The organism is Paracoccus acridae (genome assembly GCF_014642735.1).
Lineage (GTDB): Bacteria > Pseudomonadota > Alphaproteobacteria > Rhodobacterales > Rhodobacteraceae > Paracoccus > Paracoccus acridae.
Window position 1 is genome coordinate 56,216 of the sequence record NZ_BMIV01000006.1, and the last position, 111,397, is coordinate 167,612.

Consider the following 111,397-nt stretch of genomic DNA (forward strand, 5'->3'; position numbering starts at 1 on the left):
ACGAAAAGACCACCTTCACCGAAGCCTTCGCCATGGCCGACGACGTGCTGTACCAGGGCGTCAAGGGCGTGACCGACCTGATGGTCAAGCCGGGCCTGATCAACCTCGACTTCGCCGACGTCCGGTCGGTCATGGACGAGATGGGCAAGGCGATGATGGGCACCGGCGAAGCCTCGGGCGAGAATCGCGCCCAGGAAGCCGCCGAACGCGCCATCGCCAACCCGCTGCTGGACGAGGTCAGCCTGAACGGCGCCAAGGGCGTGCTGATCAACATCACCGGCGGCTATGACATGACCCTGTTCGAACTGGACGAGGCCGCCAACGTCATCCGCGACAAGGTGGACAGCGACGCCAACATCATCGTCGGCTCGACGCTGGATCCCGAGATGGACGGTTCGATCCGCGTGTCCGTCGTGGCGACCGGCATCGACGCCGCCGTCGCGGCCGCCGAAGTTCCCGCCCCCCGCCGCAGCATGGCCGAACCGCTGACCCAGCATCCCTCGCTGGCCCAGAAGCCCGAGGCCGCGCCGCAGCAGGACGATCTGCCCGCCCGCCGCGTCGCCCCGCCGGTCGTGGAAACCCGGTCGGTCGCAGCCTCCGCGCCGGCCCCTGCCGCGCGGATCGAGGATGAGATGCCCGCCCCCGCCTATCAGCGGCGCGAGCCTGCCCAGCCGGCGATGCTGAACGTCAAGGAAGACGCGGGGTTCATCGCGCCCCGTGCGCCGCAGGGTGCCTCGCGCGGCCAGGCCACGCCCGAGACGCTGGAGCGTCTGCGCCGTGCGGTCGAACACAAGGGCGAACGCCAGCCACAGCCCGCGCCGCAGCCTGCCGAACCCGTTCGCACGCAAAGCCGGATGGCGGGCCTGGGCCGGATGCTGGAACGGATGGCCGGCCATTCCGACGCCTCGGCGCCGAAGCCTGCCGCGTCGTCGATTTCCGAACGCGTGAACGAACGCGTGGCCGTTCGTGCGCGTCAGCAGGAAACCGATTTCGACGATCTGGCCAGCCCCGACGCCGCCCAGGACAATGTGGAGATTCCGGCTTTCCTGCGCCGCCAGGCAAACTGACCGCGTCACATGCTTGATGCAGAAAAGGCCGCCTCGTGCGGCCTTTTTTCATGTTGCGATCAATTCTTCCCGCCCGACCTCGCCACCCGGCGCAAGCCTTTCCGGCCGAATGTTTCACGGCGTTACAATTCGTTAATTGAATGCCTGGCGCCCTGGGCCTAGGTCATCCGTTAAAGCGACGGATGATTTCGGCGCGAGACGAGAAGAAGGCAGGTTGTCATGCAGGCGACGTTGAAAACGAAGGTGGCGTTCCAGGGTGTCGGGCTTCATTCCGGTGCCCCGGCCCGGCTGGAAATCCATCCCGCGCCCGCAGGCCACGGCATCGTCTTCCGCCGCGTGGATCTGACGCCTGCCGTGGATATCCCCGCCCTGTGGGATCACGTCACGCCGTCGAAGCTGTGCACCCTGCTGGACGATGGCAAGGGCACCACGCTGTCCACGGTCGAACATGTGATGGCGGCGCTTGCGGGCACCGGCATCCACAACGCCCTGGTGACGGTGGACGGCCCCGAGGTTCCGATCCTGGACGGTTCGGCCGCGCCCTTCGTGCGGGGCATCCTGCGCGCGGGAATCGTGTTGCAGAACGCCGCCTTGCGGGCCATCCGCGTCCTGCGCCCGGTCGAGGTGCGCGAGGGTGATGCCTTTGCCCGCCTGTCCCCCGCCGACCATCTGGAGATCGACTTCGAGATCGACTTCACCGATGCCGCCATCGGCCACCAGGAAAAGCGCCTGGACATGGCCAATGGCGCCTTCCTGCGCGAACTGGCCGACAGCCGCACCTTCTGCCGTCAGGCGGATGTGGACGCGATGCGCAGGAACGGGCTGGCGCTTGGCGGCACCTATCTGAACGCGGTCGTCGTTGACGGCGCGCGCGTCCTGTCGCCGGGCGGCTTGCGCCACTCGGACGAAGCCGTGCGCCACAAGATGCTGGACGCCATGGGCGACCTGGCGCTTGCCGGGGCGCCGCTGCTGGCGCGCTATACCGGGCATCGGGCGGGTCACGCGATGACCAACCGCCTGCTGCGCGCATTGTTCGCCGATCCTGCCGCCTGGACCTGGGAAACCTGTTCGCCGGCCCTGGAAAACCGCCTGCCGGGCGCGGGTGTCGCGGCCTATGACCTGGCGGCGACGACCTGGGCGGCCGCCTGAGCGCGGCCTTCCCCGACGTCAGGCAGCGGCAGAATTCACAGGCAAAATTCAACGGATTGCCATTTTGCGCCCTCTGATGTTCTGTGCTAGAGGGTCCGGGCAGCGTGGCCGGGACGGGGCTGCTGCAAGGAAGAAGTCTTAGGCAGGTGACGATGGCGCGCTCGAAATTCTCGGCTTCCGTGATGGCGGCGATTCTGGCGGGTCTGGTGCTGACGGGGTGCGACAGGGGTGGTGGCTCGGGCGAGCGGCAGAACCTGGACCGCTTCACCGCCGAGGAAATCTACAAGCGCGGCGAATTCGAGCTGGAAAACAGCCGCAAGCCCGAAGACGCCGTCTTCTATTTCAGCGAGGTCGAGCGGCTTTACCCCTATTCCGAATGGGCCAAGCGTGCGCTGATCATGCAGGCCTATTCCAACCACCGCGCCCAGAACTATGAGGAAGCGCGGGGCGCGGCGCAGCGTTTCATCGACACCTATCCGGGTGACGAGGACGCGGCCTATGCGCAATATCTGCTGGCGCTGTCCTATTACGACCAGATCGACGAGGTCGGGCGCGACCAGGGCCTGACGTTCCAGGCGCTGCAATCGCTGCGCAGCGTGATCGAACAGTATCCCGACAGCGAATATGCCCGCAGCGCGATCCTGAAATTCGACTTGGCCTTCGACCATCTGGCGGCCAAGGAAATGGAGATCGGGCGCTATTACCTCAAGCGCGGGCACTATGCCGCATCCATCAACCGCTTCCGCGTCGTGGTCGAGGAGTTCCAGACCACGACCCAGACGCCCGAGGCGCTGCTGCGGCTGGTCGAGGCTTATCTGGCGCTTGGTCTGACGGACGAGGCGCAGACGGCCGGGGCGATTCTGGGCTATAACTTCCAGTCCTCGCCCTTCTACCAGGATGCCTATGGCCAGTTGCGCGGCCGGGGGCTGGCGCCCGAGGCGCGGGGCGACAACTGGCTGACGAATGTCTATCGCCAGATGATCCAGGGCCGGTGGCTTTGAGTTAGGGTGCAAACCGCCCTGCAAGGATAAACCGATGCTGAGATCGCTGGACATCCGCAACATGCTGCTGATCGACCGGCTGGATCTGGCCTTTGGTCCGGGCCTGAACGTGCTGACCGGGGAAACCGGCGCCGGCAAGTCGATCCTGCTGGACTGCCTGGGCTTCGTCCTGGGCTGGCGCGGCCGGGCCGACCTGGTGCGCCAGGGCGCCCAGCAGGGCGAGGTGACGGCGGTCTTCGACCTGCCCGCAGGCCATCCGGCCCGCGCCGTTCTGGCGGATGCGGGGATCGAGCTTGAGGACGACGATCTGATCCTGCGCCGGGTGAACGGGGGTGACGGGCGCAAGACCGGCTATGTCAACGACCGCCGCGTCTCGGGCGAGGTATTGCGGCAGTTGTCGGAAACGCTGGTCGAACTGCACGGGCAGCACGACGACCGGGGCCTGCTGAACCCGCGCGGCCATCGGGCGCTGCTTGACGCTTTCGGCGCCATCGACCTTGCCCCGTTGCGCGATGCCTGGGCCGCACGCCGCACGGCGCGGCGCGACCTGGATGGGGCCGAGGCACGCCTGACCGCCGCCCGCGCCGAGGAGGATTTCCTGCGCCACGCGGTCGCCGAATTGGACGACCTGATGCCCGAGGCGGGCGAGGAGGCGACGCTGGACACCCGCCGCCGCGCCATGCAGGGCGCGATCCGCATCCGCGAGGATGTCGCGCGCGCCTTGAAGATGCTGGGCGGCGAGGGGGCCGAGGGCGCGATGCTGGACGCGACCCGCTGGCTGGAAGGCGCGTCCGACCGCGCCGAGGGGCGGCTGGACGAACCACTGGCCGCGCTGTCCCGCGCGCTTGTCGAACTGGGCGAGGCCCATCGCGGGGTCGAGGATGCCTTGTCCGCGCTTGACGTGGATCCCGCCCAGCTTGAAGCGACCGAGGAACGCCTGTTTGCCCTGCGCGCCCTTGCCCGCAAGCACAATGTCCTGGCAGACGACCTGGCCGGGCTGGCGGATGAATTGCGCGGCCGCCTGGGTCAGATCGACGCCGGAGAGGCCCAGATCGCCGCCCTGCGCCGGCAGGTCGAAGATGCCGAGGCCCGATATGACGCCGAAGCCGAGGAGGTGACGCGCGCGCGCATCGAAGCCGCCATTGCGCTGGATCGTGCCGTCACCGCCGAACTGGCGCCCTTGAAGATGGAACGCGCAGTCTTCCAGACGCTCGTGACGCCGGGCGAACCCGGCCCCGACGGGCGCGACGACGTGGCCTTTACCGTGGCGACCAATCCCGGCGCGCCGGCCGGCGCCTTGGACAAGATCGCCTCGGGCGGGGAATTGTCGCGCTTCCTGCTGGCGCTGAAGGTCTGTCTGGCGCGCGGCAACGACGCGCTTGTACTGATCTTCGACGAGATCGACCGGGGCGTGGGCGGGGCGACCGCCGATGCCGTGGGCCGCCGCCTCAAGCGGCTGTCCGACGATGCGCAGGTTCTGGTCGTCACCCATTCGCCGCAGGTTGCGGCGCTTGGGGCGAACCATTTCCGGGTGTCGAAGTCGGTGCATGACGACATGACGACATCCACCGTGGCGGCGCTGTCGCCGCCCGAACGGGTCGAGGAGATCGCCCGGATGCTGTCGGGCGACCGGATCACCGATGCCGCCACGGGGGCGGCAAAGGCCTTGCTGCAGGGCTGACGCCGATCAGGCGCTGATGAAGTCGCGCACGAATTCGGTGGCGGGCTTGCTGCGGATGTCTTGCGGGCGGCCGATCTGTTCGATCCGGCCCATCGACATCACCACCACCAGGTCGGCCAGTTCCATCGCCTCGTCCTGGTCATGGGTCACGAAAACCGTGGTCAACCCGGTTTCGTCATGGATGTCGCGCAAGCCCTGGCGCAGTTCCTTGCGGACCTTGGCGTCAAGCGCGCCGAAGGGTTCGTCAAGAAGCAGCATCCGGGGTTCGATTGCCAGCGCGCGGGCCAGGGCCACGCGCTGACGCTGCCCGCCCGACAGCTGCGTCGGATAGCGGCCCGCGATGTCGGGCAGTTGGATCAGGTCCAGCAGCTTGGTGACGCGGCGGGTGATCTCGGCCTTGGGGGGACGCTGGCCGCGCGGGCGGGCGCGCAGGCCATAGGCGATGTTGTCGAAGACCGTCATGTGCCGGAACAACGCATAGCTTTGGAAGACAAAGCCCGCGCGGCGTTCCTGCACCGTCATGCCGGTCGCGTCCTGTCCGTTGAAAAGCACCCGCCCCGAGGTCGGGAATTCCAGCCCCCCCAGGATCCGCAACAGCGTGGTCTTGCCCGAACCCGACGGCCCCAGCAGCGCCACAAGCGCGCCCGAGGGAATGTTCAGCGACACGGGGCGCAGCGCGGTGGTGGCGCCGAAGGTCTTGGCGATTTCGTCGATGTCGATATGCATGGACGGTTCCCCTTAATGGCGGCGGGTGGCGGCAAGCTGGTCGGCGTGACGCAGCTCGAGGATGGTTTTCAGAAGCAGGGTGACAAGCGCAAGCGCGGTCAGCAGCGCGGCCATGCTGAAGGCCGCGACGGACAGGTATTCGTTGTACAGCATCTCGATGGTGATCGGCATGGTCGCGGTCTGGCCGCGGATTTTGCCCGACACGACCGCGACCGCGCCGAATTCGCCCATGGCGCGTGCGGTGCACAGCAGTGTGCCGTAAAGCAGCGCCCAGCGGATATTGGGCAGCGTCACCGACCAGAAGGTCCGCCAGCCCGACGCGCCAAGCGTCAGTGAAGCCTCTTCCTCGGCGCGGCCCTGCTCGATCATCACCGGGATCAGTTCGCGGGCGACAAAGGGGAAGGTCACGAAGATCGTCGCCAGCACGATGCCGGGGATGGCGAAGACGATGGGCCAGCCATGGGCGACCAGCCAGCCGCCGATGGCGGAATTGGCGCCGAACAGCAGGACGATGCACAGGCCCGCCACGACCGGGCTGACGCTGAAGGGCAGGTCAATCAGCGTGATCAGGAAGGCCTTGCCGCGAAAGTCGAACTTGGTGATGAACCAGGCGGCCGCGATGCCGAAGGCGGCGTTTGCAGGCACGGCGATGGCGGTGATCAGCAGCGTCAACTGGATCGCGGATCGCGCGTCGCGGTTGCCAAGGGACTGGATCGCGGCGGACCATCCCTGCTTCAGCGCCTCGGCGAAGACCACCGCCAGGGGGGCGAAGACCAGGACGGCCAGGCCCGCGACAGCGATGCCGATCAGGGCGATGCGCAGCAGCGGGGCCTCGTCGGTCGCCGCGCGGAAGGCGGGGCGGGGCAGGGCGGTATCAGACATGGCCCATCTTCCTTCGGCTGACGATCTGGATCAGGTTGATCGCCAGCAGCATCGCGAAAGAGATCACCAGCATGGCGATGCCGATGGCGGCTGCGGCGTCATAGTTGAATTCCTCAAGCTGGATCACGATCAGCAGGGGCGCGATCTCCGTGCGCAGGGGGATGTTGCCCGCGATGAAGATGACCGATCCGTATTCGCCGACAGCGCGGGCCAGCGACAGGGCAAAGCCCGTCAGCGCGGCGGGCATCAGCATCGGCAGGATCACATGGCGCAGCGTATGCAGGCGCGAGGCGCCGAGGGTGGCCGAGGCCTCCTCGACCTCCTGCTCGATCTCCTCGATCACCGGCTGGACGGTGCGTGTCACGAAGGGCAGGCCCACGAAGACCAGGGCGATGAAGATGCCAACTTGGGTATAGGCGATCTTCAGGCCAACTGCCTGCGCAAGGCTGCCGAACGCCCCGTTCGGCGCGTAAAGCGCGGTCAGCGCGATCCCCGCCACGGCGGTCGGCAGGGCGAAGGGCAGGTCCACCGCCGCATCCAGCAGCCGCTTGCCCGGAAAGCGATAGCGCACCAGCACCCAGGCCAGCAGCACGCCGAAGACCAGGTTGAACAGGGCCGCCAGCAGGGACAGCTTGAAGGACAGGTAAAGCGAGGCCGTCACCCGTTCTCGTCCCACGACTTCCAGCACGTTCGTCAGGCCGAAACTGGCGCCCTTCAGAAGAAGGGCGCCGATCGGCAACAGGACGACGATGGACAGCATCGTCAGGGTGATGCCCGCCGACAGGGAAAGGCCGGGCATCGCCGTCTTGTGGACCAGGGGTCGCGCGGTCATGGTCATTTCGCCGTATAGATCTGGTCGAAGATCCCGCCGTCACCGAAATGTTCGGGCTGCACCTTCTTCCAGCCGCCGAAATCCTCGATGCTGACCAAATCCAGCTTGGGGAAGCGGGCCACATCCTCGGGGGCGACGGCGCTGTCGTCCCAGGCGCGGTAGAAGTGCTTGAAGGCAAGCGCCTGGCCTTCGGGGGAATACAGGAAGTCCAGATAGGCCGTAGCCAGTTCCCGCTGTGCGTCATTGGCGATGTTGCCTTCGACGATGGCGACCGGCGGCTCGGCCAGAACGCTGACGGAGGGCACGACGATGTCGAACTGATCCTCGCCGATTTCCTTCAGCGCCAGATAGGCCTCGTTCTCCCAGGCCAGCAGCACGTCGCCGATACCGCGTTGCGCGAAGGTGGTGGTCGAACCGCGCGCGCCGGTGTCCAGCACGGGCACATGGGTGTAAAGATCGCCCACGAAAGCCTGCGGATCCTGGCCGTTCTTTTCGGCCCAGGCCCAGGCGGCAAGATAGTTCCAGCGCGCGCCGCCCGAGGTCTTGGGGTTCGGCGTGATCACCTCGACCCCGTCTTTGACCAGGTCGCCCCAGTCCTGGATGCCCTTGGGGTTCCCCTCGCGCACCAGGAAGACGATGGTCGAGGTATAGGGGCTGGAATTATGCGGCAGTTTCGACTGCCAGTCGGCGGGCAGCTTGCCGGCCTCGGCGATGCGGTCGATGTCGGATGCCAGAGCCAGCGTCACCACCTGGGCGTTCAGCCCGTCGATGACCGCGCGGGCCTGCGCGCCCGACCCGCCGTGGCTGGTCTCAATGGTCGGCGCCTCGTGCCCTTCGGCTGCCCATTTTTCGGCGAATGCCGCGTTCACGTCGCGATACAACTCTCGCGTCGGGTCATAGCTGACGTTCAGCAGCGTTTCGGCATGGGCCGGGGCCGCGATGGCCAGGGCCAGCATCAGGGCGCCAAGGCGGCCCGATTTCGACTTCAACATGAAACCGTCTCCCAGGAATTCTGTCGTCATTGCGTGGCGCGGGTGAAAAGCGGCTCGATCCGCGCTTCCCACAGTTCAGGATCGCGGCCTTCCAGCATGGAGGCGGCCGCGGCATGGGGTTCCTGGCTCAGCGCCAGAAGGGGTGCGCCGTTCAGGCGGTGGACCTGGCCGGTGCGCCGGTCGATCAGCCGGACCGAATAAAGCGGGCGGGCCTTTGCGTCGATGTTCCGACCCTGGATCGTCATGGCCGTCTTCTCCTGTGACTCGCTGCCTTCTATGACACAAATAACGACAGGGAAAGTCGTCTTTAGCAAGAGCAAAGACGTTTCGAAAATGATGGGGGCCAGAGAAGATCATTCTCCGGCCCCCAAAATGCAAAAAGCCCGCCCCGAAGGGGCGGGCCTGTCGTTCTTTCCGCCGGTTCAGGCTGGCATCACCTTGTCCATCACCGCCCGCAGCCGGGCCACGGTGCCGTCCACGTCCTTCAGCTTGTCCAGCCCGAACAGGCCCAGCCGGAAGGTCGAGAAGGCGTCCCCCTCGTTCACGGCCAGGGGAACCCCGGCCGCGATCTGCATCCCCTGGGCCGCGAATTTCTTGCCGGTCTTGATGTCGGGGTCGTCGGTATAGCTGACCACCACCCCCGGCGCGGCAAAGCCGGACGCGGCCACCGACCGGACGCCCCGCTGGGCCAGCATGTCGCGCACCGCGTTGCCCAGCCGCCATTGCGCGTCGCGGGCGGCGTCAAATCCCATGGCGCGCGTTTCCTCCATCGCGTCGCGCAGGCCCAGCAGGGCATCGGTCGGCATGGTCGCGTGATAGGCGTGGCCGCCATTTTCATAGGCGGCCATGATCGCGCGCCATTTCTTCAGGTCCAGCGCGAAGCTGTTGCTGTCGGTCGCCGCCAGCCGTTCCGCCCCGCGTTCCGACAGCATCACCAGACCAGCGGCGGGCGAAGCCGACCACCCCTTCTGCGGGGCCGAGATCAGCACGTCCACGCCGGTTGCCTTCATGTCCACCCAGATGGCGCCGGACGCGATGCAGTCCAGCACCATCAGCGCGCCGACCTCATGCGCGGCGTCCGACAGCGCCCGGATGTAATCGTCGGGCAGGATCAACCCGGCCGAGGTTTCGACATGGGGCGCAAAGACCGCGTCGGGCCGCGCCTCGCGGATCTTCGCCACGACTTCCTCGATCGGCGGGGGCGCATAGGCGGGCTGCGGCTCGTTCCCGGCGGGGCGGGCCATCACCACCGTCGTCTCGCGCGCGAAGCCGCCCATGTCGAAGATCTGGCTCCAGCGAAAGCTGAACCAGCCGTTGCGGACGATCAGCGCGTGGCCGGTGCCGAACTGGCGGGCGACGGCCTCCATCGCATAGGTGCCGCCGCCGGGCACGATGGCGACCTCGGCCGCGCCGTAAACTTCGGCCAGGGTCGCGGACAGGTCGCGCATCACCTGCTGGAACCGCTGCGACATGTGGTTCAGCGACCGGTCGGTGAACACGACCGAGAATTCGTCAAGCCCGTTCGGGTCGATGTCGGGGTGAAGATGGGGCATCGCGCTCTCCTGTCCAAGCCGGGGGCAGCGTAGCCTGTGCCGCCCCGGGCCGCCAGACCGCCAAAGGACGCAGGTTCAGCCGGGGACGATTGCGCTTGTCCCGATCAGGATCAGCGCCCCTGCCGTGACGTAACGCATCAGCCGCGCCGTTCCCAGGGTCCGGCCGCGCATCGCGGTCGAGAACAGGATGGCCAGCGACGAATACCAGATCAGGCTTTGAAGGATAATCAGCCCGAATATGCGGGCATAGAAATGATCCGGCGCGGATGCGGGAACTGCCGCCAGAAATGTTCCGAACCAGAAGGCAATGGCGAAGGGATTGGTCAGCGCCGTCAGAAGCCCGACCAGGAAGGGCTGGCCCTTGATGACCGACGCCTTGGGGATGGCGGGCGCAGTCAGGATCCGCAGGCCGATCCAGATCAGATAAAGCGCCCCCACCACCCGAAGACCCAGGAAAAGGTAGTGATTCCGAGCAATTACCGCCCCTGCGCCAAGGATCGCGATGCCGGCCAGAAGGCCGGTTGCCACGACTACCCCGACCGCCACGGACAGCCCGTCGCGTTGTGATCCGGTACTTGCGACCGAACATATCGCAAGGGTGTTGGGACCGGGCGTCATTGCCACGGCAAGATGCAAACCCACAATGGTAAATATATTGGCAAAAGGGTCCATTTTAATACCCGAAAATAATGCCTCATTATAAATAAAAGCGCCATTATTTTATATTGATATTTATTTCGTCATAATCGGGGGTTGTTTCAAATATGCGAAAGGCCCCCTTGCGGCCCCCCCGTTCCGGCGACTACCTTGCCGCCGACAGCAGCATCGCAGGGACTTCATGCGCATCGGCATTCTTCAATGCGGCCAGGCGCCCGCCGAATTGAAACAGGACATGGGCGATTATCCCGACATGTTCGTCCGGCTTCTGGACGGACGGGGCTTCCAGTTCCGCACCTGGCATGTCGAGGAGATGGAGTTTCCCGAAAGCGTCCTCGACCAGGACGGCTGGCTGCTGACCGGGTCGCGTCACGGCGCCTATGAGGATCATCCCTTCATTGCGCCCCTGGAACGGTTCATCCGCGACGCCTATGACGCCGCCGTTCCCATGGTCGGCATCTGCTTCGGTCACCAGATCATCGCGCAGGCGCTTGGCGGCACGGTGGTCAAGCATCAGGGCGGCTGGTCGGTAGGCACGCAGGATTACGATTTCGGCGGCGAGACGCTGCGGCTGAACGCCTGGCACCAGGATCAGGTGGTGGTGCTGCCCAAGGACGCGCAGGTCGCGGGACGCAGCGAATTCTGCGAAAACGCCGCGCTGATCTATGGCGACCGGGCCTTCACGGTGCAGGCGCATCCCGAGTTTACCGACGACTTCATCAAGGGGCTGATGGACAAGCGCGGCAAGGGCCGCGTGCCCCAGGACCTGATGGACCGCGCGACCGGCCGCATGGGCGAAGCCAAGGGTTCGGACGCCGTCGCCGAACGGATCGAGGCCTTCTTCAAGCAGCCCCGCGCCATCAGCAGGGGTGCCGCATGAGCGACTGGATCGACAGACTGCCGCAGGCCGCCCGCGACTTCGTGGCCGGACGCCGCCTGGACGAGGTTGAATGCATCCTGGCCGACATCGCGGGCGTCGCGCGCGGCAAGGCCATGCCTGCGTCGAAATTCGCGCGGCAGGACAAGTTCTATCTGCCAAATTCCATCTTCCTGCAGACGATCACGGGGGAATGGGCCGACAATCCGGCAGGGGCCTTCACCGAACCCGACATGATCCTGACCCCGGATTTCACCACCGCGACCGCCGCGCCCTGGACGGCCGACTGGACGCTGCAGGTGATCCACGACGCCTATGACCAGCAGGGCAATCCGGTGCCCATCGCGCCGCGCAACGTGCTGAAGCGGGTGGTGAACCTGTACCGCCAGCGGGGCTGGAAGCCGGTTGTCGCGCCCGAGATGGAGTTCTTCCTGGTCGCCCGCAACATCGACCCGAACCAGCCCATCATCCCGCCGATGGGCCGGACAGGCAGGCGGGCTGCGGCCAAGCAGGCCTATTCCATGTCCGCCGTGGACGAATACGGCAAGGTCATCGACGACATCTATGACTTCGCCGAGGCCCAGGGATTCGAGATCGACGGCATCCTTCAGGAAGGCGGCGCGGGGCAGGTGGAAATCAACCTGAACCACGGCGATCCTGTGGCGCTGGCGGACGAGATCTTCTATTTCAAGCGCCTGATCCGAGAGGCCGCGTTGCGCCACGATTGCTTCGCCACCTTCATGGCCAAGCCCATCGAGGGCGAACCGGGCAGCGCCATGCATATCCACCACTCGGTGGTGGATCTGGCGACGGGGCGCAACATCTTCTCGGACCACAAGGGGGGCGAGACGCCCGAGTTCCTGCATTTCATCGCCGGGATGCAGAAGCACCTGCCCGCCGCCGTGGCGTTGCTGGCGCCCTATGTGAACAGCTATCGCCGATACGTCCCGGACTTCGCCGCGCCTATCAACCTGGAATGGGGCCGCGACAACCGCACGACCGGCCTGCGCGTCCCGATCTCGTCGCCCGAGGCGCGGCGGGTGGAAAACCGGCTGGCGGGGATGGACTGCAACCCCTACCTGGGCATCGCGGCCAGCCTGGCCTGCGGATACCTGGGCCTGGTCGAGGCGGAAAATCCGCGCGGGGAATGCCTGGGCGATGCCTACATGTCGTCGCAGGACGAACTGCCCTATAACCTGGGCGATGCCTTGGACATCATGTCCGAGGACGCGCCCATGCGCGGCGTCCTGGGCGAGGATTTCACCGCCGTTTACGAATCCGTCAAGCGCAACGAATACAAGGAGTTCCTGCAGGTCATCAGCCCCTGGGAACGCGAACACCTGCTGCTGAACGTATGAAGCTGCTTTATGCCAACGACCGGCGCGGGGAATATCCGCCAAGCGTCTATGCCGACACCTGCACGGCCCTTGACCGCCAGCCCGCGCTGAAGGGAGAAACGCGCGCCGATGTCGCGGTGGTGGGCGGGGGCTATACCGGGCTGTCGGCGGCGCTGCATCTGGCGCGGGTGGGGCGCGACGTGGTTCTGGTCGATGCGCATCGGGTGGGCTTTGGCGCATCGGGGCGCAATGGCGGCCAGATCGGATCGGGCCAGAGGCAGGAAGTGGACTGGCTGGAAAGCCGGTTTGGCCGCGACACCGCCCGCCGCCTGTGGGTGTTGGCCGAGGATGCCAAGGCCCTGGTCCGGTCCCTGGCTGGGGAAGCGGATGTGCCGATCCGCGACGGCGTGGCCCATGCCTGCCGCAGCGCGGCCGAGGTCGATCATGCCGCCTGGATGGCCGCGCATCTTGCGGCGCATTACGACTATGACAAGGTCCAGCCGCTGGACCGCGACGGCATGGTCGCGCAACTGGGCAGCAAGGCCTATGCCGGCGGGGACGTGGACTGGGGCGCGGGACATGTCCAGCCCCTGAACCTTGCGCTTGGCATGGCGCGACTTGCGATGGCGGCGGGCGTGCGCATCCACGAGGGAACGCATGTCCACCGGATCGAACACGGAACCGCCACCAGCAAAAGCCGCGTGCTGTGCGACACGGGCCGGATCGTCTGCGATCACGTCATCCTGGCGGGCAACGGCTATCAGGGCCGCCTGGACGGGCGTGTGGCCGCGCGGGTCATGCCGATCAACAACTATATCGTTGCGACCGAACCCCTGGACCGCGACTTCCCCGAGATCCTGCCCCGGAACATCGCCGCCGCCGACACCAAGTTCGTGGTCAATTACTGGCGGCTGGACGACGACCGTCGCCTGATCTTCGGCGGGGGCGAGACTGTCCGGTATCGTTTCCCCAAGGACATCGCGGCCCTTGTGCGCCCGCATCTTCTGTCGGTCTATCCGCAACTGCGGCATGTTCGGATCACCCATGCCTGGGGCGGCACGCTGGCGATCACCATGAACCGGATGCCGCATTTCGCCCGGCCCGCGCCGAACTGCCTGTCGGCGGGCGGCTATTCCGGTCATGGGGTTGCCCTGGCGACGCTTGCGGGAAAGCTGATGGCCGATGCCGTGGCGGGACAATCCGACGGTTTCGACGCGATGGCCGCCATCCCGTCCCGACCATTCCCCGGCGGGTCGATGCTGCGCAGCCCGCTTCTGGTGGCAGGGATGGCCTGGTATGGGCTGCGCGACCGGCTGGGGTTCTAGCGCCCGCCCACGACCCTTTGGCGCTGCATGGCGGATTCGCGGTCGGTGACGCCCAGAAGGCTGGCCACCAGCCGGATCGCCGTTTCCTCGTGCGGGGTGCGGTGATTGTCCGCCAGCGAGACGTCCCACATCGCGCCGATGATGGCGACCCTGTCCTCCAGCGGCACGCGATCCTTGATCAGCCGCGTGAAGCGCACGGTGTCGGGGGCCTCGGCCTCGATCATCTCGGCTGCGGCGCGGCGTTCGGCAGCCTCGGACGGGCCAAGGCCATGAAGTTGGGCCAGCACCTGGTCGATGCGCTTCCGTTCCGTCGCGTGGTAATGATCGTCCGCACGCGCCACCCTGACCAGAAGGGCAGCCACCGCGATTTCGGCATCGTCCGCAGCCAGGGGGCGCGGATCGATATCTTCCGTGAAAAGGCGGTTCAGCATATTTCGGAACATGCCTTCATCTTACGGGGATATCCGCGCAGTTCAAGAATTAAGGGTAAAAACAATACTAAGTTAAACTCGTCGTTGATTAAATTGCATATTATGTCAATATTTCTGCGGCACATAAAGATCGCGTGACAAGACATCGCGTTCATAATCGGGGTTGAAGACCCTGTCGGGCAAGGTCACCTCCTCATGCGGGACTTCGGCATAGGGGATGATGCTCAGCAGATGGCTCATGCAGTTCAGGCGGGCGCGCTTCTTGTCGTTGGCGGGAACGATATACCAGGGCGCCTCGGGGATGTTGGTATGTTCCAGCATGTCTTCCTTGGCCTTGGTATAGGCTTCCCAGCGGACCCGCGATTCCAGGTCCATGGGCGACAATTTCCACTGTTTCAGCGGGTCGTGGATGCGCATCAGAAAGCGCATCTGCTGTTCCTCGTCGGTGATGGAAAACCAGTATTTCACCAGCCGGATCCCCGACCGGACCAGCATCCGTTCGAATTCGGGCACGTCCTGGAAGAACTGGTCCACCTCGTCCTCGGTGGCAAAGCCCATCACGCGTTCGACGCCCGCGCGGTTGTACCAGCTTCGGTCGAACAGCACGATCTCGCCCCCGGCAGGCAGGTGGGGGACGTAGCGCTGGAAATACCATTGGGTCTTTTCGCGGTCGGATGGGGCGGGCAGGGCCACGGTGCGGACCACGCGCGGGTTCAGCCGCTGGGTGATGCGCTTGATCGCGCCGCCCTTGCCCGCGCTGTCGCGGCCCTCGAAGATGACGACGACCTTTTCCTTGGTATGGGCGACCCAGTCCTGCAGCTTGATCAACTCGGTCTGCAGGCGCAGCAATTCGCGGAAATACAGCTTTCGGTCCATCTGCTCGGGCCGGTTTTCGCGATAGATGCGGCGGATCTCCTCGGACAGGACGGCGTCTTCCAGCTCGATCTCGTAATCCTCGTCCAGGGTTTCCTGAAGCTCGGCTTCCAGCCAGTCCTTGGGTTCGTCGGTCATGGTCCACTCCGGCAATGCTGGGTCGGTCTAAGGGGCGAATGTAACGGTGATGCGGCGGTCCTGTCAGCGGCCGAAGCGGGCGGCGCAGTCGGGCGTCACGGCCAGCACGAAGCTGCGCGTCCCGCCATCGACCGTGCCGCACCACTGCCCGGTTACGGTGAACAGGCTTTTGGTGCCGCGTGCGGGGCGATAGGCGATGCGGCGGCCGTTCACGTCGAACAGGTTCAGCACGCCGCCGGAATTGGTGGCGTAGTATCCCAGAACGCCGCCATCGGCGGTGATGATCAGCCGCTGTTCGTTGTCGGGGTTGGAGGGGCGGTTCTGCCAGGCAGTGGCCGCATTGGCCGTGTTGCCCGACGAATTCCAAGCGGCATTCGGGGAATTGCCGGGGCTTGCCGGATTGTTGGCCGGGTGGCCCGGACCCAGGTCGAAGGGCAGGCGCGTCTGGTCAAGGACGATCAGCGGCGCATCGGCCCGCGCCGCAAAGCCGGAACCCAGCAAAAGGGCGATGATGACGACCGCGCGGCGCATGTCAGGTCTGTGCGGGCGGATCCTGCGGCCGGGGGCGGATATGCATCTCCTCGGGCAGGGCGTCGGATCGTTCCGCGCGGTCGCGCATCAGGGCGGCCCGGCCCAGCATCATCAGCGTGACCGGCGTGGTCAGGATGATACAGGCTCCGATCACGAATTCGTGGATGATGGCCCGACCGTCGATGAAGCTGAACATCAGCGAGGATGCGATCATCACCGAGGCCGTCCCCCAGCTGGTCGCCAGCGTCGGGGCGTGCAGCCGGTCATAGAACGAATTCAGCCGTGCAAAGCCAAGCGCCCCGATCAGCGTCAGCGTGGCGCCCAGGAAGACGAAGAAGGCCACGGGAATGGCCAGGAACAGGGGGATGGAATCCAGCGGGCTCATTCGATCACCTCGCCCCGGAACAGGAACTTGGCAAGCGCGACCGACGACACGAAGCCCATGATGGAAATCACCATCGCCGCCTCGAAGAAGAAGGCGGTGCCAAGCTGCATCCCCGTCACCAGGAACAGCAGCATGACCGAGACATAAAGCGAATCGAGCGCCAGAACCCGGTCCTGGGCGCGCGGCCCGCGCAGGATCCGCGTGCCGACCAGACAGCCCGCAAGGGCCAGGGCGATCTGCGCATAGCCAAGCGCGATGGTCAGGATCATTCCACTCATTCGAAGATCTCCATCAGCATGGGTTCATAGATGTTGCTGATCACCTCGTGGTAATGCTCGGCCTCGGCTCCGTCGAAGATATGCACGATCAGGATGCCCGTGTCGGTCTGGTATTCCACCCAGGCCGTTCCGGGGGTCGCGGTGACGATGATCGACAGAACGGCCAGGGCATTGGCATTGGTGACGGTCAGCGGGATCTGGATGAAGGCCGACTGGCGGCCGTTGCGGCCTTCTGTCAGCAGCAGGCGGGTGGTCGCGATGTTGGACCGGATGATGTCCAGAAACAGCGTCACGCCCAGCCGGGGGATGGTGGACCAGCGGCGGATCCGGGGGCGGGCGGAATGCAGCGCCGAATAGGCCCAGCCCGCCACCAGCGACAGCACCGTTCCCAGGATCAGATAGCCCAGCGAAAAGCGCGTCAGCATCAGCCACATGAAGATCAGCGAGACCGCCAGCACCGGATGGGGGAAAAGGCGGCTCATTGCTGCGCCTCCTCGTCGGCGGGTCGGTCGGCGGCGCGGGGCGTGGCGAAGACGCCATAGGCATAGGCCGCCGTGTCGTGCAGGGCATGGGCGGTCCCGCCGGTATAGCGCAGCATCACCTCGGCCTTGAAGCTGATCGTGCCCAGGATCAGCAGGATCGCGATCACCGGCGCGATTTCCAGCGCCAGGACGCGGGGCAAGGGCACGTCATTGGCCCAGAAGGTCTGGATGCCGATCCGGGCCATGCCGATCAGCGTGGCCAGGCCCGACAGGATCAGCAGCGCCACGAAGCCCCAGGCCAGCCCCGCAGGCAGCGCGGTCTGCGCGATCAGGGGCTGGATCATTGCGATCTTGCCGACAAAGCCCGGCAGCGGCGGCAGGCCCGCCAGCATCAGCACGCACAGCGCGAAGCAGCCCCCCAGCACGGCCATCGTGGCGGGGATGGCCAGGCCCACGTCGGGCTCCTCCTCCATGTCGGCGTCGTCGATGCCGTATGCGTCGGCGGTCAGCGCCAGCATCGCGGCGATGCCGCCGTCCTCCCGGTTCATCGGCTCGATCAGCAGGAACAGGGCGCCGGTCGCCAGGACCGAACCGATCATGTAGTAGAGCGCCCCCGACAGCATCGCCTGCCCGCCCCCTGCCAGGGCGAAGCCGGTGATGCCCAGAACGGTGCCCGACGAGATCAGGACGGAATGCGCGGCCATCCGTCCCAACCCCTGCGAGGCGAGGATCCCCAGCAGCCCGAACAGGACTGTGAACATCCCCAGCATGATCAGGATGCCCGATCCGAACCCGGCCGAGGCGCCGCCGGTTTCCCCGAAGACCAGCATCGACAGCCGCAGGATCGCATAAACGCCGACCTTGGTCATGATCGCGAACATCGCGCCGACCGGGGCCGCAGCCGCCATATAGGCGGTGGGCAGCCAGAAGTTCAGCGGCCAGCTGCCTGCCTTGACCAGGAAGGCCACCGCCAGGATCGCGATGGCCGCGTGCAGCAGCGGCCGGTCCTCTCCGGGCATCGAGGCGACGAGATTGGCCAGATGCGCCATGTTCAGCGTGCCGGTCGTGCCATAGATCAGGCTGACCCCGATCAGGAACAGAAGCGACGCGGCCAGGTTGATCGCGATGTAATGCAATCCGGCCCGGACGCGCAGCTGCCCCGATCCGTGCAGCAGCAAGCCATAGGACGCGGCCAGCAGGATTTCGAAGAACACGAACAGGTTGAACAGGTCGCCGGTCAGGAAGGCGCCGTTCAGCCCGACCAGCAGGAACTGGAACAGCGAATAATAATGCGGACCCTGCCGTCCCCAACCCGCGCGGGCATAGACCAGCGACGGGATCGCCAGAAGCGCGGTCAGGACCAGCATCATCGCCGCCAGGCGGTCCAGCACCAGGACGATCCCGAAGGGCGCGGGCCAGTCGCCCAGCAGGTAGAAGCTCATCCCCTCGGCGTCGCCGATGTCGCCGCCGATCTTGGCGCGGACCACCAGCTCGACCGCGATCAGCAGTTGCGCGGCCGTCGAGGCCAGGCTCAGCCAGAACTTGGCCCCCCGCTGGCGGTCGTCGTAAAGCAGCATCAAGGCACCCACGACGAAGGGGATCAGGATCGGCGCGATAATCAGGTGTTCGCTGATCACTGGCTGCGTTCCTTTCCGTCAACGTGGTCGGTGCCGGTCAGGCCCCGGGAAGCGATCATCACCACAAGAAACAGCGCCGTGGTGGCGAAGCTGATGACGATGGCGGTCAGGACCAGGGCCTGCGGCACCGGGTCGGCGTAAAGCGTGGGATCGACGAAGCCGCCCTTGGGCATGATCGGCGGCGCGCCGGGGGTCAGCCGTCCCATCGAGAAGATGAACAGGTTGACCGCATAGGACAGCAGGCACAGCCCGATGATCACCTGGAAGCTGCGCGGGCGCAGCAGCAACCAGATGCCCGATGCCGACAGGATGCCGATGGCGGCGGAAAGGATGATTTCCATCAGGCGGCCTCCTTCCGGGCGGCTAGTTCCTCCTGCTCTCGCCTTCGGCTGGCGCGCAGCGACTGGTGGGCGATGGCGACCAGCATCAGCACGACGGCGCCCACCACGGTGGCGAAGACGCCGATGTCGAACAGCAGGGCCGTCGCGGCGGGCACCTGGCCGACAAGCGGGATATTGACATAGCGCGCATGGGCCGTCAGGAACGGATAGCCGAAGACCCAGGCCCCCATTCCCGTCGTCACCGCGCCCAGAAGACCGAAGCCCATCCAGCGGATCGGCAGGACGGTGATGCGCGCCTCGACCCAGCGGACGTTGCTGGCGATGTACTGGATCAGGAATCCGATGGCCAGCGTCACCCCCGCGGCAAAGCCCCCGCCCGGCAGGTCATGGCCCCGGAAGAAGAAATAGCCCGACAGCATGATCAGGATCGGGAACATCCAGACCATGATGACCGAGGGCACGAACAGGTAGTCGTCCACGGACGGGCTGTCGGCCATGGTCTGCTGGTCCGGCGCCTCGATGCTTTCGGGGGCGGGCCGGAAGCGGCGCAGAAGGGCATAAACGGTCAGCCCGACGATCGCGAGGACGGCGATTTCGCCGAAAGTGTCGAAGGCGCGGAAATCGACCAGGATCACGTTCACCACATTGGTGCCGCCGCCTTCGTAATAGGCGTTGCCCAGGAACCAGTCGCCCACGTTGCTGACCACCGGGCGCGACATCACGGCGAATGCGATGGACGCGATGCCCAAGCCCCCGACGACTGCGATCACCAGATCGCGGCTGCGCCGGATCTTGGCGGGCAACAGCTTGTCCTCGGGGATTTCGGACCGGCGCTTGGGCAGCCAGCGCAGGCCCAGCAGCAGCAGGGCGGTCGTCACCACCTCGACCAGCAGCTGCGTCACAGCCAGGTCGGGGGACGAGAACCACGCGAATGTCAGGCAGGTCACGACCCCTGCGCCGCCCAGCAGGACAAGGGCCGCGAAGCGGTGATACTTGGCCTGCCAGGCCGCGCCGATGGCGCAGGCCGCACCGACGGTCCACAACAGGGCGAAGGCGGGATTGAATGCGTGCAGCCGCAGTTCGGGCGCAAAGCTCAGTCCACCCCACAGCGAGGCCACGGCCACCGCAAGGGCGGTCAGCACCAGCAGTCGCAGTTGCGGCTGCAGGGATTCGGTGGACACCAGGCCAAGCGCCAGGCGCGGCAGGCGCCAGGTCAGCCGGAACAGCAGCCAGTCATAGATGCGCTGGCCCCGGATGCGGTGCAGCAGGAACGGACCTTCCGGCCCGGTGGCGATGGCTTTCGCGCTGAGGGCATAGATCAGGGTGCCCACCGCCAGGGCGATCAGGCTCAGCATCAGGGGCGCGTTCACCCCGTGCCAGATGGCGATCTTGTAATAGGCCAGGTCGGGACCGACCACCGAACGCGCGGCGATGTTGACGATGGCGCCCAGGGTCAGCGCGGGCAGGATGCCCACGACAAGGCAGATGAAGACCAGCAGTTCCACCGGGCGGCGCATCCAGGCGGGCGGCTCGTGCGGGGTCTTCGGCAGGTTGGTGGCTTGCGGGCCAAAGAAGACGGTGGCGATGAAGCGCAGCGAATAGGCGACGGACAGGGTGCTGCCGACGATGGCGAGATAGGGCAGGGCGTTGTCCAGCCAGGTGCCGTTGTGCCAGTACACGGCCTCGGCCAGGAACATCTCCTTGGACAGGAACCCGTTCAGCAGCGGCACCCCCGCCATGGCCGCGGCCGCGACGATGGCCAGGGTCGCGGTGATGGGCATCGGCTTGAACAGGCCGGACAGCCGGCGCATGTCCCGCGTGCCGGTCTCGTGGTCGATGATCCCCGCCGCCATGAACAGGGACGCCTTGAAGACCGCATGGTTGCAGATGTGGAAGATCGCGGCCAGGATCGCCACCGGTCCCCCGATCCCCGCAAGCGCGGTGATCAGGCCCAGGTGGCTGATCGTGGAATAGGCCAGCAGCCCCTTGAGGTCGTGGCGATACAGCGCGACCGCCGCCCCCAGGATCAGCGTGACCATGCCGATGCCCGTGACCGTGAAGAACCATGCCTCGGTTCCCCCCAAGGCAGGGGAAAAGCGCACCAGCAGGAAGACCCCGGCCTTCACCATGGTCGCGGAATGCAGGAAGGCCGATACGGGCGTCGGCGCGGCCATGGCGCCGGGCAGCCAGAAATGGAACGGGAACTGCGCCGACTTGGTGAAGGCGCCCAGCAGGAACAGCGCCAGGATCGCGCCATACCAGGGATGCGCGCGGATCGCGTCGCCCGACCGCAGGATCACCCCCAGGTCATGGCTGCCCGCGACATGCCCCAGCATCAGCATCGCCGTCAGCAGGCACAGCCCGCCAAGCGCGGTGATGATCAGCGCCGTCCGCGCCCCGTCGCGCGCCGCCGCCCCCTGGTGCCAGAAGCCGATCAGCAGGAAGGACATGAAGGACGTCAGTTCCCAGAAGACGACCATTCCCAGCACGTTGCCGGAAATCAGGATCCCCTGCATCGCCCCCGTGAAGGCCATCAGCAGCGCATAGAAGCGCGGCAGCGAATCCTTGGCCGACATGTAGTAGCGGGCATAGATCACCACCAGCACGCCGATCGACAGCACCAGCGTGGTGAACAGCCAGGCAAATCCGTCCAGCCGGAAGGCCAGGTTCATCCCCAGCGAGGGCACCCATTCCAGGCTGGCGCGCAGCACGTCGCCTTCGCGGATGCCGGGCAGGAACCCCGCCAGGATCGCCAGGCCGGCAACCAGCGACAGGCCCGACAGCCAGGTCGATGCGCCGCGCGCGTTCGGCGACAGGGTCAACAGGATCAGCGACGTCGCAAAGGGAAGGCAGGCCAGTAACAGGAACAGATTGTGTTCGGCCATCTTCGCGCTGCCCTCACCTCGGATGAATTGTTTCGCCTTTCCCGACACATGCCCACGCAACCTTGTCCATCCTGGCAAGGGGGACAAGCTGCACAAGGCATTCGGGATCAAGACCCGAATGCCTTCCGACCGGGTCGAGTTCAAGTCCAGATTGCCCGCGATTGCAGGATTTATCCAACTTTTCTGTTATCTGAACCGCACATCGGCGCCAGGCCGCGACAGATTGCCCGGCGGGTGAACCAGACGCGGCCCGGCGTCGTTGGGGAACGGTCCCTTCAGACCTCGACCGCGATCGGGCCTAGCGGATGCGAGCAGCAGGCAAGGATGAAGCCTTCGGCGATATCCTCGTCGCTGATGCCGCCGTTGTGGACCATATGCACCTCGCCCGAGGTCTTCCTGATCTTGCAGGTGCCGCACAGACCGAAGGTGCAGCCCGAGGGGATGTTCAGGCCCGACCGCTTGGCGACGGCCAGAACGGTATCGGTTTCGGCACAGGGCACGGTGACGCCGCTGGCGGCAAAGGTGATCTGGGCCTTGGCGCCTTCCTCGGGGGCGACATCCTCGATCACCGGGGCGTCGGCCTCGGTCCTGATGGGGGCGCCGAAGCTTTCCTGGTGGTAATGGTCCATGTCGAAGCCAAGCGCGACCAGCATGTCGCGTACGGACTGCATGAAGGGCTCGGGCCCGCAGCAGAACACTTCTCGTTCCAGGTAATCGGGCGCCATCAGGCCCAGCATGATCTGGTTCAGTCGGCCCAGATAGCCGGTCCAGGCGGTGAAGGGGTCGTTCTCCTCGACCGTGAAGCGCAGTTGCAATCCCGGCACGCGGTCCGCGAACTGTTCCAGCCTGCGGCGGAAGATGATGTCGGACGGGCTTCGCGCGGCATGGACGAAGACGATGTCCGGCATCTCGCCCGAATCCCAGGCCCAGGTAGTCATCGACATCATCGGCGTGACCCCCGACCCGGCCGAGATGAACAGATGCTTCCTGGCCGGATGGCGGTGGGTGGTGAAAATACCGGACGGTCCATAGGCCTTGATCTTCATGCCCGGCCGCAGGTGGTCCAGCATCCAGCGCGTCGCCAGCGACGTGCGCTGCGCCTTGACCGTGACCGAGATCGACAAGGGCCGCGACGGGCTTGAACTGATCGTATAGGTCCGCTGCACGTTGCCGGACGGCAGGGGCAGGTCCAGCGTGATGAACTGCCCCGGCTGGTAATCGAACCACGCCCCCGACGGCGCCCGGAAGGTGAAGGTGGCGGCGTCCGCGGTTTCGGGAACGACCATCGCACATTCCAGCAACTCGTCGTCGGACCACGGCTCGGCGGCCCAGTTCAGGCGTGGCTTCTTCATGCGCGTCTTACTCCGCCGCGACCGCGTTGGGGGACAGGCGGCGGGACATCAGCCCGCAATACCAGTCGATCAGGTGGATGACGCCCGCTTCCTGCGTCGGCGAGTAAGGTCCGGGCTGATAGGCGGGGGACAGGATGCCCTTCTGGTTCTCCTCGACCACCTGGCGATCCTCGTCATTGGTGTTCAGCCACACCTCGGTCAACTTCTGGAGGTCATAGTCCACGCCCTCGACCGCGTCCTTGTGGACCAGCCACTTGGTCGTGACCTCGGTTTCGGTGGGGCTGATCGGCAGGATGCGGAAGACGATGGCGTGGTCGGGCAGGAAGTGGTTCCAGGACGACGGGAAGTGATAGAACATCAGGCTGCCCGCGTCGTTCCAGGGGATGGTCCCCATGCGCCGCGACACGGCGGCCTTGCCCGACATGGTGAAGCTTTCCTGGTTGTCCATCAGCGGCACGCGGGCCATGCGCCACTGCATGTCGGGCGCATTGGTGAAGCGCGCGGGCAGGTTGGCCGCGTCGCAGCGCCCCCAGTGGTCCAGGATCTCGGGGGATGCGGAATTCGGCCCCTCCATCACCGTCATCAGCGGATCGTCGGAATAGGTCCGGCACAGCGAGGGATGCGAGCCGCCGCAATGATAGCATTCGCGATTGTTTTCCATCACCAGCTTCCAGTTGCCCTTTTCGATGATGGTCGAGGTGAAGGCGATCTTGCTGTCGGCGATGGCGCTTGGCGCGACGAAGCGCGTCAGGTTCGCGGCCAGTTCGTTGATCGCGGGCGGGATCTGGGCCAGGCAGATGAAGACCATGCCGCCCAGGTCGATGCAATGGACCGGCTTCAGCCCGTATTTGCTGGCGTCGAAACCCTCGCCCATGTCGCGGGCATACAGAAGCTTGCCGTCCAGGTCATAGGTCCATTGGTGATAGGGGCAGACCAGCTTGGGGTTGGTCCCGTTGGTCTTGGGGCACAGCCGCTGGCCGCGGTGGCGGCAGACGTTGTGAAAGGCGCGGATGCGCCCGTCGGCGCCGCGCACCACGATGACGGGATAGGCGCCCACGTTCAGCGTGACGAAGTTGCCGGTTTTGGGGATCTCGCAGGACGGCAGCGCGAACAGCCATTCGCGGTACCAGATATGTTCCAGGTCGTCCTGGAAGGCCTGCTGTCCGCAATAAAGATCACGAGGCAGGGAAAAGCCGGGGACGCGTTCTGCGATCAGGCTGGCGGTCGAGGGCGTATTCATGTCTGGACCCATGGAGGTGCTGGCTGCTATGGGGTGCAACTTAGCCCGATTGCGACGCCGTGCTGGACAAATTGCGACCTTGTGTCGCGTGATTGAGACATCGCCCGCGCGGTCCTGCGGAAGTCCCGGCCTCCAGAAATGTTCGGTGCGGCAATTTGGCGACAGATTGCGGAAAGGCGGAACCGAATCGCCTGTCAAGCGATAACCACATGTTGACGATTTAGAAGTGTTCGTGTCTATATCCTGTGGTCGAGACGCGGTTTGACGATTTCCATTGCGGCAGGGCGGGTTACCGCCTTTCCGGTCTGGAAAGTCCCTGATTGCGACCGACTGGCGGGCCCGGCAAGCTATCGGCAAGGGGCCAGAGCAGGCCAAGACAGAAATGACACCGGGCAAGGGTCCGGCGCCGTGGCCTGCGGGGTGCCCCCTGCGGCCATGATGCCCCCTTTTGTCCAGAACGAAGGAGCAGTGGGCATGACCATCATCGTTTATTCCAAACCCGCCTGCGTGCAATGCACCGCAACGACTCGCGCCCTGGATGCGCGTGGCTTGACCTATGACGTCATCGACCTGACCGAGGATGCGGCGGCGATGGAACGTGTGACCGCGCTTGGCTATCGCCAGGCCCCGGTGGTGATCGCCGGTGACGCGCATTGGGCGGGCTTTCGGCCCGACATGATCGGCCGGCTGGGCTGACCCTCGATGGGCGGGGGCCGGTGGGGTGAAGCCCCGCCTTGCGGGCTGGTCTATTATTCCTCGGCCTCGGGGAATACGGCGCGGTTCGTCGCGCGGCTGGGCCTTCCGGCGCAGCGGATCCCGATCAGGCCTTCGGACCCGATGCCGCAGGTCGGCGCGCCCTTCGTGCTGATCTGCCCGACCTATGCGGACGGGCAGGGGCGCGGCGCGGTCCCCAAGGCGGTGATCCACTTCCTGAACGATCCCCGCCGCCGCAGCCACCTGCGCGGCGTCATTGGCGCGGGCAACCGCAATTTCGGCGCGACCTTCGCCCTTGCGGGCCGCGTCATCGCAGACAAATGCAAGGTCCCCGTGCTGTGGCGGTTCGAGCTGGCGGGGACGGACACCGACATTCAAAAGGTCCGCGCGGGCCTTCATCAATTCCGGGGGTTGGAATGCTTGACGGCCTGAAGCCTGAACTCGATTACCACGCGCTGAACGCGATGCTGAACCTGTATGACGCCGACGGGCGCATCCGGTTCGACGCTGACCGCATGGCCGCGCGGCAGTATTTCCTGCAGCATGTGAACCAGAACACCGTCTTCTTCCATTCGCTGGACGAGAAACTGGATTACCTGGTCGAGGAAGGCTATTACGAGCCCGAGGTCCTGGACCAGTATTCCAAGAACTTCCAGCGGGCGATCTGGGACGCCGCCTTCAAGCGCAAGTTCCGTTTCCCGACCTTCCTGGGCGCCTTCAAGTATTACACCAGCTATACGCTGAAGACCCGCGACGGGCAGCGCTATCTTGAACGCTATGAGGACCGCGTGGTGATGGTCGCCCTGGCGCTGGCGCGCGGGGACGAGGCGCTGGCGATGCGCTTCATGGAGGAGATGCTGTCGGGCCGCTTCCAGCCGGCCACGCCCACCTTCCTCAACGCCGGCAAGAAGTCGCGGGGCGAGCTGATCTCCTGCTTCCTGCTACGGGTCGAGGACAACATGGAGTCCATCGGCCGGTCCATCAACTCCGCCCTGCAACTGTCCAAGCGCGGCGGCGGCGTGGCCTTGATGCTGACCAACCTGCGCGAGGCCGGTGCCCCCATCAAGGGGATCGAGAACCAGTCGTCCGGCGTCATCCCGGTGATGAAGCTGCTGGAAGACAGCTTCAGCTATGCCAACCAGCTTGGCGCGCGGCAGGGGGCGGGGGCGGTCTACCTCAACGCCCACCACCCCGACATCATGCGCTTCCTGGACACCAAGCGCGAGAATGCGGACGAGAAGATCCGCATCAAGACGCTGTCCCTGGGCGTGGTGATCCCCGACATCACCTTCGAGTTGGCGAAAAAGAACGCCGACATGTACCTGTTCTCGCCCCATGACGTGCAGAAGGTCTATGGGGTGCCGTTTTCCGAGATCTCGGTCACCGAGAAATACGCCGAGATGGTGGACGACAAGCGCATCAAGAAGCGCAAGATCAACGCGCGCGAGTTCTTCCAGACCATTGCCGAGATCCAGTTCGAAAGCGGCTATCCCTATATCATGTTCGAGGACACGGTGAACCGCATGAACCCGGTTCATGGCCGCATCACCATGTCGAACCTGTGCAGCGAGATCCTGCAGGTGAACGAGGCGTCCGAGTTCAACGAGGATCTGAGCTATTCGCACCTGGGCACTGATATCTCGTGCAACCTGGGTTCGCTGAACATCGCGGCGACCATGGACGGCCCGGACTTCGGCGCCACCATCGAGGCCGCGATCCGCGCCCTGACCGCTGTGTCGGAAATGTCCGCGATCGAGGCCGTGCCATCCATCCGGCGCGGCAATGACGAGGCCCATGCCGTGGGCCTTGGCCAGATGAACCTGCACGGCTTCCTGGCGCGCGAGCGGATCCATTACGGATCGCCCGAGGGGGTCGAGTTCACGTCGGTCTATTTCGCGGCCGTGGCCTTTCACGCGATCCGCGCATCGAACCTGCTGGCGCAGGAGAAGGGCCAGACCTTCAAGGATTTCGAGAAGTCGAAATATGCCGACGGGTCGTTCTTCGACAAATACACCACCCGCGACTGGCTGCCGACGCTGCCCGACGTGGCGCGCGTCTTCGGGAACGTGACCCTGCCCACGCGTGACGACTGGGCCGCGCTGAAAGCGGACGTGATGAAGCACGGGCTCTATAACCGCAACCTGCAGGCGGTGCCGCCGACCGGGTCGATCAGCTATATCAACAATTCGACCAGTTCGATCCACCCGATCGTGTCCAAGATCGAGATCCGCAAGGAAGGCAAGATCGGCCGGGTCTATTACCCCGCCGCCTTCATGTCGAACGAGAACCTGGAATACTATCGCGACGCCTATGAGATTGGCCCCGAGGCGATCATCGACACCTATGCCGCCGCGACCGAGCATGTGGACCAGGGCCTGAGCCTCACGCTGTTCTTCCCGGCCGAGGCCACGACGCGGGACATCAACCGTGCCCAGATCTATGCGTGGAAGAAGGGCATCAAGACGATCTATTACATCCGCCTGCGCCAGACCGCGCTGGAGGGGACCGAGGTCCAGGGCTGCGTGTCCTGCACTCTTTGAGCCAAGCCGGGGGCCAGCCCCCGGACCCCCGGGATATTTAAGCCAAAGCAAAGAGAGGGGTTCTTCGGGATGAAGGATCATGTGATGCAGATGGTCGCCCGCGCGATCAACTGGAACCGCCTGGACGACGAGAAGGACCTTGAGGTCTGGAACCGGTTGACGGTGAACTTCTGGCTGCCGGAAAAGGTGCCGCTGTCCAATGACGTGCAAAGCTGGGCCACGCTGCGCCCGGCGGAACGGGAGTTGACGATCCGTGTGTTCACCGGGCTGACGCTGCTGGACACGGTGCAGAACACCATCGGCGCGCCCTCGATGATGCCCGACGCGATCACCCCGCACGAGGAAGCGGTTTTGTCCAACATCGCCTTCATGGAGGCGGTCCATGCGCGGTCCTATTCCTCGATCTTCTCGACCCTGTGCCTGACCAAGGAAGTGGACGAGGCCTTCCGCTGGGCCGAGGAAAACCCGCATCTGCAGGGCAAGGCACGTCTGATCCTGGAAGAATACAAGGCTGGCTCCGACCCGCTGAAGCGCAAGATCGCATCGGTCTTCCTGGAAAGCTTCCTGTTCTATTCGGGCTTCTACCTGCCGATGTATTGGTCAAGCCGCGCCAAGCTGACCAATACCGCCGACCTGATCCGCCTGATCATCCGCGACGAGGCGGTGCATGGCTATTACATCGGCTACAAGTTCCAGCGGGCGCTTGAGCGCGAGAGCGAGGAACGCCGGGCCGAGTTGAAGGATTTCGCCTTCTCGCTGATGTTCGAGTTGTACGACATCGAGCAGCGCTATACCGCGGAACTCTATGACGGGATCGGGCTGACCGAAGATGTGAAGGCGTTCCTTCATTATAACGCCAACAAGGCGCTGCAGAACCTGGGCTACGAGGCGCTGTTCCCGCCCCAGGTCTGCGAGGTGAACCCGGCGATCCTGGCGGCTCTGTCGCCTGACAGCGAGAACCACGATTTCTTCAGCGGGTCCGGGTCGTCCTATGTGATCGGCAAGGCGGTCGCGACCGAGGACGAGGACTGGGATTTCTAATAAAAACAAAGGCTCGAGAAAAACTCGAGCCTTTGTTCGAAATCGGCGTCTGGTCAAGAAGGCCCACCAGCGCAGACCAATCCCTCCCAGCTTACCCGATTCACGGCAATTTTGAAGGTAGCTTGGGAATACTGGATTGGCAACAAGAGGCCTTCGAATTGAAGGAGGTCACTTTGACCCACTCTAATGGCTCTCTACCCCCACCGCCGCCCGGATACCGATATATCTTCAGAGCATGGAAGATGTGCCCGACAACCGGGCAGCGTCTCTATGCAAAGGCGTTTGGCAAGCGAGGATGGCCCATTCTGGTCCTTAAGGATCAGAGCTAGTCACTCAATATGTGGGCGCCTTTAGGCGCCCACATTCTACCTAATCGATCTACAAGTGAGTTGACGAAGGACCTGCGGGATCATGTCCGGCAGGTCGTCCGCGATCAGTCCGGGACCGAAGGCGCGGGCGGCCTTGGCGTGGATCAGCGCGCCCAGGCTGGCGGCGTCCAGCGGCTGAAAACCCCGCGCCAGAAGACCGGTGATGATCCCCGCCAGCACGTCGCCCGCCCCTGCTGTGGCCAGCCAGGGCACGTCGAAGGCGGAGTGGATGCGGGCCTGTCCATCGGGGGCGGCGATGATGGTGTCGGGGCCCTTCAGCAGCACGACCGCGCCGCAGCGGGCCGCGGCATCCCTTGCGGCATCCAGCCGGGAATAGGCCGGACCCTTCGCGGGCAGACCATCCAGATGCCCAGCCAGGTCAGGAAACAGGCGCGCGAATTCGCCCCCGTGCGGCGTCAGGACGCAGGCCGGATGCAGCGCGCCCATCAGGTCGGCCGCCTGCGACAGCGCGGTCAGCGCATCCGCGTCAAGCACCGTGGCACGGCGGGCGGGCAGGGCTGCGCGCAGCAGCATCTCCGCCCGGTTGACGCCGCTGCCCGGCCCGATGCACAGCGCGTTGATGCGTGCATCGCCGAGTGCATCATGCAGGGCCGCGTCGTCGTCGATGCCGCGCCGCATCAGGGCATCGGGCTGGCCCACATGGTCGGGCAGCGCGTCCAAGGGCGGGGCGATGGTGACCAGGCCCGCGCCGATCCGCAGCGCCGCACGCGCCGAAAGCCGCGCGGCGCCGCCCTTGCCCCGCCCACCCGCCAGCACAAGCGCATGGCCGTGGCTGAACTTGTGGGGGTGAGAGGACGACTGCTTGCCCAGACGATTGTCCTGGATGCACCGGGCGTCCGGAATGGCAAAGCGCGGCCATATGGCGGTCAGCACGGGTTGTTGGGTGCGGGCCTCTCGCCACGGACGTAGGCCGATGTCGGCGATGACCAGTTCGCCGCAGCATTCGGGGCCGCGTTCCAGAAGGTGGCCGGGCTTGGGACTGTCGAAGGCGACGGTCAGCCGCGCGCGGAGGTCCCGATCCGAAACCTGCCTTGGCCTGCCCAGGAACGCGCCGCTGTCCAGGCAGAGACCGCTGGGGCAATCCACGGCGACGACCGGAGCGGGGTGGGTGGCAAGGCTTTCCAGCACCTCGGCCAAGGGGCCAGACGGTGGCCGCGCCAGCCCGGTCCCGAAGATCGCGTCCACCACGATGTCGGCGGGTTGCGCGTGCAGCACCGCCGCGTCCAGCGGTTCCAGCCCGCCCATTGCCAGCCATTGCCGTTTCATGTGATCCGCATCGGGGCCGGGCCTGTTGTCCATCCCCAGGACCCTGACGCGCCATCCCGCCCGGCGCAGCAGACGGGCCACCACAAAGCCGTCGCTACCATTGTTCCCCGGCCCGCACAGCACCGTGGCGCGCCCAGCCTTGGGCCAGCGCAGGCGCACCTGATCGGCCACCGCCCGGCCCGCGCGTTCCATCAACTGCAGGCCCGTGACGCTGCCGCTGTTCATGGCGGTGGTTTCGATGGCGCGCATTTGGGCGGTGGTCAGGATTTCGCAGCCGGCTGACATGGCATCTGCCTTTTAATTCATCGAATCGCACAAAAAACAGGCACAATCCCGGATGCCGCCTGATTGCTGGCGCAATCGGCATCGACGCCCGTTTACCCAAGCCATGAAACCCGCCAATCAGTCCTCAGGCAAGCCGCGAGGAAGGATCATTGCGATGAAGAAGGTCGAGGCGATCATCAAGCCGTTCAAGCTGGACGACGTGAAAGAGGCGCTGCAAGAGGTGGGCGTGCAGGGTCTTTCCGTCACCGAGGTCAAGGGCTTCGGTCGCCAGAAAGGCCATACCGAGCTTTATCGCGGCGCGGAATACGTGGTCGATTTCCTGCCCAAGGTGAAGATCGAGATGGTGCTGCCCGACGACCAGGTCGAGGCCGCCATCGACGCCATCGTCAGCGCGGCCCGCACGGAAAAGATTGGCGACGGCAAGATTTTCGTATCGCCTGTCGAGCAGGCAATCCGCATCCGCACGGGTGAAACCGGCGACGACGCGGTCTGAGACAGAAGAACAACATACCAACAGGATTATCGCGCCGGGCAGGACAGCCGGGGCGCATCGACGCAGAAAGGGAAGAGATGACGGTCAATGACGTTTTGACGCTGCTGAAGGACGAGGAGGTCGCCTATGTGGACGTCCGCTTCACCGATCCCAAGGGCAAGCTTCAGCATGTGACGCTGGATGTCGATCTGATCGACGAGGACTTCTTCGAGGAAGGCTTCATGTTCGACGGTTCCTCGATCGCCGGATGGAAGTCGATCGACCAGTCCGACATGAAGCTGATGCCGGACCCCTCGTCGGCCTATCTGGACCCGTTCTATGCCGAAAAGACGCTTTGCGTGCATTGCAACGTGGTCGAGCCCGACACGGGAGAGGCCTATGCCCGCGACCCGCGCGGCACCGCCGTCAAGGCCGAGGCCTATCTGAAATCCACCGGCATCGGCGACGCCTTCTATTGCGGCCCCGAGGCCGAGTTCTTCATCTTCGACGACGTGCGTTACCAGGTCTCGCCGCAGAAGGTGTCCTATCAGATCGATTCGGTGGATGCCGCCTGGAACACCGACACCGAATACGAGATGGGCAACCAGGGCCACCGCGCGCCCCTGAAGGGCGGGTATTTCCCGGTCAACCCCATCGACGCGGGCCAGGACATCCGGGGCGAGATGCTGTCCACCATGAAGCGGATGGGCATGAAGGTGGACAAGCACCACCACGAGGTCGCCACCGGCCAGCACGAACTGGGCCTGATCTTCGGCGGCCTGGTCGAACAGGCCGACAACATCCAGAAATACAAGTATGTCATCCACAACGTGGCCCACGCCTATGGCAAGTCGGTGACCTTCATGCCCAAGCCCATGAAGGGCGACAACGGGTCGGGGATGCATGTGAACATGTCGATCTGGAAGGACGGCAAGCCGCTGTTCGCCGGCGACAAATATGCCGACCTGAGCCAGGAGGCCCTGTATTTCATCGGCGGCATCCTCAAGCACGCCAAGGCGCTGAACGCGCTGACCAACCCGTCCACCAACAGCTACAAGCGCCTGATCCCCGGCTTCGAGGCCCCGGTGCTGCGCGCCTACTCGGCCCGCAACCGGTCGGGCTGTGTCCGCATTCCGTGGACCGAATCGCCGAAAGCCAAGCGCGTCGAGGCTCGCTTCCCCGATCCGGCGGCCAACCCCTATCTGGCCTTTGCGGCGCTGCTGATGGCGGGCTTGGACGGGATCAAGAACCGGATCGACCCCGGCCCCGCCTCGGACAAGGACCTGTACGACCTGCCGCCCGAGGAACTGGCCGAAATCCCGACCGTCTGCGGGTCCCTGCGCGAGGCGCTGGAGGAACTGGAAAAGGACATGGACTTCCTGCTGCAGGGCGACGTCTTCACCCGCGACCAGTTGGAAGCCTATATCAAGCTGAAGTGGGAGGAGGTTTATGCCTATGAGCATACGCCCCACCCGATCGAATACGCGATGTATTACAGCTGCTGAGACTTGAAAGGCGCCCTTCGGGGCGCCTTTCTTCAGTCAAGCTGCAGCTTGACCGCGAAATCCAGGAAGCTGCGCATCGCGCCGGTCATCAGCTTGCCGGATGGATAGACCAGGTTCACCGGCAGGTCGGGCAGGGCGTATTCGCACATCACCACATCCAGCCTGCCGGCCTTGACATCGTCGCGCACGACGAATTCCGGCAGCAGCGCCAGGCCCCTGCCGTTCAGCGCCATGGAATGCAGCATCTCGGTGTTGTTGCTGAAGAAGACCGGCCGGACCGGCTGGCGGATCGTGCGGCTGCCCCGGCGCAGCGGCCAGGTCAGGTTGCCGGGCAGGTTGGTATAGTGAAGGCAATCGTGGCGCAGAAGGTCGGCGGGCTTTTCCGGGCGGCCCATCCGCGCCAGGTAATCGGGCGAGGCCACCAGCATGATGCGCACCGCGTGCAGCCGCCGCGCGTGCAGGGTCGAATCCTGCAGGTTGCCGATGCGGATCACCGCGTCGAAGCCGTCGCCCACGATGTCGCTGGTCCCATCGTCCAGGACGATCTGCAACTGCACATCGCGGTATCGTTCCATGAAGTCCAGCAGATGCGGCTGAAGCACCTTCAGCGTATAGAAGATCGGGCTGCCGATCTTCAGCGTGCCCGACTGGCTTGTCGTGGTCGCCTTGACGGCTTCGGTCGCCGCATCCAGCCGCGCCAGGATCTCGCGCAGGTCCCGGCTGTAGGCCAGGCCCGCGGCGGTCGGCGTCACCTTGCGCGTGGTGCGCACCAGAAGACGGACGCCAAGGCGGGCTTCAAGATCGGCGATGTGCTTGCTGCACAGGCTGCGGGAAATGCCCATGCGCGACGCTGCGGCGGCAAAGCTGCCCTCGTCGATGACGCTGACAAAGGTGCGGAAGACGCTGGTATCCATGCGCACCACCATGCACCGGGCCGCAAAAAAGGAAAACCGCCCCGATCAGGGGCGGTTGCAATCCTGCCTTGCGACGGCTTAGCGGATATAGGTCGAACGGGGGCCGGGCGCGGTGAAGTCGCTGACCGACAGGGTCGCGTCGGCGTCGATGCCTGCGCGTTCCAGGTCTTTCTTGTTCATCAGGTCGGCTGCCTTGACCTCGACCGTCTGCGCCGCGACGACCGGGGCGGTCGGCATGTCGGCGTCGGAATTGCCCGAATTGTAGCTGGCGGCTTGCGCGGTTCCGGTGGCAAGGATAACGGCGCCAAGGATGGCTGCGATGTTTTTCATGATATGTCTCAACTGTCTGTCGTTTCTATGACATGGATATAACCCCCTGATTTGTCGTTAATTAGACCGGATCTGCTGGTTTCAGTGTTCAATGATGCTGCACAATCCCGCCCGTTTCCTGTCAGGACAGGCCCAGCAGGCGCACCGCCTGGGCGACCTGCTGCTGGGGCGTCAGCATCATGTCGAGGACGGCGCCGTCCTCGTCCGGGGCCAGTGGCTCAAGCGTGGCCAGTTGGGAATCCAGAAGCCTGGGCGGAAAGAAATGCCCCGCGCGATGGTTCAGCCGATCCGACAGCAATTCGCGCGTGCCGTGGACATGCAGGAACCGCACGCGCGGCGCCCCGCTGCGCAGGATGTCGCGATAGCTGCGCTTCAGCGACGAACAACCCAGGACCGAGCTTTCGCCCCGCGCTTCGGCCCCGGCGATCTGGTCGGCCAGGGCGTGCAGCCAGGGCGCGCGGTCCGCGTCCGTCAGGGGCGTGCCCTGGGCCATCTTGTCCACGTTGGACTGGGGGTGGAAGGCGTCTCCTTCCACGAAGGGCCAGCCAAGATGGGCGGCCAGGGCTTCCCCGGTGGTGGTCTTGCCGGCGCCGGAAACCCCCATCACGACGATGTGCTGCGGCCCCGTCACAGCAGCCACCAGCCCAGCAGGGCAAAGGCGAAGGCGGTCAGGCCGATGGTCGTCTCCATCACGGTCCAGGTCTTCAGCGTGGTCGTCTCATCCATCTTGAGGAACCGCCCCACCAGCCAGAACCCTGAATCGTTGAAATGGCTGAGAACCGTGGCGCCGCCCGCGATGGCGATGACCAGGAAGCACAGGTCCAGTTCCGACAAGCCGGGCGTCGCGGCGACGGTGGGGGCGATCAGGCTGGCCGTCGTGGTCAGCGCCACCGTGGCCGACCCCTGGGCCACGCGCAGGGCGGTGGCGATGACGAAGGCCGCCACGATCAGCGGCAGGCCCACCGATTCCAGGCTGCCCGACAGGGCCTCGCCGATGCCGCTGGCGCGCAGGACGCCGCCGAACATGCCGCCCGCGCCGGTCACCAGGATGATGGCGCAGATCGGGCCAAGCGCGCCGTCCACGATCTTTTCCATCCGCGCCGGATCGTTGCCGCGCCCCAGCAGATACAGCGCGATCAGCAGCGTGATCAGCAGCGCGACGGGCGTCTGGCCCAGCATCCGCAGCAGGTTCACCCAGGCCGCGTCTCCGTCGATGGCGCCGATCGTCGCCAGCGTGTTCAGGCCGGTGTTGAAGAAGATCAGGATCAGCGGCAGCAGCAGGATCAGCAGCACCGTTCCGAAGGCCGGCGGTTCGCCGGTCAGGCGGTGTTCGTCGTTCGCGCCCAGCAGTTCCGGCACCGGGACGGTGAAGCGCCGGCCCAGGAACAGCGACACCAGATAGCTGCCGACATACCAGGTGGGCAGCGCCACGATGGTGCCGACGATCAGCAACAGCCCGATATCCGCCCCTACCAGATCGCCCGAGGCGACGGGACCGGGATGGGGCGGCACCAGGGCGTGCATCACCGCAAAGGCTCCGGCGGCCGGCAGCGCGTAAAGCAGCACCGACCCGCCAAAGCGCAGCGCCACGCTGAAGATGATGGGCAGCATCACCATCAGCCCCGCGTCGAAGAAGATCGGAAACCCGAACAGCAGCGATGCCACGCCAAGCGCGAAGGGCGCGCGCCGTTCCCCGAACTTGTTGATCAGCCGGTCCGCCAGGATCTGCGCGCCGCCCGATACCTCCAGCAGGCGGCCGATCATGGCGCCGAAGCCCACCAGCAGCGCGACGGTGGCCAGGGTGTTGCCGAAGCCCGTCAGCAGGGTCGGCACCACCTCGGCCAGGGGGATGCCGGTGACAAGGGCCGTCAGCAGGCTGACCAGGACCAGGGCGATGAAGGCATGCAGCTTGAAGCGCATGATCAGCACCAGCAACAGCCCGACCGAGGCTGCCGCGACGCTCAGCAGGAACAGCGTGCTGTGGACGGTTTCGGTGTTTTCCATGGGTTCCTTCCTGCCTTGGTGCGCTGGATGGCCTTGCGAATGGTGCATCCATATCCGCCAACGCCTTGGTGGCGGTTTTGGTGCCTGCCTAATCCTCGGCCAGGATATCGACGCTGTGGCTGGTCGTCTGGCCGCCCGCCAGGCGCATGGATCCGGTGACGGGCGCCACGTCGGCATAGTCGCGGCCATAGCCGATGGTGACATGATTGGCGGCCACGAAGCAGTCGTTCGTCGGGTCGTATTCGCACCACCCGGCCTCGGCCCCGATCCAGGCGCGGACCCAGGCGTGCATGGCATCCGCGCCTTCCAGCCGGGGCTTTCCCGGCGGCGGGTTCGTGCGCAGGAAGCCCGAGACATAGGCCGCCGGGATGCCAAGGCTGCGCAGCCCCGAGATCATGATCTGCGAGAAATCCTGGCAAACCCCGTGGCGGCCCGCGAAGGCCTGGGCGATGGGGGTGTCCACCTCGGTCGCCTGGGCGTCGAAGCGCATGTGGCCGTGGATCGCACGGCCCAGGCATTCCACCGCCTCGCGCGCGGTCGCGGCCTTGCCGCAGGCCTTCCGGGCGAAATCGGCGATCGGCGCCACTGCCGGGATCCGGTGCGAAGGGCGCAGAAAGTGATGCGGCGAATGGGGGCCAAGGTCGGTGATCTCATGCAGGTCGTCGGGAAGGCGGTCCAGGCTGGCGGACAGATCCAGTTCGGATTCCTCGCCCAGCCGGCGCACCCGGCCGGTCATGTCGATGCGCACCTGCGTCAGCCCGGCAGGCATGACAAGCTGCGTCACCTCGTTTCCGAAGAAATCGGTGAACTGGCTCCGCTCGGCCGGAGGGGGGGTGATGACGATGCTGCTGTGATGCACGTCCTGCATCCCCGGCAGGTCTGCGGGGCTGATCCGCAGCAATTGCCGCCCCACGCCGGTGGGACGGGCGAAGTCGTATCGGATGGACAGGCGCAGGCGATACAGCATCAGTGGAAATAGGTCGTGGTCAGGATGTCGGACAGCATGGCGATGCGCGCGCGCAGGCCCCACAAAGCCTCGGTCGTCAGGCTGGCGGGTTCGGCGGTGGCCAGGTCGGTGTGCAGGCGCAGGGCTTCGCGGGCAAGGGGCGACAAGGCGCCGTGGTCATTGGCAGCGGGCAGCATGTCCACCTGTTCGCGCAACCCGTCGATCTGATGGCGCAGCGCGCGCGGGTTCAGCGGGTCCAGCGCCAGCAGGTCGATCACGGTGGCGCGGGACGCGTTCAGGGTGAAGCGGCGGCGATGGGTCAGGATGCTGTCGCCCACCTCGATCGCCAGATCCAGCGCGCCTTCGGGCGCCTTGGGATCGCACAGCACGGCCAGCAGCGCCGCCGTGCCCATGGCCCGTTCGTGCAGCCTGCCGATGGTCAGGAAGCGCCAGCCGACGAAGCGGTACATGTTTTCATGAACCAGCCCGGAAATCCCCGCCAGCTTGCGCAGCAACGCGGACAGCGCGCGGGCCGCGTCGTCGCCGGCCGAGACCTTGGGGGCCAGCTTTCGTGCGCTGCGGTCGATGTCGTGCAGCGCGGACCAGGCGTCGGGGGAAAAGCGGTCGCGCACGCTGCCCGCGCTGCCGATGGCGGCGGACAGGTTGTCCAGAAGCTTCTGGGGGATGGCCGCAGCGGGGTCGATGCCCATCTGGCGGAACAGGGGGTCGAACCCCGCCAGCAAGGGCGCGCCCGTTCCGCCGGATTCGGCAAGGCGCGTGTGATAGGCGCGCATCAGCCGCACGATCCCTTCGGCCCGTTCGGCATAGCGGCCCAGCCAGAACAGGTTGTCGGCGGATCGCGCGGGCAGGCCGCCAGCGGCCATGCGTGTGTCTGCGGCGCTTACCTGGCGGGCCATGGTGATGGCGGGCACGGGCAAGGGGCTGACGACCCAGACATCGGCGGCGGCACCGCCTTCCTGCATGGCCAGGGCGGACACGTCGGCGCCCGTGCCGATCCGCGCGAAGCCGCCCGGCATGACGGCCCAGCCCCGCGCCGTCCGGGCCAGATAGACGCGCAGCGTCATGGGGCGCGGCACCAGGGCGCCGTCCACAAGGGCCGGGGTGGTGGACAGGGTCACGGCCTCTTGTGCGACCAGATCGCCGCCGCCCTCCGTCAGCCGGCGGTCAAGCACCTCGGCGGGCAGGCCAACGGCGCGCGTCAGGTCGTCCGTGGGGTCGAAGGGCAGGCGCGTGGTCAGCGCATCCGCAAGCACCATCCGGCGCGGGCTGGCGCGCACCGCGGCGCGGGCGGCGGGATCGCCGCACCACCAGGTTGCGATATTGGGCATGGCCAGCGGCGCGCCGACCAGATCCGGCGCAAGCTTCGGCAGAAAGGCCATCAGCGCGCGGGTTTCCAGAACGCCCGAGCCCAAGGCGTTCACCATCGTCACCGCGCCCGCCCGCAGCGCCGCGACCATGCCGGGCGTGCCGATGCGGGACGCGGGATCCAGTTCCAGGGGATCGGCATATTGCGCGTCAAGCCTGCGCCACAGCACATCGACCTGCCGCATTCCCTGGACGGTGCGCACCATCAGCCGGTCGCCCGACACGCACAGGTCGTCGCCTTCCAGCAGGGTGAAGCCCAGGTAACGGGCGATATAGGCGTGTTCGAAATAGGTCTCGTTCATGGGGCCGGGCGTCAGGATCGCCACGCGGCTGTCCTTGTCGGTGGCCTGGGCCTGCAAGGCATCGCGGAAATTGCGAAAGAATCCCGCCAGCCGATGCACGTTGCCGTCCGGGTAAAGCTCGGAAAACGCACGGGACGTGGCGACCCGGTTTTCCAGCGCATAGCCCGCCCCTGAAGGCGCCTGCGCGCGATCCGCCAGCACCCACCATTCGCCGTCCGGGCCGCGCCCCAGTTCGAAGGCCAGGAAATGCAGGAAATGCCCGCCGCGCGGCTTGACCCCCACCATCGGACGCAGCCATTCGGGATTGCCCGCCACCAGGGCTGCGGGCAGGCGGCCGGTCTCGACAAGCTCGTTCGGGCCATAAAGATCGGCCATCACCGCTTCCAGAAGGTCGGCGCGCTGGCGCAGGGCCGCGCCGATGTCCTTCCATTCCTTCTCGGCCAGAAGGACGGGGATATGGCTCAGCGGCCAGGGGCGTTCGACGGATTCGCCGCCGCCGTACTGGCGATAGAAGACGCCGCTATCCAGCAGGTAGCGGTCGGCACGCGCCAGATCGCGCGCCAGGCCGTCGTCGGGCAAGGCGTCCAGATGCGCGACCAGCTTGCGCCACAGCGGGCGGACCTTGCCGTCGGGGGCGACCATCTCGTCCGGCACGCCGGGCAGCGGGCGATAGGCCGCGCTGCGCGGCTGTTCCAGGCTGTCTGCCCGGTCGCCCGCCATGCGTCACACCCCGGCCGCGCGGCGAAGGTCCAGGGTCAACGGAAATTCCCGGTGGATCCGTTCCGGCGGAACCGTGTGTCCATGTCCGGGGCGGTGCCCATGGGGGCTGAAGCGCGCCAGCCTGCGAGCCTCGGCCTCGTTCCCGTTGACGGGGAAGGTGTCATAGTTGCGCCCGCCCGGATGGGCGACGTGATAGACGCAGCCGCCAAGGGCGCGGCCCGACCAACTGTCGAAGATGTCGAAGGTCAGCGGCGCATCGACGGGCAGAACGGGATGCATCGCCGATGCGGGCTGCCAGGCCTTGAAGCGCACCCCCGCCACGGCTTCGCCCGCGCCCACATCGGCCAGCGGCACCGCGCGACCGTTGCACAGCACCCGATAGCGGGACGGATCGGCCGAGGACAGCTTGACCTGCAACCGTTCGGTCGAGCTGTCGGTATAGCGCACGGTTCCGCCGATCGCCCCGGTTTCGCCCAGGACGTGCCAGGGTTCCAGCGCCTGGCGCAGTTCCAGGTGGACGCCCTCGACCTCGACCTCTCCGCAGAAGGGGAAGCGGAACTCGGCCTGGGCCTTGAACCACTCCTCCTGCATCGGGAAGCCGTGGTCGGTCAGGTCGCGCAACACATCCTGGAAATCGGTCCAGACGAAATGCGGCAGCATGAAGCGGTCGTGCAGCGCGGTGCCCCAGCGGGTCAGGTCGCCCGTGGCCGGTTCGCGCCAGAACCGCGCGATCAGCGCGCGCAGCAGCAGTTGCTGCGCCAGGCTCATCCGCGCGTCGGGCGGCATCTCGAAGCCCCGGAACTCGACCAACCCCAGGCGGCCGGTGGGGCCGTCGGGGGAATACAGCTTGTCGATGCAGATTTCCGCGCGGTGCGTGTTGCCGGTCACGTCGGTCAGGATGTTGCGCAGCAGCCGGTCGGTCAGCCAGGGCAGGGGCGGCGTGCCCCGGTCGGGCGCGGGGATCTGGGCCAGCGCAATTTCCAGTTCGTAAAGCGCATCGTGCCGTGCCTCGTCGATCCGGGGGGCCTGCGACGTGGGACCGATGAACAGGCCCGAGAACAGATAGGACAGCGAGGGATGCCGGTTCCAGTGAAGGATCAGGCTGGCCAGCAGGTCGGGGCGGCGCAGGAAGGGGCTGTCGTTGGTGGTGGCGCCCCCCACGACGACATGGTTGCCCCCGCCCGTGCCGGTATGCTTGCCGTCGATCATGAACTTTTCCGCGCCAAGGCGGGACTGGCGCGCGTCCTCATAGACGCCTTGGGTGATGGCCACGCAGTCGTCCCATGACGCGGCAGGATGGATGTTCACCTCGATCACGCCGGGATCGGGGGCCACGCGGATCACGTTCAGACGCGGGTCCTGCGGGGGCGCATAGCCTTCGACATGGACGCGCAGGTCCAGGCGCAGGGCCGCGGCCTCGACCGCGCGCAGCAGATCCAGGTATTCCTCCAGCGTCGCCACCGGCGGCATGAAGACGCAGAGCCGCCCGTTCTTGGGTTCCACCGACAGGGCCGTGCGGACCATGCCCTGCAATTCCGGCACGCCGACGCCGGGCACCTGCTGCACGACGTCCTGGATCGGCTGGTTGGCGACGAAGCTGGCCATCGGCTGGGACTTGCGATCCGGCGCGATCTCCCCCGGTTCGGCCAGCGGCGCGCGTTCGACCGTCGGGTCGGTCGGGTTGATATAGGGATAAACCGAAGCCGGCAGATGCGGCAGCGAGGACAGCGGAAGGCGGTATCCGACCGGGCTGTCGCCGGGCACCAGGAAGACATGCCCGCGCCGCAGCCGCCAGCGTTCGGAATACCAGGTGATGCCGGATTTCGATTGCCAGCTTTGGATCGGCAGCACGAAGCCCGTGGGCGTGGTCAGGCCGCGATTGAAGACGGCGGCGATGCGATGGCGGGCCTCGGGGTCTTCCAGCTTGCTGTTCTCGGGGCTGACATTGGCGGGCAGGTTCGCCTCGCGCACCAGCCATTCGGCGGGGTCTTCATAGGCGGGCAGGACGTTGTCGTCGGACACGCCCAGTTCGGCCGCCATCTCCCGCAGCAGTTCCTGCGCCTGAAGGGGCGTCACCGTGGCGTCGTCGGCCTCATTCGCGATCAGGTCGGGGTTCTGCCAGATGGGCTGGCCGTCCTTGCGCCAGTACAGCGAGAAGGTCCAGCGCGGCAGCGTCTCGCCCGGATACCACTTGCCCTGACCGTAATGCAGGAAACCGTTGGGTGCGAAACGCTGGCGAAGCTTGCGGATCAGCACGTCGGCGCGGTGGCGTTTCGTCGGGCCCACGGCATCGGTGTTCCATTCGGCGGATTCGAAATCGTCGATGGACACGAAAGTGGGTTCCCCGCCCATGGTCAGCCGCACGTCGCCTTCGCGCAACGCCGCATCGACCCGGTGGCCCAGGCGGTTCAGGTCCGCCCAGGCATCATCGCTGAAGGGCTTGGTGATGCGCGGGTGTTCGGCCACGCGGCGGATCTGCATGTCGAAGTCGAAATCGACCTCGGCAAAGCTGGCCATGCCGCTGATGGGGGCACAGGACCGGTAATGGGGCGCGGCGGCCAGCGGGATATGGCTTTCGCCGGTCAGCAGGCCCGATGTCGGATCCAGCCCGATCCAGCCCGCGCCGGGGATATAGACCTCGGCCCAGGCGTGAAGGTCGGTGAAGTCATGGGCGGTGCCGGACGGGCCATCCAGAGCCTGCAGGTCCGGCTTCAACTGGATCAGGTATCCCGACACGAAGCGCGCGGCAAAGCCCAGGTGGCGCAGCGCATTGACCAGCAGCCAGGTGGAATCGCGGCACGATCCGCTGCGCAGGTCCAGCGTCTCCTCGGGCGTCTGGACGCCGGGTTCCATGCGGATGGTATAGGCGGTCTCGCCCGCGATGCGCGCGTTCAGGGCGACCAGGAAATCGACCGTGCGGGTCCTTTCGCGCGGGATCCCGGCCAGCATCGCGGCCAGCAGCGGACCGGCGGGTTCGGCCTGGCGATAGGGGACCAGTTCCTCGGCCAGGTCGGGGGCATAGTCGAAGGGCCAGTATTCGGCCGCATCCTCGACGAAGAAGTCGAAGGGGTTATAGACGGTCATGTCCGCGACCAGATCGACCTCGATCTTCAGCTCGCGTACGGGTTCGGGAAAGACATACCGCGCCAGCCAGTTTCCGAAGGGATCCTGCTGGTGGTTCACGAAGTGGTCTTCGGGCGTGACCTTCAGCGAATGGGATATGACGCGGGTCCGTGAATGCGGCGCGGGGCGCAGCCGGATCACCTGGGGGGCAAGGATCACCGGACGGTCATATTTGTAATGCGTCAGGTGATAGATGCTGGCCTTGATCGACATGCCGTTCCCCTGCTGTCCCTGCCGTCAGCTTACACGATGTGAAGGCAGGTGCGAGAAGGAAAGCCGGAACGGCCCAGCCGCAGCAAGGCGCGGACGCCTTGCCTAGATCTTGCGCAGGGCGTCGGTCAGCCGGTCCCATTCCTCATGCCCGCCGGGAATGCCCATCCGCAGCCATGTTCGCGAAAAGGAGAAACGACGCGTCCAGACATGCGCCCGCGCCAGCCGTTCCTGTGCTGCGGCGGCGTCGCCCGTATCGTAAAGCCGGAACAGATGCGTGCCGCCCGCCGGACGCCAGCCTGCACGGATCGCAAGGCGGTCCAGCCGCAGCGCGGCCTCGGCATGATAAAGAACCGTGGCGTCGGCCCAGGCACGGTCCGCCATGGCCTGCGCGCCGACATGCAGCGCGGGTCCGTTGACGGCCCAGGGTCCGGCGGCGTCCGACAGGCGGCCCAGCAGGTCGGGCCGTGCCAGCACGAAGCCCAGCCGCAGCCCGGCCAGGCCCCAGAACGGGCTGAAGCTTCGCAACACCAGCACGTTCGGGGGCAGGGCAGGGGCCAGCGACAGATCCGGGCGGACATCGGCGAAGCTTTCGTCCACGACCAGATGGCCCACGCGGCGGGCCAGCCGGGCCAGAACCTCGGGCGGCCATTCCCGGCCGTCGGGATTGTTGGGATTGACCACCACCGCCAGGTCGGCCCCCTCCATCGCCTCGGGGCGGGCGAATTGGGACACCTGCCAGCCCGCCGCCCCCAGGCTGGCCGCATGGTCGTCATGGCTGGGCGCGATCACCGCCGCCCGCCCCGTGGGCAGAAGGCGCGGGATCATCCTGATGGCGGCAGATGCGCCCGCGACCGGCAGAACCTGCGCGGCGGGACAGCCGAACCAGGCGGCGGCGGTCGCGATCAGCCGGTCGCGCGCGGCTGCCGTCGGCAGCGCGCGCCACACCTGCGGCGGCAGGTCGCCCAGGGGCCAGGGGCGGCGGTTTATCGCCGTGGACAGGTCGATCCAGGCGCCCTGTCCGAAGCGCGCCGCAGACCCGCCGGTATCGCTGCCATGATCGGGCTTCATGCCTTGACCGCACCTGCTGGACATTTGTGTCCCGCTTACCCAAGCCGACAGTTTTCCACAATCTTTCCAGGAATTCCGCTTTACAGACCGGCAAAAGCCGACCACGATATCTGGTAAGGACAACCGGGCGAAAACGCCCGGTCTTGTTCTGCAAACAAGGGGCAGCGGCACGAAATCGCGTCCCGTCCGAGGCAGGATGCTGACATGGCGCTAACGGAAGCAGTGATTCCGACCGATGAGATTCATCCCATCGACATCGTCGAGGCGGTGGCCCTGCATCACGACTGGGATTTCGACCGGCTGGCCGACGACCAGATCGCCATGGTGGTCCAGGGCCAGTGGCGCAGCTATTCGCTGACGCTGGCCTGGTCCGCGCGCGAATCCGTGCTGCGCCTGATCTGCACCTTCGATCTGGACCCGCCTGCCGACCGCCTGCCCCCCGTCTATGAGACGATGAACCTGGCCAACGACCAGGTCTGGGACGGCGGCTTCACCTTCTGGTCCAAGCAGCGGCTGATGGTCTGGCGCTATGGCCTGGTACTGGCGGGCGACGCGGTGGCGTCGGCCGAACAGGTGGACCGGATGATCAGCAACGCGCTGCTGGGTTGCGAACGCTTCTATCCATCCTTCCAACTGGTTGCCTGGGGCAACAGCAGCCCCGCCGCCGCACTGGACATCGCATTGGGCGAGGCCTACGGACGGGCATGAGGGGCGCTTGGCCCCGCCGGGACAAGGGGGGCCGGATGGGCGATTTCGACGATCTCAACACGCGCGGGCTGGTGCTGGTGGGCTGCGGCCGGATGGGCGGGGCGATGCTGCGCGGCTGGCTGGCGCGCGGGCTGGAACCCGGCGCCGTCACGGTGATCGACCCGCATCTTGCGCCCGAATGGCTGGACAAGGGGCTGCGCGTGAACACCGGCCTGCCCGCCGATCCCGCCGTTCTGGTGCTGGCCGTCAAGCCGCAGATGATGGCGCAGGCCCTGGGCGGCGTGCCCCGCCTGTCTGACACGCTGGTCCTGTCGGTCGCGGCGGGCACCACCATCGCCACGTTCGAGGCGGTCTTTCCCGGCGCGCCGATCGTCCGCGTGATGCCCAACACCCCTGCCGCCATCGGTCAGGGCATCAGCGCCATGATCGGCAACGGTCTGGCGACGCCCGCCCATCTGGATCTGGCCCAGACGCTGATGGGGGCCGTCGGCCGCGTGGTCCGGCTGGACCACGAGGATCAGATGGACGCGGTGACGGGCCTGTCGGGCAGCGGCCCGGCCTATGTCTTCCACCTGATCGAGGCGATGGCCAAGGCGGGCGAGGCGCAGGGCCTGCCCGCCGCGCTGTCGCTGGAACTGGCGCGCATGACGGTTGCCGGGGCGGGGGCGCTTGCCGTCGATGCCGACGAGGATCCGGCGGTCTTGCGCGAAAACGTCACCTCGCCGGGCGGAACCACGGCGGCGGGACTGCGGGTGCTGATGGATCCCGATACCGGTCTGCCGCCCCTGATGGCGCGCACGATCGCCGCCGCCACCGAACGCGGGCGCGAATTGGGAAAGGCCGCGCAATGACCATCAGCTTCGACGATTTCCTGAAGGTCGATATCCGCGTGGCGACCATCACCCGCGCCGAACCCTTCCCCGAGGCGCGAAAGCCCGCGATCAAGCTGTGGCTGGATGTGGGGGATCTGGGGGAACGCAAATCCTCGGCCCAGATCACGCGGCATTACGAACCCGCGCAACTGGTCGGCAAGCAGGTGCTTTGCGTGGTGAACTTTCCGCCCCGCCAGATCGGTCCCGTCCGGTCCGAGGTTCTGGTCCTGGGCGTTCCCGACCCCGATGGGGAAGTGGTGCTGATCCGTCCCGACCTTGATGTCCCGAATGGAGGAAGGCTTTACTGATGCGGCTGCTTGTCACAAGGCCCATGACCGCGCGCGCCACCCAGGCGATCCGCGACCGTTTCGACGCGACCTTCCGCGACAACACCCCCCTGTCCGAGTCAGAGGCCGCCGCCGCCCTGCGCGATTACGACGCAATCATGCCGACGCTGGGCGACGCCTTCACCGCCACCGCCTTCGCGGACCAGCCGCGCTGCCGCATCCTGGCGAATTTCGGGGCGGGCTATAACCATATCGACACCGCTGCGGCAAAGGCGGCGGGGGTGGTCGTCACCAACACGCCCGACGTGGTGACGGATGCCACCGCCGACATCGCGGTGATGCTGATCCTGATGACCCTGCGCCGCGCCAGCGAAGGCGAACGGATCCTGCGCGCCGGCCAGTGGACCGGGTGGAACCCGACGCAGCTTCTGGGCGGGCACGCGACGAGCCGGACCTTGGGCATCGTCGGCATGGGCCGCATCGGCCAGGCCATCGCCCGCCGCTGCCACTACGGCTTCGGGATGGATGTGATGTTCTTCAACCGCTCGACCGTCGCCGGCCTGGATTTCCCCGCCCGCCAGATCGGCGGGCTGGAAGCCATGCTGGAACAGGCGGACGTTGCCGTCCTGGCGGTGCCGGGCGGGGCCGGCACGCGGCATCTGATCGGCGCCGCGCAATTGGCCGCGCTTGGCCCGCGGGGCTATCTGGTCAACATCGCCCGCGGCGACGTGGTGGACGAGGCCGCGTTGATCCAGGCCCTGCAGGACGGCGTTATCGCCGGCGCGGGCCTTGACGTCTACGAACGCGAACCGCTGGTTCCCCAAGGCCTGCTCGACGCCCCGAACGCCACGCTGCTGCCGCATCTGGGCACCGCGACCGACGATACCAGAACGGCGATGGCCCTGCGTGCGCTGGACAACCTGATCGCCTTTGCCGAGGGCCGCGACCCTCACGATCCGTTGAATTGAACCCCCCTCGGGAACCCCGTCGGACTGCCAAATGTTGATTCACCAGATCGATGCTTCGAAGGAGATAGGCATGAACTGGGATATCATCCAGGGCAAATGGAAACAGGTCAAAGGTTCGCTCAAGGAACAATGGGGCGACCTGACGGACGACGATCTGGACCGGATGGACGGCAGCAAGGACCAGCTTGCCGGCAAGCTGCAGGAAAAATACGGCTGGACCAAGAACGAGGCCGAACGCAACATCGACGACTATTTCCGCGACCGCACATACTAAGCGGCGGGTCCTGGAACGGATGGAAAGGGTGCCTTCGTGGCACCCTTTTTCTTTGCCGATGGGCAGGCTACCAAGGCTGCGACCGGGGCCGGAGGCTGCCATGATGTATTCCTATGTCATCCACCAGGGCCGCATTGTCCGGCAGGACAGGGACGCCCCCTTGTCCGACGCCATCTGGATCGACCTGATCGCGCCGGGGAAAGAGGAAACGGCCCTGCTCAAGGAACTGGGCGTGGATGTTCCCACCCTGGCGGACATGGAGGAGATCGAGATTTCCAACCGGCTTTACCGGGAAGCGGGGATCGACACCATGACGGCCGTGCTGCCGGGCGAACGGGGCGACGGCAACCGCGTGACGATGCCCGTCAGCTTCATCCTGTCGCCCCGGCGGCTGGTGACGGTGCGCCATCATTCGCCCCGGCCCTTCCTGACATTCCCTGAACGTGCCGAACGGTCCACCCTGGGCTGCGCCACCGCGCACCGCCTGTTCATCGGCCTGGCCGAGGAGATCATCGCCCGCCTGGCCGACATCCTGGAAGGGTCGGGCCGCCTGCTGGACGATGCCACCATCTCGATCTTCGAGACCCGGCCCGCGCGGGGCCAGGGGGACCGGCTGCAAACGGCGCTGCGCCAGGTGGGACGCGAAGCCGAAGCCCTGGCCCGCCTCCGCCTGTCCCTGCTGACCGTCGAACGGATGCTGGCCTTCTATATGGCCACCGTTGACGAACAGCCCGAGGCCAAGCGGCTGCGCCCGGTGGTCCAGGGACAGTTGCGCGACGTCCAGGCGCTGGAGGTTCATGCCGACTTCCTGGGTTCGCGCGTCAGCCTGGCCGTGGACACGACGCTGGGCATGATCAATCTGGAACAGAACAACACCGTGCGCATTCTATCTGTCGTGGCGGCACTGTTCCTGCCGCCGACGCTGATCGCCAGCATCTACGGCATGAACTTCGAGGTGATGCCGGAACTGGACGAACGCTGGGGCTATCCCATGGCCCTGGGACTGATGGCCGCGACGGCGGCGGCGACCTGGCTGGTGCTGCGCTGGAAGCACTGGCTATAGACAGGGGGCGGCGGGGATGGCCTTGCCGCGCCGGATCCAGCCGCTTATCGGTCGGTCACAGACGGAAGGAGAAATGTCCATGCGCTCGTCCCTGTCCTATCTGCGGTGGCCGCTGATCGTCACGGTCGTGGGCATCGCCCTGGCGGCCTGGCTTGGCTTGCGCTTTACCGGCAGCACGACCGGGGCGGTGTCCTTCTTCATGATCGCCTTGGTGCTGGCGATCCTGGAAATCTCGCTGTCCTTCGACAACGCCATCGTCAATGCCAACAAGCTGAAGGAAATGACGCCCAAATGGCAGCGGCGCTTCCTGACCTGGGGCATCCTGATCGCGGTCTTCGGGATGCGGATCATCTTTCCGCTGCTGATCGTGGTGATCGCCGCCCATGTCGGCCCCCTGGCCGCGATCCGGCTGGCCGCAACCGACCCCGAAGAATATTCGCGCCTGATCCACGAGGCGCATCTGCCCATCGCGGCCTTCGGCGGCGCCTTCCTGATGCTGGTCGCGCTGAGCTTCTTCTTCGACCAGTCCAAGGACGTGGACTGGATCGGCAAGATCGAACGTGCCCTGCGCCGCGCCGGGTCGGTGCGCGGGATGGAGGTGGGCTTCGTCCTGGTGATCATCCTGCTGTTCGTCTGGCTGCTGCCGGTCCGGGACGAGCAGATCTTCATGTACAGCGCCATGTGGGGGATCGTCACCTTCCTGGCCGTGGACGCCCTGGGCCATGTGCTGGACCGCTGGGGACAGGCGCAGGATGCCGCGCGGGGGACGGCCCAGGTCGGCCTGGGCGGGTTCCTGTATCTGGAGGTTCTGGACGCATCCTTCAGCTTCGATGGGGTGATCGGCGCATTTGCCCTGACCCAGAACCTGTTCCTGATCGCCATCGGTCTGGGGATCGGCGCCATGTATGTGCGGTCCATGACCGTGATGCTGGTCGAACGCGGCACGCTGGCGGAGTTCCGGTATCTGGAACACGGCGCCTTCTGGTCGATCCTGATCCTGTCGATCATCATGTTCGGCCAGACCATGTGGCACCTGCCCGAGGTCGTCACCGGGATGCTGGGCGCGATCTTCATCGGCGCCGCCTTCGTGAACTCGGTCATGTGGAACCGCCGGCACAAGGGTCACGCGCAGGGCTGATTTCAGGTGTCGCACCGGGGGTTTCACACCCCCGGACCCCCGTGGGATATTTGGATCAAGGCAAAGGGCGGGGTGGTGTCGCCTGTCCTACATCTGGTCGATCAAATCCAGCATCTCGGGCGGGATCTGGGCTTCGCGCAGGGTAAATCGGTGGGTCTCGCTGTTCTCGGTCACGGTGATCAGATAGGTCATCCGGTCGGCGCAGTCGCCGCAGGGCTGGCGGGCCAGGCGGGCCAGCTCATCCGGCTCGAAGGCGTCGCACAGTTCCTGGCGCATCTGTTCGGGCTGGTCTTCCACGTCGATGGTCTTGCGCATCTGCGCGGCGCTGATGCCGCCAAAGCCGCCCTGCGCCGCGATGTCGATGATCATGGCCGAAGATCCCCCGCTGGTTTGGGGGAATCTAGGCCTAGATCGCGATTCCGACAAGTTTCCAGGCGCGGCGCAGCATGATCGTCTCGTAACTGCCGCGCCCGGTCAGTTCGATCGCGGCGTCCATGGTCTGGTCCGCCCAGTCGGCAAAGCTGGCCATGGGGTTGTTCAGCGTCTGCAGCGCGCGATACCAGACCCGGCCCGGCAGTTCCCAGGCCCGCCCGCCCAGATAGGCGCAGAACAGGTAGAAGGCGTGGTTCGGGATCCCGGAATTGATATGCACCCCGCCATTGTCGTCGGTCGTCGTCACGAAATGGTCCATGTGCCAGGGCTGGGGATCCTGGCCCAGCAGGTCGTCGGAATAGGCCGTGCCCGGCGCCTTCATGCTGCGCAGGGCCGCGCCGTTGATGCCGGGCCCCAGGATGCCGCGCCCGACCAGCCAGTCGGCCTGGTGAACCTCTTGCCCCAGGGCGCGCTGCAGGGACAGGCTGCCGAAGACATCGGCGATGCTTTCGTTCAGCGCGCCCGACTGGTTTTCATAGATCAACCCGCCGGAATGCTGGATGACGCCATGCGCCATTTCGTGCCCGATCACCGACAGTTCCAGGAAGGTGCGGAAGATCTTGCCGTCGCCGGTGCCATAGGCCATCTGCGTGCCGTTCCAGAAGGAGTTGTTGTAGTCGCGGCGGTGATGGACGGTGGCGACCAGCGGCATCCCTTGGCCGTCCAGGGAATTGCGGCCATATTCCTCGGCGAAGAGGGAAAAGACCTGGCCTGCCGCCTCATAGGCGGTGTCGGCATCGGGAATGCCGGTCGGGCCGTCGCCTTCGGACCGGACCAGCTTGCCCGGAAGCGCGGCCTTGTGCTGGCCGTCATGGATGCGGCGGTCCGGGCAGCACAGATCCTGGACGGGTGCGACCGCGGTGGTGCCCAGGGGCTGCGCCGGGGGCAGGCCGGCCTCCATCAGTTCGGCCCGTTCGTCGCGCAGCCTTTCGGTCTGCTTCAGCAGCGTCCGCGCCATTTCAGCCGTCCTGGGATCGCCGCGCAGGGCCAGCACCCGCAGCATATAGGGGGGAACGATGCAGGTGATGGGATGATGCGCACCATGGCCGCAGCAAAACAGACTCATCTTGATTCCTCTCTGGGTAGAGCGATTCTAGCACATGTTCCCGACAGAACAAACACAGAACAAATTTTAGACGTTGTAATAGATTAAATATTTTCTATTTTAATGATATAGGATTTATATTAGGTATATATAACTATAAACTTTTCAGGGAGTATTATAAATGCCGGCAAGATTTTGCCTGACGACCAATGATGGAAAAGAAATTTGCATCCCGCTTTTCGTCGAGGTGCAGCGCAATCCCTTTGATCCCGACCCGTGGCAGGGCGGGATCGACATCGGCGATCTTCGCGAACCGATCCGCTGGCTCAAGGCGGCAGGCATCGACCACGACCAGCAACGGCAGGTGGCGGCCATGGTCCAGATCGCCGATGCCTCTGCCGCCCTGCCGGGCAGGATCGGATCGCAGGTGAACGCCATGATGCAGGAACAATTGTCGGCCATGAAGCTGGGCGACGGCATGTCCCTGCATCTGGACTCCGCGCCCCAGCCGAGGGCGATGCGCGCCTGACGCGTCAGTCGATGCGCCGCCCCGTATCCGCCTCGAACAGGTGCAGCGATCCGGGGCGGTAGGCCAGGCGCAGGTATTCGGGCAAGGGTTCGCCCGACGGCATGGTCACGGTCAGCCGTTCTCCTCCGGTCTGGCCGTGAACCAGGCGTTGCGCGCCCAGTTCCTCGACCGCCAGAACCTCCATCTCGATGGGACCGTCGGGGGCGACCGCCAGATCCTCGGGGCGGATGCCGATGGTTCCGGCATGGGCCGTGCCGGGCAGGTGCGGGACCGCGTGGCGGCTGATCAGGTTCATGGCCGGGCTGCCGATGAAGCTGGCGACAAAGGTGGACGCGGGCCTGCGATAAACCTCCAGCGGGGTGCCGATCTGTTCGATCCGGCCCGCGTTCAGCACCACAAGGCGGTCGGCCAGCGTCATCGCCTCGAGTTGGTCATGGGTGACATAGATCGAGGTCGTGCGCAGGCGGCGCTGCAATTCCTTGATCTCCAGCCGCATGGTGACGCGCAGCTTGGCGTCCAGGTTCGACAGCGGTTCGTCGAACAGGAAGGCGGCCGGTTCGCGGACGATGGCGCGGCCCATGGCGACGCGCTGACGCTGGCCGCCGGACAGGGCGCGGGGCTTGCGGTCCAGGAAGGGGCCGATCTGCAGGATCTCGGCCGCCTGGGCCACGCGCTTGTCGATTTCCGCCTTGGGCGTGCGGCGGTTCTTCAGCCCGTATGCCAGGTTCTGGCGCACCGACATATGCGGATAAAGCGCATAGTTCTGGAACACCATGGCGATGTCGCGGTCGGCGGGTTCGATGTCGTTGACCACGCGGTCGCCGATGCGGACCGTGCCTTCGCTGATCGATTCTAGCCCCGCGACCATGCGCAGCAGGGTGGACTTGCCGCAGCCGGACGGCCCGACAAGCACGATGAATTCGCCATCCGCGATATCGATGCTGACGTCGCCCACGGCGCGGGTGCCGCCCGCATAGATCTTGCCGACCTTGTCGAGGGTGATTGATGCCATTTTTTCTTACTTCTCCGTCTCGACAAGACCTTTGACGAACAGGCGCTGCATCCCGATCACCACGGCAACGGGGGGCAGCATCGCCAGCATGGCGGTCGCCATCACCAGATGCCATTGCGGCAGCCCGTCCACCGCATCCGCCATGCGCTTGATGCCCGCGACGATGGTGTAATAATCGCTGCTGGTCGTGATCAGCAGCGGCCACAGATACTGGTTCCAGCCATAGATGAACAGGATCACGAACAGCGCCGCGATATTGGTCCGCGACAGGGGCAGCAGGATGTCGCGGAAGAACTTCATGGGCCCGGCGCCGTCGATGCGCGCGGCCTCGGTCAGCTCATCGGGGATGGTCAGGAAGACCTGGCGGAACAGGAAGGTCGCGGTGGCGGATGCGATCAGCGGGATCGACAGCCCGGCATAGCTGTTCAGCATCCCCAGGTCGGCCACCACCTGGAAGGTCGGCACGATCCGCACCTCGACTGGCAGCATCATGGTGATGAAGATGCACCAAAAGGCCATGTTGCGCAGCGGAAAGCGGAAATAGACGATGGCGAAGGCCGAGGTGATGGAGATCGCAATCTTGCCGCAGGCGATCAGCAGCGCCATGACCAGGCTGTTCCACATCATCGTGCCGACGGGGGGCGTGCCGCTGGTGGACACGCCCGCGTCCAGCATCCGGGCATAGTTTTCGACCAGATGCGGGCCGGGCCACAGCGGGATGGTGCCCGACATGAAGTCGGTCGCGGTATGGGTGGATGCGACAAAGGCCACCCAGACGGGCAGGGCGACGATGGCCACCCCCAGCATCAGGGTCAGATGCGCCAGAAGGTTCAGGCCGGGACGGTTCTCGATCATCAATAGGCCACCTTCTTTTCAACATAGCGGAACTGGACCACCGTCAGTGCGATCACGATCAGCATCAGGATCACCGATTGCGCGGCGGAAGACCCCATGTTCTGCCCCACGAAGCCGTCGAAATAAACCTTGTAGACCAGGATGTTGGTAGCCTGCGCCGGCCCGCCCTCGGTCGTGGCGTCGATCACGCCGAAGGTGTCGAACATGGCATAGACGATGTTGACGACCAGCAGGAAGAAGGTGGTGGGCGACAGCAGCGGCACGGTGATGTCGAAGAAGCGGCGCACCGGACCCGCGCCGTCGATGGCGGCAGCCTCGCGCAAGGACGCCGGCACGGATTGCAGCCCCGCCACGAAGAACAGGAAATTATAGCTGATCTGCTTCCAGGCCGAGGCGATCACCACCAGCGTCATGGCGTCGGACTTGGAACTGATATGGTTCCAGTCATAGCCGATCACGTCCAGGAAATAGGGCATCACGCCGATGGTGGGATTGAAGATGAACCACCACAGGATCCCCGCAACCGCCGGGGCCACCGCATAGGGCCAGACCAGCAGCGTGGTATAGACGCTGGTCGAACGGATCATCCGGTCCACGGCCACCGCCAGCAGCAGCGCGAAGCCCATCGACAGCACCGTGACCAGCACCGCGAAGATCGCCGTCACCTGCAAGGAATTCAGATATTCCGGGCTGTTCCACAGCGCCTTGAAATTCGACAGGCCCACGAAGGTGGTGTTGATGCCGAAGGCGTCCTGGCGAAGGAAGCTTTGCCGCACGGCCTGGGCTGCGGGCCACAGGAAGAAGATGAAGGTGATCGCCAGTTGCGGGGCCAGCAGCAGCCAGGGCAGCAACTGGTTGCGGAACAGGGTGCGCTTCATCGTCTTGCCTTTTCGGAGGGAAGGGGCCGCGATGGCGCGGCCCCGCCGGTGCGTTACTGGTTCTGCGTCTCGAACTCGGCGATCAGCGCGTTGCCGCGTTCGACCACGGCGTCAAGCGCGCCCTGGGCGTCCTTGGACCCCGACAGAAGCTGCTCGAACTCCTCGTCGATGATGCCGCGGATCTGGACATAGTTGCCAAAGCGCAGGCCCTTGGAATTCTCGGTCGGCTCGTTCAGCGTGATCTGCTTGATGCCCGTGTCGGCGCCGGGGTTTTCACCATAGAAGCCGGACAGCTGGTCCATCGCCGCCTGCGTGATCGGCAGATAGCCCGAGAACGAGGCCCAGTCCGCCTGAACCTCGGGGGTGGAGAGGTATTCGAAGAACTTCGCGACGCCGGCATATTCCTCGTCCGGCTTGCCCGCCAGCACCCAGAGCGAGGCCCCCCCGATGATCGAGTTCTGCGGCGCGCCCTCGACATCGTCGTAATAGGGCAGCATCCCGTATCCGACCTCGAAGTCCTTGGCATTGGCGATCACGCCCGCCCGGCTGGCCGAGCTTGCCATGTACATCGCGCATTCCTGCGAATAGAACATCGGCGCCGCGTTGTCGCCGCCCACCGGGCCGCCATACTTGAAGATGCCTTCGTCGGACAGGCGCTTGAGGTTTTCCCAATGCTTGACCTGGACCGGCCCGTTCAGGGTCAGGCGCGCGCTTGTGCCGCCAAAGCCGTTCTGTTCGGTGCCGATCGGCTGGTTGTGCCAGGCCGACAGGTTCTCGGTCTGGATCCAGCTGATCCACTGGGTCGTGAATCCGCAGGTGGCCGCGCCCGAATCGCGGATCTTGGTGCTGAATTCCTCAAGCTCGGCCCAGGTCTTGGGCGGGGTGTTCGGATCCAGGCCCGCCTTCTCGAAGACCGTCTTGTTGTAATAGACGATCGGGGTCGAGCTGTTGAAGGGCAGCGACAGCATGTTGCCATCAGTGTCGGTGTAATAGCCGACGACGGCGGGCAGATAGGCCTGCGGGTCGAAATTGGCGCCCTGTTCTTGCATCAGTTGGTGGACCGGGACGATGGCGCCCTGGGCGGCCATCATGGTGCCGGTGCCGACCTCGAAGACCTGGACGATGGCGGGCTGCTGCTGCGCGCGGAAGGCGGCGATCGCGGCGGTCATGGTTTCGGGATAGGTGCCCTTGTAGGACGGCACGACCCGGTATTCCTGCTGGCTGTCGTTGAAGCCCTTGGTGATTTCCTCAAGCTTGGCGCCCAGTTCGCCGCCCATGGCATGCCACCACTGGATTTCGGTCTGCGCATTCGCGGCCGACAAGGACGCGATCAGCGCCACGCCGGACGCTGCGAAAAGTTTGTTCATGATTTCCTCCCCTTATGGAGTTGCGGTTCGCGCCGACCTAACGGGCCAAGGTGACGCGAACGCAACATCCGCATGACAGGAAGGTGACACCCTTTGACCACATGGTCAATCTTTCCGGGCCCAAAGCCAGAAGCAGATATTTCATGCCGTTGCGTCAGCCCGCCGGATCACGCCCCGCGCAGCCGCGCCATCAGCGGGGCCACGGTGGCCTGCAACAGCGGGTTGATGACATAGTGTGCGATGGGGATCAGGATCATGCCCAGGATCAGCCCGAAGATGCCGTCGAAGAACGCCGTGACGGCCCAGGCCACAAGGCCGGGCGCCTGGGGGACGGCATGGGCCGCAGCCTCGGCCTGGTGGTGGATCCAGTCATAGGGTCCGGCCCAGCCCAGTTCGGCGAATCCGTGCAGCACGATCTGGCCGCCCACCCAGATCATCGCGGCGGTGCCCACGACCGTAAGGGTCTTCATGAACCCCGGCATCACCTTGACGATGCCGCGCCCCATGGCGGCGCGCAACCCCGTGCGGTGGGTCGCCAGATAGACGCCCACGTCGTCGGCCTTCACGATCAGCGCGACGAAGCCATAGACGGCGGCGGTGATGCCCACGGCGACCACCGCCAGGATCAGCCCCTTCATCCAGACCGTGTCGGTGCCGGGGATCGTGGACAGGGCAAGAACCATGATTTCCGCCGACAGGATGAAGTCGGTCTTGATCGCGCCAGCCACGCGCTGTTCTTCCAACGCAGCGCCGCCGGTTTCGGGGTGGGTATGCTGTTCGCTGTCGTGCTTGTCGCCATGGCCAAAGGCATGGGCGACCTTTTCCGCGCCTTCATAACACAGATAGGCGCCCCCCAGCATCAGCAGGGGCGATATCGCCCAGGGGGCAAAGGCCGACAACAGCAGCGCCACGGGCAGCAGGATCACCAGCTTGTTGAACAGCGATCCGCGCGCGATCTTCCAGACGATGGGGATTTCGCGGCTGGCATCGAAGCCGTGAACGTATTTCGGCGTCACTGCGGCATCGTCGATCACCGCGCCCGCCGCCTTGGCCCCGGCCTTGACCGCCTGGCCCGCCACGTCGTCGATGGATGCCGCCGCGACTTTGGAAATGGCCGCCACATCGTCCAGAAGTGCCAGAAGTCCGCTCATCCATCCCTCGCCGGCTGTATCGTGCGCGGCCCGTCAGGCGGGCCGCGCACAATCAAACACCGATATCCGGGGATGGTTCAATCCATGCTGACATTGGCGTCGCGGACCACGGGTTCCCATTTCGCCATCTCGGCCGTCACATGGTCGCCCAGTTCGGCCGGGGTCGAGGCGACGACCGTGGCCGAAAACTCGCCCATGCGCGCCACCACGGCAGGGTCGGCCATGGTGGCCTGGGCGGCGGCCGCCAGGGCCTCGATCGCCTCGGGCGGCGTGCCCGCCGGGGCGAACAGGGCGTTCCAGCTATAGGTCTCGTATCCCGGCAGGGTTTCCGCGATGGCGGGCACGTCGGGGAAGCTGGGGGCGCGTTCGGCCGTGGTGACGCCAAGCGCGCGCAGCTTGCCGCTGCTGATATGGCCCGAGGCCGAGGGCAGGTTGTCGAAGATGATCGGCACCTGGTTGCCCAGCACGTCCGTCAGCGCCGGGCCCGAGCCCTTGTAGGGGATGTGGTCGATCTCGACCCCCGCCATGGCCTTGAACAATTCGCCCGACAGGTGCAGCGGCGTGCCGTTGCCCGAGGAGGCATAGGCCAGCGGTTCCGCCTTGGCGAGGTCGATCAGTTCCTGCACGGTCTGGGCGGGCACGTCGGGATGGACCGCCAGCACGTTCGGCACCAGAACCAAGAGCGACACCGGCGCGAAATCCGTCACCGGGTCATAGGGCTTCTGCTTCAGGATCAGCGGGTTCAGCGCATGGGTCGCGACCGTGCCCATCAGGATCGTATATCCGTCGGGATCGGCCTGCGCCACCTGCTGCGCGCCCAGGGAACCGCCCGCGCCGCCGACATTCTGGACGACGATCTGCTGGCCCAGTTCCTGCGACATCCGTTCCGCGACGATGCGGCCCACGACATCGGTGGACCCTCCGGCGGCGAAGGGGATCACCAGCGTGATCTGGCGTTCGGGGAACTGGGCGGCCGCAGCCCCGGCAAGGCCAAGGGCCAGGGCCGATCCCAGCAGGATCCGGCGGGTGATGGACGTCATGGTGATCTCCGTTCGTTGGGGTTCAGGCGTCGCTTTCGGTAAAGACCTCGTCCCGGCGCTTGCGGATCTGGGGCAGGAAGACCAGCACCAGGATCGCCAGCGACATCAGCAGCAGCGTGGCGCTGATCGGGCGGGTGACGAAGGTGGTGGGATCGCCCCGCGACAGGATCATCGCCCGGCGCAGGTTCTCCTCAAGCAGGGGGCCAAGGACGAAGCCCAGCAGCAGCGGCGCGGGTTCGCAGCGCAGCTTGGACATGATGTATCCCAGAAGCCCGAAGAAGGCGACCGCGAACAGGTCATAGGGGTTCGAGTTCACCGAATAGACCCCGATGGAACACATCGCCATGATGATCGGGAACAGCACATAGTATGGCACGGTCAGCAGCTTCACCCACAGCCCGATCAGCGGCAGGTTCAGCACCACCAGCATCAGGTTGCCGATCCACATCGACGCGATGATGCCCCAGAACAGCGCAGGCTGTTCGGTCACGACATTCGGCCCCGGCACGATGCCCTGGATGATCATCGCCCCGATCATCAGCGCCATCACCGGGTTCGCCGGAATACCCAGCGTCAGCAGCGGGATGAAGCTGGTCTGCGCCCCCGCGTTGTTGGCCGATTCGGGACCGGCCACGCCCGCCAGGGCGCCCTTGCCGAATTCGCCGGGGTTCTTCGAGACCTTCTTCTCGATCGTGTAGGAGGCGAAGGAGGCCAGGATCGCCCCGCCGCCGGGCAGGATGCCCAGGACCGATCCGATGCCGGTGCCGCGCAGGACGGGGCCGACCATCTGGCGGAATTCCTCGCGGTTGGGGAACAGGCGGGTGATGTTCTTGGTCATCACCTGGCGGTCGTGTTCGTCTTCCAGGTTGCGCAGGATTTCCGCGATGCCGAAGACGCCCACGGCCACGGCCACGAAGTTCAGCCCGTCCGCGAACTGGTTCATGCCCATCGTGAAACGCGGCGCGCCGGTATAGACATCGGTGCCGACCATGCCCAGCAGCAGGCCCAGCACCACCATCGCAAGCGCCTTCAGCACCGATCCGTGGGCAAGCGCCACCGACATGACCAGCCCCATGACCATCAGGCTGAAATATTCCGCCGCGCCGAATTTCAGCGCGATGGTGGTCAGGGGCGGCGCGAAGATCGCCACCAGGAAGGTCGCCACGCTGCCCGCGAAGAACGACCCCAGGGCGGCGGTCGCAAGCGCCGTTCCCGCGCGGCCCTTGCGCGCCATCTGGTATCCGTCGATGGCCGTCACGGCGGAGGAGCTTTCGCCCGGCATGTTGATCAGGATCGCCGTGGTCGATCCGCCGTATTGCGCGCCGTAATAGATCCCCGCCAGCATGATCAGCGAGGACACGGGTTCAAGCTGGAAGGTGATGGGCAGCAGCATGGCGATGGTCGCCGTGGCGCCGATGCCCGGCAGCACGCCGATCAGCGTGCCCAGCAGCACCCCGATCAGGCAGAAGGCAAGGTTGGCCAGCGAGGACGCGACGCCGAATCCCAGGGCTAGGTTGGAAAGCAGGTCCATGATCGCCCCTTACAGCGGCAGCCAGGGACCGAAGCGCCGGAAGGGCAGCCCCAGGCCATAGCTGAAGATCAGCGTGGACATGATCGTGACCACGATCGCCAGGATCAGCGCGGGCAGCGGGCGCATCCGCACCGATGCCTGGCTGGCGATCAGCGTGGTGAAGAACAGCGCGGGCACGAAGCCCAGGCCCCGGACCGTCAGGCCGAAGAAGATCGGCGCGGGCAGGATGAACAGGATGCCCCGCCAGGCGAAGCGGCCGATGGGTTCGTCGTCGGGCCGCCCGAAGGCCTTGAACAGGATCACCGCGCCCAGCAGGAACAGGATGGCCGACAGGACCATCGGGAAATAGCCCGGTCCCATGCGGATCGAGGTGCCCATCTCCAGCCCCAGTCCCTGCCAGGCAAAGAACGCGGCAATGGCCATGAACAGCAGGCCCGCCGCGATGTCGGTGCCGTCCTTCGGTTTCGTGGACATGGTTCCCCCCCCCTTGTCGGAAAGCCCGCCGCCGGAAGGGCGGCGGGCGCGTGGATCAGTCGGCGTAAACGCCCGCGGCCTCGATGACGGGCTGCCAGCGGGCGATCTCCTCCTCCAGCTTGGTCTTCAGCGCCTCGGGGGTGGCGTCCTCGGCAGGCGAGGGGGCGGTGCCCAGGTCGGCCATGGCCTTCGCCACGTCTTCGTCGGCCAGGGCCTTTTGCAGCGATTCCGACAAACGCTGGTTGATCTCGGGCGCGGTGCCTTTCGGGGTATAGATGCCGTGCCAGATGCCGAACTGCATCGCCTCGAGCCCGGATTCGGCGGCGGTGGGCAGGTCGGGGAACAGGTCCAGCCGTTCCGGCGTGGTCACGGCATAGGCCTTGATCGTGCCCGCCTTGATCTGCTGGGTGGTGTTGGTGGTCTGGTCGCACATGATGTCCACCTGTCCGCCCAGAAGATCGGTCATCGCCGGGCCGGTGCCCTTGTAGGGAACGGTGACCAACGGCGCCTCAAGCGCCTGCATCAGCAGCATCCCGCACAGGTGGCTGGCCGCGCCGATGCCCGCATTGGCCAGCGTCAGGCTGTCGGCATTGGCCTTGACGTATTCGATGAAGGCCGGGAAATCGGCCGGCTCGAAATCCTGCCGGGCGGTGACGACCATCGGCACCTCGGTCACGAGGCCCACATATTCGAAGGCGTCCAGCGTTTCATAGGGCAGGTTGCGATACAGGGTGTCGGACGTCGCCATGCCGATATGGTGCAGCAGCACCGTGTATCCGTCGGCCTCGGCCTTGGCGACCTGGGACGCGCCCAGCGTGCCGCCCGCGCCGCCGACGTTCTGGATCACGATCTGCTGGCCCAGGTCTTCGGACATGCGTTCGGCCACAAGGCGCGCGACCGTGTCGGTCGGCCCCCCGGCCGAGAAGGGCACGACCATGGTGATCTGGCGTTCGGGATAGCTCTGCGCGAAGGCGGGCGCGGTCAGGATCGTTGCGGCGAACAGGGCGCCCAGCAGTTTCGAAGCGGTCATGTGTCCTCCCAGACTGGTGATGCGGCGGTTACGCGGCCGTCATGCTGGGGCCAGATTGCGACAGCAAACTGACATGGCACAATGCTTTTTTTCATCCCCTTGGAATCGCGGCGTCCGGGCGGGACTATTGCACCGCCCGGATCCCCGGATAGGCTGCGCGGAACATGCCGTAGGCCTCGTCGAAGCGGTCCCGCAGGGTGGCGTCGGGGGCGATTTCCTCGACCACGTCGGGGGCGGTCATCACATCGGCCACGCTGCCCGCGCCCGCCGCGACCATGCCCAGCCGCGCCGCACCCAAGGCCGCGCCGAATTCGCCGTCGGCAGGCAGGGTCAGGGTCACGTCCAGCGTCGTCGCGATCACGCGCAGCCAGTAACGCGACCGCGCGCCGCCGCCGATGGCCATCATCCGGTCCAGCCGCGCGCCGGTTTCCCGCAAGGCCTGATGGCTGTCGCGCAGGCCGAAGGCCACGCCTTCCAGCACGGCGCGGGTCAGGTCGTCGCGCGTGGTCCCCGATCCAAGCCCCGTGAAGGCGCCCCGGATCACCGCGTCGTTGTGCGGCGTCCGTTCGCCCGACAGATAGGGCAGGAACCGCACCCCGCCCGGTGCCCGCAAATCATCACCCAAGGGCGCGGTCAGGTCGGCGGGCGAGGCCCCGGTAATCTGCGACAGCCAGTTGAGGCTGTCGGTCGCCGACAGCATCACCCCCATCTGATACCAGGTATCCGGCACCGCGTGGCAGAAGGTGTGCAGCGCGGTTTCCGGCGCGGGGTGATAGCCGTCCCGCGCCGCCACCAGCACGCCCGAGGTGCCCAGCGACACGAAGCCTTGGCCCTCGGCCATCGCGCCGATCCCGCAGGCGGCGGCGGCGTTGTCGCCCGCGCCGCCCGCCACCACCACCGGATGCGACAGGCCCCAGGCCTGCGCCAGATCGCCGCGCAACTGCCCGGCGGCGGCCGACCCTTCGACCAGCCGGGGCATCTGGTCGCGGCGCATGTGCCCGGCCGCCAGCAGCGCGTCCGACCAGTCGCGCGCCCCCGTATCCAGCCAGGACGTGCCCGCCGCGTCCGACATGTCGGTGACGTGATCGCCGGTCAGATACAGGTTCAGGAAGGCTGCGGGCAGCAGGACGCGGGCGATGCGCGCGTGGTTTTCGGGTTCGTGTTCGCGCACCCATTCCAGCTTGGGCGCGGTGAAGCCGGGAAAGACGATGTTGCCCGACAGGTCGCGCAGGCCGGGGGTGGCGTCCAGGCGCGCGGCCTCGGCATGGCTGCGTGTGTCGTTCCACAGGATGCAGGGGCGGATCACCCGATCGTCGGCATCCAGCAGCGTGGCGCCATGCATGTGACCGGCCACGCCGATGCCGCGCAGGGCGGCAAATTCCGGGTGGCGGTCGCGCAGCTCCGCCACGGCGCCGTCCAGAGCCGCGATCCAGTGGGCCGGGTCCTGTTCGGACCAGCCGGAATGCGGATGGCTGACCGGATAATGCCGTTCCGTCGCGCCGATGGGCCTGCCGCCGCTGTCCACCAGCAAGGCGCGCAGGCCCGAAGTGCCAAGGTCGATCCCCAGAAAACTCATGCGTCCCCCCTCAGGCGCTTGTCGATTGATGATCCAGCAGCACATCCGCCATGCCGGACAGATCCGGCAGCACGGCCACTGCCCCGGCTTCCGCCAGGCGTCGGGCATGATCGTCGCGCATCCCTTCCAGATGCGTGCCGCCGGTAAAGCCCACCGCGCGCATCCCGGCCATGCGGGCGCCGACGATGCCGTGGGGCGAATCCTCCATCACCGCGCAGGCGGCGGGCGGGATGCCCAGCCGGCTTGCGGCCAGCAGGAACAGGTCGGGCGCGGGCTTGCCATGTTTGACCTGATCGGCGCTGAAGACGGCGGCGCCGAACCGTTCGGCCAGTCCCGCGACCTGCAGCGTGATCCCCAGCCTGCGGATCGAACTGCCCGTGGCGATCGCCACCATGATCCCGCGCGCCGCCAGATCGTCTAGCAGGGCGGGGATGCCGGGGATCACCCGCAATTCGGCAGGATAGCGCGCCAGCAGGCTTTCCTCGAAATCGCGGGCAAAGTCGGGCAGGTCGTCGCGGTCCAGGGCCTCGGCGATGTGGCTGACGATGGACTGGATCGACACGCCCAGGAATTTGCGGCGCAATTCGTCGGTGGTGGTGGGCAGCCCCTCGGCCGCCATCAGATCCGCCAGGGTTTGCAGCGACATGGGTTCGCTGTCCACAAGACAGCCGTCCATGTCGAAGATCACGGCGCGGATATTGGTCATGCAACCCCCCGTTGGCGATAACAGCCGATCCCTACACCGAACGGGCAAGGATGACAAACGGCCGGGCCTGCGCTAGCCATGGCCCATGATGATCCGAGAGCTTTACGTTTCCCCCGAGGCCGCAGCCGCCCTGCTGGCAGATTCCGCCCGGCTGCCTGCCTGGACGCTGGACGCGCAACAGGCGGGCGACCTGGCCCTGCTGATGAACGGGGCATATGCCCCCTTGCGCGGCTACATGACCCGGGCCGACCACGACGCCGTTCAGGGCGGCGCGGTGTCGCCCTGGCCGGTGCCGCTGGCCTTGCAGGTCGATGCGGATTTCGCGGCACGGGTGCAGCCCGGCGACGATATCGCCCTGCGCGACGAAGGGGGCGTGGTCGCGGTGATGTCCGTGACCGACGCTTGGGGCGATCCGGTCCTGCTGGGCGGCAGGGTCAAGGGCCTGCGCCGCCCTGCGACAGGGGGCATGACGCCGACCGGCCTGCGCGCCTTGATCGCCGACCGGGGCAAGGCCCGCGTGCTGGCGGTCCAGCCCGACCGTCCCGAACAACTCGCCCCCGCCTTGCGCGCTGCACGGGATCTGGACGCGCTGCTGCTGGTCCAGCCGCTGCCGGGCGTGGCACTCGATGCGCCCGACGACGCGATCCTGTCGCCCTTGCCCGTTGCGCCGCCGAAAGGTCCCCGCGCCGCGCTGTGGCAGGCCCTGGTGGCGCGCAACCACGGCGCCACGCATCTGATGCTGTTCGAGGCCGCCGCGAGGGAACTTTATCGCCCCCACGAAGTCAGCATCGGAGTGCGGATGGTCGAACCCGGGACAATGCCCTAGACCGTCCGGAAATTCCACGATCTGCAAGAAGGCGGCATCATGACCCCGACAAGTCCAGGCATTGCCGGCTACAACCCGTGGCTGGCAACGGTGCTGCTGTTGCTGGGCAACTTCATGAACCTGATCGACGTCAGCATCGTGAACGTCGCGCTGCCCTCGATCAGGGACAACCTGAACGCCACCGCGGCGCAGATCGAATGGGTCTCGGCGGCCTATGTGCTGGCCTTCGCGGCGGGGCTGCTGCCCTTCGGGCGCTTCGGCGACAAGTTCGGGCGCAAGCGGCTGTTCCTGTGGGGGGTGGCGCTGTTCACGCTGGCCTCGGCGCTGTGCGGGTTCGCGCTGTCCATGCCGATGCTGATCTGGTCGCGCGCCCTGCAAGGGATCGGCGGGGCCATGATGGTGCCGCAGGTGATGGCGATCATGCATGTGATGTTTCCGCCCGAACAGAAGGCCCGCGCGTTCGCGCTTGCCGGGGTGGTGGCAAGCCTGGGGGCCGTCACCGGGCCGCTGCTGGGCGGCGCGCTGATCATCGGCGACATCTGGGGGCTGGACTGGCGGCCGATCTTCCTGGTCAACCTGCCGGTGGGGATCTTCGTGATCGCGGCGGGGCTTCGCTGGATCCCCGCGCTGTCATCCGATTCCCGGATGCGGATCGACTGGATCGGCATCGCGATCTTTTCGCTGGCCGTGATCATGGTCGTCCTGCCGGTGATCGAGGGCGCGCTGCTGGGCTGGCCCTGGTGGTGCGTGGCGATGCTGGCGGCGGCGGTGCCGCTGGGGGCGCTGTTCGTCTGGCGCCAGGTCAGGCTTGCGCGCCGCGGCCGGGGGCAATTGCTGCCCGTGGCGCTGATGCGGAACGGCGGCTATCTGTCGGGGGTCGCGATGGTGATGCTGCATTTCTCGGCCATCCCCGGAATGTTCCTGGTGTTGGCGATCTATCTGCAAACCGGGTTCGGGCTGGATCCGCTGCATTCCGGCATGGCCACGGCGCCCTTTCCGCTGGGGATCATGCTGGGCAGCTATGTCACCGGGCGCTTCGGCACCAGGGCGATGTCCCGGCGCATGGCGGTCGGGGTGGCGATCATGCTGGCGGGGATGGCCTATCTGCGCCATCTGACCGGCCATCCGCCCCAGCCCTTCGGGGTGATGTCGCTGGCGGCGCCCCTGGCGATCTGCGGGCTGGGGATGGGGCTGACGATCTCTCCGCTGTTCCAGACGGTGCTGCAATCGGTGCCCGGCCGCGACGCGGGCGCGGGGTCCGGGGCGATGCAGGCCTTCCAGCAGGTCGGCGCGGCCATCGGCATCGCGGTCGTGTCCAGCCTGTTCTTCGTCCGGCTGAACGGGCAGGGGGGCGGCGACTATACCGGGGCGATGTCGCACGCTCTGATCTATCAGCTTGGCGTCTTCAGCGCGATCCTGGCGATCCTGGCCTGGCGCGGCATCCTGCGCGGCAGGGCGTGACCGCCCCGCCGCCAGACAAGGCGGTCAGTGGACGCTGACGGGCGTCAGTTCGTTCTGGCGCGCCAGCATGAAGGCCAGCGGGCGTTCCTTGACCAGGGCCAGCCGTTCGCCATCGGTGTCGTGGACGGCATACATCGTCTCGATCCCCGGCAGTTGCTGCTGGATTTCCTGGGGCAGGGTGCGGGTCTCGACCTGCCGGATATAGACGGTCTTTTCGGCGTCGATGCCGCCGAAATCGAATTTGGTATCCATGATGATCCCCTTACTTGCGGCTGATCGGAATGGTCTGGACGACCTGCTGGGGCTGCTGCCGGCGCAGGTCGATGTGCAAAAGCCCGTTCTCCATCTGGGCGCCCTCGACCTCGACCCCATCGGCCAAAACGAAGCTGCGCTGGAAGGCACGGGCGGCGATGCCCCGGTGCAGGAAGACGCGGTCCCCTTCGGGATCGGCCATCCGGCCGCGGATCACAAGCTGCCGGTCCTCGGTCGTGACCGACAGATCCTGTTCCGCGAAACCCGCGACGGCCAGCGTGATTCGGAACCCGTCCGGGGCGATGTGTTCGATGTTATAGGGCGGATAGCCTTCGGCGCCTTTCGCGGCCCGTTCGGCCAGTCGTTCAAGCTGGTCGAACCCCAGCAGATACGGATGCGCACCCAGCGAAATCTTGGTCATCGTCAGCCCTCTTTCCGTCAAGCGACTGGTTTGCGGACCCCTTTGGCGGCGATCCGCTTGCCATCAATATGTGGGCGCGCGACGGGCCATGCAAGGCCGGTCGGGACGGGATCGCACAGGCCCGCGCGATCCGGCGTCGGCGGCGGCACAAGGGATGCCATTGCGCGCAACCCCTTGTGAGGCAACGGGTCCAATCCTGGAAGGGCGGGCAAAAATGCAAGCCCGATCCACGCACTGCGAAGCATTCTGTTAACATGTGCCGTGCTACGGATTATAGTGACAAAGCGGTTTCACGCGTCAGCCAGGCCAAGCAAGATGAACATGCACCACGAGATGTCCCATGACGAAATCATCCGCGCCAAGCTGGCCGCGCTGCGCTGCGAACACCGCGACCTGGACGAGGCGATCGCGGCCCTGTCGGCGCAGCAACTGACATCCTCGCTGGCGCTTCAACGGCTGAAGAAGCAGAAGCTGATGCTCAAGGACCAGATCTCGCGCCTGGAAGACGAGATCACCCCCGACATCATCGCCTGATTGCGGCCTGCGCCCCTGCGCGCTAGGACGGGCGGGCAGATGCGGGGGACGACGAATGGACAAACCTGTGGGCATCATCATGGGCAGCCAGTCGGACTGGCCTACGATGAAGGAAGCCGCGACGATTCTGGATGAACTGGGCGTGGGATACGAGGCCCGGATCGTCAGCGCGCACCGTACCCCCGACCGGCTGTGGGACTATGGCAAGACGGCGGTGGAACGCGGGCTGCGCGTCATTATCGCGGGCGCGGGCGGCGCGGCGCACCTGCCGGGCATGATGGCGTCGAAGACCCGCGTGCCGGTGATCGGCGTGCCGGTCCAGACCAAGGCCCTGTCCGGGGTCGATTCGCTTTATTCCATCCTGCAGATGCCCAAGGGCTATCCGGTGGCGACCATGGCCATCGGGTCGGCGGGCGCGGCTAATGCGGGGTTGATGGCGGCGGGGATCCTCGCCCTGTCCGACCCCGACCTGGCGCAGCGCCTGGACGAATGGCGGCAGGCGCTGTCCGATTCCATCCCCAAGGAGCCGCGCGATGAGTGACGTCCAGACCATCGGCATCCTGGGCGGCGGGCAATTGGGCCGGATGCTGTCCGTCGCGGCCAGCCGCCTTGGCCTGCGCTGCCACATCTTCGAACCCGGTGCCGCCCCTGCGGGCGACGTCGCCTGGCGCGTGACCACCGCGCCCTATGAGGATGAGGCCGCCCTGCGCGCCTTCGCCGAAAGCGTCGATGTCATCACCTATGAATTCGAGAATGTGCCGACCACGACCCTGGATCTGCTGGAATCGATCCGTCCGATCCGGCCCAACCGCCGCGCCTTGGCGGTGTCCCAGGACCGGCTGACCGAGAAGACCTTCCTGAACGACATCGGCCTGGCGACCGCACCCTTCGCCGACGTCCCGGCCGAGACTGACCTTGACGCGGCCGTTGCGCGGATCGGCCGCCCCTCGATCCTCAAGACCCGCCGCATGGGCTATGACGGCAAGGGTCAGGTGCGGATCGGCGGCGGTCCCGCCGAATGGACCGGCGCGCCATCCGTGCTGGAAGGCTTTGTTGATTTCTCGGCCGAAATCAGCGTCATCATCGCGCGCGGCGCTGACGGGCAGGTCGCGGCCTTTGACCCTGGCCTGAATGTCCATGAAGGGGGCATCCTGCGCACCACCACCGTGCCCTGCGGATTGCCCGGCAAGATCACGACCGATGCGGTGCTGATCGCCGCCCGCATCGCCAATGCGCTTGATTATGTCGGCGTCATGGGGGTCGAGCTGTTCGTGACCCCCCAGGGCCTGATCGTGAACGAGATCGCGCCCCGCGTCCACAACTCGGGCCACTGGACCCAGGCCGGCTGCGCGGTCGATCAGTTCGAACAGCATGTCCGTGCGGTGGCGGGCCTGCCGCTGGGCGACGGCAAGCGCCATGCGGATGTGGTGATGGAAAACCTGATCGGCGACGACCTGGACCGCGTGCCCGACCTGCTGAAATCGCCGAAGACGCAGGTCCACCTTTACGGCAAGGGCACGCCGCGCCCGGGGCGCAAGATGGGGCACGTCAACCGGATCACCGGATGAAGCCGCTCCGGCTGGCGGCCCGCGCGGCGATCCTGCGCGACGACCGGCTGCTGCTGGTCAACGCCTATCCCGGCCAGCAGTCCGACCTGTGGTGCCTGCCCGGCGGCGGGGTCGAACCCGGCCAGTCGCTGCCCGAAAACCTGATCCGCGAAGTGGCCGAGGAAACCGGCCTTGCGATCACCGTCAGCGCCCCGATCCTGGTCAACGAATTCCACGACCCCGAACGCGGCTTCCATCAGGTCGAGATCATCTTCCGCGCCAGGCTGACCGGCAATGCCGGGATTGTCCTGGAAGATCCCGAAAAGGTGGTGAACCGCTTCACCTGGGCCACGCGCGCCGACCTTGCCCGCCTGCGCCACAAGCCCGGAATGCTGGCCCGCGCCGTTTGGGGCCAGCACGCTGCCTGGTACGACCCGCTGGAACGGATCGTCCGCTGAGCATCTTCTGTGCGCAAATATCCCACAGGGGGTGCGGGGGACGTGAAGTCCCCCGTTACTCCGCCGCCTCGTTCATCGCGGTTTCCGATCCCGACTTCATGCGGAACCCACGCTCAAGCTGGTCGAAGGGCGCCACCGGATAATCGCCCGAAAAGCAGGCGTCGCAATATTGCGGGCAGGCCTTGTTGCGGCCCTCGGCCTCGCCCACGGCGCGGTAAAGCCCGTCCAGCGACACGAAGGCCAGCGAATCGACGCCGATCCAGTCGCGCATCTCCTCGGGCGTCATGTTCGCGGCCAGCAGCTTGTCGCGGTCGGGCGTGTCCACGCCATAGAAGCAGGGCCATGCGGTCGGGGGCGAGGCGATGCGGAAATGCACCTCGGCCGCGCCCGCGTCCAGGATCATGTCCTTGATCTTGCGCGACGTGGTGCCGCGCACCACGCTGTCATCGACCAGAACCACCCGCTTGCCCGCGATCAGCGACCGGTTGACGTTCAGCTTCAACCGCACGCCCATGTTGCGGATCTGCTCGGTCGGCTCGATGAAGGTGCGGCCCATGTACTGGTTGCGGATGATCCCCAACCCGTAAGGGATGCCCGATTCCTGCGCAAAGCCGATGGCCGCGGGCGTGCCGCTGTCGGGCACCCCGCAGACCAGATCGGCCTCGATGGGCGCCTCGCGCGCCAGTTCCACGCCGATCTGGCGGCGGGTCTCATAGACCGAACGCCCGCCGATGATCGAATCGGGACGCGAGAAATAGACATGCTCGAAGATGCAGAACCGCCCCGTGGACGGCCCGAAGGGGCGGGACGTTTCGACCTCTCCGCGCGAGATCACGACCATTTCGCCCGGCTCGATCTCGCGGATGAACTCGGCCCCGATGATGTCCAGCGCGCAGGTTTCCGACGCCAGCACGAAGCCCTCGCCCACCTTGCCCATGACCAGCGGGCGCACGCCCAGGGGATCGCGCACGCCAATCAGCTTGGTCCGCGTCATGGCGATGACGGAAAACGCGCCCTCGACCCGGCGCAAGGCGTCCTTCATCCGTTCGGGGATGTTGCGCTGGATCGACCGCGCCATCAGGTGGATGATGCATTCGCTGTCGCTGGAGGACTGGAAGATCGAGCCGCGCTCGATCAACTCGCGGCGCAGGGCGGCGGCGTTGGTGATGTTGCCGTTATGGGCGATGGCGCAGCCGCCCATGTGGAATTCGCCGAAGAAGGGCTGCACGTCGCGGATCGCCGTCGCGGCCTTGGTGCCGGCGGTGGAATAGCGCACATGGCCGATGGCCAGCGGCCCCGGCAGGGTCCCCATCACGTCGGCCTTGGTGAAGTTGTCGCGGACATAGCCGAAGCGGTGGGCGCTGTTGAAGCCGCTTTCGGGGTCATGGGCGACGATGCCGCCCGCTTCCTGGCCGCGATGCTGCAGCGCGTGCAGGCCAAGGGCCACGAAGCTCGAGGCATCGGCGACGCCGATGACCCCGAAGATGCCGCATTCTTCATGGAGGCGGTCCGAATCGAACGGATGGGCCAGGAATGGTTGCATCGCGGCATCCTGAATGGCTTTGGGCTGTCCCGCCCCATGTAGTGCGGGTGCGACCCAAAGTCACGCCCCCGCAAGCCGACGGGGGCGGTTTTTCGTCACCAAACCGTCATGGCAGGGCAGGCATGCGCCCGGCGCATCAGTTGGCGGGCGGTGTTTCCTGCGCCGAGGGCGTTGCGGTCGCGGTGCAGCCCGCCACCATCTGTTCATAGCGGCTGACGATCCAGCCCGGCGCGTCGTCGGGGATCTGCTGGTTCATCTGGCCGCGCATCCGCTCGAACACCTGGGCGCTGCGGCTGTTTTCCACCACCGCGACCTGCTGGCTGGTCATCACGCGGTCATAGACGATGAAGGCGATCGCGACCAAAAGGATGCCGCGGGCCACGCCGAACAGGAAGCCCATGCCCTGATCCACCCCGCCAAGCGCCGAGCGTTGCACGACCGAGGAGAACAGCGGGGTGATGATGGAAAAGACTACAAGCGCCAGCGCGAAGACCACGGCAAAGCCCGCGATGGTCGCCAGTTCGCAGCTGTCGCCGAGAAAGCGGTCCAGGACCGGCAGTTGCGCGATCAGCGGGCGCATGGCGGCGGCGAAGATGAAGGCCAGCACCGCCGCGCCGATCCATCCCAGGATCGCCAGCGATTCGCGCACGAATCCGCGCGACCAGGCCAGGATGGCCGAAAGGATGATGACCGCAGCCACCACCGCGTCGATGATCGTGAATCCGTCCATGGTTCTTGCCCCTCGCGCCGGTTATGTTTTCAAGTCAAGCACTTCAGCCGGCGCCGAAGACCTCGCCCACGAATCTCGTCAGGTCGGCGATGCGGTTGATCCTCATGCCCCCTGCGCCCTCGACCTTCTGGCTGTCGGGCAAAATCGCCTGTGAAAAACCAAGTTTCTGCGCTTCTTTCAACCTGTTTTCCGCCTGCGCGACGGGACGGAGCGCGCCCGACAGGCTGATTTCGCCGAACAGCACCGCCTCGGGGGGCAGGGCGCTGTCCTCGCGCGCCGACAGAAGCGCGCCGGCGATCGCCAAGTCGGCGGCGGGTTCGTTGACGCGCATCCCGCCCGCCACGTTCAGGAACACGTCCAACCCCGCGAAGGGAATGCCGCAGCGCGCCTCGAGCACGGCCAGGATGGTGCTGACCCGGCCCGAGTCCAGGCCCACGACCGTCCGGCGCGGGGATGCCAGGGTGGATGGGGCGACAAGCGCCTGCACCTCGGTCAGAACGGGCCGCGTGCCCTCGATCCCGGCGAAGACGGCGCTGCCGGGCACCGGCTGGCCGCGTTCGGACAGAAACAGGGCCGAGGGGTTGGCGACCTCGGCCAGGCCGCTGCCGGTCATCTCGAAGACGCCGATCTCGTCCGCGGGGCCGAAGCGGTTCTTGACGGACCGAAGGATGCGGAACTGGTGGCCGCGCTCGCCCTCGAAATAGATGACGGTATCGACCATGTGTTCGACCACGCGGGGGCCCGCGATCTGGCCCTCCTTGGTGACATGGCCCACTAGGAAGATCGCCACGCCCTTGCGCTTGGCGAATGTCACCAGTTCATGCGCCGCCGCCCGCACCTGAGCCACGCTGCCCGGCGCAGCCTCGACCTGGTCGGACCAGAGCGTCTGGACGGAATCGATGATGGCAAGGTCGGGGCGTTCATTGTCCAGCGTGGTCAGGATGTCGCGCAGGTTGGTTTCCGCCCCCAGCCGCACCGGCGCATCCGCCAGGCCCAGCCGCTGCGCGCGCATCCTGACCTGGGCGCTTGCTTCCTCGCCGCTGATATAGACCGCGTTCGCGCCGCGCCGGGCAAAGGCCGCGGCGCCTTGCAGCAGCAGCGTGGACTTGCCGATGCCGGGATCGCCGCCGACCAGGATCGCGCTGCCGGGCACAAGGCCGCCGCCCAGCACGCGGTCCAGTTCCTCCATCCCCGACAGGCTGCGCGGGGGCGGGGCCTCGGTCGTCATCAGGCTGGACAGGGAAACGGCGCGGCCCTTGTGGGCGCCAAGGCCCCGGCCCGGACCCTGGGACAGGGGCGCTTCCTCGACAATGGTGTTCCAGGCCCCGCAGGCATCGCAGCGCCCGGCCCATTTCTTGTGGGACGCACCGCAGGCGGTGCAGGTGAAAGCATTGGTGGATTTTGCCATGCCCCTCATGTGGCATCTGGGGGCTGCCGTCGCAATATGGGTATTTGAGCAACGAAGAAGCCCTCACGCCTTTGTCGGCTTGATCTTTGGGGGCGTCCCGGTCAGGTTCCCCGCGCAAAATCAAGGCGTCCCGATGGCCACACCCCGACCGTTTTCCCGATACGAATTCACCATCGCCTGGCGATACCTGCGCGCCCGCCGGGCCGAGGGCGGGGTCAGCGTGATGACCTGGATCAGCCTGATCGGCATCGCCCTGGGCGTCATGGCGCTGATCGCCACCCTGGCCGTGCGCGCGGGTTTCCGGGCCGAGTTCGTGGACACGATCCTGGGGGCCAATGCCCATACGACGGTCTACATGGCGCCGCAGCGCATCACCAACGAATTCACCGAGGATGTCTATGTCGTCCCCGGCCGGATCGCGGATTACGACGCCATGGCCGCGAAGCTGGCGCAGGTGCCGGGTGTCACGCGGACGGCGCCCGTGGTTCGCGGCCAGGTCATGGCGACCGCCAACGACAGCTCGAACGTGGCCGAAGTGTTTGGCGTAACCCTCGATGATCTCAAGGCAATGCCGCGGATCGTGGATCCCCAGACCTCGGTCGGCAGCCTTGAGGATTTCGACCGCGGCATCGCCATCGGCTCGGGCATCGCGCGCGAACTGGCGGTGGGCCTGGGCGACCGGATCCGCCTGATCGCCCCCGAAGGCGCGCGCACGGCCATCGGCACCACGCCGCGCGTCAAGGCCTATGAGGTCACATACATCTTCAGCGCCGGGCGATACGACATCGACCGCACCCGCATCTACATGCCCATGGCCGAGGCGCAGTCATATTTCAACCGCGAGGGCGTCGCCGACGAGATCGAGGTCTTCGTCGCCGACCCCGAACGGGTGGACGACTGGACCCTGCCGCTGATTCAGGCGGCGGGCGATGGCGCGCAGGTCTGGAACTGGCGCGACTCCTCGGGGTCGTTCCTGGCCGCGCTCGACATGGAGGATGATGTGATGTTCGTCATCCTGTCGGTGCTGGTGCTGATCGCATCCATGAACATCACCAGCGGGTTGATCATGCTGGTCAAGAACAAGGGCCGCGACATCGGCATCCTGCGCACCATGGGCCTGACCGAGGGCGCGGTGCTGCGGGTCTTCTTTCTGTGCGGGGCCTTCACGGGCGTCATCGGCACCATCGCCGGGGTGGTCCTGGGCGTGCTTCTGGCGCTGAACGTGGACAATATCATGGCCGCGCTGAACGCCCTGACCGGCGGGGGCGCCTGGCAGCCCGAGGTGCGGGGCATTTATCGCCTGCCCGCCGAATTGCGTGCCTGGGACATCTTCCGCGCGGTGGCGCTGTCGCTGTTCCTGTCCTTCGTCGTTACGATCTTTCCCGCGCGCCGCGCCGCGCGCATGAACCCGGTCGAGGCCCTGCGCTATGAATGACGTGTTGCGGCTGGAAGGGGTCGGCAAGACCTATGGCAAGGACGGTCCCGCCCCGGTGCCGGTCCTGCGCGGCCTGGATCTGTCCGTCGCGCGCGGAGAGGTGGTGGCCCTGGTCGCGCCGTCGGGCGCGGGCAAATCGACGCTGCTGCATATCGCGGGGCTGCTGGACACGCCCGACGCGGGGCGCGTGATCCTCAACGGGCGTGACATGACCGGGCTGCCCGACAAGCCCCGGACCGAGGCGCGGCGGGCCGAGCTGGGCTTCGTCTACCAGTTCCACCACCTGCTGCCGGAATTCAGCGCGGCGGAAAACATCATCCTGCCGCAGCTTGCCAACGGCGTTCCCCAACGCGACGCCGCCGCCCGCGCCGCCGATCTTCTGGCACGCGTGGGCCTGTCGGCGCGCGCGGATCACCGCCCGGCGGCGCTGTCGGGGGGCGAACAGCAGCGGGTGGCCTTCTGCCGCGCCCTTGCCAATGCGCCCGCGCTGCTCTTGGCGGATGAACCCACCGGGAACCTCGACCCCGAGACTTCGGACCGGGTCTTCGACATGCTGATGGCGCTTGTCCGCGACACGGGCCTGTCGGCGCTGATCGCCACGCATAACCACGACCTGGCCCGGCGCATGGACCGGGTGATCCGTCTCAACCAGACGGTTGCGTGACCCGTGCCGCCGGGGCAAAGTCGGGAAAACGATGCGAAAGGGGCAGCGATGAAGGCAACATATGGGGCGGGTCTGGCCGGACTGGCGATGGCGGGCCTGATCGCCGCCTGCGCGCCGCAGGCATCCGACCGCGTGCAGGCGCGCAACGATTTCAATGCGCTTTGCGTCGATTGCCATGGCGCGGACGGTCGTGGCGGCGGCCCGGCGACCGAGGGGATGGTCCCCCATCCGGTCGATCTGACGCAGGTCGCGGCCAAGAATGGCGGCGTCTTCCCGCGCCTGCAGGTGATGGGCCATATCTATGGCTTCACGCCCGGCCGCAGCGAATCGCCGATGCCGCAATTCGGCGACCTGCTGGACGGGCCGACCATTCCCTATGACGCGGGCGACGGCAATCCGACGCCCACGCCCGTGCGCCTGGTCGCCTTGATGGAATATGTCGAGGCGATGCAGCGTTGAAGCTGGTGGCAGCCGCCGCCCTTGCGGCGACCCTGGCCCAACCCGCCACGGCCGACCCGTTCGGGGATTTCGGCACGGCGATGAAATACGGCCTGCCGCTTGCCGCCGCCGTCTGCGCCGCCCGCGACGACCGGCTGGAGGACTTCGCCCTTCGCGGCGCCTTGCAGGCGGCGGTGGTCCTCGGCCTCAAGACCTGGCTGGACGGTACCCCTGTATCGATCCGGCCCAATGGCGAGGGGAAGGGTTTTCCGTCCGGCCATTCCGCCGCGGCGGCCTTTGGCGCGGCGGATCTGGCGGGCAAGTGCTTTCCTGACGACCGCGCGGCGGGCATCGGCCTTTACGGCGCGGCGGGGCTGACGGCGGCAAGCCGGGTCCATGCGGTCGAACATACCGCGCAACAGGCCCTGACAGGCGCCCTCATCGGCTTTTCCTTCGGCGCCGCCGATTTCGGCATCGGGACCGAGGGCGCCAGCTTCAGCGTGGGGATGCGCTTCTAGCGCCCGCAGCGATCCAGCCAGGCATTGATCGCATCCAGCGACTCCAGCTCGTCCAGCCAGGGGACATGGGCGCGGCCCGGCACCGTGGCCATGATCGCGTCGGGGCGGCGGCGCAGCATCTCGGCCGCGACACCCTCCGACAGCAGGTCGGAATTGGCCCCCCGGATCAGCGCGACGGGCAGCCCCGCCGTTGCATCCCACAGCGGCCACAGGTCAGGGGACTCGCCCTCGAACGCCGCCAAGAAGGCCTCGCGCAGGGCAGGGTCATACTGGATGCGCAGCCCTTCCGGCGTTTCCTCGTAATGGCGCCGCGCATCCTCCAGCCAGCGGCCATCGGGGACATTGGCAAAGCCCGGCATGGCGGCAGGCAGCCGTTCCGCCAGCGCCGCATGCGTCCGCGCCGCCGGATTGCGGCCGACATAGTCGAAGATCCGCTCCAGCCCCGCGCGCTCGATCACCGGGCCGACATCGTTCAGGCACAGCCCCAGCAGCCGGTCACGCGCCACGGCGGCCAGCAGCATCCCGATCAGCCCGCCGCGAGACGTGCCCAGGATCGCGGCCCTGTCCACCCCTAGGTGATCCAGCAGCGCCAGCGCATCCTTGCCTTCCTGCGGAACGGTATAGGTGGCGGCGCCGGTGCGGTCGGACTGCCCCCGCCCGCGATAATCCATGCGGATCAGCCGCACGCCCGACAGATGCGGCGCGAGGTAATCGAAATCGCCCATGTTCCGCGTCAGCCCGGCCAGGCACAGGACCGGCAGCCCCTCGCCCTGGTCCGAATAGGCCAGCCGCGCCCCGTCATCCGCCGTGAAGAACATGCCGCCCATCTTCTGTGCCCAAATATCCCGGGGGTCGCCGGTCGGTGCGCCATCGGTTCGAGAACCGATCGGCGACGGGCTGGCCCCCGGCCTGTCCTCACAAATTCTCGCTCTGCGGCATTCCCAGGACGTGATAGCCGCCATCGACCAGCACGATTTCCCCGGTGGTGCAGGCGCCCCAGTCCGACAGCAGCCAGACCGCCGTGCCGCCGATCGCCTCCAGCGTGGCGTTTTTGCGCAGGGGGGCATTGGCCTCGGTATGGCGGAAGGTCTTGCGCGCCCCGCCGATGGCCGCGCCCGCCAGGGTCTTCATCGGGCCGGGGCTGATCGCGTTCACGCGGATACCGTCGGGGCCCAGGTCGTTCGCCAGATAGCGCACCGTCGATTCCAGCGCGGCCTTGGCAACCCCCATCACGTTGTAGAAGGGCGTCACCCGGTTCGACCCGCCATAGGTCAGCGTGATCAGCGACCCGCCCCCCGATTCACTGGCCGCCATCAGCGGATGGGCGCGCCGCGCCACCTCGATCAGGGAATAGCAGGAAATTTCCAGGCTGTGCTTGAAGTTCGCCCGGCTGGTGTTCACGAAGCGGCCGGTCAGTTCGTTCTTGCTGGAAAAGGCGATGGCATGGATCACGAAGTCCAGCTTGCCCCAGCGTTCGGTGATCGCCCCGAAGGCCGCGTCCAGCGATGCGTCGTCGGTCACGTCCACGTCCAGCAGGAAATCCGACCCGACCGATGCCGCCAGGGGCTGCACCCGCTTGCCGAAGGCCTCGCCCTGATAGGAAAAGGCCAGTTCCGCCCCCTGGTCCGACACCGCCTTCGCGATGCCCCAGGCGATGGAATGGTCGTTGGCGACCCCCATCACAAGCCCGCGCTTGCCTTGAAGAAGATCGCCCATGTACCGGCCCTACCTATTCCTGGTATTTCGACATCAGCAGGGTGGCGTTCGTTCCCCCGAACCCGAAGCTGTTCGACAGCACGGAATCAAGACCGGCATTGTCCACCCGGCTTGTCGCAATCTCGCTTGGCGAAAGGTCGGGGTCCAGAGTGGTCACGTTTGCAGAGGCTGCAATGAAGTCATTTTGCAACATCAGCAGGCTGTAGATCGCCTCGTGCACCCCGGTCGCGCCCAGCGAATGCCCGGTCAGCGACTTGGTCGAGCTGATCGGCGGCGTGTTGCCCTCGCCAAAGATGCGACGGACGGCCTTGACCTCGCCCACGTCGCCTACAGGGGTCGAGGTGCCGTGCGCGTTGATATAGCTGACCTTGCGCCCTTCGGGCAGGGTTGCCAGCGCCACGCGCATCGCCCGCTCGCCACCCTCGCCGGACGGAGCCACCATGTCGTATCCGTCGCTGGTCGCGCCATAGCCGGTGACTTCGGCATAGATCTTCGCGCCGCGCGCCAGGGCGTGGGACAGTTCCTCCAGCACGACCACGCCGCCGCCGCCCGCGATCACGAAGCCGTCGCGGGTCGCGTCATAGGCGCGCGAGGCGGTTTCGGGCGTGTCGTTGTATTTCGACGACATGGCGCCCATGGCGTCGAACAGGCAGGACAGCGTCCAGTCCAGTTCCTCGCCGCCGCCGGCGAAGACGATGTCCTGCTTGCCCATCTGGATCTGCTCGACCCCGTTGCCGATGCAATGCGCGGATGTCGCGCAGGCCGAGGTGATGGAATAGTTCACGCCCTTGATCTTGAAGGGCGTGGCCAGCGTGGCCGAATTGGTGGACGACATGCAGCGCGTCACCATGAACGGCCCCATGCGCTTGGGGCTGCCCTTTTCGATGACGGTCTGGTGCGCCAGGAAGAAGTTCGACGTGGACGGCCCGCCCGATCCCATGATCAGGCCGGTGCGCTCGTTCGAGACGTCGCTTTCCTCAAGCCCTGAATCCTTGATCGCCTGTTCCATGGCCAGGAAATTATAGGCCGCGCCCGGACCCATGAAGCGCAGGTTGCGCTTGTCGATATGGTCTTCCAGCACGATCTGCGGCATGCCGTGGACCTGGCTGCGGAAGCCGTGTTCGGCATATTCCGGGGCGAAGACGATGCCCGAACGGCCCGCCTTCAGGCTTTCGGTGACCTCGTCGGCGTTGTTGCCGATGGGCGATACGATGCCAAGGCCGGTGATGACGACGCGCCGCATGGGCCTTCTCCTTTGGTTGATGGGCCGCCGTCAGTTGGACGACAGCGCGACCTTCATGTCCTTGACCTGGTAGATGGTTTCGCCATCCGCCTCGACGCGGCCGTCGGCCACGCCCATGGTCAGGCGCCGCGTCTGCACGGCCTTGGTGAAATCGACGTGATAGCGCAGCAGCTTGCGGTCGGGGCGGACCATGCCGGTCAGCTTCACCTCGCCCACGCCCAGGGCATAGCCGCGCCCCTGCCAGCCGCGCCAGCCAAGATTGAAGCCGGTCAGCTGCCACAGCCCGTCCAGGCCCAGGCAGCCCGGCATGATCGGGTTGCCGGGGAAATGGCAGGCGAAGAACCACAGGTCGGGGGTGATGTCGAATTCGGCCACCACATGGCCCTTGCCATGTTCGCCGCCGTCTTCCGAAATCTCCGTGATGCGGTCCATCATCAGCATGGGCGGCTCGGGCAGCTGCGCATTGCCGGGGCCGAACAGCTCGCCCCGTGCGCAGGCCAGCAGGTCGCCCTTGTCGAAGCTGGTCTTGTCCATCGCCATGCGGTTTTTGCCTTTCCTGCGGGCCAGCGGCCAGCTTTTCTCAAAATCGACGCCCGTCTATCACTTGGGGCAGCGCGCGTGCAAGTCAATGCAGCGGCGGCTTGCATCCAGCAGGACGCCGGGCGACAAGCGGAGCCAAGCCGCCCAAGGAGGACAAGATGAGCCTGTATGTCGCCCTGCAGATGGACCCGATCGAACATGTCTCGATCACCGGGGACAGCACCTTCCGCATCGGGCTCGAGGCTCAGGCGCGCGGCCACAGGCTGTTCCAGTACACGGTGGACCAGCTGCGCTATGACGAGGGGCGGGTGATCGCCCGCGGCCGCCCCGTCACCCTGCGCCGCGAGGAAGGCAACCACGTCACCTTCGGCGAATGGGCCGAGGTGGACCTGTCCGATTTCGACGTGGTCTGGCTGCGCCAGGATCCGCCCTTCGACATGGCCTATGTCACCTCGACCCATCTGCTGGACCGGGTGCATCCGGGGACGCTGGTGGTGAACGATCCCTTCTGGGTCAGGAACTGCCCGGAAAAGCTGATGGTGCTGGATTTTCCCGACCTGACGCCGCCCACCATGATCGCCCGCGACCCCGCCGCCATCCGGGCCTTCCGCGACCGGCACGGCGACATCATCGTCAAGCCCCTCTACGGCAACGGCGGGGCAGGGGTCTTCCACCTGGACCCCGAGGACCGCAACCTGTCGGCCCTGCTGGAGCTTTTCGCGGGCATCAACCGCGAACCCATGATCGCGCAGAAATACATCCACGCCGTCAGCAAGGGCGACAAGCGCATCATCCTGGTCGATGGCGAACCCGTCGGCGCGATCAACCGCGTCCCCCAGACAGGCGAGGCCCGGTCGAACATGCATGTGGGCGGCCGCGCCGAGAAGATCGGCCTGACCGACCGCGAATACGAAATCTGCAAGCGCATCGGCCCCACCTTGCGCGAAAAGGGCCTGATCTTCACCGGCATCGACGTGATCGACGGCTGGCTGACCGAAATCAACGTGACCTCGCCCACCGGCATCCAGGAACTGGAACGCTTCGACGGGATCAACGCGGCCGAGGCGATCTGGCAGGCGATCGAACGGCGCCACGCCGCGCGCTGATCTTCATTCTGGCTGAAATATCCCGGGGGTGCGGGGGCTGGCCCCCGCCCTTCACCCCGCCTCGCGCACCCGTTCCTCGACCACCTCGAAGGGCACGCCCGGCTGATCCTTCGCCGCCCGGATCACCAGCGATGTCTTGACGCTGGCGACATTGGGCGCCGCCGTCAGCGACTGCGTCAGGAAACGCTGGAAGGTGGACAGGTCGGGCGAGACGCATTTCAGGATAAAGTCGATCTCTCCGTTCAGCATGTGGCATTCCCGGACCAGGGGCCAGCCCTGCACCAGGGCCTCGAAGGCCGACAGGTCGCGTTCGGACTGGCTGGCAAGGCGCACCATGGCAAAGACCTGCACCTCGAATCCCAATTCGCGGGCGTCGATGTCGGCGTGATATCCGCGGATGAAGCCGGTTTCCTCAAGCGCGCGGACGCGGCGCAGGCAGGGGGGCGCCGAGATGCCGACGCGGCGGGCCAGTTCGACATTGGTCATCCGGCCATCGGCCTGCAATTCGGCCAGGATCTTGCGGTCGATGTCGTCCAGTTTCGCGCCAGCCATGGAGGTCTTTCTTGATCGGGTCTTGAGCGTTTCCGGAAACTACAGCGCAGGCCGAATGCGCGCAACATTCTTTCGGCACGCGTCCCGCGTTGCGATTTCCGGTGGGAAGGACTACCTCATGCACAAACACCGGATGGGGCGCAAGATGACCGATAGCACGCATGTCAAACTTCTGATCATTGGCTCTGGCCCGGCGGGCTATACCGCCGCCGTCTATGCCGCGCGCGCCATGCTGAACCCGATGCTGATCCAGGGGATGCAGCCCGGCGGACAGCTGACCATCACCACCGAAGTGGAAAACTGGCCGGGCGAGACGGAAATCCAGGGCCCCGAGCTGATGGTCAAGATGGAGGAACATGCCCGCGCCATGGGCACCGAGATCGTGGTGGACATGGTGACGGCGCTGGACCTGCAGAAGCGTCCCTTCACCGCCACCTGCGACAGCGGGCGCGTGGTCACGGCGGATGCGGTGATCCTGGCGACCGGTGCGCAGGCCCGCTGGCTGGGCCTGCCGTCCGAGGAGAAGTTCAAGGGCTTCGGCGTTTCCGCCTGCGCGACCTGCGACGGCTTCTTCTATCGCAACCGCGAGGTCGTGGTGATCGGCGGCGGCAACACCGCGGTCGAGGAAGCGCTGTTCCTGACCAAGTTCGCCAGCAAGGTGACGCTGGTCCACCGTCGCGACAGCCTGCGGGCCGAAAAGATCTTGCAGCAGCGCCTGTTCAACCACCCGAAGGTCGAGGTGATCTGGAACCACGCCCTGACCGAAGTGCAGGGCGTGGATACGCCGCTGGGCGTGACGGGCGCGGTCCTGACCTCGACCGTGGACGGCAGCACGCGCACGGTTCCGGCGGACGGCGTTTTCGTGGCGATCGGCCATGCGCCCGCCAACGAACTGGTCAAGGACCAGCTTGAACTGCACAACGGCGGCTATGTGAAGGTCGAACCGGGCAGCACCCGCACCTCGATCCCCGGCGTCTTCGCGGCGGGCGACCTGACCGACCACGTCTATCGCCAGGCGGTCACAAGCGCGGGCATGGGCTGCATGGCGGCGCTGGATGCGGAAAACTGGCTGGCCGAACATGACGACGCGGGCCAGCCCGACCCCGACCATGCTTGGCGGGAAGACGAAATGGCCGAATGAACGCAAAAAGGGGCGCGGTGATCCGCGCCCCTTCTTCCTGAAAGCCGTTCTTCCTGAAAGCTTGTCTTATTGCGACAGCGTGAACGGCTCGGTCATCTGATCGACATTGTCGGCCGTCACCAGGATGCAGTCGAACAACTGCTTTTCGGTATCCACGCCGGTCGAGCCGTTCTTGATGAAGTTGTCGGCCTGGCGGACGGCTTCCTCGGCGAAGACGGCGACAGGTTGCAGGACGGTGTATTGCAGCTCGCCCGCCTTCACGGCCTCGACCGCGTCTGGCGATCCGTCGAAGCCGCCGACCTTGACCTGTTCCAGCTTGCCGGCTTCCTTCAGGGCGGCGATGGCGCCAAGCGCCATTTCATCGTTGCCCGAGATCACGCCGACGATGTCGGGATTGGCCTGCAGCAGCGACTGCATCTTCTGATAGCCCTGGGTGCGGTCCCAGTTGGCGACTTCCTGGCCGACCTTCACCAGGTCGGGATACTGGGTCAGCACGGTCTCGAAGCCGTTGGACCGGGTCTGGGCGTTGTTGTCGGACGGCGCGCCGAACAGTTCGACATAGTTGCCGGCATCGCCCACGGCCTCGACCCAGGCCTGCGCGCCAAGGGCTGCGCCCTGGGCGTTGTTCGACACCAGCTGCGCCTTGGCCAAGCCTTCCTGGTTGATCTCGGCATTGACCAGGAAGACGGGGATGCCCGCGTCCACGGCCTTCTGCACCGCGCCCACGGAACCGTCGGCATTGGCCGGGTCAAGGATCAGCGCGACCGACTTGTTGGTGATCGCGGTATCGACCAGGGTGCTTTCGGTGTTGGTGTCGCCCCGGTGCGCGGCGACGTTGGCGGTATAGCCCAGTTCCTCGGCGGTCTTCTTGGCGACCTCGCCTTCCGTGAACCAATAGGGGTTCGCGGGGTCGTTGACGATGATGGTGATCAGCCCCTCGGCCGAGGCGGCGCCTGCCATCATCGGCATGGCGACGGCAGCGGCAAGCAGCGCGCGGCGGGTCATGGTGAACATACTCTCTCTCCCTCTGGGTTGGTAAAACTGCCGCCTGCGGCAGGGTTGCCGCCCGGACCCTTTCGGCCCGGACGGGAAGGCTTGGCCGGTCAGGACTTGCGCCCGCCGCGCCCATATTGGATCGAGTTCATCAGCACGGCCAGCACGATCACCGCGCCGGTGAAGACCGTCTGCCAGTATGAACTGACGCCGATGATCACCAGGCCCGCCGACAGGAAGCCGATCACGAAGGCGCCCAGCATCGTGCCGCGCACGCCGCCGCGCCCGCCGGTCAGCGCCGCGCCCCCGATCACCACCGCCGCGATGGCCGTCAGTTCATAGGTGGTCCCCGCCGTTGGCCCCGCCGAGGTCAGCTGCGACGCCAGCACAAGCCCCGCCACCGCAGACAGCGCCCCCGAGATGGTATAGACCGTGATCTTGACCAGCCGCACCGGCACGCCCGACAGTTCGGCGGCCCGTTCGTTCCCGCCCGAGGCATAAAGCCACCGGCCGAAGGCCGACCGCGACAGCATCAGCCCCGCCAGCACCGCCACCACGGCCAGCACGATCACGCTGATGGGGATCCCCCACAGCCGGTTGAAGCCCAGCCAGTTGAAGCCGGTATTGCCCAGGGCTTCCTGGCCGCGCAGGTTGTTGTAGGTCAGCCCGTTCGTCATCAGAAGCGCGACCCCGCGCGCCACATACATCACGCCCAGGGTGGCGACGAAGGGCGGCACCTTGAAGAAGGCAACCAGCACGCCGTTCAGCGCCCCAACGGCCGCGCCGATGGCGATGGTCAGCACGACCACCGCCCAGACCGGCGGATAAAGGATCACCCCTGCCCATTCCAGCGTGACGCCCTGCATCATCGCGCCCGCGCAGACCCCGCAGAGCGCCAGGATGGACCCGACCGACAGGTCGATCCCGCCGTTCAGGATCACCAGCAGCATGCCCACCGACAGGATGCCATAGATCGCCACCTGCGACGACATGATCAGGAAGTTCGACACCGTGAAATAGTTCGGCGACAGGAAGGAAAAGACCGCGATGATCGCGATCAGGGCGAAAAAGGCGCGGCCTTCCAGCAGCAGGCGGCCGATGCTGAAGCCGTCCTGTTTGGGCGCGGTGGTGGTGGCAGACATAGGTTTTCCTCGCTCAACGGCCCATCAGGCAGCCACGGACTCGCCCGAGGCGGCCATGATCTTTTCCTTGGAAACGGTGGAATCGAATTCGGCCGAGATCCGGCCCTTGTGCATGACGATGATCCGATGCGCGATGGACAGGCATTCGCTGACCTCGGATGTGGAATAGATGACGGCAAGGCCCCGGCGCGCGCCTTCGGCCAGCAGGCGGAAGACCTCGGCCTTGGCGCCGATGTCGATGCCGCGCGAAGGTTCGTCCAGCATGATGACCTTGGGGTTGGTGGCCAGCATCTTGCCGATCACGACCTTCTGCTGGTTGCCCCCCGACAGCGATCCGATGGGCGCGCCCCCGCCGGACGTCTTGACCGTGACGCTGCGGATGCTGTCGTCGATCAGCCTGCGTTCCGTGCGGCTGCTGGTGAACAGCCCCCGCGTGAAGTTGCGGATGGATGCCAGCGACAGGTTCTGGCCCACGCTCATGGTCTGGACCAGGCCGTCGCGCTGGCGATCCTCGGGGACCAGGGCCAGGCCGCGGGCGATGCGTTCGCCGATGGGCAGGTGAGAAATCTCCTGCCCTTCCAGCACGATCTCTCCGCCGCTGGCGCGCAGCCGTCCCGCGCAGGTTTCCAGCAGTTCGGTGCGCCCCGCGCCCATCAGGCCATAGATGCAGACGATCTCGCCCGCCTTCACGTCCAGCGACAGGTTGCGCACCAGATCCTGCCCGGTCTGGTCGGGCACCGACAGGTTGCGGATCGACAGGGCGACCTGGCCCCTGGCGCTGTCGGGCGGGCTGCCCAGGTCGTAATTCTCGCCCACCATGTTGCGGACGATCCATTCCAGGTCGATGTCCGCGCGGGGCGCATAGGCCGTCATGGTCCCGTCGCGCAGCACCACGGCATGGTCGGTGATCGTCAGCGCTTCTTCCAGGTGGTGAGAGATATAGACGATGCTGACGCCGCGTGCGGTCAGGTCGCGGATGACCTTGAACAGCACCTCGACCTCTGATGCCGAAAGCGCACTGGTGGGTTCGTCCATGATCAGGATGCGGCTGTCCACCGACAGGGCGCGGGCGATTTCCACGATCTGCTGCTGGCCCAGGCGCAGTTCCTCGACCGGGGTCAGGGGGTCGATCTCCTCCTCCAGTTCCTCCATCAACCGGCGGACCTGGCGTTCCTCCTCGGCGAAATCGACGCCCATGGGGCCGCGCAGCTCGCGGCCCATGAAGATGTTGTCGCGGACCGACAGGTTCGGGGCCAGCGACAGTTCCTGGTGGATGATGGAAATGCCCCGGTCGCGGGCCTCGTTCGCGTTGGCGAAGCTGACCGGCTGGCCGTCCAGGATGATCTGCCCGGTGGTGGGCTGGATCACGCCCGACAGGATCTTCATCAGCGTGGACTTGCCTGCGCCGTTCTCGCCGAACAGGGTGGTGACCTGGCCGCGATGGATGTCGAAGTTCACGCCCTTCAGCGCATGGACGTTGCCATACGACTTGGCGACGTTGCGCGCGGCCAGGACCACTTCGCGGGCGTCGGGATCGCCTTGGGTCTGCCGGGTCATTGAACCGCGACCTCGACCGGGGTGATCATCCAGTTCTTGGGGTTGATCAGGCGGAAGGCGCCGGTGACGGTGACGGACTTGCCGGTCAGGCTGGCGGTGTCGATGCCGTCCAGCACGGCGGCCTTCATGGCGCGGTTGATGCCCGATCCGGCGTCCTGGTATTCGATCTGGTTCTTGAAGTCGCCAAAGGCGATGTCGCCCGGCGCGTCGCGCAGGTCGGTGCCGTTGATCGCGGGGCCGGTCTGGACGCGGACGGTGATGTCTTCGGGCACGCCCTCGACCGTCAGAGGATAGACGCCCGAGCGCGCCTCGCCCGCGACGCCGGTCAGGGTCACGAACATGATCGCCCCGGTGGACGATGCCGTGCCGTATTTCTGCGCCGCCGCGTCCTTGTCGGCCAGCACCTCGGGCGCCAGCGTCGCGGCATCCACGGCCTTTTCCTTCACGAAGGCCTGGATGCGCGGGAATTCCTGCTGCCCATAGCTGTCGGGCGAAAAGGCCTGGACGCGGACATCGGCCTCGGACCCGATGGGGACGACGGTGGTGTCAAGCGCGATCGCGCCCGCCAGGACGACGATGGCCGCCACCCCCAGCAGCATCCCGCGCCGCGACGGGGCAGGGGCCTTGGGGGCGGGTTGATGGGAGGTGGTGCTGTGGGTCATGGCTGAAGGCCCCGGATGTCCTGGAGGGAGTGGCGGAAGGCTGCGGAACAGGCGCCGCAGGGTAAAATTCCCCACCGGCTGCGCGCCGTCATCGCCTGTGTTCTGGGCATGTTATCCCCCCTTGTAACCTTTGTCGCGGACCTGCGTTGATTGGCCGCAAGGCCCGGCAGGCGGCCCGCCTCCTCTGACGGAACCTGTCCTTGATCCCGACCTTAGCTGAAATTATTTACGGTGTCTGCAAAAAAATGCATTCACGATGCTTGTCCTTTCGTGTATGGATCCGGGAACGGGGCGCGGTCCTGCCATGGACCCGCGCAGGAGGATTTGGAATGACTGCCGCGAAACTGGGCCTGACGCGCAAGGGACTGATCCATGCCCGGCCGTGACATCCTGATCGGCATCGACGCGGGCACCTCGGTCATCAAGGCGGTGGCCTTCGACCTGTCGGGCGGGCAGATCGCGGCGGCATCCGTGCCCAACCGCTATCATTCGGGCGCCGACGGATCGGCCACGCAACCGCTGCGCCAGACCTGGGACGACTGCGCGGCGGCGCTGCGCGGATTGGGCGCCAAGGTCGAAGGCCTGGCCGCGCGCACGGCGGCGCTGTCGGTGACGGCGCAGGGCGACGGGACTTGGCTGGTCGGGAAGGGCGGGCCGGTGGGGGATGCCTGGCTGTGGCTGGACGCCCGCGCCGCGCCGACCGTGGCGCGCCTTGCCGCCGGCCCCGCCAACCGCGCCCGGTTCGAGGCGACGGGCACCGGCCTGAACACCTGCCAGCAGGGCAGCCAGATGGCGCATATGGACGCCCACGCGCCCGCCCTGCTGGACGGGGCCGAGGTCGCGCTGCATTGCAAGGACTGGCTTTACCTGAACCTGACGGGTGTGCGGGCGACCGATCCGTCGGAAGCCAGCTTCACCTTCGGCAATTTCCGCAGCCGCCAGTATGACGACGCGGTGATCGACGCGCTTGGGCTGAGCCATCGCCGCGCCCTGCTGCCGCCGATCATCGACGGAACCCAGGTCACGCATCCGCTGACGGACGATGCCGCGCGCCAGACGGGGCTTTTGGCGGGCACGCCGGTCGCCCTGGGCTATGTGGACATGGTGATGACCGCGCTTGGCGCGGGCGTCTATGGCGGCGCGGCGGGCGACGTGGCCTGTTCCACGGTGGGATCGACCGGCGTCCACCTGCGCGCGGTCCGCGCAGGCGACGTGCATCTGAACGACGAGGGCACGGGCTATGTCATTTGCCTGCCCATCCCCGGCATCGTCACGCAGGTCCAGACCAACATGGCGGCGACGCTGAACCTGGACTGGGTGCTGGGCATCGCGGCGGGCATCATGTCCGACATGGGCCAGTCCGTGACCCATCGCGACCTGGTCGCGCATATCGAGGGGTGGCTGGCGCAGTCCGCCCCCGGCCAGATCGTCTATCAACCCTATATCTCGGATGCCGGGGAACGCGGGCCCTTCGTCAATGCCGACGCGCGGGCGGGCTTTGTCGGCTTGTCGGCGGGCCACCGTTATCCCGACCTGATCCGCGCCGTGGCCGAGGGCTTGGGCATGGCCATGCGCGACTGCTATGCCGCCATGGGGCCGCTGCCGTCCGAACTGCGCCTGACGGGCGGAGCGGCGCGGTCGCGGGGCCTGCGCGCCATCCTGTCGGCATCGCTGAACGCCCCCGTCCGTGTGTCCGACCGCGACGAGGCGGGCGCGGCGGGGGCCGCGATGATGGCCGCCGTCGCCATCGGCGCCTATCCCGACATGGAAAGCTGCATCGCCGAATGGGTCACGCCCCTGCTGGGCCGGCCCGAAGAACCCGATCCCGCGCTTGTCGCGGCCTATGACGCGCTGTTCCCGGCCTTCACCGCCTCGCGCCGGGCCCTGGTGCCCGCATGGGACGCGCTTGCCGCCGCCCGATCCCTGAAAGGACAATCCCTATGACCCCTGACACCGACATGATCGACCTTTTCGTCATCGGCGGCGGCATCAACGGCGCGGGCGTCGCGCGCGACGCCGCCGGACGGGGGCTGAAGGTCGTGCTGTGCGAAAAGGACGATCTGGCCCAAGGCACCTCGTCCCGGTCGGGCAAGCTGGTCCATGGGGGCCTGCGCTATTTGGAATACTACGAGTTCCGCCTGGTCCGCGAGGCCCTGATCGAGCGGGAGGTGCTGCTGAACGCGGCCCCGCATATCATCTGGCCGATGCGCTTCGTGCTGCCCCATTCACCCGAGGATCGCCCCGCCTGGCTGGTCCGCCTGGGCCTGTTCCTTTACGACCACCTGGGCGGGCGCAAGAAGCTGCCCGGCACCCGCACGCTGGATCTGCGCCGCGATCCCGAAGGCGCGCCCTTGCTGGACCAGTATCACAAGGGGTTCGAATACAGCGACTGCTGGGTGGACGATGCGCGCCTGGTGATCCTGAACGCCGTCGGCGCGGCCGAAAAGGGGGCCGAGGTCCTGACCCGCAGCCCCTGCATTTCCGCCCGGCGCGAGAACGGCGCCTGGACCGTCCAGACCCGCAACGAGGTCACGGGAGAGATCCGCAGCTTCCGCGCCCGCTGCATCGTCAACTGCGCGGGCCCCTGGGTCAGCGACATCATCAGCAACGTCGCGGGCGCGAATTCCGCCCGCAAGGTCCGGCTGGTCAAGGGCAGCCATATCATCGTGCCGAAATGGTGGTCCGGCCAGCAGGCCTATCTGGTCCAGAACCACGACAAGCGGGTGATCTTCGTGAACCCCTATGAAGGCGACAAGGCGCTGATCGGCACCACCGATGTCGCCTATGAGGGCCGGGCCGAGGATGTGGCCGTGGGTCAGGACGAGATCGACTATCTGCTGGCCGCCGTGAACCGCTATTTCAAGGAAAAGCTGCGTCCCTCGGACGTGCTGCACGCGTTTTCGGGGGTGCGCCCGCTGTTCGACGACGGCAAGGGCAATCCTTCGGCCGTGACGCGCGATTACGTCTTCGACCTGGATACGACCGGCGGCGCGCCGCTTCTGAACATCTTCGGCGGCAAGATCACCACCTTCCGCGAGCTGGCCGAACGCGGGATGCACAAGCTGAAGGGCATCTTCCCGGGCATGGGTCCGGACTGGACCGAAACCGCCCCTCTGCCGGGCGGCGAGATCGCCAACGCCGATTTCGAATCCTTCCTGAACCTGCAGCGCGAACTGCATCCCTGGATGCCGCGCCCGCTGATCGTCCATTACGCCCGCCTTTACGGCGCGCGGATCAGGGATGTCGCGGCGGGGGCGATGAACATGGCGGACCTTGGCCGCCACTTCGGCGGCAATCTTTATGAAGCCGAGGTCCGCTATCTGGTCGCCCGCGAATGGGCGCAAACGCCCGAGGACATCCTGATGCGCCGCACCAAGCATTACCTGCACCTGACCCCCGCCGAACAGCAGGCCTTCGCGGACTGGTTCAACGGCTCTGACCTGGCGCGGGCGGCGTGACCGCCATGGCCCTGACGCTGTCGCTGAACACCAACCCGCTGGTCAACCGCTTTGCCGATCCCGACGACCTGATCGACACAGTGGCGCGCGATCTGCGGATCCGCGACCTGCAACTGACGCATGAGTTCATCAACCCGTCCTGGCCCGCCCCGGTGATCCGCCGCCTGACGCGCCAGATGGGCGCGGCCCTGGACCGGACCGGCGTGCGCGTGACCAGCGGGATGACCGGGCCTTACGGGCGGCTGAACCATTTCGGCCACCCGGACCCCGACGTGCGGCGGTATTATGTGGACTGGTTCAAGACCTTCGCCGACATCATCGGCGACCTGGGCGGCACATCGGTCGGCACGCAATTCGCGATCTTCACCTATCGCGATTATGACGACCCGCAGCGGCGCGAGGATCTGATCCAGACCGCCATCGACGCCTGGGCCGAGGTCGCGGACCATGCCAAGGCCGCCGGCCTGTCCTATGTCTTCTGGGAACCGATGAGCGTGGGGCGCGAGTTCGGCGAAACGATCCAAGCCTGCATGGACCTGCAGGACCGGCTGACGGCGGCGGGCATGGCGGTGCCCATGTGGATGATGGCCGACATCGACCACGGCGACGTGACCAGCCCGAACCCGGATGACACCGATCCCTATGCCTGGGCGCGCGCGGTGCCCAAGGTGTCGCCCATCATCCACATCAAGCAGTCGATGATGGACAAGTCGGGCCACCGTCCCTTTACCGCCGAATACAATGCCAAGGGCCGCGTCCAGCCGGAACCGCTGCTGGAGGCCCTGGCCCAGGGCGGCGCCGTGGAAAACGAGATCTGCCTGGAACTGTCCTTCAAGGAACGCGAACCGAACGACCGCCAGGTGATCGCCCATATCGCCGAAAGCGTGGCCTTCTGGGCGCCGCATATCGACAGCGGCGCCGGGGATCTGCGGATCTGATGGCCGCGCCCTTCGCCTTTGCCACGGCGACCGAGATCCTGTTCGGCAGGGGGCAGGCGGATGGCGTCGCCGCGCGGGTGGCGGGGCTTGGGCAACGGGTGCTGCTGGTCCACGGACGCAGCGCCGACCGTGCCGCCTGGCTGGCGGATGCGCTGACGGGGCAGGGATGCGAGGTCACGGCTTTCGCCGTGCCGCGCGAACCCGACACCGATCTGGTGGCCCAGGGCATCCGCGCCGCACAGGGCGCGCAGGTCGTGGTGGCCCTGGGCGGGGGCGCGGTGATCGACGCGGGAAAAGCCATCGCCGCCCTTGTCCCCGCCACGCGCCCGATGCTGGACTACCTTGAGGTCGTGGGTCGGGGCCTGCCCCTGGACCATCCGCCCTTGCCCTTTGTCGCCATCCCCACCACCGCAGGCACGGGGGCCGAGGTCACGCGCAACGCCGTGATCGGCGTGCCGGAACACCGCCGCAAGGTCAGCCTGCGCGACGCGCGGATGCTGCCGCGACTGGCGATCGTGGACCCCGCGCTGACTGATGGCTGCCCGCGCCCTGTGACGCTGGCCTCGGGCCTCGATGCCATCACCCAGGTGATCGAGCCTTTCGTCTGCACCCGCGCCAATGCCTTGACCGACGCCCTGTGCCGCGACGCGATCCCGCGCGGGCTTGCCGCGATCCGGCGGCTGATGGAGGCCGAGGATGCCGAGGCGCGGGACGAGATGGCCTGGGTCAGCCTTTGCGGGGGCCTGGCGCTTGCCAATGCCGGGCTTGGCGCGGTCCACGGGCTTGCCGGGCCGTTGGGCGGGCTGACCGGCGCGCCGCATGGCGCGATCTGCGGCGCGCTGCTGCCCCCTGTGCTGATGATGAACCGCCATGCCGCGACCGATCCGGGCGCCATTGAGCGCCTGGATCAGGTCGCCCGCTGGATCGGCGCAGCCTTCGACACGCCCTTCGCCTCGATGCCCGAGGCGGTGCGGGCGCTTGCCGACTGGTCGCATCGTGCGGGCCTTCCCGCGCTGACCGCGCTTGGCATCGGCCCCGAGGCGCAGGCCGCCGCTGCCCAGGCCGCGGCGGCGTCATCCTCGATGAAGGCCAACCCGGTGGCGCTGAGCGAAAACCAGCTTCGCCGCATCATGGAGGAGGCGGGCTGATGGCGCGACAGGGGGGGATCGACCCGGAACGAAGCCTCGCCACCCGCGCGGCTTGGCTGCATTACGCGGGCGGGCTGACCCAGGCGGCGGTCGCCAAGCGGCTGGGCGTCACCGGGGTCAAGGCGCATCGCCTGATCGCCCGCGCCGTGGCCGATGGCGTGGTCAAGGTCAGCATCGACGGCGAGATCGTGGAATGCGCCATGCTGGAGGACCGGCTTTGCGCGCTTTATGGCCTGGCCTTCTGCGAGGTCGCCCCCGACCTGGGCGAGGAAGGGATGCCCCTGCGCGCCCTGGGCCTGGCCGGGGCCAGCTTCCTGCGCCGCGAAATCGAGCGCGGCGAACACGGGACCATCGGCCTGGGCCATGGGCGAACGCTTGCGGCGGCGGTACAGGAACTGCCGCGGTTTGATGCCAACGGCACATGCTTCGTGTCGCTGCTGGGCGGGCTGACGCGGCATTATTCCGCCAACCGCCACGACGTGATGCACCGGCTGGCCGAACGCACGGGTGCGCAGGCCTATGTCCTGCCGGTGCCCTTCTTCGCCAATTCCGAATCCGACCGCGCGGTGCTGCTGAACCAGCCGGGCGTGCGCGACATCTTCGACCTGGCCAATGGCGCGGATCTGAAATTCGTGGGCATGGGCACGGTCGATCCCGGCGCGCAGCTTGTGGCATCGGGCATGATCGAGCCGCGAGAGATCGACGAAATCCGCGCAGCGGGCGGCGTGGGCGAGATGATGGGCCATTTCTTCGACGCCGGGGGTCGGGTGCTGGAAACCACGCTGTCCGCGCGCACGCTGTCGGCATCGCTGGATGAACCGGGGGAAAGCCGGGTCGTGGTGATCGCGGGCGGGGAGGACAAGGTCCAGGCGATCCGCGCCGCGCTGCGCAGCGGACGCCTGCGCGGGCTGATCACGGACGAGGCGACGGCGCAGGCCTTGGCGGATCAATAGAAAAAGGTGCGTGCAAAGCACGCACCCTACGGTTTGCGGGCAGGGTGCGTGCTTGAACGCACCGTTGCGCTTACTTCGCCGTCACTGCCTTGGCGCGGGCAACGATGGCGTCCGCCGTGATCCCGAACTCCTGATACAGCCGGTCGATGGGGGCGGATGCGCCAAAGCCGGTCATGCCGATCACGTCGTCCTCGGACGCGACATAGCGCGTCCAGCCGAACTTGCCCGCGGCTTCGACCGCGATGCGCGGCGCGTCGCCCAGGGTCGCCTTGCGGTAATCCTCGGGCTGGGCGTCGAACAACTCCCAGGACGGCATCGACACGACGGCGACGTTCAGCCCGCCCTCGTGCAGCGCCTCGGCGGCCTGGACGGCAAGCTGCACCTCGGTCCCCGTCGCGATCAGGGTCACGTCGCGGCCTTCCCCGAACTGGCGGAGGACATAGGCGCCCTTGGCGGTCAGGTTCTCGTCCCCGGCATCAAGGCGCAGTTGCGGCACGTCCTGGCGCGACAGGGCCAGAAGCGAGGGCACGTTGCGGTTGCGGATCGCAATGTCCCAGGCTTCCAGCGTTTCCACCGTGTCGGCAGGGCGCAGGACCGTCAGGTTCGGGATCGCGCGCAGGGATGCCAGATGTTCGATCGGCTGGTGGGTCGGGCCATCCTCGCCCAACCCGATGCTGTCATGGGTCATCACATAGATCGTGCCGACCCCCATCAGCGCCGACAGGCGGATCGCGTTGCGGGCATAGTCGGAAAACACCAGGAACGTCCCGCCATAGGCGATGAAGCCGCCATGCAGGTTGATCCCGTTCATCGCGGCGGCCATGCCGAATTCGCGCACGCCATAGCCGATATAGCGGCCGGGCGCCTGGCGGGTGTATTGGCTGTCCACCGCCTTGACGCGGGTCAGGTTCGATCCGGTCAGGTCGGCGGACCCGCCGATCATTTCCGGCAGGGCGGCGGTCAGGGGTTCCAGCGCCATCTGGCTGGCCTTGCGGGTTGCGGCCTTCTTGGGTTCCGCGAACAGCGCGTCGCGGGCGGCCTTGACGGCGGCGTCATAGCCCTCGGGCAATTCGCCCGACAGGCGGCGGTTGAACTCGTCGCGGACCTCGGCGGACTTGCCGGCCAGGCGGGCTTCCCAGGCCTCGCGGTCGGTGGCGCCGCGGGTGCCGATCCTGCGCCATTCGGACAGCAGGTCCTCGGGGATGACGAAGGGATCATGCGCCCAGCCGATCGCCTCGCGGGTCAGCGCGGCCTCGTCGCGGCCCAGGGGCGAGCCGTGGACCGAATAGGTGCCCGCCTTGTTGGGCGAGCCGAAGCCGATCACCGTCTTCATCGCGATCAGGGACGGCTTGCCCGTTTCCGCCTTGGCCGCCGTGATCGCCGCATCAAGGGCCTTGCCGTCATGGCCGTCGCATTTCTGGACATGCCAGCCGCAGGCCTGGAACCGCGCCGCGACATCTTCCGAAAAGCTGATCGAGGTCGGGCCGTCGATGGTGATGTCGTTGTCGTCGTAAAGCACGATCATCTTGCCCAGGCCCAGGTGGCCCGCAAGGCTGATGGCTTCCTGCCCGATGCCTTCCTGCAGGCAGCCGTCGCCCACGAAGACATAGGTGTGATGATCGACCAGGTCGTCGCCGAATTCGGCCGCCAAAGCCCGTTCCGCAAGCGCCATGCCCACGGCGGTGGCGATGCCTTGGCCCAGCGGGCCGGTCGTCGTCTCGATGCCCTTGGCGTGTCCGTATTCCGGGTGGCCGGCGGTGATCGAGCCCCACTGGCGGAAGTTCTTCACCTGCTCCAGCGTCATGTCCTCGTAACCCGTCAGGTGCAGCAGGCTGTAGAGCAGCATGGACGCGTGGCCGTTCGACAGCACGAAGCGGTCGCGGTCCGGCCAGTCGGGGTTCTTCGCATCGAACTTCAGGTGGTTGCGGAACAGGACCGTGGCCGCGTCAGCCATGCCCATGGGCGCGCCCGGATGGCCCGAATTCGCGGCGTTCACCGCGTCGATGGACAGCGCGCGGATGCAGTTGGCAAGCGCGAAGTTCTGCGGGTCCAGATCGGCCTTGGCGGCGATCTTGGGGTCTTTGGGCGAATCTAGGGGCATGTGGTCCTCCGGCGGTTTGGGGGTGAATACCTCGGACAGGTCGCAACCACAACAATAATCACAAAACTGCATCACAAAGTCACACAAACGATGTTGCGATTTCTGCGGGTGATGTTACAAATGCCCCAACCGAGGAGGATCAGGTGAAGCGCGACGAACGCCGGCAAGCGATCATGGATCTTCTGGTGGGCGCGCGCGCCGTGGATCTGGACGATCTGGCCGACCGCTTTGCCGTGTCGCGCATGACCATCCACCGGGATCTCGACGACCTTGAACAGGCGGGGCTGCTGCGCAAGGTGCGCGGCGGCGCCACCATCGAGGCGGGGACGCAGTTCGAAAGCGACTTCCGCATCCGCGCCTTGCAGGACAGCGACGCCAAGGCCCGCATGGCCCGCGCCGCGCTGGATCTGGTGGAACCGGGCATGACCGTGATGGTCAACGACGGGTCCATGGCAGCACTTCTGGGCGCCAACCTGACCGACAAGGCACCCCTGACCGTCATCACCAACAACGCCGCCGTGATCGACCGGTTGAAGGATGCCCCGCGCATCACGCTGATCGCGCTTGGCGGCACCTACAGCGCCAAGTTCAACGGCTTCTTCGGCACCGTGACCGAGGATGCGCTGTCGCGGCTGCGCGCGGATCTGGCCTTCATCTCGACCCCCGCCGTGGCCGGGCTGCGGGCCTTTCACATGGACGACGCGGCGGTCCGTGCCAAGCGGGCGATGATCGCCGCCGCCGACCGGGCCGTGCTGCTGGTCAACCATACGCGCTTCGGCCGGTCGGCCCTGCACATGCTGGCCGACCTGTCCGATTTCGACGCCATCATCACCGATGCCGCCCCCGCGCCCCCCGATCGCGCCGCGATCGACCGGGCCGGGCTGCGGCTGACCATCGCAAGGGACTGAGCGCATGACGGATTTCTGGATCGGCACAAGCTGGAAGATGAACAAGACGCTGGATCAGGCGCGCGTCTTTGCCGAAGGACTGGCCGCCGCCGACAAGGACCGCGACCCGCGCATCCAGCGTTTCGTGATCCCGCCCTTCACCGCCGTGCGCCAGGTCAAGGAATGGCTGTCAGGCACATCCGTGAAGGTCGGTGCGCAGAACATGCACTGGGCCGACGAAGGCGCCTGGACGGGCGAGATCAGCCCCGTGATGCTGCGTGACTGCAACCTCGACATCGTGGAACTGGGCCATTCGGAACGCCGCGAGCATTTCGGCGAGACGGACGAGACCGTGGGCCTGAAGACCGAGGCCGCCGTGCACCACGGGCTGATCCCGCTGATCTGCATCGGCGAGACGCTGGCCGAACGCGAATCCGGCCGCGCGCAGGACGTGCTGGAAACCCAGGTGCGCGGCGCGCTGTCCCGCCTGTCGGGCGACCAAAAGAACGCCACGATCCTGCTGGCCTATGAACCGGTCTGGGCCATCGGCGTTAACGGGATCCCCGCCACGTCCGACTATGCCGATGCCCGCCAGGCCGAGATCGTCGCGGTCGCGCAGAACATCCTGGGGCGACGCGTGCCCTGCCTTTACGGTGGCTCGGTCAATCCGGGCAATTGCGAGGAACTGATTTCCTGCCCGCATATCGACGGGCTGTTCATCGGCCGGTCCGCCTGGAACGTGGACGGCTATCTCGACATCCTGGCGCGCTGCGCCGCAACCATCGGAGAGACGAAATGAAACTGGCAATCGCAGGCGACAGCGCGGGCGAGGGTCTGGCCAAGGTCCTGGCCGACCACCTGAAGGACAAGCATCAGGTGTCCGAAATCAGCCGCACCGACGAAGGCCCCGACGCCTTCTATGCCAACCTGTCCGACCGGGTGGCGAGCCAGGTCAAGGACGGCACTTTCGACCGCGCCATCCTGGTCTGCGGCACCGGCATCGGCGTCTGCATCGCGGCCAACAAGGTGCCCGGCATCCGCGCCGCGCTGACCCATGACACCTATTCCGCCACCCGCGCCGCGCTGTCGAACGACGCGCAGATCATCACCATGGGCGCCCGCGTGATCGGCCCGGAACTGGCCAAGGCCATCGCCGACGCCTGGCTGGCCGAGACCGAGAACTTCGACAAGGCCGGCAAGTCCGCAGGCAACGTGAACGCCATCGTCGCGGTCGATTCGAAATACAACAAGGCCTGACGAATGCTGAAACTGCCGAATGACGGCCCGCCTGTGGGCCGCCTGCTGTCGCAGGTCTTGACCGGCGACGGCCCCGCCGCCATCGTCCACGCCATAGCCGAGGCCCAGTTGCCGCTGATGCAGCGCCTGGCCGCGGGACGCCTGCACGGCGACCCGACCGAGATCGTGGGCGTGAACGACTCCGGCGACAAGCAGAAGGCGCTGGATGTCGGCGCCCATCACCACATGATCGAGGTGCTGCGCCGCGCGGGCGTCCGCCAGGTCCTGTCCGAGGAGGTCGAGGCGGTCATCCCCCTCAACCCCGACGGCGAATGGGACGTGGCGATGGATCCCATCGACGGGTCGGGCAGCATCGGCATCGGCGCGCCCCTGGGGATGCTGTTTTCCATCCTGCCCGCCGCGCCCGAGGGTTTCCTGCGCACGGGCGAAGCAGTGGTGGCTGCGGGCTATGCCAGTTTCGGCCATTCGATGGATTTCGGCTGGTCGCTGGGCGACGGCACCCATATCGCCGGTTGGGACGCCGATGCGGGCGAATTCCGCATGGTGCGCGAAAACGTCGCGCTGAAAGCCACCGCATCCACCATCGCCTATAACGCGTCCAACGAACGCCACTGGGAACCGGGCCTGCAACGTTGGGTCGCGGACCTGCGGGCGGGCAAGGACGGGCCGCGCGGGCGCGACTTCAACATGCGCTGGCTGGCCGCCGCCGTGGGCGAATTGCACCGCATCCTGCTGAACGGCGGGGCCTTCCTTTACCCCGCCGACCGCCGCCCCGGATACCAGAACGGCCGGCTGCGGCTGGTCTATGAATGCGTGCCCATCGCCTTTCTGGTCGAACAGGCGGGCGGGCTTGCATCCGACGGCACTCAGCCCATCCGTTATCGCAAACCGTTAGCGGTACACGACATGACGCCCCTGATATTCGGCGCTAAGGACGAGGTCGAGACGATCCTCGGCTATCTTGCCGGGCCAAGCAAAGGATAAGATTTCATGGCTATGATTACCCTGCGCCAGCTTCTCGACCACGCGGCCGAGAATGGCTACGCAGTCCCCGCCTTCAACATCAACAACATGGAGCAGGGCCTGGCGATCATGACCGCCGCGCAGGCGACGAAGTCTCCGGTGATCCTGCAGGCCAGCCGGGGCGCGCGCGCCTATGCCAACGACCTGGTGCTGGCGGGCCTGATCCAGGGCTTTGCCAGGGCATTTCCCGACATCCCGCTGTGCATGCATCTTGACCACGGCAACGGCTTGGCGACCTGCGCCACCGCCATCCAGAACGGCTTCACCAGCGTGATGATGGACGGCTCGCTGAAGGCCGACGGCAAGACGCCCGCCGATTACGACTATAACCGCGACGTGACCGCCCAGGTGGTGCAGATGGCCCATGCCTGCGGCGTGTCCGTGGAGGGCGAACTGGGCGTCCTGGGCAGCCTGGAAACCGGCATGGGCGACCAGGAGGACGGCCACGGCGCGACCGAGCAACTGGGCCACGACCAGCTTCTGACCGACCCGGACGAGGCCGTGCGCTTCGTCAACGACACGAACGTGGACGCGCTGGCGATCGCCATGGGCACCTCGCACGGCGCCTACAAGTTCTCGCGCAAGCCCGACGGCGACATCCTAGCGATGCATGTGATCGAGGAAATCCACACCCGTCTGCCCAACACCCATTTGGTGATGCACGGCTCGTCCTCCGTCCCCGAGGATCTGCAGCAGATCATCAACAGCTATGGCGGCGACATCAAGCCGACCTGGGGCGTCCCAGTCGAGGAGATCCAGCGCGGCATCAAGCACGGCGTTCGCAAGGTCAACATCGACACCGACAACCGCCTGGCCATGACCGCCGCGATCCGCAAGGTCTTCTCGGAAGAACCGTCCGAGTTCGACCCGCGCAAATACCTCAAGCCCGCGATGCAGATGATGTCGCAGGTCTGCAAGGACCGCTTCGAGGCCTTCGGCACGGCCGGCAACGCCGACAAGATCGTCCCGCTGCCGCTGTCGGCGATGGCCTCGCGCTATTGATCTGCGGCTAGGATGAAGATGGGGCCTCGCCGATTGGCGGGGCCTTTTTCGTCGGAAGGATGGCGGGCCGCGCAGGGGCCAGCGTCAGATGCCTGTCGAGCCTGCCAGGATGCCGCCGTCGATCGTCAATTCCGCCCCGGTCATGTAGGCGGCTTCGTCCGAGGCAAGAAGAACCGCGATCGCCGCCACCTCCTCGGGCCTGCCGAACCGGCGCATGGGTGTGTCCGCCACGATGGCCGCTTCGCGTTCCGCCCGGGCCGGGCCTTGGCCCAGCATCGGCTCCCACATCGGGGTCATCACGGCGGCGGGATGGATCGAGTTGCAGCGGATGTTCAGACCCTGTGCGGCGCAATAGAGCGCCACGCTTTTGGTGTGGTTGCGGATCGCCGCCTTCGACGACGCATAGGCCGCTGCCATCGGAACCCCGACCACCCCCGACCGAGAGGAGATGTTGATGATGGACCCCGCCCCCTTGGCACGCATGGCGCGGATCGCGTAGCGGCATCCCAGGAAGGTGCCGTCCAGGTTCACGGCATGAACGGCCCGCCAATGGGAAAGCTGGGCATTTTCCGGATCGTGGCTGGGGGTCGGCTGTTCCTCGAAACCCGTGATCCCGGCGTTGTTCACAAGGATGTCCAGGGTAGGAAACCGTCTTGCGACATTGTCCCAGTCCGCTTCGGATGACACGTCCAGGCGAAGGAAGGTTCCGCCGATGGCATCCGCGACGGCCTCGCCCTGGTCAGTGTCGATATCGGTCACGATGACCTGCGCCCCCTCAGATGCGAAGGCCTTGGCGATGGCTTCACCGATGCCGCGCGCCGCCCCTGTTACCAGGGAGGTCTTGCCTGCAAGTCTGGTCATGAAAAAACCTTGGACAAGGATTGAACGAAGGCACGCCTGTCAGGCGGGCCGACTGCAAGTGTCGATTGGCCGGATCACCGGTGACGCTTGTTCATGTCCATAACTCCTGCTGAATGGCGAACCTACACCCGACAGGCCCGTCCTTCAAGAACAAGGCTTCGAGGAGGACCGGCAGCCTGGCCCCCGAGGCGTCTCTTGCGCTGAAACTTCTCTGCCTCTTTCCGGTTATCCCCCCGACACTGGAAAGGAACCCCGCCATGGCCACCGAACCCAAACCCAGCCGCGGCATGCCCCGGTCGCTGATTTACGCGCTGATCCCCGCCGGTTTTCTGATCATGGTCGCCTTCATGGTCCTGTCGGGACGCGACCGGTCCGAAACCGCTGCAGAGGCCGCAGTCGAAACGACGGATACCGCGCCCCTGCCGATCGAAAACGCGCCGGGCACCGCGCCCCCTGCTGACGCCGCACCGGCGGATGCCGCACCGGCGGAGGCAGCCCCAGCAGAAGCCGCGCCTGCGGATACTGCCCCAGCAGACGCCGCGCCCGCAGACGCGCCCCCGGCCGACGCAGCGCCGGCGGATGCCGCCCCCGCAGACGCCGCCCCGGCCGAACCGGCCAACTGACGCCTCGGCCCCGTGCCGCATGACGCCGGGGCGCGGCGGGGCGGTCGCCGCTTGACGCCGCCCCCTGCATCGGCCATGCCCCGGCCATGCTGCGCATCGACGACATATCCTATTCCATCCAGGGCCGCCCCTTGTTCGAAGGGGCCTCGGCCACCATTCCCGAAGGCCACAAGGTCGGCCTTGTCGGTCCCAACGGCGCGGGAAAGACCACGCTGTTCCGGCTGATCCGCGGCGAACTGAGCCTCGACGGCGGCGACATCAGCCTGCCCAGTCGCGCCCGCATCGGCGGCGTCGCGCAAGAGGCGGCGGGGACCGCGACCTCGGTCCTGGAAACTGTCCTGGCCGAGGACAAGGAACGCGCGGCCCTGCTGGCGGAAAGCCACAGCGCCACCGACGCGCATCGCATCGCGGACATCCAGACCCGGCTTGCCGATATCGACGCCTGGTCGGCCGAGGCGCGGGCGGCGTCCATCCTGGACGGCCTCGGCTTTTCCACCGCCGACCAGGCGCGGCCCACCAGCGACTTTTCCGGCGGCTGGCGGATGCGCGTGGCGCTGGCGGGCGTGCTGTTCGCGCAGCCCGACCTGCTGCTGCTGGACGAACCCACGAACTATCTGGACCTGGAAGGCGCGCTGTGGCTGGAAACCTATCTGGCGCGCTATCCGCACACGGTCATCATCATCAGCCACGACCGCGACCTTTTGAACCGCGCCGTCGGCCATATCCTGCATCTCGAAAACCGCAAGCTGACGCTCTACACCGGCGGCTATGACGATTTCGCGCGGATGCGGGCCGAACGCCGCGCCCTGCAAGCGGCCGAGGCCAAGAAGCAGCAGGCCCGCCGCGCGCATCTGCAAAGCTTCGTGGACCGCTTCGGCGCCAAGGCCAGCAAGGCCCGCCAGGCCCAAGCCCGCGTCAAGATGCTGGCCCGGATGGAGCCGATCACCGCGCCCGAGGAAGCCAAGTTCCACCGCTTCGGCTTTCCCCAGCCCGAGGAACTGTCGCCCCCCATCGTCGCGATGGAAGGGGTCAGCGTCGGCTATGACGGGCGCGCGGTCCTGCGCAAGCTGTCGCTGCGCATCGACCAGGACGACCGGATCGCCCTTCTGGGCCGGAACGGGCAGGGGAAATCGACGCTGTCCAAGCTTCTGGCCGAACGCCTGCCCGCGATGGAGGGCAAGCTGACCCGGTCGTCCAAGCTGCGCATCGGATACTTCGCCCAGCACCAGGTGGACGAACTGGATCTGGCCGAAACGCCCCTGGACCATATCCGCAGGCTTCGCCCGAACGAGGCGCCGCCCCGGCTTCGCGCGCGCCTGGCGGGCTTCGGCCTGATGGAGGCGCAGGCCGAAACAAAGGTCGGCCAACTGTCCGGCGGGCAGAAGGCGCGGCTGTCGCTGCTGATCGCGACCATCGACGCGCCGCATCTGCTGATCCTGGACGAACCGACCAACCACCTGGACATCGAATCCCGCGAAGCCCTGACCGAGGCGCTGAACGACTATACCGGCGCGGTGGTGCTGGTCAGCCACGACATGCACCTGCTGGGCCTGGTCGCGGACCGGCTGTGGCTGGTGCGTGACGGGGCCGTCGCGCCATACGAGGGCGACCTGGACGATTACCGCCGCTTCCTGCTGGGCGGGGACGAGCCGAAGGTGGTCGAGGAAAAGCCGAAATCCGCGCCGAAACGCGCGCCGCGCGACGAGTTGCTGGCCCTGCGCGCCGAGGCCCGCCGGGCCGAGGAACGCGTCCAGAAGCTGGCCGAGATGCTGCAGAAGCTGGACGTGAAGCTGGCCGATCCGGCGCTGTACAACGACCCGCACGAGGCGAAACGCTGGTCCGCCAAGCGCGCCGAAGCCGTGCAGGCCATGGCGCGGGCCGAGGATATCTGGATGAATGCGTTGGAAAATCTGGAAGGCGCGGAGCGGGGATAGCTGTTGCGCAAATGTGCCGCCCGGGCGATGATCGTTAACGATTGGCCCGTGGCGCCTTGTGCAGTGTAACGATTCGACCCTAGGAAGCGATTACATCCCGCCGACCCCTCCTGAAGGAAACGACCATGAAACATGTGCTGGCCTTGGCCGTCCTTGCCGCATCCGCTGCCACGGGTGCTCATGCGCAGGATTTCGGCTTTGCAGGCCGCGAGTTTTCGGTCGATCTGGGGGTCGGCGTGGATGTCGGCCCGGATTATCCGGGTTCCGACGATGCCGAGGCCGGTCCCTGGCTGATCTGGCGCAACGCGGGCTTCGGCCCCCGGGGCAGCAACCTGCGCGAGGGTTTCGCGATCTCTCCCTCCTTCGGGACGGTCGGCGAACGCGATGCGTCGGACAGCGACGATCTGGCGGGGATGAAGGACATCGACCGCGCCTATGAACTGGGTCTGCGCGTCAGCTATGGCGCGGGTCCGGTGACGGCCTTCGGTTCGGTCCGCAAGGGCTTTGACGGGCACGAGGGGCTGACCGGGGAAGTCGGCGCAAGATACCGCACCGAACTGTCCGACCGCGTCACCCTTTGGTCGGGCCTGAGCTTCGGCTATGGCGACGGCGATTACAACGCCACCTATTTCGGCGTCACCCCCGAGGAGGCGATCGGGGGCCGTCCCGCCTATGACATCGGCGGCGGCTTCAACAAGGCGTCGATCACCTTCGAGGCGCAATACGCTCTGACGGAAAACACCTCGCTTCTGGGCGAAATCGAATACGGCAAGCTGATCGGCGATGCCGCGGATTCGCCGGTGGTCCAGGACGAATACCAGCCCGCGATCAAGTTCGGGGTCGTGCGCAAGTTCTCGTTCGGGTTCTGACCCGGAACATCCGAAACCGAAAGGCCGCGACACTGTCGCGGCCTTTTTCGTTGTTCAGCGCAGGGGCATTCGATCAGGCTGGCTTGCGGCGACGGCGCGTCATCGCCAGGGCGCCGATCCCCAGGCCCAGAAGGCCCGCCGACATGGGCAGCGGCACCGGCGCGGGCTGGTTGACGGACAGAACGGTGAACTCGGCCATTCTGTTGAAGAAGGTCATCGTTCCCCAGCCCAGCGACTCGGACGACAGATAGTCGTTGTTGAACAGATAGGTCAGCGCCCCGCCCGGTGTCGCATCGACCGTCAGCGACCGAAATTCGCCAAACAGCATATCGCCGTCGGCATAGGTGGCCGTCACGCCGTCCGTGCAGCCGACACCGGCAAGATTGCAGCGCAGCGCGTGGCCGCCATTGTCGAAGGGGGCGATCATGTCGCCGGGATCCTCGGGGACGGCCAGCGTGGCGCGGAACGCCACCATGTCGCCGATGGCCAGCCCCGGTCGCAGGGTCGGCAGCGCCAGGGCGCTTTCCTCGGCCAGAAGGGTATCGAAGTAATGATCCCGCCATCCCGCCGGATCGGCCGGACCGGCGGTGCCGTAATCCGTTACCGATAGATCGGTGTATGTCGTGCCCTCGTATCGCAGGCTGATATCGAACCGGGCCAGGGTGGCCGCATTCGCCTGTCCGCCGATGCCGATCGCCAAGCCTGCCGCCAGCAGGGAAATGACCGTGATTTTCATGCTCGAGCTTCCCGTCGCAAGATGCGGCATCCCAAGGCCGCGTCCCTCGATTACCGGCCGCAGTCGGCATCATGTCAAACCGAAACACGCTCGCATTCGGAGATAGGCGAAAAAGGGATCATCCCGGGGAAAAGCCGCCGATGCGCTTTCGACGCGGCGATGCGGATCGGTCAAGCAGGGGATTGGAGCGGGTGAAGGGAATCGAACCCTCGTATTCAGCTTGGGAAGCTGCTGCTCTACCATTGAGCTACACCCGCGTGGCGCCTTGGCTAAACGAAGGCGCGGGCCTCGTCAAGCGTCAGACAAGGCCCATCTCGGCAAGCGCGGCCGCCATCTGCGGGGGCAGGGCGGCGTCGCCTTCCCGACCGCGCGGCATGTCGGCGGGCGCATCCTGGGCGGAAAGATAGCGCCAGCCCTGGAAGGGGCGGCGCGGCACGGCCGTGACCGGCACGATGTCGCGATCCAGGATCAGCGCGCAGCGGCGGATGCCGTCGTCGCGGTGGTGTTCGTCCAGCCGGACGATCCGCTGGCGGGCCAGCATGACGCCCTTGAAGACCCAGAAGATCGACCCGCCCGCCAGAAGCTCATCCTCTCGCTTGGGCCACATGCGGGTGACATGGACGGCATGGCCGTCGCCGAAACGCCGCTGCCATTCGGCCAGATCCTCGGGGCCTTCGGCGCCCACGCAAAGCTTCATAAGGTGGAGTTGTGCTGACATGGCCGCAAGATAGGGGGTACCCGGCCACCTCACAAGGTGGCCGCAATTGAAAAGGCCGCGCGGGATGGCGCGGCCTTTCGGTTCAGTGAAAAGGGACGATCAAAGCTCGTCCAGGGCCTCGACGGCCTTTTCCAGTTCTTCCTTGGTCACGGTCTTTTCGGTGACCTGCGCCTGTTCGGCGATGTGATCGACGACCTTGTCCTCGAAGATCGGGGCGCGCAGCTGCTGCTGAACGGCCTGGTTCTGCTGGACGAACTCGAAGAAGGCGCGTTCCTGGCCGGGATACTGACGCGCGGCGCGCAGCACGGCCTGGGTCATTTCCTGGTCGGTGACGGTCACCTCGGCCTTCTGGCCGATCTCGGCCAGCAGCAGGCCCAGGCGCACGCGACGCTCGGCCAGCTTCTTGTGTTCCTCGGTCGGCTCGATGTTGCCGTGGTTGTGGTCGTGGACCTCGGGGTTTTCCTCGTGCCACAGCTGGTGGGCGATCTGCTGCGCCTCGGCCTCGACCAGCGATTCGGGCAGGTCGAACTTCACCTTCTCGTCAAGCTGGTCCAGCAGCGAGCGCTTCAGGATCGCACGGGCGGCGCCGGCATATTCCTGTTCCAGGCGGCCGGCGATCTGCTTCCTCAGGCCTTCCAAATCCTCGGCGCCGAACTTCTTGGCCAGCTCGTCGTCGATCTCCGCGGCCTTGGGGGCCTTCACTGCCTTGACCTTGCATTCGAAGGTGGCGTCCTTGCCCGCCAGATGCGGGGCGCCGTATTGATCGGGGAACTTGACGTTCACCGTCACGTCGTCATCGGCCTTGGCGCCGACCAGCTGGTCCTCGAAGCCCGGGATGAAGCTGTTCGAGCCCAGCACCAGCGGGTAATCCTCGCCCGCGCCGCCCTCGAAGGCCTCGCCATCGACAAAGCCCTTGAAGTCGATGACCACCTGGTCGCCGTCCTTGGCCTTGCTGCCCTTCTTGCGGTCCTCGAAGGACTGGGCCGACTTCGCCAGGTTCTCCAGCGCCTCGTTGATGGCGGCTTCCTCGGCCGGGACGGTCAGCTTTTCCAGGGTCAGGGTGGTCAGGTCCACCTCGGGGATCGCGGGCAGCGCCTCGTAGGAAACGTTGACGACCACGTCGTCGCCTTCCTTCCAGGTCTCGCCGTTCTGCATTTCCACCTTGGGCTGGGTCGCGGGACGGTCGCCCGAGGTGTCCAGGTGGTTCTTCAGCGCGCCGTCGATGGCTTCCTGCATGGCGTCGCCCAGGATACGCTGGCCGAACTGCTTCTTCAGCATGGCCATCGGGACCTTGCCCTTGCGAAAGCCCTTCATCTCGACTTCGGGCTGCGCTTCCTTCAGCTTCGCATCGACCGTCGCGGCCAGATCAGCTGCCGGCAGGGTGAACTGATAGCCCCGCTTGAGACCTTCGTTCTGCGTTTCCGTGACCTGCATCATCGTCCTCATGCCATAATGGCCGCCACGACCGGCAGCCCGAAAAATTCCCGTCCTTCTAGTCGCGGGGTCAGGTCTCTGCAAGCGGAACCCGCGCGGCGGCCGGGGCGTTTTCCGCCGTCCCCATCTGCAAAAGGCCCGCCATGACCCGTTTCAGCGTCATCATCGCCACCAGCCTTCTGGCCGCCGGCACAGGCTGGGCCCAGACCGCCGCATCCCCCGACATCGCCCAGCCCCGCGCCGCGACCGAAGCAGCCGCGGCCCAGGACGCCGCCCGCAACCAGGCGCCCGGTGGGCAGGTCCAGGGAACGCAGCCGGCCGCCACGCAGGAAGCCGGCCAGTCCGGCGAAGGGGATTGCCCGGCACCTGGCACCGTGGCCGAGCCCGCCACGACGCCGCAGCCGGGAAGCGACAGCACCGAGGCCAACAACGCCGGCAGCAGCGGCTGGAGCGGCGGCCTGGGCGGATCCCACCTGGGCACGAACACGCAAGGCGCGGTGAACGCCTCGCCGACCTGGCAGCCGCCGACGGCGCGGGGTCTGGACCTGACCGGCCGGGCCGAACCCGTGGCGGCTACGGCGCCCGACTGCTGATCAGTTGAGGATCGGCGGCTGGGGCTCGGCGTCGTCCAGCCGCAGCCGCAGCCCGTCGCGGTTCAGGAACTCTCCGTCGCGGATCAGGGTGCGGTCGCCGTTCATGGCGCGGACAAGCTGGTCCAGCCGGTCGCGGGCGATGTCGTCCTTGACCAGCCCCTCGCGGCCGGCGCGGAACAGGACCACCGCGTCCCAAGCCACGCCCGATCCGTCTAGATAGGCCGTCATGTCGGGCCAGCGGATCTCGTCCCCGATCACATGCAGATAGGCCGACCGCAACAGGTCGATCCGCCCGTCGCCGATGCCCAGAAGCACGATCAGCATCGTGAAGCCCTGGGTTTCGGCAAAGGTCTGCTGCACCCAGTCGTCGAAATCGGTCTCGTTCATGGCTGGCCTTGGGATGATGGCGGAAGGGAATGGGAGTCGAACCCACCCGGGACAGTCTCGCTGCCCCAACCGGATTTGAAGTCCGGCCGCCCCACCGGGGACGATTCCCTTCCAATGTCGCCGAACAGGTCGGCGCGATGGGGATTGATGCGACGTAAATCGCCTCGGCGCAAGGTCAGGCCAAGGCGGTCGAAGAAGTCGAGGATCTCGATGGCGACCTTGCGGCCGTTCTGCACCCGGTCGCGAAAGGCGGGCGCGGTGAACCAGCCGTCGGGCGACTGCGCGGCCACGTCCAGGATGATCGCCACCATCTCTCGGGTCACCTCGCGGGCGAAGAAATGGTCATGCGCGATCTGGTCGGTGCGGCCCAGTTTCTGCGTCAGGCGCAGGACGCGACGCACGTCCTTTTCGTCGATGCCGAATTCGGTCGCGAAGTCGCGCACGCGCGGCGGGCGAAAGCGGGTCTCGCCCGCAAGGGCGGGCGCGATGCGGTCCCACAGGGCCTCGTCCTCGGGCGTCAGGCGGACCTCGTGGCCGGGCAGGCGGACGAAGGCGCCGTCCAGGACCGCGCGGCCCACATCAGCCTCGGCCCGCAGGAAGGCCAGGAAGGCGTCCTTCGGCAGGCGCGGTTGCAGTTGCAGGCGCAGGCGTTCGCGGCCCAGTCCCGCCAGATCGGGGTTGCCTTCGTGGAACTGCGTCAGGGTGTCCGTCAACTGGGCTTGCAGCGCGTCCAGCACCGGCCGGCCAAGGGCCAGGTCGCCGATGGTCGCCCCATCCGCGCGGCGCAACGCATCGGCCAGACCGGCGGGCGACAGGCTGCGGTCGCGGGCAAAGGCCGGCAGATCGACCGGCGCCACGGCCAGCATCGCGGCAAGGGCCGCCGCCGGATCCTCGGCGCGGGCGGCGTCCAGCAGCGCCAGCCGTTCGGGCGTGCGGCGCTTGCGTGCGGGGGCGCGCAGGTCCAGGAAGCCCCCGCCGCCGATGGTCCGGCTGGCCGACACGTCGCGCAGGATGAAGCGGTCATGCACCGCCGCAGCAATGGGCCGGTCCAGGACGATCTGCACCGGGCCGCCCTGGCCGGGCTGGATCGGATCGCCCAGGGGCACGATGCGCGCGCCGGTTTCGACCGCATGGCTGTGCAGGCGGGCGGGGAACCAGGTGCCGATGGGCTTCGGTTCGGACGGCAGCACCGTCAGCCAAGCGTCGATCCGGTCGGTCGGCGCGTGCAGCGCGGGCGACAGCACCACATCGCCCCGATGGATGGCGTCCTTGCTGATCGCCTCGCCTGCCAGGTTCAGCGCGCATCGCTGTCCCGCAAGGCCTTCGGTCGCCGGGCGGTTCTGCGCGTGGATGGCGCGGATGCGGGCGGGCAGGCCGCGCGGGCTGACGATGACCTGATCGCCGACCGCGACGCGCCCGGTCAGCATGGTGCCCGTGACCACCGTGCCCGCGCCGGACAGGGTAAAGCTGCGATCCACGGCCAGGCGCATCGGGCCATCGGCATGGCGGGCGGCCGTCGCGGTCTCGGCGGCGATCAGGGATGCGCGCAGGGCGTCGATCCCCTCGCCGGTCAGGGACGACACGGGCAGGATCGGCGCATCGGCCAGGGCGGTCCCTGCCAAGGCGTCGCGGATTTCGGCCGCGGCTTCGGCGCGGCGCGCATCGTCCGCCAGGTCGGCCTTGGTCAGCGCCACGATGCCGCGCCCGATGCCCAGAAGGTCCAGGATCGCCACATGTTCCCGCGTCTGCGGCATCACGCCGTCATCGGCGGCCACCACCAGCAGCGCCATGTCGATGCCGCCCGCGCCTGCCAGCATGGTGTGGATCAGCCGTTCATGGCCCGGCACATCGACAAAGCCGGTGATGGTGCCGCCACCCAGGTCGGCATAGGCAAAGCCCAGGTCGATGGTGATGCCGCGCGCCTTCTCCTCGGCCAGGCGGTCGGTATCCGCGCCGGTCAGTGCCTTCACAAGCGCCGTCTTGCCGTGGTCGATATGCCCTGCCGTGCCGACGATCATGCCGACAAGGCCCCCAGCAGATCCTCGTCCCGATCCAGGCAGCGCAGGTCCAGGATCAAGGCGCCGTCGCGGATATGGCCGATGACCGGGCGGGGCAGGGTGCGCAACCGCGCGGCCAGCCGGTCGGGCGCATCGCCCCCCGCACCCGTGATCCGCAGCCCGGCCGAGGGGATGGTATCGGTGGGCAGCGCCCCCGATCCGATCTGGCTGGCGCAATCGGTCGTCGTGACGGTGTAACCGGGCAGCAGCGCGGCCACCTGCGGGGCAAGCTGGGCGGCCTGGGCTGCGATGTCGGCCTGCGGGCGCGACAGGTATCGCAGCGTGGGCAGGCGTTCGGCCAGCCGATCCGGGTCGCGGTACAGCCGCAGCGTCGCCTCCAACGCTGCGATGCGGATCTTGTCCAGGCGGACGGCGCGTTTCAGCGGGTTCCTGTTGATCTGCGCGATCAGGTCGCGCCGCCCGACGATGAAACCCGCCTGCGGCCCGCCTAGCAGCTTGTCGCCGGAAAAGGTAACCAGATCCGCGCCTTCGGCCACGGCCTCGGCCACGGTGGGTTCGCGGCGCAGCCCCCAGGCGGCCAGATCGACCAGCGACCCCGCGCCCAGGTCATTGAGCAGCACCACCCCGGCCTTGCCCGCGATCTGCGCGAGGTGCGGGGCCGGCACCTCGGCCGTGAAGCCCTCGATGCGATAGTTGGAGGTATGGACCTTGAGGATCAGGCCCGTGTCCGGCGTGATCGCATCCTGATAATCGCGAGGGTGGGTGCGGTTGGTGGTGCCCACCTCGACCAGATGCGCTCCAGCGCGGGCCATGATGTCGGGCATCCGGAAGGCGCCGCCGATCTCGATCAGTTCCCCGCGCGACACGATGGCCTGCCGTCCTTGGCCGAAGGTGTTCAGCGCGATCAGGACGGCGGCGGCATTGTTGTTGACGACGGTCGCATCCTCGGCCCCCGACAGCTCGCACAGAAGCCCGCGCAGATGGTCGTCACGCTGCCCGCGTCCGCCACTGCCCAGGTCGAATTCCAGGGCCAGGGGCGCGGCCATGGCTGCGCTTGCGGCCGCGATGGCCTCGTCCGCCAGGATCGCGCGACCCAGATTGGTGTGCAGGACGGTGCCGGTCAGGTTCAGCATCGGCCGCAGGTCCGACTGCGCGGCGGCGGCCAGGTCGGCGGCCAGCAGATGCGGCAGGCGCGCGGCCTCGGCATCGCCATCGGCGCCGTCGCGGATCGCGGCGCGGGCGGCGTCAAGCCGGACCCGCAGCCCCGCCGTCACCGCCGTGCGGCCGTGGCCGTCGATCAGCGTCCGGCCCATCGGGGACAACAGGAACTGATCGACCGAGGGCAGGGCCCGGAACCCCGTCATCAGTATCCCGCGATGAAGGGGTTGAAGCCGCCGCGCCGGAAGTCGGTGTCCTTCATCAGCATGTCCAGGCCCAGGCTGGACACGTCGTCGGCGATGGGATCGAGGCTCGCGTTCTTGACCTGATACAGGATCTTGACCCAGCCCTTGCAGTCGCCGCAAACCTCGGCCTTGACCGTCGCCTCGTCCGTTTCGGCGCTGCGATAGCTGATCGCGGCGTTCGATCCGCAGCAAAGGCAGACGACGCGCACCTCGTTCCACTGCGTCGCGCAGCAGCCGCAGGTGGCATAGCGCGTGCTTTCGATGCCCGCCGTGCCCATCACCGATGACGTGGCGGGCTTGCCGCCGCAGGTGGGGCAGGTGCCGGTCCTGATCTTGACCAGCTTCGTCGCGTCAAGCGTTCCCGCCAGCCGCGCCAGGTGCAGTTGCACCGCCGCGCCGACGAACAGGTGCGGGGCCGCGCTGTCGTGGGGGATGCGGTCGGACAGGATGTTTTCTAGCAGCCAATGCCGGTCGGCGATCCCCGACGCCGTCACGGCGGACAGCGAAAGGCGGGCCTGTTCCGGCATCTCAAGGGTCGCGGCCTCGGCCAGGAAGCGGTCCAGCGTGGCATGCATCCCTTCGTCCGTGGCAAGCGCCATGCGGTCGATGGGGGGCATCCGGCTGGCGCGGGCCAGTTCCACGCGGTCCGAGGGAATGGGCGTCACTGCAGGCAACTCGCGCGCAAGGCGCGCCTGCAAAGCGGTCAGGTCGGCCAGAAAGCGCATATAGGGCCCCAGGTTGCCGCCGTGATCCGCCAGAAAGGCGAAGCGCCCGGCCCGCTTGTCGAAGACAGCGGCGGCATCGGGCAGAAAGGCCAGCGGCGCCACAGGGACGCCGCCAATGACCGAAGGGTCGGGTTTCAGACTGTTGTTCATCGTCTCTCCGGGCCGGACGGTCTCATGTCCGGCCACTTGCCTTTGCGTTATTCTGCCGGGCCGTTCTGGCGGCGTCCAGCCAGCTCGCGCAGCCACTTGCGGTGGTGGCGATAGGCCCAGCCCCCGGTCACGGTGCCCCGCGTCATGGCCCGCAGCGTGCCGCGTGTCCAGAAGGCCGCATAGACGTGCAGGATGAAGACCAGGATAATCGCCACCGCCGCAAGCGCATGGGTCAGCACGGCCCAGCGGCGCGTCGGGATCGACACCAGGTCGCCGAAGAACTGTTCCCAGATCATGATGCCGGACACGATCAGCACCACGATCAGCAGCGTCATGCCCCAGAAGATGAACTTCTGCCCGGCATTGTACTTGCCAAGCTCGGGCAGGTTCTCCTCGTTCCCCTTCACCACGTCGCCGATCTGGGAAAGCCATTTCCGGTCGTCCGGCGTGGGCAGGTTCAGCCGCCACAGCTGGATGAACATGACC

110 protein-coding genes, 2 tRNA genes and 1 pseudogene (2 of these 113 cut by a window edge) are annotated in these 111,397 nt (G+C 66.6%); 47 read left to right on the forward strand and 66 right to left on the reverse strand.

The features are described 5' to 3' along the window. The 4 genes from ftsZ to recN all read left to right on the forward strand — a co-directional run. A protein-coding gene (gene ftsZ / locus IEX25_RS10415) for a cell division protein FtsZ (RefSeq protein ID WP_103171450.1) crosses the window boundary here: on the forward strand, positions 1-1,067 show its 3' portion. It extends 529 nt beyond the left edge of the window; 1,067 of the gene's 1,596 nt are visible here — the last part of the coding sequence; its start codon lies beyond the left edge, outside the window; the stop codon is at positions 1,065-1,067. 219 nt (positions 1,068-1,286) lie between these two features. After that, positions 1,287-2,216, forward strand: coding sequence for a UDP-3-O-acyl-N-acetylglucosamine deacetylase (gene lpxC, locus IEX25_RS10420; protein ID WP_103171451.1), 930 nt, complete (start codon positions 1,287-1,289; stop codon positions 2,214-2,216). Between the two features lie 182 nt (positions 2,217-2,398). Further along, a complete protein-coding gene (locus IEX25_RS10425) occupies positions 2,399-3,217 on the forward strand; it encodes an outer membrane protein assembly factor BamD (RefSeq protein WP_188715173.1) in 819 nt (272 codons plus the stop codon). Positions 3,218-3,251: 34 nt separating this feature from the next. After that, on the forward strand, positions 3,252-4,898 hold the full coding sequence (recN, locus tag IEX25_RS10430) for a DNA repair protein RecN (protein ID WP_103171453.1): 1,647 nt from the start codon (positions 3,252-3,254) through the stop codon (positions 4,896-4,898). Positions 4,899-4,904: 6 nt separating this feature from the next. Here recN and IEX25_RS10435 read toward each other — a convergent pair whose 3' ends face one another. The 7 genes from IEX25_RS10435 to IEX25_RS10465 all read right to left on the reverse strand — a co-directional run bounded on the left by IEX25_RS10435 (position 4,905) and on the right by IEX25_RS10465 (position 10,501). Further along, positions 4,905-5,624: a sulfate/molybdate ABC transporter ATP-binding protein gene (locus IEX25_RS10435; protein WP_103171454.1), complete on the reverse strand. Its 720-nt coding sequence runs from the start codon at positions 5,622-5,624 to the stop codon at positions 4,905-4,907. Between the two features lie 12 nt (positions 5,625-5,636). After that, complete coding sequence (gene cysW, locus IEX25_RS10440; protein ID WP_103171455.1) at positions 5,637-6,506, reverse strand: sulfate ABC transporter permease subunit CysW; 870 nt, start codon at positions 6,504-6,506, stop codon at positions 5,637-5,639. Continuing rightward, positions 6,499-7,338 carry a sulfate ABC transporter permease subunit CysT gene (gene cysT, locus IEX25_RS10445; RefSeq protein ID WP_370463856.1) on the reverse strand — a complete coding sequence of 280 codons (840 nt, stop codon included), beginning with the start codon at positions 7,336-7,338 and terminating at the stop codon, positions 6,499-6,501. Before cysT ends, cysW begins: the two co-directional genes overlap by 8 nt. Positions 7,339-7,340: 2 nt before the next feature. After that, positions 7,341-8,330 carry a sulfate ABC transporter substrate-binding protein gene (locus IEX25_RS10450; protein ID WP_103171691.1) on the reverse strand — a complete coding sequence of 330 codons (990 nt, stop codon included), beginning with the start codon at positions 8,328-8,330 and terminating at the stop codon, positions 7,341-7,343. 26 nt (positions 8,331-8,356) lie between these two features. Then, positions 8,357-8,575, reverse strand: a complete 219-nt coding sequence (locus tag IEX25_RS10455) for a hypothetical protein (RefSeq protein ID WP_103171457.1) — start codon at positions 8,573-8,575, stop codon at positions 8,357-8,359. Positions 8,576-8,752: 177 nt separating this feature from the next. After that, positions 8,753-9,883 carry an aminotransferase class V-fold PLP-dependent enzyme gene (locus tag IEX25_RS10460; RefSeq protein ID WP_103171458.1) on the reverse strand — a complete coding sequence of 377 codons (1,131 nt, stop codon included), beginning with the start codon at positions 9,881-9,883 and terminating at the stop codon, positions 8,753-8,755. A gap of 75 nt (positions 9,884-9,958) precedes the next feature. Then, entirely contained in the window at positions 9,959-10,501 is a 543-nt protein-coding gene (locus IEX25_RS10465) for a LysE family translocator (protein WP_158247937.1), read from the reverse strand. A 220-nt stretch (positions 10,502-10,721) separates the two neighbouring features. Between IEX25_RS10465 and IEX25_RS10470 the strand changes: the two genes are divergently transcribed. From IEX25_RS10470 to IEX25_RS10480, 3 genes are read left to right on the forward strand one after another with little or no spacing between them, the layout of a single operon-like run. Next, positions 10,722-11,420: a type 1 glutamine amidotransferase gene (locus IEX25_RS10470; protein ID WP_103171460.1), complete on the forward strand. Its 699-nt coding sequence runs from the start codon at positions 10,722-10,724 to the stop codon at positions 11,418-11,420. Next, on the forward strand, positions 11,417-12,775 hold the full coding sequence (locus IEX25_RS10475; protein ID WP_103171461.1) for a glutamine synthetase family protein: 1,359 nt from the start codon (positions 11,417-11,419) through the stop codon (positions 12,773-12,775). Before IEX25_RS10470 ends, IEX25_RS10475 begins: the two co-directional genes overlap by 4 nt. Further along, positions 12,772-14,079, forward strand: a complete 1,308-nt coding sequence (locus tag IEX25_RS10480) for an NAD(P)/FAD-dependent oxidoreductase (protein ID WP_103171462.1) — start codon at positions 12,772-12,774, stop codon at positions 14,077-14,079. Before IEX25_RS10475 ends, IEX25_RS10480 begins: the two co-directional genes overlap by 4 nt. Here IEX25_RS10480 and IEX25_RS10485 read toward each other — a convergent pair. The 11 genes from IEX25_RS10485 to IEX25_RS10535 form a co-directional block, all read right to left on the reverse strand. Continuing rightward, positions 14,076-14,522 carry a tellurite resistance TerB family protein gene (locus tag IEX25_RS10485; protein ID WP_103171463.1) on the reverse strand — a complete coding sequence of 149 codons (447 nt, stop codon included), beginning with the start codon at positions 14,520-14,522 and terminating at the stop codon, positions 14,076-14,078. The genes IEX25_RS10480 and IEX25_RS10485 overlap by 4 nt on opposite strands. A 93-nt stretch (positions 14,523-14,615) precedes the next feature. After that, positions 14,616-15,521, reverse strand: a complete 906-nt coding sequence (gene ppk2 / locus IEX25_RS10490) for a polyphosphate kinase 2 (protein ID WP_103171464.1) — start codon at positions 15,519-15,521, stop codon at positions 14,616-14,618. Positions 15,522-15,584: 63 nt separating this feature from the next. Beyond that, on the reverse strand, positions 15,585-16,052 hold the full coding sequence (locus IEX25_RS10495; protein WP_188715118.1) for a hypothetical protein: 468 nt from the start codon (positions 16,050-16,052) through the stop codon (positions 15,585-15,587). 1 nt (position 16,053) lies between these two features. After that, entirely contained in the window at positions 16,054-16,437 is a 384-nt protein-coding gene (gene mnhG / locus IEX25_RS10500) for a monovalent cation/H(+) antiporter subunit G (protein ID WP_103171466.1), read from the reverse strand. After that, positions 16,434-16,715, reverse strand: coding sequence for a K+/H+ antiporter subunit F (locus IEX25_RS10505; protein WP_103171467.1), 282 nt, complete (start codon positions 16,713-16,715; stop codon positions 16,434-16,436). Before IEX25_RS10505 ends, mnhG begins: the two co-directional genes overlap by 4 nt. Next, complete coding sequence (locus IEX25_RS10510; protein ID WP_103171468.1) at positions 16,712-17,197, reverse strand: Na+/H+ antiporter subunit E; 486 nt, start codon at positions 17,195-17,197, stop codon at positions 16,712-16,714. The genes IEX25_RS10505 and IEX25_RS10510 overlap by 4 nt, the downstream gene beginning before the upstream one ends. After that, positions 17,194-18,834 carry a monovalent cation/H+ antiporter subunit D gene (locus IEX25_RS10515; RefSeq protein WP_103171469.1) on the reverse strand — a complete coding sequence of 547 codons (1,641 nt, stop codon included), beginning with the start codon at positions 18,832-18,834 and terminating at the stop codon, positions 17,194-17,196. Before IEX25_RS10515 ends, IEX25_RS10510 begins: the two co-directional genes overlap by 4 nt. Further along, positions 18,831-19,175 (reverse strand): Na+/H+ antiporter subunit C, encoded by a 345-nt coding sequence (locus IEX25_RS10520; RefSeq protein ID WP_103171470.1) that lies wholly within the window; start codon positions 19,173-19,175, stop codon positions 18,831-18,833. Before IEX25_RS10520 ends, IEX25_RS10515 begins: the two co-directional genes overlap by 4 nt. Continuing rightward, on the reverse strand, positions 19,175-22,060 hold the full coding sequence (locus IEX25_RS10525) for a monovalent cation/H+ antiporter subunit A (protein WP_103171692.1): 2,886 nt from the start codon (positions 22,058-22,060) through the stop codon (positions 19,175-19,177). Before IEX25_RS10525 ends, IEX25_RS10520 begins: the two co-directional genes overlap by 1 nt. Before the next feature lie 275 nt (positions 22,061-22,335). After that, positions 22,336-23,412: an FAD-binding oxidoreductase gene (locus IEX25_RS10530; RefSeq protein WP_103171471.1), complete on the reverse strand. Its 1,077-nt coding sequence runs from the start codon at positions 23,410-23,412 to the stop codon at positions 22,336-22,338. 7 nt (positions 23,413-23,419) lie between these two features. Continuing rightward, positions 23,420-24,652 carry an aromatic ring-hydroxylating oxygenase subunit alpha gene (locus tag IEX25_RS10535; RefSeq protein WP_103171472.1) on the reverse strand — a complete coding sequence of 411 codons (1,233 nt, stop codon included), beginning with the start codon at positions 24,650-24,652 and terminating at the stop codon, positions 23,420-23,422. A gap of 474 nt (positions 24,653-25,126) precedes the next feature. On the opposite strand from IEX25_RS10535, the gene nrdH reads away from it, so the two are divergent. The 4 genes from nrdH to nrdF all read left to right on the forward strand — a co-directional run bounded on the left by nrdH (position 25,127) and on the right by nrdF (position 28,947). Further along, positions 25,127-25,348: a glutaredoxin-like protein NrdH gene (gene nrdH / locus IEX25_RS10540; protein ID WP_103171473.1), complete on the forward strand. Its 222-nt coding sequence runs from the start codon at positions 25,127-25,129 to the stop codon at positions 25,346-25,348. A gap of 6 nt (positions 25,349-25,354) precedes the next feature. Beyond that, a complete protein-coding gene (gene nrdI / locus IEX25_RS10545; RefSeq protein ID WP_103171693.1) occupies positions 25,355-25,798 on the forward strand; it encodes a class Ib ribonucleoside-diphosphate reductase assembly flavoprotein NrdI in 444 nt (147 codons plus the stop codon). Beyond that, entirely contained in the window at positions 25,783-27,906 is a 2,124-nt protein-coding gene (nrdE, locus tag IEX25_RS10550; protein ID WP_103171474.1) for a class 1b ribonucleoside-diphosphate reductase subunit alpha, read from the forward strand. Before nrdI ends, nrdE begins: the two co-directional genes overlap by 16 nt. An 84-nt stretch (positions 27,907-27,990) precedes the next feature. Next, positions 27,991-28,947 (forward strand): class 1b ribonucleoside-diphosphate reductase subunit beta, encoded by a 957-nt coding sequence (nrdF, locus tag IEX25_RS10555; protein ID WP_370463858.1) that lies wholly within the window; start codon positions 27,991-27,993, stop codon positions 28,945-28,947. A 365-nt stretch (positions 28,948-29,312) separates the two neighbouring features. On the opposite strand, the gene IEX25_RS10560 is transcribed toward nrdF, so the two are convergent. Then, positions 29,313-30,887 (reverse strand): NAD(P)H-hydrate dehydratase, encoded by a 1,575-nt coding sequence (locus IEX25_RS10560; RefSeq protein ID WP_103171476.1) that lies wholly within the window; start codon positions 30,885-30,887, stop codon positions 29,313-29,315. 154 nt (positions 30,888-31,041) lie between these two features. Here IEX25_RS10560 and IEX25_RS10565 point away from each other — a divergent pair, with 154 nt between their 5' ends. Both IEX25_RS10565 and glnA read left to right on the forward strand, forming a co-directional pair. Continuing rightward, positions 31,042-31,380, forward strand: a complete 339-nt coding sequence (locus IEX25_RS10565; protein ID WP_103171477.1) for a P-II family nitrogen regulator — start codon at positions 31,042-31,044, stop codon at positions 31,378-31,380. A gap of 77 nt (positions 31,381-31,457) precedes the next feature. Continuing rightward, entirely contained in the window at positions 31,458-32,864 is a 1,407-nt protein-coding gene (glnA, locus tag IEX25_RS10570; RefSeq protein WP_103171478.1) for a type I glutamate--ammonia ligase, read from the forward strand. A 32-nt stretch (positions 32,865-32,896) separates the two neighbouring features. Here the strand turns inward: glnA and IEX25_RS10575 are convergent, their stop codons facing one another. From IEX25_RS10575 to cobD, 8 genes are all read right to left on the reverse strand, one after another. Beyond that, a complete protein-coding gene (locus IEX25_RS10575; protein ID WP_188715120.1) occupies positions 32,897-33,778 on the reverse strand; it encodes a LysR family transcriptional regulator in 882 nt (293 codons plus the stop codon). A 78-nt stretch (positions 33,779-33,856) separates the two neighbouring features. Then, the gene (locus tag IEX25_RS10580; protein WP_103171480.1) at positions 33,857-34,108 is read right to left on the reverse strand and encodes a hypothetical protein; all 252 of its coding nucleotides are present in this window, start codon (positions 34,106-34,108) and stop codon (positions 33,857-33,859) included. 121 nt (positions 34,109-34,229) lie between these two features. Then, positions 34,230-34,748: a gluconokinase gene (locus tag IEX25_RS10585; protein ID WP_229665139.1), complete on the reverse strand. Its 519-nt coding sequence runs from the start codon at positions 34,746-34,748 to the stop codon at positions 34,230-34,232. Beyond that, positions 34,736-36,112: a GntP family permease gene (locus tag IEX25_RS10590; protein WP_188715122.1), complete on the reverse strand. Its 1,377-nt coding sequence runs from the start codon at positions 36,110-36,112 to the stop codon at positions 34,736-34,738. The genes IEX25_RS10585 and IEX25_RS10590 overlap by 13 nt, the downstream gene beginning before the upstream one ends. 88 nt (positions 36,113-36,200) lie before the next feature. After that, positions 36,201-37,079, reverse strand: a complete 879-nt coding sequence (locus IEX25_RS10595) for a transglutaminase family protein (protein WP_103171482.1) — start codon at positions 37,077-37,079, stop codon at positions 36,201-36,203. Next, entirely contained in the window at positions 37,079-39,466 is a 2,388-nt protein-coding gene (locus IEX25_RS10600) for a circularly permuted type 2 ATP-grasp protein (RefSeq protein WP_103171483.1), read from the reverse strand. The genes IEX25_RS10595 and IEX25_RS10600 overlap by 1 nt, the downstream gene beginning before the upstream one ends. A gap of 3 nt (positions 39,467-39,469) precedes the next feature. Beyond that, positions 39,470-42,802 (reverse strand): transglutaminase family protein, encoded by a 3,333-nt coding sequence (locus IEX25_RS10605; RefSeq protein WP_188715124.1) that lies wholly within the window; start codon positions 42,800-42,802, stop codon positions 39,470-39,472. Between the two features lie 102 nt (positions 42,803-42,904). After that, entirely contained in the window at positions 42,905-43,870 is a 966-nt protein-coding gene (cobD, locus tag IEX25_RS10610; RefSeq protein ID WP_188715126.1) for a threonine-phosphate decarboxylase CobD, read from the reverse strand. Between the two features lie 204 nt (positions 43,871-44,074). Between cobD and IEX25_RS10615 the strand changes: the two genes are divergently transcribed. From IEX25_RS10615 to IEX25_RS10645, 7 genes are all read left to right on the forward strand, one after another. Continuing rightward, entirely contained in the window at positions 44,075-44,578 is a 504-nt protein-coding gene (locus IEX25_RS10615) for a type III secretion system chaperone family protein (protein ID WP_103171486.1), read from the forward strand. Positions 44,579-44,613: 35 nt separating this feature from the next. Beyond that, on the forward strand, positions 44,614-45,429 hold the full coding sequence (gene proC / locus IEX25_RS10620) for a pyrroline-5-carboxylate reductase (protein ID WP_103171487.1): 816 nt from the start codon (positions 44,614-44,616) through the stop codon (positions 45,427-45,429). Beyond that, complete coding sequence (locus IEX25_RS10625) at positions 45,426-45,758, forward strand: tRNA-binding protein (RefSeq protein ID WP_103171488.1); 333 nt, start codon at positions 45,426-45,428, stop codon at positions 45,756-45,758. The genes proC and IEX25_RS10625 overlap by 4 nt, the downstream gene beginning before the upstream one ends. Next, the gene (locus tag IEX25_RS10630) at positions 45,758-46,705 is read left to right on the forward strand and encodes a 2-hydroxyacid dehydrogenase (RefSeq protein WP_188715128.1); all 948 of its coding nucleotides are present in this window, start codon (positions 45,758-45,760) and stop codon (positions 46,703-46,705) included. Before IEX25_RS10625 ends, IEX25_RS10630 begins: the two co-directional genes overlap by 1 nt. 70 nt (positions 46,706-46,775) lie before the next feature. Beyond that, a complete protein-coding gene (locus IEX25_RS10635; RefSeq protein WP_103171490.1) occupies positions 46,776-46,979 on the forward strand; it encodes a CsbD family protein in 204 nt (67 codons plus the stop codon). A gap of 100 nt (positions 46,980-47,079) precedes the next feature. Next, complete coding sequence (locus IEX25_RS10640; RefSeq protein WP_188715130.1) at positions 47,080-48,042, forward strand: magnesium transporter CorA family protein; 963 nt, start codon at positions 47,080-47,082, stop codon at positions 48,040-48,042. A 79-nt stretch (positions 48,043-48,121) separates the two neighbouring features. Next, the gene (locus IEX25_RS10645; RefSeq protein WP_103171694.1) at positions 48,122-49,180 is read left to right on the forward strand and encodes a DUF475 domain-containing protein; all 1,059 of its coding nucleotides are present in this window, start codon (positions 48,122-48,124) and stop codon (positions 49,178-49,180) included. An 87-nt stretch (positions 49,181-49,267) separates the two neighbouring features. Here IEX25_RS10645 and IEX25_RS10650 read toward each other — a convergent pair whose 3' ends face one another. Both IEX25_RS10650 and IEX25_RS10655 read right to left on the reverse strand, forming a co-directional pair. Next, complete coding sequence (locus IEX25_RS10650) at positions 49,268-49,549, reverse strand: protealysin inhibitor emfourin (protein WP_103171492.1); 282 nt, start codon at positions 49,547-49,549, stop codon at positions 49,268-49,270. Between the two features lie 37 nt (positions 49,550-49,586). After that, the gene (locus IEX25_RS10655; RefSeq protein WP_103171493.1) at positions 49,587-50,678 is read right to left on the reverse strand and encodes a M4 family metallopeptidase; all 1,092 of its coding nucleotides are present in this window, start codon (positions 50,676-50,678) and stop codon (positions 49,587-49,589) included. Between the two features lie 226 nt (positions 50,679-50,904). Between IEX25_RS10655 and IEX25_RS10660 the strand changes: the two genes are divergently transcribed. Further along, positions 50,905-51,186, forward strand: a complete 282-nt coding sequence (locus tag IEX25_RS10660; protein WP_188715132.1) for a hypothetical protein — start codon at positions 50,905-50,907, stop codon at positions 51,184-51,186. 4 nt (positions 51,187-51,190) lie between these two features. On the opposite strand, the gene IEX25_RS10665 is transcribed toward IEX25_RS10660, so the two are convergent. The 11 genes from IEX25_RS10665 to IEX25_RS10715 form a co-directional block, all read right to left on the reverse strand. After that, complete coding sequence (locus IEX25_RS10665) at positions 51,191-52,198, reverse strand: sn-glycerol-3-phosphate import ATP-binding protein UgpC (RefSeq protein WP_103171495.1); 1,008 nt, start codon at positions 52,196-52,198, stop codon at positions 51,191-51,193. Positions 52,199-52,204: 6 nt separating this feature from the next. Beyond that, positions 52,205-53,053, reverse strand: coding sequence for a sn-glycerol-3-phosphate ABC transporter permease UgpE (ugpE, locus tag IEX25_RS10670; RefSeq protein ID WP_103171496.1), 849 nt, complete (start codon positions 53,051-53,053; stop codon positions 52,205-52,207). Continuing rightward, the gene (ugpA, locus tag IEX25_RS10675; protein ID WP_103171497.1) at positions 53,053-53,931 is read right to left on the reverse strand and encodes a sn-glycerol-3-phosphate ABC transporter permease UgpA; all 879 of its coding nucleotides are present in this window, start codon (positions 53,929-53,931) and stop codon (positions 53,053-53,055) included. The genes ugpE and ugpA overlap by 1 nt, the downstream gene beginning before the upstream one ends. Before the next feature lie 53 nt (positions 53,932-53,984). After that, positions 53,985-55,298: a sn-glycerol-3-phosphate ABC transporter substrate-binding protein UgpB gene (ugpB, locus tag IEX25_RS10680; RefSeq protein ID WP_103171498.1), complete on the reverse strand. Its 1,314-nt coding sequence runs from the start codon at positions 55,296-55,298 to the stop codon at positions 53,985-53,987. A gap of 167 nt (positions 55,299-55,465) precedes the next feature. Beyond that, positions 55,466-56,449, reverse strand: coding sequence for a DUF808 domain-containing protein (locus tag IEX25_RS10685; protein ID WP_103171499.1), 984 nt, complete (start codon positions 56,447-56,449; stop codon positions 55,466-55,468). A gap of 77 nt (positions 56,450-56,526) precedes the next feature. Continuing rightward, a complete protein-coding gene (locus IEX25_RS10690; protein WP_103171500.1) occupies positions 56,527-57,489 on the reverse strand; it encodes a Bug family tripartite tricarboxylate transporter substrate binding protein in 963 nt (320 codons plus the stop codon). Positions 57,490-57,511: 22 nt separating this feature from the next. Then, the gene (locus IEX25_RS10695; protein ID WP_188715134.1) at positions 57,512-59,020 is read right to left on the reverse strand and encodes a tripartite tricarboxylate transporter permease; all 1,509 of its coding nucleotides are present in this window, start codon (positions 59,018-59,020) and stop codon (positions 57,512-57,514) included. 9 nt (positions 59,021-59,029) lie between these two features. Beyond that, on the reverse strand, positions 59,030-59,494 hold the full coding sequence (locus IEX25_RS10700) for a tripartite tricarboxylate transporter TctB family protein (protein WP_103171502.1): 465 nt from the start codon (positions 59,492-59,494) through the stop codon (positions 59,030-59,032). A 55-nt stretch (positions 59,495-59,549) separates the two neighbouring features. Continuing rightward, positions 59,550-60,524: a tripartite tricarboxylate transporter substrate-binding protein gene (locus IEX25_RS10705; RefSeq protein WP_103171503.1), complete on the reverse strand. Its 975-nt coding sequence runs from the start codon at positions 60,522-60,524 to the stop codon at positions 59,550-59,552. 124 nt (positions 60,525-60,648) lie between these two features. After that, positions 60,649-62,100 (reverse strand): xylulokinase, encoded by a 1,452-nt coding sequence (xylB, locus tag IEX25_RS10710; RefSeq protein ID WP_188715135.1) that lies wholly within the window; start codon positions 62,098-62,100, stop codon positions 60,649-60,651. A gap of 10 nt (positions 62,101-62,110) precedes the next feature. After that, positions 62,111-62,806: an HAD family hydrolase gene (locus IEX25_RS10715; RefSeq protein ID WP_103171505.1), complete on the reverse strand. Its 696-nt coding sequence runs from the start codon at positions 62,804-62,806 to the stop codon at positions 62,111-62,113. An 85-nt stretch (positions 62,807-62,891) separates the two neighbouring features. Between IEX25_RS10715 and IEX25_RS10720 the strand changes: the two genes are divergently transcribed. Beyond that, positions 62,892-63,632 carry a bifunctional sulfate adenylyltransferase/adenylylsulfate kinase gene (locus tag IEX25_RS10720; protein WP_103171506.1) on the forward strand — a complete coding sequence of 247 codons (741 nt, stop codon included), beginning with the start codon at positions 62,892-62,894 and terminating at the stop codon, positions 63,630-63,632. 39 nt (positions 63,633-63,671) lie between these two features. Further along, entirely contained in the window at positions 63,672-65,093 is a 1,422-nt protein-coding gene (locus tag IEX25_RS10725; RefSeq protein WP_103171507.1) for an MFS transporter, read from the forward strand. 24 nt (positions 65,094-65,117) lie between these two features. Here the strand turns inward: IEX25_RS10725 and IEX25_RS10730 are convergent, their stop codons facing one another. Both IEX25_RS10730 and IEX25_RS10735 read right to left on the reverse strand, forming a co-directional pair. After that, positions 65,118-65,345, reverse strand: a complete 228-nt coding sequence (locus IEX25_RS10730) for a DUF1150 family protein (RefSeq protein WP_103171508.1) — start codon at positions 65,343-65,345, stop codon at positions 65,118-65,120. Between the two features lie 10 nt (positions 65,346-65,355). Beyond that, positions 65,356-65,766, reverse strand: a complete 411-nt coding sequence (locus IEX25_RS10735; RefSeq protein ID WP_103171509.1) for an Hsp20 family protein — start codon at positions 65,764-65,766, stop codon at positions 65,356-65,358. Positions 65,767-66,081: 315 nt separating this feature from the next. Between IEX25_RS10735 and IEX25_RS10740 the strand changes: the two genes are divergently transcribed. From IEX25_RS10740 to IEX25_RS10755, 4 genes are read left to right on the forward strand one after another with little or no spacing between them, the layout of a single operon-like run. Continuing rightward, positions 66,082-66,300 carry a YdcH family protein gene (locus tag IEX25_RS10740; protein WP_103171510.1) on the forward strand — a complete coding sequence of 73 codons (219 nt, stop codon included), beginning with the start codon at positions 66,082-66,084 and terminating at the stop codon, positions 66,298-66,300. 55 nt (positions 66,301-66,355) lie between these two features. After that, positions 66,356-66,841: a 5-(carboxyamino)imidazole ribonucleotide mutase gene (gene purE / locus IEX25_RS10745; RefSeq protein ID WP_103171511.1), complete on the forward strand. Its 486-nt coding sequence runs from the start codon at positions 66,356-66,358 to the stop codon at positions 66,839-66,841. Then, positions 66,834-67,868, forward strand: coding sequence for a 5-(carboxyamino)imidazole ribonucleotide synthase (locus tag IEX25_RS10750; RefSeq protein ID WP_103171512.1), 1,035 nt, complete (start codon positions 66,834-66,836; stop codon positions 67,866-67,868). Before purE ends, IEX25_RS10750 begins: the two co-directional genes overlap by 8 nt. Further along, positions 67,865-68,305, forward strand: coding sequence for an NUDIX domain-containing protein (locus IEX25_RS10755; protein WP_188715136.1), 441 nt, complete (start codon positions 67,865-67,867; stop codon positions 68,303-68,305). Before IEX25_RS10750 ends, IEX25_RS10755 begins: the two co-directional genes overlap by 4 nt. Before the next feature lie 55 nt (positions 68,306-68,360). On the opposite strand, the gene purF is transcribed toward IEX25_RS10755, so the two are convergent. The 3 genes from purF to radA all read right to left on the reverse strand — a co-directional run bounded on the left by purF (position 68,361) and on the right by radA (position 71,986). Further along, positions 68,361-69,848 carry an amidophosphoribosyltransferase gene (gene purF / locus IEX25_RS10760; RefSeq protein ID WP_103171514.1) on the reverse strand — a complete coding sequence of 496 codons (1,488 nt, stop codon included), beginning with the start codon at positions 69,846-69,848 and terminating at the stop codon, positions 68,361-68,363. Between the two features lie 136 nt (positions 69,849-69,984). After that, positions 69,985-70,578, reverse strand: coding sequence for a CvpA family protein (locus tag IEX25_RS10765; protein ID WP_103171515.1), 594 nt, complete (start codon positions 70,576-70,578; stop codon positions 69,985-69,987). A 43-nt stretch (positions 70,579-70,621) separates the two neighbouring features. Continuing rightward, positions 70,622-71,986 carry a DNA repair protein RadA gene (gene radA, locus IEX25_RS10770; protein WP_103171516.1) on the reverse strand — a complete coding sequence of 455 codons (1,365 nt, stop codon included), beginning with the start codon at positions 71,984-71,986 and terminating at the stop codon, positions 70,622-70,624. Between the two features lie 133 nt (positions 71,987-72,119). Between radA and IEX25_RS10775 the strand changes: the two genes are divergently transcribed. The 4 genes from IEX25_RS10775 to IEX25_RS10790 are packed head-to-tail and all read left to right on the forward strand — an operon-like array spanning position 72,120 to position 75,041. Beyond that, complete coding sequence (locus IEX25_RS10775) at positions 72,120-73,421, forward strand: lipoprotein-releasing ABC transporter permease subunit (RefSeq protein ID WP_188715137.1); 1,302 nt, start codon at positions 72,120-72,122, stop codon at positions 73,419-73,421. Beyond that, positions 73,414-74,085 carry an ABC transporter ATP-binding protein gene (locus tag IEX25_RS10780; RefSeq protein ID WP_103171518.1) on the forward strand — a complete coding sequence of 224 codons (672 nt, stop codon included), beginning with the start codon at positions 73,414-73,416 and terminating at the stop codon, positions 74,083-74,085. The genes IEX25_RS10775 and IEX25_RS10780 overlap by 8 nt, the downstream gene beginning before the upstream one ends. Positions 74,086-74,133: 48 nt before the next feature. Beyond that, complete coding sequence (locus IEX25_RS10785; protein WP_103171519.1) at positions 74,134-74,544, forward strand: c-type cytochrome; 411 nt, start codon at positions 74,134-74,136, stop codon at positions 74,542-74,544. A gap of 5 nt (positions 74,545-74,549) precedes the next feature. Beyond that, positions 74,550-75,041 carry a phosphatase PAP2 family protein gene (locus IEX25_RS10790; RefSeq protein WP_229665145.1) on the forward strand — a complete coding sequence of 164 codons (492 nt, stop codon included), beginning with the start codon at positions 74,550-74,552 and terminating at the stop codon, positions 75,039-75,041. Here IEX25_RS10790 and IEX25_RS10795 read toward each other — a convergent pair. From IEX25_RS10795 to fabA, 4 genes are all read right to left on the reverse strand, one after another. Continuing rightward, on the reverse strand, positions 75,038-75,868 hold the full coding sequence (locus IEX25_RS10795) for an alpha/beta fold hydrolase (RefSeq protein WP_188715138.1): 831 nt from the start codon (positions 75,866-75,868) through the stop codon (positions 75,038-75,040). The two genes, IEX25_RS10790 and IEX25_RS10795, sit on opposite strands and share 4 nt — an antisense overlap. Before the next feature lie 88 nt (positions 75,869-75,956). Next, positions 75,957-76,757 (reverse strand): enoyl-ACP reductase FabI, encoded by an 801-nt coding sequence (locus IEX25_RS10800; protein WP_103171521.1) that lies wholly within the window; start codon positions 76,755-76,757, stop codon positions 75,957-75,959. A 13-nt stretch (positions 76,758-76,770) separates the two neighbouring features. Next, a complete protein-coding gene (fabB, locus tag IEX25_RS10805) occupies positions 76,771-78,000 on the reverse strand; it encodes a beta-ketoacyl-ACP synthase I (protein WP_103171522.1) in 1,230 nt (409 codons plus the stop codon). 30 nt (positions 78,001-78,030) lie between these two features. Further along, positions 78,031-78,540, reverse strand: coding sequence for a bifunctional 3-hydroxydecanoyl-ACP dehydratase/trans-2-decenoyl-ACP isomerase (gene fabA, locus IEX25_RS10810; RefSeq protein WP_103171523.1), 510 nt, complete (start codon positions 78,538-78,540; stop codon positions 78,031-78,033). Between the two features lie 158 nt (positions 78,541-78,698). Here fabA and gshB point away from each other — a divergent pair, with 158 nt between their 5' ends. Beyond that, positions 78,699-79,646 carry a glutathione synthase gene (gene gshB, locus IEX25_RS10815; RefSeq protein ID WP_103171524.1) on the forward strand — a complete coding sequence of 316 codons (948 nt, stop codon included), beginning with the start codon at positions 78,699-78,701 and terminating at the stop codon, positions 79,644-79,646. A gap of 51 nt (positions 79,647-79,697) precedes the next feature. Here the strand turns inward: gshB and IEX25_RS10820 are convergent, their stop codons facing one another. Next, on the reverse strand, positions 79,698-80,198 hold the full coding sequence (locus IEX25_RS10820; protein WP_103171525.1) for an Lrp/AsnC family transcriptional regulator: 501 nt from the start codon (positions 80,196-80,198) through the stop codon (positions 79,698-79,700). 145 nt (positions 80,199-80,343) lie between these two features. On the opposite strand from IEX25_RS10820, the gene trxB reads away from it, so the two are divergent. After that, positions 80,344-81,339, forward strand: coding sequence for a thioredoxin-disulfide reductase (gene trxB / locus IEX25_RS10825; protein ID WP_103171696.1), 996 nt, complete (start codon positions 80,344-80,346; stop codon positions 81,337-81,339). A 66-nt stretch (positions 81,340-81,405) separates the two neighbouring features. Here trxB and IEX25_RS10830 read toward each other — a convergent pair whose 3' ends face one another. From IEX25_RS10830 to IEX25_RS10845, 4 genes are all read right to left on the reverse strand, one after another. Continuing rightward, a complete protein-coding gene (locus tag IEX25_RS10830) occupies positions 81,406-82,353 on the reverse strand; it encodes a D-ribose ABC transporter substrate-binding protein (protein ID WP_103171526.1) in 948 nt (315 codons plus the stop codon). An 89-nt stretch (positions 82,354-82,442) separates the two neighbouring features. After that, on the reverse strand, positions 82,443-83,474 hold the full coding sequence (locus tag IEX25_RS10835; protein ID WP_103171527.1) for an ABC transporter permease: 1,032 nt from the start codon (positions 83,472-83,474) through the stop codon (positions 82,443-82,445). A 24-nt stretch (positions 83,475-83,498) separates the two neighbouring features. Further along, a complete protein-coding gene (locus IEX25_RS10840; protein WP_103171528.1) occupies positions 83,499-85,031 on the reverse strand; it encodes a sugar ABC transporter ATP-binding protein in 1,533 nt (510 codons plus the stop codon). Further along, positions 85,028-85,693, reverse strand: coding sequence for a DUF2291 family protein (locus tag IEX25_RS10845; protein WP_205048997.1), 666 nt, complete (start codon positions 85,691-85,693; stop codon positions 85,028-85,030). The genes IEX25_RS10840 and IEX25_RS10845 overlap by 4 nt, the downstream gene beginning before the upstream one ends. Before the next feature lie 372 nt (positions 85,694-86,065). Here IEX25_RS10845 and IEX25_RS10850 point away from each other — a divergent pair, with 372 nt between their 5' ends. From IEX25_RS10850 to IEX25_RS10870, 5 genes are read left to right on the forward strand one after another with little or no spacing between them, the layout of a single operon-like run. Continuing rightward, a complete protein-coding gene (locus IEX25_RS10850; protein WP_188715139.1) occupies positions 86,066-87,637 on the forward strand; it encodes an FGGY-family carbohydrate kinase in 1,572 nt (523 codons plus the stop codon). Beyond that, entirely contained in the window at positions 87,634-89,151 is a 1,518-nt protein-coding gene (locus IEX25_RS10855) for a glycerol-3-phosphate dehydrogenase (RefSeq protein ID WP_103171530.1), read from the forward strand. Before IEX25_RS10850 ends, IEX25_RS10855 begins: the two co-directional genes overlap by 4 nt. A 5-nt stretch (positions 89,152-89,156) precedes the next feature. Then, positions 89,157-90,089: a sugar phosphate isomerase/epimerase family protein gene (locus IEX25_RS10860; RefSeq protein WP_103171531.1), complete on the forward strand. Its 933-nt coding sequence runs from the start codon at positions 89,157-89,159 to the stop codon at positions 90,087-90,089. Beyond that, entirely contained in the window at positions 90,089-91,237 is a 1,149-nt protein-coding gene (locus IEX25_RS10865) for an iron-containing alcohol dehydrogenase (RefSeq protein WP_103171532.1), read from the forward strand. Before IEX25_RS10860 ends, IEX25_RS10865 begins: the two co-directional genes overlap by 1 nt. Further along, positions 91,237-92,190 carry a sugar-binding transcriptional regulator gene (locus IEX25_RS10870; protein ID WP_188715140.1) on the forward strand — a complete coding sequence of 318 codons (954 nt, stop codon included), beginning with the start codon at positions 91,237-91,239 and terminating at the stop codon, positions 92,188-92,190. Before IEX25_RS10865 ends, IEX25_RS10870 begins: the two co-directional genes overlap by 1 nt. A 70-nt stretch (positions 92,191-92,260) precedes the next feature. On the opposite strand, the gene tkt is transcribed toward IEX25_RS10870, so the two are convergent. Beyond that, positions 92,261-94,291, reverse strand: a complete 2,031-nt coding sequence (tkt, locus tag IEX25_RS10875) for a transketolase (protein WP_103171534.1) — start codon at positions 94,289-94,291, stop codon at positions 92,261-92,263. Between the two features lie 143 nt (positions 94,292-94,434). Here tkt and IEX25_RS10880 point away from each other — a divergent pair, with 143 nt between their 5' ends. The 5 genes from IEX25_RS10880 to fba are packed head-to-tail and all read left to right on the forward strand — an operon-like array spanning position 94,435 to position 98,460. Continuing rightward, positions 94,435-95,199 (forward strand): DeoR/GlpR family DNA-binding transcription regulator, encoded by a 765-nt coding sequence (locus IEX25_RS10880; RefSeq protein ID WP_103171535.1) that lies wholly within the window; start codon positions 94,435-94,437, stop codon positions 95,197-95,199. A gap of 4 nt (positions 95,200-95,203) precedes the next feature. Further along, positions 95,204-95,977 (forward strand): triose-phosphate isomerase, encoded by a 774-nt coding sequence (locus tag IEX25_RS10885; protein ID WP_188715142.1) that lies wholly within the window; start codon positions 95,204-95,206, stop codon positions 95,975-95,977. Then, positions 95,974-96,435 carry a D-erythrulose-4-phosphate isomerase gene (gene derI, locus IEX25_RS10890; protein WP_103171537.1) on the forward strand — a complete coding sequence of 154 codons (462 nt, stop codon included), beginning with the start codon at positions 95,974-95,976 and terminating at the stop codon, positions 96,433-96,435. Before IEX25_RS10885 ends, derI begins: the two co-directional genes overlap by 4 nt. A gap of 3 nt (positions 96,436-96,438) precedes the next feature. Further along, positions 96,439-97,419: a class 1 fructose-bisphosphatase gene (locus tag IEX25_RS10895; RefSeq protein WP_103171538.1), complete on the forward strand. Its 981-nt coding sequence runs from the start codon at positions 96,439-96,441 to the stop codon at positions 97,417-97,419. Positions 97,420-97,425: 6 nt separating this feature from the next. Next, the gene (fba, locus tag IEX25_RS10900; protein WP_103171539.1) at positions 97,426-98,460 is read left to right on the forward strand and encodes a class II fructose-bisphosphate aldolase; all 1,035 of its coding nucleotides are present in this window, start codon (positions 97,426-97,428) and stop codon (positions 98,458-98,460) included. Positions 98,461-98,544: 84 nt separating this feature from the next. Here fba and IEX25_RS10905 read toward each other — a convergent pair whose 3' ends face one another. Next, positions 98,545-99,321: a glucose 1-dehydrogenase gene (locus IEX25_RS10905; protein ID WP_103171540.1), complete on the reverse strand. Its 777-nt coding sequence runs from the start codon at positions 99,319-99,321 to the stop codon at positions 98,545-98,547. Between the two features lie 257 nt (positions 99,322-99,578). Between IEX25_RS10905 and IEX25_RS10910 the strand changes: the two genes are divergently transcribed. The 3 genes from IEX25_RS10910 (at position 99,579) to IEX25_RS10920 (ending at position 102,747) form a co-directional block, all read left to right on the forward strand. Further along, complete coding sequence (locus IEX25_RS10910; protein WP_188715144.1) at positions 99,579-99,944, forward strand: hypothetical protein; 366 nt, start codon at positions 99,579-99,581, stop codon at positions 99,942-99,944. 86 nt (positions 99,945-100,030) lie between these two features. Further along, positions 100,031-101,878 carry an ABC-F family ATP-binding cassette domain-containing protein gene (locus IEX25_RS10915; RefSeq protein ID WP_103171541.1) on the forward strand — a complete coding sequence of 616 codons (1,848 nt, stop codon included), beginning with the start codon at positions 100,031-100,033 and terminating at the stop codon, positions 101,876-101,878. A 125-nt stretch (positions 101,879-102,003) separates the two neighbouring features. Continuing rightward, positions 102,004-102,747 (forward strand): MipA/OmpV family protein, encoded by a 744-nt coding sequence (locus IEX25_RS10920; protein ID WP_103171542.1) that lies wholly within the window; start codon positions 102,004-102,006, stop codon positions 102,745-102,747. A 73-nt stretch (positions 102,748-102,820) separates the two neighbouring features. Here the strand turns inward: IEX25_RS10920 and IEX25_RS10925 are convergent, their stop codons facing one another. From IEX25_RS10925 to tig, 4 genes are all read right to left on the reverse strand, one after another. Further along, on the reverse strand, positions 102,821-103,483 hold the full coding sequence (locus IEX25_RS10925) for a hypothetical protein (protein WP_103171543.1): 663 nt from the start codon (positions 103,481-103,483) through the stop codon (positions 102,821-102,823). 183 nt (positions 103,484-103,666) lie between these two features. After that, positions 103,667-103,740, reverse strand: a tRNA-Gly gene (locus IEX25_RS10930). Between the two features lie 41 nt (positions 103,741-103,781). Further along, complete coding sequence (locus tag IEX25_RS10935) at positions 103,782-104,201, reverse strand: DUF1489 family protein (RefSeq protein ID WP_103171544.1); 420 nt, start codon at positions 104,199-104,201, stop codon at positions 103,782-103,784. Positions 104,202-104,300: 99 nt separating this feature from the next. Continuing rightward, positions 104,301-105,635, reverse strand: coding sequence for a trigger factor (gene tig / locus IEX25_RS10940; RefSeq protein WP_103171698.1), 1,335 nt, complete (start codon positions 105,633-105,635; stop codon positions 104,301-104,303). A gap of 143 nt (positions 105,636-105,778) precedes the next feature. Here tig and IEX25_RS10945 point away from each other — a divergent pair, with 143 nt between their 5' ends. Further along, complete coding sequence (locus IEX25_RS10945; RefSeq protein ID WP_103171545.1) at positions 105,779-106,228, forward strand: hypothetical protein; 450 nt, start codon at positions 105,779-105,781, stop codon at positions 106,226-106,228. Here IEX25_RS10945 and IEX25_RS10950 read toward each other — a convergent pair whose 3' ends face one another. The 6 genes and pseudogenes from IEX25_RS10950 to IEX25_RS10975 all read right to left on the reverse strand — a co-directional run. After that, complete coding sequence (locus IEX25_RS10950; protein WP_103171546.1) at positions 106,229-106,615, reverse strand: hypothetical protein; 387 nt, start codon at positions 106,613-106,615, stop codon at positions 106,229-106,231. Positions 106,616-106,632: 17 nt separating this feature from the next. Continuing rightward, positions 106,633-106,728, reverse strand: a tRNA-Sec gene (locus tag IEX25_RS10955). Positions 106,729-106,776: 48 nt separating this feature from the next. Further along, positions 106,777-108,633 (reverse strand): annotated as a pseudogene (gene selB / locus IEX25_RS10960) (selenocysteine-specific translation elongation factor); the annotation flags it as partial. After that, positions 108,630-109,997, reverse strand: coding sequence for an L-seryl-tRNA(Sec) selenium transferase (selA, locus tag IEX25_RS10965; RefSeq protein ID WP_103171632.1), 1,368 nt, complete (start codon positions 109,995-109,997; stop codon positions 108,630-108,632). The pseudogene selB and the gene selA, both read right to left, overlap by 4 nt. Beyond that, the gene (gene fdhE, locus IEX25_RS10970; protein WP_103171633.1) at positions 109,997-110,911 is read right to left on the reverse strand and encodes a formate dehydrogenase accessory protein FdhE; all 915 of its coding nucleotides are present in this window, start codon (positions 110,909-110,911) and stop codon (positions 109,997-109,999) included. Before fdhE ends, selA begins: the two co-directional genes overlap by 1 nt. A 47-nt stretch (positions 110,912-110,958) precedes the next feature. Beyond that, positions 110,959-111,397, reverse strand: the 3' portion of a protein-coding gene (locus IEX25_RS10975; RefSeq protein ID WP_103171634.1) for a formate dehydrogenase subunit gamma. Its footprint extends 248 nt past the window's final position; 439 of the gene's 687 nt are visible here — the last part of the coding sequence; the start codon falls outside the window, past its right edge; it ends in the stop codon at positions 110,959-110,961.

Coding starts and splice junctions, on each gene's coding strand:
- lpxC (WP_103171451.1), top strand. CDS start 1,287: ATGCAGGCGACGTTGAAAACGAAGGTGGCGTTCCAGGGTGTCGGGCTT.
- IEX25_RS10425 (WP_188715173.1), top strand. CDS start 2,399: ATGGCGGCGATTCTGGCGGGTCTGGTGCTGACGGGGTGCGACAGGGGT.
- recN (WP_103171453.1), top strand. CDS start 3,252: ATGCTGAGATCGCTGGACATCCGCAACATGCTGCTGATCGACCGGCTG.
- IEX25_RS10435 (WP_103171454.1), bottom strand. CDS start 5,624: ATGCATATCGACATCGACGAAATCGCCAAGACCTTCGGCGCCACCACC.
- cysW (WP_103171455.1), bottom strand. CDS start 6,506: ATGTCTGATACCGCCCTGCCCCGCCCCGCCTTCCGCGCGGCGACCGAC.
- cysT (WP_370463856.1), bottom strand. CDS start 7,338: ATGACCGCGCGACCCCTGGTCCACAAGACGGCGATGCCCGGCCTTTCC.
- IEX25_RS10450 (WP_103171691.1), bottom strand. CDS start 8,330: ATGTTGAAGTCGAAATCGGGCCGCCTTGGCGCCCTGATGCTGGCCCTG.
- IEX25_RS10455 (WP_103171457.1), bottom strand. CDS start 8,575: ATGACGATCCAGGGTCGGAACATCGACGCAAAGGCCCGCCCGCTTTAT.
- IEX25_RS10460 (WP_103171458.1), bottom strand. CDS start 9,883: ATGCCCCATCTTCACCCCGACATCGACCCGAACGGGCTTGACGAATTC.
- IEX25_RS10465 (WP_158247937.1), bottom strand. CDS start 10,501: ATGACGCCCGGTCCCAACACCCTTGCGATATGTTCGGTCGCAAGTACC.
- IEX25_RS10470 (WP_103171460.1), top strand. CDS start 10,722: ATGCGCATCGGCATTCTTCAATGCGGCCAGGCGCCCGCCGAATTGAAA.
- IEX25_RS10475 (WP_103171461.1), top strand. CDS start 11,417: ATGAGCGACTGGATCGACAGACTGCCGCAGGCCGCCCGCGACTTCGTG.
- IEX25_RS10480 (WP_103171462.1), top strand. CDS start 12,772: ATGAAGCTGCTTTATGCCAACGACCGGCGCGGGGAATATCCGCCAAGC.
- IEX25_RS10485 (WP_103171463.1), bottom strand. CDS start 14,522: ATGTTCCGAAATATGCTGAACCGCCTTTTCACGGAAGATATCGATCCG.
- ppk2 (WP_103171464.1), bottom strand. CDS start 15,521: ATGACCGACGAACCCAAGGACTGGCTGGAAGCCGAGCTTCAGGAAACC.
- IEX25_RS10495 (WP_188715118.1), bottom strand. CDS start 16,052: ATGCGCCGCGCGGTCGTCATCATCGCCCTTTTGCTGGGTTCCGGCTTT.
- mnhG (WP_103171466.1), bottom strand. CDS start 16,437: ATGAGCCCGCTGGATTCCATCCCCCTGTTCCTGGCCATTCCCGTGGCC.
- IEX25_RS10505 (WP_103171467.1), bottom strand. CDS start 16,715: ATGAGTGGAATGATCCTGACCATCGCGCTTGGCTATGCGCAGATCGCC.
- IEX25_RS10510 (WP_103171468.1), bottom strand. CDS start 17,197: ATGAGCCGCCTTTTCCCCCATCCGGTGCTGGCGGTCTCGCTGATCTTC.
- IEX25_RS10520 (WP_103171470.1), bottom strand. CDS start 19,175: ATGGAAATCATCCTTTCCGCCGCCATCGGCATCCTGTCGGCATCGGGC.
- IEX25_RS10525 (WP_103171692.1), bottom strand. CDS start 22,060: ATGGCCGAACACAATCTGTTCCTGTTACTGGCCTGCCTTCCCTTTGCG.
- IEX25_RS10530 (WP_103171471.1), bottom strand. CDS start 23,412: ATGAAGAAGCCACGCCTGAACTGGGCCGCCGAGCCGTGGTCCGACGAC.
- IEX25_RS10535 (WP_103171472.1), bottom strand. CDS start 24,652: ATGAATACGCCCTCGACCGCCAGCCTGATCGCAGAACGCGTCCCCGGC.
- nrdH (WP_103171473.1), top strand. CDS start 25,127: ATGACCATCATCGTTTATTCCAAACCCGCCTGCGTGCAATGCACCGCA.
- nrdI (WP_103171693.1), top strand. CDS start 25,355: ATGGGCGGGGGCCGGTGGGGTGAAGCCCCGCCTTGCGGGCTGGTCTAT.
- nrdE (WP_103171474.1), top strand. CDS start 25,783: ATGCTTGACGGCCTGAAGCCTGAACTCGATTACCACGCGCTGAACGCG.
- nrdF (WP_370463858.1), top strand. CDS start 27,991: ATGCAGATGGTCGCCCGCGCGATCAACTGGAACCGCCTGGACGACGAG.
- IEX25_RS10560 (WP_103171476.1), bottom strand. CDS start 30,887: ATGTCAGCCGGCTGCGAAATCCTGACCACCGCCCAAATGCGCGCCATC.
- IEX25_RS10565 (WP_103171477.1), top strand. CDS start 31,042: ATGAAGAAGGTCGAGGCGATCATCAAGCCGTTCAAGCTGGACGACGTG.
- glnA (WP_103171478.1), top strand. CDS start 31,458: ATGACGGTCAATGACGTTTTGACGCTGCTGAAGGACGAGGAGGTCGCC.
- IEX25_RS10575 (WP_188715120.1), bottom strand. CDS start 33,778: ATGGATACCAGCGTCTTCCGCACCTTTGTCAGCGTCATCGACGAGGGC.
- IEX25_RS10580 (WP_103171480.1), bottom strand. CDS start 34,108: ATGAAAAACATCGCAGCCATCCTTGGCGCCGTTATCCTTGCCACCGGA.
- IEX25_RS10590 (WP_188715122.1), bottom strand. CDS start 36,112: ATGGAAAACACCGAAACCGTCCACAGCACGCTGTTCCTGCTGAGCGTC.
- IEX25_RS10595 (WP_103171482.1), bottom strand. CDS start 37,079: ATGCTGTATCGCCTGCGCCTGTCCATCCGATACGACTTCGCCCGTCCC.
- IEX25_RS10600 (WP_103171483.1), bottom strand. CDS start 39,466: ATGGCGGGCGACCGGGCAGACAGCCTGGAACAGCCGCGCAGCGCGGCC.
- IEX25_RS10605 (WP_188715124.1), bottom strand. CDS start 42,802: ATGTCGATCAAGGCCAGCATCTATCACCTGACGCATTACAAATATGAC.
- cobD (WP_188715126.1), bottom strand. CDS start 43,870: ATGAAGCCCGATCATGGCAGCGATACCGGCGGGTCTGCGGCGCGCTTC.
- IEX25_RS10615 (WP_103171486.1), top strand. CDS start 44,075: ATGGCGCTAACGGAAGCAGTGATTCCGACCGATGAGATTCATCCCATC.
- proC (WP_103171487.1), top strand. CDS start 44,614: ATGGGCGATTTCGACGATCTCAACACGCGCGGGCTGGTGCTGGTGGGC.
- IEX25_RS10625 (WP_103171488.1), top strand. CDS start 45,426: ATGACCATCAGCTTCGACGATTTCCTGAAGGTCGATATCCGCGTGGCG.
- IEX25_RS10630 (WP_188715128.1), top strand. CDS start 45,758: ATGCGGCTGCTTGTCACAAGGCCCATGACCGCGCGCGCCACCCAGGCG.
- IEX25_RS10635 (WP_103171490.1), top strand. CDS start 46,776: ATGAACTGGGATATCATCCAGGGCAAATGGAAACAGGTCAAAGGTTCG.
- IEX25_RS10640 (WP_188715130.1), top strand. CDS start 47,080: ATGATGTATTCCTATGTCATCCACCAGGGCCGCATTGTCCGGCAGGAC.
- IEX25_RS10645 (WP_103171694.1), top strand. CDS start 48,122: ATGCGCTCGTCCCTGTCCTATCTGCGGTGGCCGCTGATCGTCACGGTC.
- IEX25_RS10650 (WP_103171492.1), bottom strand. CDS start 49,549: ATGATCATCGACATCGCGGCGCAGGGCGGCTTTGGCGGCATCAGCGCC.
- IEX25_RS10655 (WP_103171493.1), bottom strand. CDS start 50,678: ATGAGTCTGTTTTGCTGCGGCCATGGTGCGCATCATCCCATCACCTGC.
- IEX25_RS10665 (WP_103171495.1), bottom strand. CDS start 52,198: ATGGCATCAATCACCCTCGACAAGGTCGGCAAGATCTATGCGGGCGGC.
- ugpE (WP_103171496.1), bottom strand. CDS start 53,053: ATGATCGAGAACCGTCCCGGCCTGAACCTTCTGGCGCATCTGACCCTG.
- ugpA (WP_103171497.1), bottom strand. CDS start 53,931: ATGAAGCGCACCCTGTTCCGCAACCAGTTGCTGCCCTGGCTGCTGCTG.
- ugpB (WP_103171498.1), bottom strand. CDS start 55,298: ATGAACAAACTTTTCGCAGCGTCCGGCGTGGCGCTGATCGCGTCCTTG.
- IEX25_RS10685 (WP_103171499.1), bottom strand. CDS start 56,449: ATGAGCGGACTTCTGGCACTTCTGGACGATGTGGCGGCCATTTCCAAA.
- IEX25_RS10690 (WP_103171500.1), bottom strand. CDS start 57,489: ATGACGTCCATCACCCGCCGGATCCTGCTGGGATCGGCCCTGGCCCTT.
- IEX25_RS10695 (WP_188715134.1), bottom strand. CDS start 59,020: ATGGACCTGCTTTCCAACCTAGCCCTGGGATTCGGCGTCGCGTCCTCG.
- IEX25_RS10700 (WP_103171502.1), bottom strand. CDS start 59,494: ATGTCCACGAAACCGAAGGACGGCACCGACATCGCGGCGGGCCTGCTG.
- IEX25_RS10705 (WP_103171503.1), bottom strand. CDS start 60,524: ATGACCGCTTCGAAACTGCTGGGCGCCCTGTTCGCCGCAACGATCCTG.
- xylB (WP_188715135.1), bottom strand. CDS start 62,100: ATGAGTTTTCTGGGGATCGACCTTGGCACTTCGGGCCTGCGCGCCTTG.
- IEX25_RS10715 (WP_103171505.1), bottom strand. CDS start 62,806: ATGACCAATATCCGCGCCGTGATCTTCGACATGGACGGCTGTCTTGTG.
- IEX25_RS10720 (WP_103171506.1), top strand. CDS start 62,892: ATGATGATCCGAGAGCTTTACGTTTCCCCCGAGGCCGCAGCCGCCCTG.
- IEX25_RS10725 (WP_103171507.1), top strand. CDS start 63,672: ATGACCCCGACAAGTCCAGGCATTGCCGGCTACAACCCGTGGCTGGCA.
- IEX25_RS10730 (WP_103171508.1), bottom strand. CDS start 65,345: ATGGATACCAAATTCGATTTCGGCGGCATCGACGCCGAAAAGACCGTC.
- IEX25_RS10735 (WP_103171509.1), bottom strand. CDS start 65,766: ATGACCAAGATTTCGCTGGGTGCGCATCCGTATCTGCTGGGGTTCGAC.
- IEX25_RS10740 (WP_103171510.1), top strand. CDS start 66,082: ATGAACATGCACCACGAGATGTCCCATGACGAAATCATCCGCGCCAAG.
- purE (WP_103171511.1), top strand. CDS start 66,356: ATGGACAAACCTGTGGGCATCATCATGGGCAGCCAGTCGGACTGGCCT.
- IEX25_RS10750 (WP_103171512.1), top strand. CDS start 66,834: ATGAGTGACGTCCAGACCATCGGCATCCTGGGCGGCGGGCAATTGGGC.
- IEX25_RS10755 (WP_188715136.1), top strand. CDS start 67,865: ATGAAGCCGCTCCGGCTGGCGGCCCGCGCGGCGATCCTGCGCGACGAC.
- purF (WP_103171514.1), bottom strand. CDS start 69,848: ATGCAACCATTCCTGGCCCATCCGTTCGATTCGGACCGCCTCCATGAA.
- IEX25_RS10765 (WP_103171515.1), bottom strand. CDS start 70,578: ATGGACGGATTCACGATCATCGACGCGGTGGTGGCTGCGGTCATCATC.
- radA (WP_103171516.1), bottom strand. CDS start 71,986: ATGGCAAAATCCACCAATGCTTTCACCTGCACCGCCTGCGGTGCGTCC.
- IEX25_RS10775 (WP_188715137.1), top strand. CDS start 72,120: ATGGCCACACCCCGACCGTTTTCCCGATACGAATTCACCATCGCCTGG.
- IEX25_RS10780 (WP_103171518.1), top strand. CDS start 73,414: ATGAATGACGTGTTGCGGCTGGAAGGGGTCGGCAAGACCTATGGCAAG.
- IEX25_RS10785 (WP_103171519.1), top strand. CDS start 74,134: ATGAAGGCAACATATGGGGCGGGTCTGGCCGGACTGGCGATGGCGGGC.
- IEX25_RS10795 (WP_188715138.1), bottom strand. CDS start 75,868: ATGGGCGGCATGTTCTTCACGGCGGATGACGGGGCGCGGCTGGCCTAT.
- IEX25_RS10800 (WP_103171521.1), bottom strand. CDS start 76,757: ATGGGCGATCTTCTTCAAGGCAAGCGCGGGCTTGTGATGGGGGTCGCC.
- fabB (WP_103171522.1), bottom strand. CDS start 78,000: ATGCGGCGCGTCGTCATCACCGGCCTTGGCATCGTATCGCCCATCGGC.
- fabA (WP_103171523.1), bottom strand. CDS start 78,540: ATGGCGATGGACAAGACCAGCTTCGACAAGGGCGACCTGCTGGCCTGC.
- gshB (WP_103171524.1), top strand. CDS start 78,699: ATGAGCCTGTATGTCGCCCTGCAGATGGACCCGATCGAACATGTCTCG.
- IEX25_RS10820 (WP_103171525.1), bottom strand. CDS start 80,198: ATGGCTGGCGCGAAACTGGACGACATCGACCGCAAGATCCTGGCCGAA.
- trxB (WP_103171696.1), top strand. CDS start 80,344: ATGACCGATAGCACGCATGTCAAACTTCTGATCATTGGCTCTGGCCCG.
- IEX25_RS10830 (WP_103171526.1), bottom strand. CDS start 82,353: ATGTTCACCATGACCCGCCGCGCGCTGCTTGCCGCTGCCGTCGCCATG.
- IEX25_RS10835 (WP_103171527.1), bottom strand. CDS start 83,474: ATGTCTGCCACCACCACCGCGCCCAAACAGGACGGCTTCAGCATCGGC.
- IEX25_RS10840 (WP_103171528.1), bottom strand. CDS start 85,031: ATGACCCGGCAGACCCAAGGCGATCCCGACGCCCGCGAAGTGGTCCTG.
- IEX25_RS10845 (WP_205048997.1), bottom strand. CDS start 85,693: ATGACCCACAGCACCACCTCCCATCAACCCGCCCCCAAGGCCCCTGCC.
- IEX25_RS10850 (WP_188715139.1), top strand. CDS start 86,066: ATGCCCGGCCGTGACATCCTGATCGGCATCGACGCGGGCACCTCGGTC.
- IEX25_RS10855 (WP_103171530.1), top strand. CDS start 87,634: ATGACCCCTGACACCGACATGATCGACCTTTTCGTCATCGGCGGCGGC.
- IEX25_RS10860 (WP_103171531.1), top strand. CDS start 89,157: ATGGCCCTGACGCTGTCGCTGAACACCAACCCGCTGGTCAACCGCTTT.
- IEX25_RS10865 (WP_103171532.1), top strand. CDS start 90,089: ATGGCCGCGCCCTTCGCCTTTGCCACGGCGACCGAGATCCTGTTCGGC.
- IEX25_RS10870 (WP_188715140.1), top strand. CDS start 91,237: ATGGCGCGACAGGGGGGGATCGACCCGGAACGAAGCCTCGCCACCCGC.
- tkt (WP_103171534.1), bottom strand. CDS start 94,291: ATGCCCCTAGATTCGCCCAAAGACCCCAAGATCGCCGCCAAGGCCGAT.
- IEX25_RS10885 (WP_188715142.1), top strand. CDS start 95,204: ATGACGGATTTCTGGATCGGCACAAGCTGGAAGATGAACAAGACGCTG.
- derI (WP_103171537.1), top strand. CDS start 95,974: ATGAAACTGGCAATCGCAGGCGACAGCGCGGGCGAGGGTCTGGCCAAG.
- IEX25_RS10895 (WP_103171538.1), top strand. CDS start 96,439: ATGCTGAAACTGCCGAATGACGGCCCGCCTGTGGGCCGCCTGCTGTCG.
- fba (WP_103171539.1), top strand. CDS start 97,426: ATGGCTATGATTACCCTGCGCCAGCTTCTCGACCACGCGGCCGAGAAT.
- IEX25_RS10905 (WP_103171540.1), bottom strand. CDS start 99,321: ATGACCAGACTTGCAGGCAAGACCTCCCTGGTAACAGGGGCGGCGCGC.
- IEX25_RS10910 (WP_188715144.1), top strand. CDS start 99,579: ATGGCCACCGAACCCAAACCCAGCCGCGGCATGCCCCGGTCGCTGATT.
- IEX25_RS10915 (WP_103171541.1), top strand. CDS start 100,031: ATGCTGCGCATCGACGACATATCCTATTCCATCCAGGGCCGCCCCTTG.
- IEX25_RS10920 (WP_103171542.1), top strand. CDS start 102,004: ATGAAACATGTGCTGGCCTTGGCCGTCCTTGCCGCATCCGCTGCCACG.
- IEX25_RS10925 (WP_103171543.1), bottom strand. CDS start 103,483: ATGAAAATCACGGTCATTTCCCTGCTGGCGGCAGGCTTGGCGATCGGC.
- IEX25_RS10935 (WP_103171544.1), bottom strand. CDS start 104,201: ATGTCAGCACAACTCCACCTTATGAAGCTTTGCGTGGGCGCCGAAGGC.
- tig (WP_103171698.1), bottom strand. CDS start 105,635: ATGCAGGTCACGGAAACGCAGAACGAAGGTCTCAAGCGGGGCTATCAG.
- IEX25_RS10945 (WP_103171545.1), top strand. CDS start 105,779: ATGACCCGTTTCAGCGTCATCATCGCCACCAGCCTTCTGGCCGCCGGC.
- IEX25_RS10950 (WP_103171546.1), bottom strand. CDS start 106,615: ATGAACGAGACCGATTTCGACGACTGGGTGCAGCAGACCTTTGCCGAA.
- selA (WP_103171632.1), bottom strand. CDS start 109,997: ATGACGGGGTTCCGGGCCCTGCCCTCGGTCGATCAGTTCCTGTTGTCC.
- fdhE (WP_103171633.1), bottom strand. CDS start 110,911: ATGAACAACAGTCTGAAACCCGACCCTTCGGTCATTGGCGGCGTCCCT.